We start from the raw sequence: 112679 nt of genomic DNA, 5'->3' as shown, positions 1-112679 counted from the left end.
GATTTCCTGTTTCGGCAGTTGTGTCTGAATGTATCATCAGCCTTTGCGCAGAAAGTTAACGATTCACTCATCAATACCGGGCATGAGTGTTATCACCACCAGCGGCCTACCCGGGCTACGGTGTTGTCTTTAGGCTCGCCCCACTTTCCTTCGCTTTTATGAGAACACCATGAACGCTACTTCCCACGCTACAAGCACCATGACCCGGAGCATGGTGATGCTGTTTGCGTTTTGCTGCGGCGCCATCGTTGCCAACATCTACTACGCACAACCGATCATCGAACTGATTGCCCCGGACATCGGCCTCACCCCCGCCATGGCCAGCCTGATCGTGTCACTGACACAAATCGGCTACGCCCTCGGCCTGTTTTTCCTGGTGCCCCTGGGTGACCTGCTGGAAAACCGCAAGCTGATGATCAGCACCACTGTGCTCGCCATCGCCAGCCTGCTGGGCGCGGCGATTACCGAGCAGCCGAACCTGTTCCTGCTGGTGTCACTGCTGATCGGCTTCAGCTCGGTGTCGGTGCAGATCCTGATCCCGCTGGCCGCGCACCTGGCGCCGGCCGAGTCCCGTGGGCGTGTGGTCGGCAGCATCATGGGCGGCCTGTTGCTCGGCATCCTGCTGGCGCGGCCGGTGTCCAGCGTGGTGGCGGATCACTTCGGCTGGCGCGCGATGTTCATGGCCGCCGCGGCATTGATGGCGTTTATCAGCGTGATCCTGCTGATCACCATCCCCAAGCGTCAGCCCGACCACAGTGCCACCTACGGCCAACTGCTGCGCTCCCTCGGCACCCTGCTGCGCAAGCAACCGGTATTGCGCCAACGGGCGTTCTACCAGGGCGGCATGTTCGCCACCTTCAGCCTGTTCTGGACCGCCGTGCCGCTGGAACTGGCGCGTAACCACGGCCTGAGTCAAAGCGAGATCGCCCTGTTTGCCCTGGTGGGTGCCCTCGGCGCCATCGCCGCGCCAATCGCCGGGCGCCTGGCCGATGCCGGCCACACTCACCGCGCGTCGCTGCTGGCCATGCTGTTTGCCGCGCTGAGTTTCCTGCCGGCCTTCGTCCACCCGCTGTACAGCGTGATCGGCCTGGCCGTGACCGGCGTGGTCCTGGACTTCTGCGTACAGATGAACATGGTGCTCGGCCAACGCGCCATCTACGCCCTCGACGCCAACAGCCGCAGCCGCCTGAACGCGCTGTACATGACCAGCATCTTCATCGGCGGTGCCTTCGGCTCGGCAATTGCCAGCAGCGTGTACGAACACGGCGGCTGGCTGGGTGTGGTGTTGGTGGGCAGCGCGTTCCCGCTGGTGGCGTTGTTGCGCTTCCTCAGCGTTTCCCGTGAAGCGGCCCCGGTAGCCGCGTAACACCTGACCTGTGGGAACTGGCTTGTCGGGTCCCACAGGGCCAACCTCAGGAACGCACCAACTTCTCCAAAGCCGCATCCGCCAGGAATGACGAGCGGCTTTTCACCTTGTGCTCACGCACGTAGCGGTCGATACGCTGGATGACGTAACCGGGCAAGGTCACATTGACCTTCTCGGTCTTGCCCAGATAGGGCGTAACGTCCAGCTCCAACATGCCCCAGCCCATACCCGCATAGTCTTCGTGGGCGTGATGATTGGCCACCGAGGTGGGCATGGGGATCGGCCCGCCCTCGGCGGCGATCTCCTGCAGCAGGATGTGTGCGACTTCCACGGCCGCGTTGTACGCCTCTTCGAAACTGTCCCCGGCAGTGACGGCGCCTGGAATATCGGGGATCTGAATGCCGGTGGCGGCGAAGTCATCGCCCCATTCGATACAGATTGGGTATTGCATGAATGCTCTCCTTAAAACTCAAACAGACCAGCACGTTTCCTGATACTTCTCACAGTACCCGCAGGCAGGTCCTTCTTTGGATGAGGCACCGGAATCGTGTACGGGTTATAGCGATGGGTGAAAATATGATGACTGCCCGTGACCCGATCCAGCACCCAGCCCGCCTCTTGCAGTTCCTTGATCAATAACCTGCTTTGCACCCCAGCCTCCTTGGCTTGGCCCGAATAAAAGTAACCCTAGAGTTATCTTTACTCAAGCACAAAATCCCCCGGACTGACTGACGGCTGTTTTGCTGGATGTTGAAAGCCCCCGGCCCTGCACGGGAAACGCATGACACCTGCGGCTCATCACCTTAGGCTTGAGCGCCGCCAAGCCAAACAGGAACACCCGATGGACCGCCTCACCGCCATGGAAACCTTCGTCCACGTTGTCGAAACCGGCTCGTTCTCCGCCGCCGCCAAACGCCTGGGTATCGGCCAGCCCGCTGTGTCCAAGAGCATTGCGCAGCTGGAAGCACGCCTGGCGGTGCGGTTGGTGCTGCGTTCCACCCGTGGCCTGAGCCCGACCGAGGCGGGCCTGGCGTTTTTCGAGAAAGCCAAGCGCGCCATCGATGAAGCCAACGCGGCCGACGACGCCGCCCGGGGCGCCGGTGCGGGGCTCAGCGGCAACTTGCGGGTCAGCGCGTCGGTAACCTTCGCCCGGATGCACATCATTCCCCAGTTGGGCGCGTTTCTGGCGCAGTACCCCGAGATCACTGTGGATGTGATCCTCGACGACCGCAGCCTCAACCTGGTGGAAGAAGGCATCGACGTCGCCCTGCGCATGGGCAATCTGGACGATTCAAACCTCACCGCGCGCAAGATCGGCGAATCGCCCTGCGTCATCCTCGCCACCCCGGCCTACTTCGAACGCTGCGGCGAACCCGCCACGCCGGAGGACCTGATGCAACACGAGGCCATCATCTACACCCGTGGCGAGGGCGCGCACTGGAGCTTCACCCAGGGCGACACGGCGTACCCCGTCGTGGCCCACGGCCGCGTGCGCGTCACCGCAGCCGAAGGCGTGCGGGCTGCGGTGTTGAGTGATTTGGGGCTGACGTTATCGTCCACCTGGATGTTCGCGCCGGAACTGGCCAGTGGCGAAGTGAAAACCGTGCTCACCGACTGGAAACTGCCCGCACGGGATCTATGGGCGGTGTTCCCCACGGGCCGGATGGCGAGCGCCAAGGCGCGGGCGTTCGTGGCGTATGTCGAGCAGTTGCTGGCGTAGCCCTCGCGCTACAAACCGGGGAATACGAGCATTGAGCGACGGCCCGTTGTTGATGTGGCGCTCAACTCAAATGCTGCTGATCCAGGCAGCACAGCAAGCGCTCGACCGTATGCGCCAGCGGTCCGGAATTATCCAGCACATACAACCCCGAGCCATTGTCGGCAATCAGTTGTGCCGTGAACTGCGCATTGCGCGCCAGGCGCGCTTCTATATCCGCCAGCGATTCACGTCCCCGTGAGATCAAGCGTTGGCGCAACACCGCCTGATCCACCGTCAGCAACAACACCAGCAAGGTCGGATAACGCGCGCGAGTCTGCGCCAGGTGCGCGCGGGAGCCGTTGACCAGCACGTCGTGCCCGGCCGCCAGCCAGTCGTCGATTTCCCTGGGAATGCCGTAGGACAAGCCATTGGCCTGCCAACTCAGGGCAAACGCGCCCTCGGCCTCCATCGCGGCGAACTGCTCGGGGCTCACGCCTTGCGCCGCCTCGCCCACCGCTTCCGCCGAACGGGTGATGACGCGGCGCACGATGCGGCAACCGCGCTCGGCCAAGCGTGGGCGTGCGGCGTCCAACAGGCTGTCCTTGCCCGAACCGGATGGTCCGATGAGATAGATCAACCTGCCTGCCATCCACATACCCTCTTGACCTTTTGCCGGTCAGTCCGCCGGCGGCGGCCACTTTACAGTAGCGCACCGGCTGGCAGGTAGCATTGCGAATGCGCGAAGCGATGGACGCGGAAACCAGACTTTCCCTACGGCTGAATCTTCGCCAGTTATTCATGATGCCGGCCGAGTTGTACGCAGGAGGTCATACCCCAACCGGGTTTCCATTCCCCGGTCGGCATTCTGTGTGCAGCTCACCTCCCACATTTGCCCCTGCGTTTGGCCGAACGCATTTCATCGGTATGAAAAAGGCGACCCGAAGGTCGCCTTTTCTATTGCGCGTATTTCTTGCTCAACCCCGGCGGCACGCCCTGCACGTCTGTTTCTTCCCAGGGTCCATTCGGGCCGATGGAACGGCTCCAGCCGTTGTTCCAGCGATAGTAGGTGCGCTGGCGGTAGAAGGTGTCGGGTTGATCTTCCAGCACGTAGACCTTCATGGTGCCGTCCCAGTGGCTGGCGGCACCCGGTGGTGGGGCAAAGGTTGGCGACGAGGTCGGCACCGGCCTTTTCGGCGGTGGGGTTACCGGGGTGGAGGGTCTGGTGCTCGGCTGGGTCGCCGGGCCCGACGGTGGGATGGTCGGGCCGGTCGGTGCGGGAGGTGGGCGGTGGACCGCACAAGCACTCAAGCCCAATACCAGGCTGAGCAGGGTGATACGTGCGAATGCGGTCATGGGCGTTTCCTCGAAATTATTTGTCCGGACTGTCGATGGTCAGCTGCTGCAGTGCAGTGGTGGTACTGGCCAAGGATTGGCTGCGGCCGATCCACTCGCCAGCGGTCGGAAGACCTGCCCGGGATATGCGCGCAACCAGTTGGACTTCAGGGAAGTTGGACAGTTTCAACTGCGGCATCATCGCGTCGGCATCGCCCAGTTCGACGGTCACCGGCAGTTCTGCGACGGTGACGCGCTTGGCCGCCAACGGTGCCGGCGGGCCGGACACGGCGCGGGCGAAGATGAACACGCTGTCGCTTGGCAGGGCTTTGGCCTTGACGTCCGGCGCCAGGTCCACGCGGACTTTGAGCAGCGCCTTTTGCGCCACCGTGCCGCCGCTCTCTTTGAGTTTGTCAGCTGCGCGGTCGATGCCGCCTTGCAGCGCGGCTCGGGAGCCATCGGCTGCCGGCAGTTGCGCCAACAGGCGGCTCCAGTAGTCGATGGCTTCCTGGTAACGCTGGCCCTCAAACGCGGCGATACCGAGCAGGCCGAGACTGGTGACTTCCTTGGGGTCGAGCTTCAACGCTTCGTCCGTCAGGGCCTGGACCTTGGGCGACCACTGTTTGTTGTCGGCAAAGTACTGCGCCTGGGCCCACTGGCCGAGCAGTTCCGGCTGGCGCCCGGCCAGGGCTGCGGCGCGTTCGAAGACCTTGGCTGCATCGGCCGCACGGTCCTGGGCCATGTAGGCACGCCCCAAGTAGTACAGGCCCTCGGGCGAGTCCGGCTGGGCGATGGCGGCGCGTTCCAGGCGCTGGGTCATGTCTTCCATGGACACCGGCGGCTGGGAGAATTCGCGGGTCAGTTCGACCTTGTCGCTGGCACCGAAATGCAGGTAGAGGCTCACGCCCAATACCGGGACCAGGAACGCGGCGAGCAACGGCAACGGTTTGCCCAGGCGCGATTCGCGGGGCTTTTCCACGCCTTCGGTGTCGGCCAGCAATTCGCGCGCGGCTTCGGCGCGGCCAGTGTCGAGTTGCGCGGCATCGAGCACGCCTTCGGCGCTCTGCGCTTGCAGCTCGGCGACGCGTTCTTGGTACAGCGCCACGTTCAGCGCGGTGCGATCCTCTTCACGCTGGGCGCGGCGGCCACGCAGCACCGGGATCAACAGGAAACTCAGGGCAATCAGAAGCAGCAAGCCGGCTGCGAGCCAGAAATCAATCATCAGTCTTGGTGTCCAGCAATTGGTCGAGACGTTTGCGCTCTTCAGGGGACAGCGCATCGGAGCCATCGTTAGGCGCGGGCCGGCGACGACGAATGATCACCACCATCACCACCACGCCCGCCAGCAACAGCCCCGCGGGGCCGAACCAGAGCAGCGCGGTCTTGCCAGTGAGCGCGGGTTTGTAGCGCACGAAGTCACCGTAGCGATCAACCATGAAGTCGATGATCTGCTGGTTATCCTTGCCCTCCCCCAACATGCGGAAGATCTCTTTGCGCAGGTCGGCGGCGATGGGCGCGTTGGAGTCGGCGATGTCCTGGTTCTGGCACTTGGGGCAGCGCAATTCCTTGGTCAGTTCGCGAAAACGCTCACGCTCGGCGTCGCTGGCGAACTGGTAGGTGTCGATGGCCGCGTGGGCCACACCGGCCAGGCCCAGCGCCAGCACGGCGGCGGCTAACAGACGCTTCATGGCTTGGCCTCATCCACCAGCGCCTGGTACTTGGCGGCCAGTTGCTCGCGCCACACCACTTCGTCGATCACGCCGACGTACTTGTCGCGGATCACGCCCTTGGCATCAATGAAGAAGGTTTCCGGGGCGCCGTACACGCCGAGATTCAGACCGAGGTTGCCGTCTTCGTCGCGGATGTCCAACTGGTAGGGGTTGTGGAATTCGGCCAGCCACTTCAGGGCGGCAGCGTTGTCGTCCTTGTAGTTGATGCCGTAGATCACCACGCCTTTCTCGGCCAGCTTGTTGAGCACCGGGTGTTCGACGCGGCAGGAGATGCACCAGGTGCCCCACACATTGACCAGCGCCGGCTTGCCCAGCAGGTCGGCCTGGGTCAGGGTCTTGTCGCCTTGCACGGTCGGCAGGCTGAACGCCGGGAACGGCTTGCCGATCATTGCCGAAGGCAGCTCGGACGGGTCCAGGTAGAGGCCACGATACAAGACCACCGCACCGAGCAAAAACACGATCAGGGGGATCGCCATCAACCAACGCTTCATACCGCCGCTCCCTGCATGCCGAGGGCTTCACGCACCCGGCTCTTGACCTTGACCCGATAGCGTCGATCCAGCGCTGCCAGCAAACCACCGAAACCGGTGAGCAGACCGCCGAACCAGATCCAACGCACGAACGGTTTCACATGCACCCGCACCGCCCAGGCGCCGTCGCCCAAGGGTTCACCCAGCGCAACATAGAGGTCACGGGTGAAACCGGCGTCGATCCCGGCTTCGGTCATCATCGAGCTCTGCACGGTGTACAGGCGTTTTTCCGGGTGCAGCACCGCCACTTCCTTACCGTTGCGCACAACGCGTACGGTGCCTTTATCGGACGTGAAGTTCGGCCCTTCGAAGTGCTTGGCGCCTTCGAAGATGAAGTGATAACCGGCCAGGTCCATGGACTCGCCCGGCGCCAGGCGCAAGTCGCGCTCGGCACTGTTCTGGCTGGACAGCACCACGCCGAGGGCACACACGGCGATGCCGATGTGCGCGATCTGCATGCCCCAGTAGCTGCGGGTCAGGCCCGGCAGGCCTTTGATCAAACCTTTGTGGCGGGTCTTGTCGAAGATGTCGCGCACGCCGGCCAGCAGCACCCAGGCGGCGAGCAGGAAGGTGGCGAGCACTGCCCAGTTGAAGTCGCCGTAAGCAAAACCGGCGAGTACCGCCAGGGCCACGCTGCCGAGCAACACCGGCATCAGCATGCCCACCAGCCATTTCAGCGGGGTGTCTTTCCAGCGCACCAGCACGCCGACGGCCATCACCACCATCAACAAGCCCATCAATGGGATAAACAACGCGTTGAAGTACGGCGGGCCCACGGACAGCTTGGCCCCGCTCAGCGCATCCAGCACCAACGGGTACAGGGTGCCGAGCAGGATCATCGACGCCGCCACCACCAGCACCAGGTTATTGCCCAGCAGCAGGGTTTCCCGCGACCACAGGTTGAAGCCGACCTGGCTCTTGACCACCGGCGCGCGCAGGGCGAACAGGGTCAGGGAGCCGCCGACGACAAACAGCAGGAAGATCAGGATGAAGATGCCGCGTGCCGGATCAGACGCAAACGCATGCACCGAGGTCAGCACCCCCGAACGCACGAGGAAAGTTCCGAGCAGGCTGAGGGAAAACGCCGCGATGGCCAGCAACACGGTCCAGCTCTTGAACACGCCGCGCTTTTCGGTGACGGCCAGCGAGTGAATCAACGCCGTGCCCACCAGCCAAGGCATGAAGGACGCGTTTTCCACCGGGTCCCAGAACCACCAGCCGCCCCAGCCGAGTTCGTAGTAGGCCCACCACGAACCGAGGGTGATGCCAATGCCGAGGAACGCCCAGGCGACGATGGTCCACGGCCGCGACCAGCGCGCCCAGGCCGCATCGAGACGCCCGCCGAGCAAGGCGGCGATGGCAAAGGCGAACGCCACGGAGAAGCCGACGTACCCCATGTAGAGCATCGGCGGATGCACGATCAGGCCGATGTCTTGCAGCAGCGGGTTGAGGTCGTGACCGTCCACCGGGATCTGCGGCAGGATGCGGCTGAACGGGTTGGAGGTCATGATCAGGAACAGCAGGAAGCCGATGCTGATCATGCCCATCACCGCCAGCACCCGCGCCAGCATGACTTGTGGCAGTTGGCGCGAGAAAACCGACACGGCGAAGGTCCAGCCGCCGAGGATCAATGCCCACAGCAGCAACGAACCTTCGTGGGCCCCCCATACCGCGCTGAACTTGTAGTACCACGGCAAGGCGCTGTTGGAGTTATTGGCGACGTAGCCGACGGAAAAATCGTCGGTCATAAACGCGTAGGTCAGGCAGCCAAACGCGAACAGCAGGAAGGCAAACTGGCCCCAGGCAGCCGGCTGCGCCAGGCTCATCCACAGGCGGTCGCCACGCCAGGCACCGAGCAACGGCACCACGGCCTGCACCACGGCAAAGCACAGGGCGATGATCATCGCCAGGTGGCCCAACTCAGGAATAAACAGTGCGGATGTCATCACTCAACCCTCCTTGGCGGGCGTTGGTGCGGACTGGCCGCTGTCTTTCAGGGCCTTGGTCACTTCCGGCGGCATGTATTTTTCATCGTGCTTGGCCAGCACTTCATCGGCCACCACCACGCCCTCGGCGTTGAGCTTGCCCAGGGCGACGATGCCCTGGCCTTCGCGGAACAGGTCCGGGAGGATGCCGCGGTAGCTGATGGTCACGGACTTGCTGAAGTCGGTGACCACGAAGGTCACGTCGAGGGAGTCGCCGGAGCGTTTCAGCGAGCCCTGCTCGACCATGCCGCCGGCGCGGATGCGGGTATCCAGCGGCGCTTCGCCATTGGCGATCTGGGTCGGGGTGTAGAACAGGTTGATGTTCTGTTGCAAGGCGCTCAAGGCCAGGGCCACGGCAATGCCCACGCCAGCCAGGATGGCCAGGATGATCAACAGACGTTTTCTACGCAGCGGATTCACTTTTCGGTCTCCCGGCGCAGACGACGCGCCTCTTGTTGCAGGTAACGCTTGCGGGCCAGGATCGGCGCGGCGACGTTGAGGGCCAGCACCGCCAGGCAGATGCCATAGGCCGTCCAGACATACAGGCCGTGGTGGCCCATGGCGAGAAAATCACTGAAAGAAGCAAAACTCATCCACGTGCTCCCAGGCAGCTTTGCACTTCGGCCTTGACCCAACTGGCGCGGGCTTCACGCTTGAGCACCTCAAGGCGCATGCGCATCAGCAGCACCGCGCCGAAAAAGCAGTAGAACCCCAGCACCATCAACAGCAGCGGCGCCCACATTTCCACGGGCATTGCCGGTTTTTCGGTGAGGGTGAAGGTGGCGCCCTGGTGCAGGGTGTTCCACCACTCCACCGAGTACTTGATGATCGGGATGTTGATCACGCCGACAATCGCCAGCACCGCGCAGGCCTTGGCGGCACTGTCACGATTACTGATCGCGTTGCCCAGGGCAATCAGACCGAAGTACAGGAACAGCAGGATCAACATGGACGTTAGTCGCGCATCCCACACCCACCACGAACCCCAGGTCGGCTTGCCCCAGATCGCCCCGGTGACCAGCGCCACGGCCGTCATCCACGCCCCGATGGGCGCGGCGCATTGCAGGGCGACATCGGCGAGTTTCATCTTCCAGACCAGGCCGACGATGCCGCACACCGCCAGCATCACGTAGCAGGACTGGGCCAGCATCGCGGCCGGCACGTGGATGTAGATGATGCGAAAGCTGTTGCCTTGCTGATAGTCCGGCGGCGCGAAGGCCAGGCCCCAGACCAGGCCGATGCCGATCAGCAGCACGGCGAAGAGGCTCAACCACGGCAGCAGCTTGCCGCTGATGCCGTAGAACCATTTGGGTGAGCCAAGCTTGTGAAACCAGGTCCAGTTCATTGCTGTTTCCATCACGGTTGCCGCTTGTCGACGCAAGCAGCTTAGGGTCTTTACTGGCTAATGATCAGCCAGACCTCATTATTCGCCGACGCTGATCTTCAGGCCGGCCGCTATCGCAAAAGGTGTCAGGGTTACAGCCAGGGCGGTCAGGCTGCCAAGCCACAAGAGGTAACCGGTCGCCGGCATGCCCATGAGCGCGGCTTGCAAGGCGCCGCTGCCCAGGATCAACACCGGGATGTACAACGGCAGAATCAACAGGGCCAGCAACAGCCCGCCGCGCTTCAAACCCACGGTCAACGCCGCGCCCACCGCCCCCAGCAAACTGAGGACCGGCGTACCGAGCAACAGGCTCAGCAGCAGGATCGGCAGGCATTCGACGGGCAAACCGAGCATCAGCGCCAGCAGCGGCGAGAGCAAGACTAGCGCCAAGCCGGAAAAAACCCAGTGTGCCAGCACCTTGGCCAATACCAGTAGAGGCAGGGGGTGCGACGAAAGGACCCACTGTTCCAGGGAACCGTCTTCGAAATCACTGCGAAACAGCCCGTCCAGCGAGAGCAGCACCGATAAAAGCGCCGCCACCCACACCAGTCCCGGAGACAAGGTTTGCAACAGTTTAGTCTCGGGACCGACCGCCAACGGGAACAGTGCGATGACAATCGCGAAGAACACCAGCGGATTGGCCAACTCGGCCGGGCGTCGGCATAGCAGCCGGGCTTCGCGGGCGACCAACAGGGCGAACACACTCATAGCGACCACCGGCCCAGGTCCAGGTCACGGTAACCGGCGGGCATGCGCGCGAGGGTGTGGTGGGTGGTGAGCACCACCAGCCCGCCCTGCTCGCAGTGTTGGGCCAAGTGCTCTTCCAACTGGGCGACGCCTTGTTTGTCGAGGGCAGTGAAGGGTTCGTCGAGAATCCACAGCGGCGGGCCCGGCAGGTACAACCGCGCGAGGGCCACGCGGCGCTGCTGGCCGGCGGACAGGGTGTGACAGGGTACGTCTTCGAAGCCCTTGAGGCCGACGGCGGCGAGGGCCTGCCAGATGGCGTCACGGGAGGCGGGATGATGCAGGGCGCTGAGCCAACTGAGGTTTTCTTCGGCGGTGAGCACGTCCTTGATCCCGGCGGCGTGGCCGATCCAGATAAGGTTGCGGGCCAGTTCAGTACGTTGCGCGTTCAGGGGCTTGCCGTTGAGGCGGATTTCACCCGCCGTCGGTTGCATCAACCCGGCCAGCAGCCGCAGCAGACTGGTTTTGCCGCTGCCGTTGGGGCCGCTGATCTGCACCATGTCGCCGCCCGTCAGCCGCAGGTCGAGGTGCTCGAACAACAGGCGCAGGTCGCGTTCACAGGAAAGCGCTACGGCTTCAAGAAGAGGGCTGGTCAAAAGATCGCGGGCCTTTACGGTTCAAGTCGGCGGTGCAGCGGCCGTTAAAGAGAAATGCACAATAACGGCTTTGGCGACCGATTTTAGAGAGCTGGATCAAATAGTTGTGAGGTTTTTAGCGCTCTCTTTGCAGACCGGCGGCATTATACATGCGATGCCCTACTCTCAAGAGGGCAATTTCCTTCAAGACGGCGTAGACGATGACCGGCGAAATCAACCTTCCTGTGCTTCCACCCGCCTCGACAGGCGGGCCCGCCCCGCTGCCCGCGACCGGTGAACTGCTCAAGTTGCTGGAACCGCAGACCGGGCTGATTTCCCCGGGGAAAACCGCCAACGCCGAAGTCATCGCCCTGAAACAAGGCGGTGAAGCCTTTCAGTTGCTGCTCAAGCTGACCCTCGACGGCGGCCGCCAGACCCTGGTGCAAGCCAGCAGCGCGCAACCCCTGCCGTTGGGCAGCAATGTGGCGGTCAGCCAGACCCCGGCGGGCAACCTGACCATCAGCTTGCAACAGGCCTTGAGCGCCAACGTCGCCGCCCTCACCCGCATCGACACCACGCAGTTGCCGGTCGGCACGCTGCTGCAAGCCAAGGTGCTGACGACCCAGACGCTGCCCCAGGGCGCGGCGCAACCGGCGATCTACCGTTCGCTGGTGACGGTGCTCAACAACACCCTCGCCGGCGCTACATTGACGCTGGAAAGCCCCCAGCCGCTGCGCGTCGGCAGCTTGCTCAGTGCCGTGGTGCAGAACGCGCAAACCCTGAATTTCGTGCCGCTGAGTGGCTTGAAGGACCAGTTGGCCGTCACCCAGCAGTTGGCGACTCAACAAAGCCGCCAAGGCTCACTGGATGCCGTGTTCACTGCGTTGCAGAACCTGCCGCGCAGTGACAGCACCTCCACTGAACTGCGCGGGGCGGCCGAGCGTTTGTTGGCTGCTTTGCCCGATTTGGCGCAAGTCAGCAATCCGAAAGTGCTGGCCCAGGTGATCCAGAACAGCGGTGCCTTTCTTGAAGCCAAACTGCTCGCCGGGCAGAACCCGGGGGTTCCACCGCTGGACATGAAAGGCGCCCTGCTGCGCCTGGTGGCCGAGCTGCTACCGGCCCTGCCCGCCAGCACCAACCTCAATGCCATCCTCGCCGCCAACACCCTGGCCCAGGTACTGCCCAACTTTGTGCGCAGCCCGCTGAACACCCTCGGCCAGCTCAGCGCCCGCCAGGCTCCCGCCGGTTTCCCGCTGCCCGAACGGCTGATGGCGAAACTGGAAGGCGAAGGCGACCTGGAAAACCTGCTGCGCCTGGCCGCCGGCGCCATCTCACGCCTGCAAAGCCACCAGCTGTCGAGCCTGGAGCAAACCGGCACCACCGCCGATGGTCGCCTGCAAACCACCTGGCAGTTGGAAATCCCCATGCGCACCTTGCAGGACATCGTGCCCTTGCAGGTCAAGTTCCAGCGTGAAGAACCGGCGCCGGACAAAGACCAGCCCGAACGCAAAGAACGCAAGGACCCCCGGCAGATGCTCTGGCGCGTAGACCTGGCGTTCGACATGGAGCCACTGGGACCGTTGCAGGTCCAGGCGCAACTGAGCCAGGGCAAACTGTCCAGCCAGCTCTGGGCGACCCGGCCGTTCACCGCCAGCTTGATCGAAAGCCACCTGGGCCACTTGCGCGAACGCCTGGTCACCTCGGGCCTTAACGTCGGCGACCTCGACTGCCACCTCGGCACCCCGCCACGCGGGCCGAAAACCGGACTGGAGCAACGCTGGGTGGATGAAACCGCATGAACAACACCAACCCGCCGCGCCAGGCGATTGCCCTCAAGTACGACGGCCAGCAAGCACCGACCCTGACTGCCAAGGGTGACGATGCATTGGCCGAAGCGATCCTGAAGCTGGCGCGGGAAAATGAAGTGCCGATCTATGAGAACGCCGAGCTAGTGAAGCTGCTGGCACGGATGGAGTTGGGGGACAGCATTCCGGAAGAGTTGTACCGCACCGTCGCCGAAATCATCGCGTTTGCCTGGACGTTGAAGGGCAAATTCCCGGTGGGTTATGACCCGGATGCCGCGCCCGTCGAGCGCGACATCACCGAGCGCGGCGACGACTACTGAATCAACCAGGCACCACCTGCGCCAGCATCCTGGCCCCTAACGAGGTCGCAACGGGTTTGCGCATGGCATGTTGCTGCAGGGCCTCCTTGAATGTCAGGCCGGTATACACGCTCAGCGCCTCTCGAAAGGGAGCGGCTTGCGCCTCAGGAAGTGATGCGGTGAAACGATTGATGAATGGCGCATCGATCGTGGTTCCGCTGACGCGATCGACCTCGTCCTGCACCGAATCTTTATCCCAGGTCGTGACCTTATCGAACAGCCTCGGATCATGGATCACGAAGTCCTTGGACCCCTGCGCCTGCTGGGCCACCAGCACGTTCCGGTTACCGTCCCAGGCTGACAGCGAATACTCCTTGAGCGAACTGCCACTGTCCTTGACCGACTGGATGCTCGCGCCCCGATGCTCAAGGCCGGCTTTGTAGAACTGGCTCAGCATGTCGAACCCCATCACTGCCTCGTCCGTACCGCGCTTGAGAATCCGGCAGCACAAGGTGGTGAGGTCCACCTGGATGTCATGGAAGCGCAACCGGGGCTCACCCGACATATTGCCAACATCCGTCATCTTTTTATCGAAGTCCTTGGGCCACAGGTACAACGCGTCCCGCGTCAACGGCTGCGCCAGGCGTTGTTCCATCGTGCCGGAAAACTGCTGGACCAACGCTACACCCTGATCATGCACCTGCGACATGCTCGTGCCGGGCATGCGGTCCTGAATCATGTTTTTGACGGCGTCGGTATTGAGCGAGAACTGGCCTTTGAGAAAGGTGGTCTTGCCTGCAGAAGGTGCGCCGCGAACGATCGAGACATCGCCTGCCCGGGCGGGGGCCGGGTCTTGAAGAATGGACTGAAATTGCTCGAGGTATTTGCCGGCCATCTGCGTGGTGAGGTTTTTCAGAATGTTGGCATTGAAATTCTCCACTTCAGGCAACCAGACGTTCTTCTGCCTCAGGGCCTGGGCCAAAGGCATCAGGTTTTTGTCGAAACCTGCCGGGTTGCTCCAGGCGCTGCGCTCGTTTTCCTGCAGGCGCTTCAACTGCTCAGGGTCACGGGTCAGTGCCTGCCAGGAGGTGATACTCGAATCGGCACGCATGCATTCGAGGCGTTCCCGGTAGGTATTCTCGGAAGGCGGCCTGCGAATCAAAGCCTGCAATATGTCGCGGGCATTGCTGGAAGAAATCGCCAAATCAGGCGCGGGTGCCACCACGACAGAGGGGCGATTTGCAATTGGGAGTGGCATGTTCGGTCCTCCGATCAGTCAGGGCTTGCCAACTTAGCCCCCATGCCAGGTCTTGCTGATAGGACTTTTCCTGATCACGGCCCATTAACGCCGAACGCAGGCCAGGGTCGGCTCTGGCCCGCAGCCAGGAGCGGTGGAACGCGACAGCGCCGAGGGAAGGGGCAACCCCCTCCCACACTTAGGGTTTGTGATCAGTTCAGGACTTCGCTCAAGGGGATGAAGTTGACGCGATCGCCCTCCGCCAACGTAGTACCTTCCAGCACTTCCACAAACCCTTCGGCCCACGCCGCGCTACGCAGCACGCCAGAGCTCTGGTTGCGGTAGATGATCGCCCTGCCCTGCTCGATACGCCCACGCAGGTACTCGCGACGGTTGCCCGGCTTGGGCCACACGAACCCCACCGGGACCTCGAAGCGCAACGGCTGCACATCGGCGACCCCCTGGCGACGCAGCAGGTACGGGCGCGCCAGCAGTGCAAAGGTCACCAGGGTCGACGCCGGGTTGCCCGGCAGGCCGATCACCGGTACGCCCCGGAAATGCCCGAAGGTCAGCGGCTTGCCAGGTTTGATCGCAAGCTTCCACAGCGCCAGCTCGCCCTCTTCCCGCAGGGCAATGCCGAGGAAATCCGCCTCGCCCACCGACACACCGCCGGTGGACAGGATCAGGTCGACGCGGCCCAAGCCCGCCAAGCGCGTGCGGGTCAACTCCAGGTCATCGGGCAGGATGCCCGCGTCGATCACTTCGCAGCCCATGCGCTCAAGCCACGAACACAGCACGCGGCGGTTGCTGTTGTAGATTTGCCCGGGGCCCAGCGGCAGGCCGGGCTCGATCAGCTCATCACCCGTGGACAGCACGGCCACACGCGGGCGGCGCACCACCTCGAGACGATCACGCCCGAGTGACGCGGCAAGCCCCAGTTCGATCGGCCCCAGGCGCGTGCCGGCGCTCAAGACCAACTCGCCGACCGTGGTTTCCTGGCCCTGGGGGCGGATGTTCTGGTCGGTATGCAGCGGCTGCGTGAAGCTCACGCGCGCGTCGGCGTGGACCACGGCGTTTTCCTGCATTTCCACGCAGTCCGCACCTTGCGGCACCGGTGCGCCGGTGAAGATCCGCGCGCAGGTGCCGGCGGCCAACGGTTGCGGTGCCTGGCCGGCGAAGATGCGCTGGCTGACCACCAGCGGCTCGCCGTTCCAGTCGGCCAGGCGCAGGGCGTAACCGTCCATGGCGCTGTTCGGCCAAGGCGGCAGGTCGAGGGTGGCGATCAGGTCTTGCGCCAAGACACGGCCATCGCAATCGGCCAGGGGCAACGTTTGCAAATCGCGGATCGGCGCGGCCTCGGCCATCGCCAGCAGTTGCGCCAAGGCGTCTTCCACCGGCATCAGCGCACCGCTCTTGCCGGGCTTACCCACGGGATTCACAGGGCTCGGCCTGCTTCAAGTGCGGTACGAAATTGCATGGGCGGTGACGGTTGTCCAGTTGCTCGGCGAGGATGCCATCCCAGCCGGTGCGCACCGCATTGGTCGAACCCGGCAGGCAGCACACCAGGGTACCGTTGGCCAGCCCGGCCAGGGCGCGCGATTGCACGGTGGAGGTGCCGATGTCGGCCACGGAGATCTGGCGGAACAGTTCGCCAAAGCCGTCGACCTGTTTGTCCAGCAGGCAGCTCACGGCTTCCGGGGTGCTGTCGCGGCCGGTGAAGCCGGTGCCGCCGGTGATCAGCACGACCTGCACCACGTCTTCGGCGATCCAGTGGGCGACCTGGGCGCGGATCTTGTAGAGATCATCCTTGAGCAGCACACGCTCGGCCAGGTTGTGGCCCGCGGCGGTGAGGCGGTCGACGAAGACCTGGCCCGAGGTGTCGGTGTCCAGGGTGCGGGTGTCGCTGACGGTCAATACAGCGATGTTCAGGGGTACGAAGGGCGCATCTGCCTTGGCGGTCATGGCACGGTCCGGTTGTCGAAGAAACAGGCGGGTGTTATATCACAGGCCCCCCTTTTGCTGCCGCTGCGGAACCGCCATGCCTATCGATTCATCGCCCCTGCCCTGTTCGGTGTTGCTGTTGTCCGGTGGCCGTGGCCAGCGCATGGGCGGCCAGGACAAGGGCCTGCTGGAATGGCGCGGTCAGCCGTTGATTGCGCACCTGCACGGTTTGGTCCGGCCGCTGACGGACGACCTGATCATCTCGTGCAACCGCAACCCCGAGCGATACGCGGCGTTTGCCGACCAACTGGTCAATGACGACAGCCCGGACTACCCCGGGCCGCTCGCAGGCATCCGCGCCGGTCTTGTCGCCGCGCGTCATGGGCATTTGCTGATCCTGCCGTGCGATGTACCGCAGATCGATGCACAACTGTTGGCCGAGCTGCGTACGACCGCGCAACGCAATCCGCGGGTGCCCGTGATGGTGCGCCATGGTCAATTCTGGGAACCGCTGATCTGCATCCTGCCCACCGCCCTGCGCGACGCGGTCGAGGCCGCCTGGCACGCCGGTGAACGCAGCCCGCGACAGATCTTTATGAAACTCGGCGCGGTGGGCCTGGAATGCCCGACGGATGATCCGCGCCTGGCCAACCTGAATACCCCCGAGCTGTTACTCCCCAGCCCTGGCGTGTCAGAATGAGCCTCGCATCAGGAACTTTGTCGACGCCGCGCGCGTCACAAGGTCAGTATTTCAAAAGAATTCTCTCGGAGACAACACCATGACTCAACGGACCATCGCCGCTCTCATGCTTGCACTGGGCCTCGCCACCCTCGCCGGTTGCGCTTCGCCAACAGTGATCACCCTGAATGACGGTCGCGAAATCCAGGCCGTCGACACCCCTAAATTCGATAAGGATTCGGGCTTCTACGAGTTCGAACAACTGGACGGCAAGCAGACCCGCATCAACAAGGATCAGGTCCGCACCGTTAAAGACCTGTAAGTCTTAGCGTTTGCCACCAAGGCCCGCCGCGTGCGGGCCTTGTCGTTCTTGCGGGTTACCAGTGGAGGGTGATGCGGCTACGGAAACTGCGTTCTTCGCCGGTCACCGGATCGATGAACCGCACACCCTGGGCCAGCAGCTTGAGGGGGTTGGCGTAGTCGTCCACGGCGTCCTTGATCACGTCAGGGTAGAACGGGTCGTTACAGATACTCGCGCCGAGCGCAGTCATGTGCACGCGCAACTGGTGCTTCTTGCCGGTCACCGGGAACAGGCCGTAGCGCCACAGGTCGCCGTGTTTCTCGCGCACTTCAACCGCCGTTTCGGTGTTGCTCACACCTGCGCCTTCCTGCATGCGGAAGAACGGCTCGCCATCCACCAGGCGGCTTTTATGCACCAGGGGGAAGGTCAGGTCGGGCAAGGCAGGGGCGATGGCTTCGTAGAACTTGTCGATCTGGCGCGTGGGAAACAGCTGTTGATAGGCCGCACGACTGGCCGGGTTGGCCGAAAACAACACCAGCCCCGCGGTGTGCCGGTCAATGCGGTGCAGGGGCACCAGCGACGGATTGTCCAAGCGGCGGATCAGGCGGCGCAGCAGGGTTTGCTCGACATACTCACCGGCCGGCGTCACAGGCAGGAAGTGCGGTTTGTCGGCGACCACCAAGTGTTCATCGGCGTAGAGGATGCTCTCCTCGACCGGGATCACCTTTTCGTTCGGCACTTCGCGAAAGTAGTAGATGCACAGGCCTTCCTTGTAGGCCAGGCCCTGGCTGATCGGGCGACCGTGGACATCCAGCACTCGACCGCGCGCGATGCGGTCCAGCCAATGTTCCCGGCCGATCGCCGCAAAGTGCTCGCACAGGCACTCGAGCACCGTCGCCCAAGGGCCCGGCGGCAAGTACAGGGTGCTGGCTTGGTGCTCGGACGCGATAAAACCGGAAGTGGACATGCAGATGCTCGAAGCTTGAGAAAACCGGCGGGCATTATCCCGCATGGCTCAGGCCTTGGCCAATTGCGCCCGCAGAACCGGCGAGGCACTGGCGGCCTCGGTGAATTCCTTGAGCCAGCGCAGCACGTCCACCGCTTCCCAGCGGCCTGGATCGTACAGCGCGTACAACAAACCCTGGTAACCCACCACATCCAACTGCTTGTGATAGCCGGCGCGCTGGAACAACGCCTCGATCTCGGCAAAGCAGGTATTGAAATGCACTTTGTTAAACGGCGTCTTGCCTTCCGTGACCAGGCCGTCGAGGCGCAGCTCGTTCACCGCGTCACGCACGACATCGGCGGACATGCGATTGACGCTGCTTTTCAGTTGTTCAACATTCACCACGGGCGTTCCCTCTATTCAATCGCTGTACAAACATACAGTAACTCAATATTCGGAAACCCGCCATCGCGCAAACCTCAGCGCAGGAAGGCGACCACCTGCCCGCTGTCGAACGGCCAGTCCAGCTCAGCGCCGGTGTCGACCCGCCGGAGTACCGGAATCCTTAGGCCGTAGCTCTCAAACAGCGCTTCGGAATCGGCGATATCGACCAATTCAACCATCAGCCCGTGTTCGACGAGCGGCATGATTTCGGATTCGGCATTCTCACAAAGATGGCAACCCAGGGTGCCGAACAGCTGGCATTCAGGAAGCATGACAAACGGACCTGATCAGAAAGTAGGCGACCATTCTATGCCCGCGGGTTACCTGTGGCGAGGGCGCTTGCTGCCGCTGGGCTGCGAAGCGACCCCAGGCATGGGACTGCTGCGCAGTCCAACGCGAGCAAGCGCCCTCGCCACAGAAAACCCTGACGCAGGTCAGCATGGCCTATAACTGATTCAGTGATTCTCGCGGCTTTTTGCCTGCCCTTTTGCAATGGAGATGTGTGTGTTTGCCAACCTGCTGATCATTCTGGCCTCATCCTTGGTGGTGATTGCGCTGTTTCGCCGGCTGCAACTGCCGCCCGTGCTCGGCTACCTGTGCGTGGGCCTGGCCGTGGGACCGACTGCCCTGGACTGGGTGAATGACAGCGAAGAGCTGCCGGACCTGGCCGAGTTGGGCGTGGTGTTCCTGCTGTTCTCCCTGGGCCTGGAGTTTTCCTTGACCAAAATGCTTGCCCTGCGCCATGTGGTGTTCGGCCTGGGCAGTTTGCAGGTGCTGGGTTGCGGGGTGCTGCTGGGTATCCTGTTGATGGCGCTGGGCGTGGCCCCGGGCATCGCGTTGTTGCTCGGTGCCGGGCTGGCGTTGTCGTCCACGGCCATCGTCAGCAAGGAGCTGACCAGCCTCGGCGAAATCTTCAGCAGCCATGGCCAGAATGCGATTGGCGTATTGCTGTTCCAGGATGTGGTGGCGGTGTTGCTGCTGACCCTGGTGCCAGTGTTCGCCGGCACCGGCGAGCAGGCCTGGTACGTGGCATTGCCGCTGACCCTGGGCAAGACCGTGGTGCTGTTTGTCGGCTTGCTGCTGGCCAGCCGCTGGCTGTTGCCGCGCCTGTTTCATGAGGTCGCGGCGTCTCACTCGGCGGAGCTGTTTGTGCTGCTGGCGTTGGTGATCGTGCTGCTTACGGCGTGGCTGACGCACTTGCTGGGGCTGTCCCCGGCCCTCGGCGCGTTCCTGGCCGGCATGCTGCTTGGGGAAAGCCATTACCGGCACCAGATCGAAGCCGACATCCGCCCGTTTCGCGACATCCTGCTGGGGCTGTTTTTCGTCAGTATCGGCATGCTGATCGACCTGCAACTGTTCGTCAGCCACAGCCTGTTGATCCTGGGCCTGACGCTCACGCTGATGCTGGTCAAAGGCTGCGTGGTAGCCGCGCTGGTCAAGTGGCGCGGCAGCGACAGCGAGACCGCCTGGCGCAGCGGCCTGGCCCTGGCCCAGGGCGGCGAGTTCTGTTTTGCCTTGATGGCGCAGATGCAACAGAGCCGGCTGATTCCGGACGAGTTCAACGGCCTGTTGCTCGCTGCGACGTTCTGTTCGATGTTGCTCACGCCCCTGCTGTTGCGCGCCGCGCCAGCCATTGCCCTGCGTCTGCACCGCAAGCCCAACCAGCAGGTGCAACTGGAACACATCACCGCACTCAACGCCGAACTGCGCGGGCATGCGGTGATTTGTGGGTATGGCCGCGTCGGGCAATCCATCGGACGTTTTCTACGCAATGAACAACAGGCGTTTATCGCCCTGGATGACGACCCGGAACGGGTGCAGGAAGCCGCCACCGAAGACAGCAGCGTGCATTACGGCGATTGCCGACGGGGCGCATTACTCAGCGCGGTCGGCCTCGAGCGCGCACGGTTGGTGGTGATTGCCGTGGACAACACCGATGTCGCCCTGGTGGTGTTGAAAGAAGCGCGGCGAATCAACCGCGAAGTGCCGATCCTGGTGCGCACCCGCGATGACAGCCAGTTGGCCGAATTGAAAGCTGCAGGCGCCAGTGAAGTGGTGCCTGAGCTATTGGAGTCGAGCCTGATGCTCGCCTCCCACGCCTTGATCCTGCTGGGCCTGCCGGACCAACAGGTGCAGGCGCGGGTCGACGAAGTGCGGCATAACCGCTATCGCCTGCTGCACGGTTTTTATCAAGCGGCCGACGAGCCGCTCAATCCTGACTGACCGCGCCGATCTTGTGAATCGACAGGTCCGCACCGTAATACTCCTCTTCCTGGCTCAGGCGCAGGCCGTAGGCGCGCTTGATCACGCCGTACACCAACAGGCCGCCGGCCAACGCCACGACCACACCCAGGGCGGTGCCGATCAACTGGCTGATCAGGCTGACGCCGCCCAAGCCACCCAGCGCGGTCTGGCCAAAGATGCCGCAGGCGATGCCGCCCCATACGCCGCACAGGCCATGCAGTGGCCACACGCCGAGCACGTCGTCGATCTTCCAACGGTCCTGGGCTGCGATAAAGCACCACACAAACAGGCCACCGGCAACCACGCCGGTGACCAGCGCGCCCACCGGGTGCATCAGGTCGGAACCGGCACAGATCGCCACCAGCCCGGCCAAGGGGCCGTTGTGCAGGAAGCCTGGGTCATTGCGCCCGATGATCAGCGCGGCCACGGTGCCGCCAACCATGGCCATCAGCGAATTGACCGCCACCAGGCCGCTGACGCCGTTCAGGGTCTGCGCGCTCATCACGTTGAAGCCGAACCAGCCGACGATCAGAATCCACGACCCCAACGCCAGGAAGGGAATGCTCGACGGTGCAAACGCCACCAGTCGTCCCTCGCGATAGCGCCCGTTGCGCGGGCCGAGCAGCAATACCGCCGCCAGCGCCAGCCAGCCACCCATGGCGTGCACCACCACGGAACCGGCGAAGTCATGGAAACTGGCACCAAAGGTCGCCAGCAGCCAGGCTTGCAGGCCGAAGTTACCGTTCCACACCATGCCTTCGAAAAACGGGTAGATAAACGCCACGATCAGCGCCGTGGCACACAGTTGCGGAACAAAACGTGCACGCTCGGCGATACCTCCGGAAATAATCGCCGGGATCGCCGCGGCGAAGGTCAGCAGGAAGAAGAACTTCACCAGGCCATAGCCATGATCGGCGCTGATCACCGCCGCCGGTTGCAGGAAACTCACGCCGTAGGAGATCCAATAGCCTATAAAGAAATAGGCCAGCGTGGAGATGGCGAAGTCGCTGAGGATTTTCGACAGCGCGTTGACCTGGTTCTTCTGGCGCACCGTGCCGACTTCGAGGAACGCGAAGCCGGCGTGCATGGCCAATACCATGACGGCGCCGATCAGGATAAACAGGGTGTTGGAACTGTGGACGAGGGTGTCCACCGCACTTTGCAAATTTTCCATGGAGGTTGGCAGGCCTGCATTAAAGGCAAAAAGCACCAAAGCGGTTCAAGCCAGGGTCTCGCGCACTAAATTGGCACCACCGGCTCCACCCCTCTTCAGAGGGCGTGAACCGCTTTAGCGCAGCGATCACCACAACAGGCCGTTGCCGACAGGTTTTTTCCGCGAGTTTCAGTTATTTAGGGTAAGGTTTTTGAAGGCTTCCTGCCCGACCGCCCGGATTCAGCGCAAGCCACGTGGCCTGCGCACCAAGGCAAAGCAAAAGCTGTACCAGACAATTGCACTGAACCTTCACCGATACCGGTGACTCGAAACCACAACGCACAGATTCAGCCCATCACGGAGATAACCATGGCCAGAAAAACGGCAAAGACTGCTCAAGAAATACTGCTGGCGGATTTTCAAACCCTGGTCAGCGACACCGAAAAGCTGCTGGACGACACCAAGATCCTGGCTGGTGACCAAGCAGACGAGCTGCGCAGCAAGATCCACGAGAGCCTGCTCAAGGCCCGTGAAACCTTGCACCAGACCGAAGAGTCCCTGCGCGAACGCGGCCAGGCGGCCGTCACCGCCACTGAAGATTATGTGCAGGCCAATCCTTGGCAGTCGGTCGGCATTGCCGCCGGCGTGGGTTTCCTGATCGGCCTGCTGGCTACAAGGCGCTAATCATGTCTAACGGCGAAACCGGCTCGTCCACGAGCTCTACTTCAAAGCGCCTGGGCGCGGCCGTGTTGGGTTTGCTGCACAGCCACGTCGAACTGTTCGGCATCGAATTACAGGAGCAGAAGGCGCGCACCGTCAGCCTGTTGCTGTTTGCCGGGCTGGCGTTGGTGTTTGCCCTGCTGCTGTTGGTGGGGTTATCGACGCTGGTGATGATCCTGGTCTGGGACACCGGCTATCGTCTCACCGGGATCATCTGCCTATGCGTGTTCTACAGCCTGGCCGCCGCCTTCTGCGGGTTACGCCTGAAAGCGGCGGTGTTCGATGAGTCCACACCGTTCCACGCCACCCTCGAAGAGCTGGCCAACGACCGGGAGCGCCTGCTGCCATGAGCCTGACTGAAATCCCGCACACCACTTCGCGCCGGGAAATGCGCAAGGCGCTGATCCGCCTGCGCATGGAAATGCACCGCCAGGAAATCCGCCACGAGTCGCAGCAACTGGTGGCACCACTGGCCAAGGTGCGCAACATGGGCCAGAACTGGCAGGACAGCTTGGGCATCAAGCATGCGCCGCTGTGGGGCGTGGCGGCGGTGACGCTGCTGGGCTTCTTCACCGGCAAGGGCGCCAAGGGTGGCAGCCTCGCCAGCCTGACGCGCCTGGTACGGTTGGGCGCCGGTTTGATCCCGCTGATCAAACTGGCCATGCAGGGTGCGTCGCGCAAAGGCTGAGCCACGCTGGCTGCATTCTTGCAGACAGAAGCGGCCCGGCTCTCGTTTTCGAGAGTCGGGCCTTTTTTCGCCATTTCGTTAAGGAGTCCCTGTGATCGACGGGCAACCGCTCGCCTGCTTCCAGCCGTTTATCGACACTGCCACCGGGCGCATTGCCGGCGTCGAAGCCCTGGGTCGCTTGCGTCAACCTGACGGCCGCTTGCAGTCCGTGGGGCCGCTGTTCGCTGACCCGCGCACGCCTGGCGTGAGCCTGCGGCGGCTGGACCGACAGATCCGCGACAACGCACTGAGCCGCCTGCACGAAGTGCCCGAAGACTGGTTCCTCAGCCTGAACATCTCGCCCCGCTGGATCAACCGCCTGCGCCCCGGCCAGGTGCTGCCCAGCCTCAAACAAGTGCGTGCCCACGGCGTCGATCCCCGGCGGATCGTATTCGAGATCACCGAGTTGGGCGGCAACATCCAGCGCCTGGCTGACGTAGTGGCGCGTTATCGCGAGGCCGGCGCGCGCATTGCCATCGACGATTTCGGTGCGGGCTACTCCCAGCTGGATCGGGTACTGGCGCTGCAACCGGATATTCTCAAGCTCGACATGCGCCTGTTCCAGGAAGCCGCACGCGGCGGGCCGAGCAGCGAAGTGGTGCGCGCACTCGCGCAAATGGCCGAGAAGACCGGCTGCTGGATCATTGCCGAAGGCGTGGAGACCGAAGCGCAGTTGAGCTTTGCCCTGGAGTGCGGGGCGCGGTATGTGCAGGGGTATCTGTTCGCCCAGGCGCAGCTTGACTGGTTCGCCGCCGATGCCTTCGTGCCACGCTTTGCACAACTGCGCACGCAGTACGTCCAGCAAAAACTCACGGAGCGCGGGCGCCTCATGCAGCTGCGCCTGCAATTGGTCGAGCTGATGCACATCCTGCAAACCTGGGCCCAGGGCCAGGCACCCTTGAGCCAACTGCCACAACTGCCGGACTTCCCCTGGCTGCTGCGCTTCTATCAGTGCGACCGGCATGGCACCCAACTGACCCCGAACTTCGAATGGCAGCACGATGCCTGGCAAGCCGACAGCCGTTACCTGGGTCACAACTGGTCGTGGCGCCCGTATTTCTATCACTTGCTGGCCGAGGGTTGGGAGGAGCGGCGGCTGAATCTGTCCTCGACCTATCGCGACGCCACCAGCAACCAATACTGCCTGACCGCCGGACAATTCTTCGATAACGGTCAGCGCTTGCTGTTAATCGATGTCGACGCCGCCGGGCTGTAGATTTTCGCTTGCCCCGCCGAAGCGGAACCGGGAAGCTGGGGGGGTCATTCACCGCACGGAGAGTACCCGCCTTGGATTGGCCCACCCTGCTGACCCGCGAACGTCTTGGCAAACCCCTGCATAGCCCTGAAGAACTGGGGCGCAGCCCGTTTCACAAAGACCACGACCGCATTATTTTCTCCGGCGCGTTCCGCCGCCTGGGCCGCAAGACCCAGGTGCACCCGGTGTCGAGCAACGACCACATCCACACGCGCCTGACCCACTCGCTGGAAGTCAGTTGCGTCGGCCGCTCCCTGGGCATGCGCGTCGGCGAGACCCTGCGCGGCGCCCTGCCCGACTGGTGCGACCCCAGTGACCTGGGCATGGTGGTGCAATCGGCCTGCCTGGCCCATGACATCGGCAACCCGCCGTTCGGGCACTCCGGTGAAGACGCCATCCGCCACTGGTTCCAGCAGGCCGCCGGGCGCGGTTGGCTGGATGACATGAGCAGCGCCGAGCGCAATGACTTCCTCAATTTCGAGGGCAATGCCCAGGGGTTCCGGGTGCTCACCCAGCTGGAATATCACCAGTTCGACGGAGGCACGCGGCTGACCTACGCCACCCTCGGCACATACCTGAAATACCCCTGGACCGCCCGCCACGCCGACTCCCTGGGCTACAAGAAACACAAGTTCGGCTGCTACCAGAGCGAGCTGCCGATTCTTGAGCAGATCGCCCATAAGCTCGGCCTGCCGCAACTGGAAGAACAACGTTGGGCGCGTCATCCGCTGGTCTATCTGATGGAGGCCGCCGACGACATCTGCTATGCGTTGATCGACCTCGAAGACGGCCTGGAAATGGACCTGTTGCAATACGCCGAAGTCGAGTCGCTGTTGCTTGACCTGGTGGGCGACGACCTGCCGCAAACCTATCGCCAATTGGGCCCCGACGACTCGCGCCGACGCAAACTGGCGATCCTGCGCGGCAAGGCCATCGAACACCTGACCAACGCAGCGGCGCAGGCCTTTGTCGAACAACAAGATGCCTTGCTTGCGGGCACCCTGCCAGGGGACCTGGTGGAGCATATGCACGGCCCGGCCAAACGCTGCGTGCTCGACGCCAAGGACATGGCACGCAAGAAAATCTTTCAGGACAAGCGCAAGACCCTGCATGAGATCGGCGCCTACACCACCCTGGAGATCCTCCTGAACGCCTTCTGCGGCGCTGCGCTGGAGCAGCATGGCGGACGCACGCCTTCGTTCAAGAACCGGCGTATTCTCGACCTGCTGGGCAACAGCGCGCCCAATCCGGCGTGGCCATTGCACGCCTCGTTTCTACGCATGATCGACTTTATCGCCGGCATGACCGACAGCTACGCCACCGAAATGGCGCGGGAGATGACGGGGCGTTCCAGTCCTCAGTAATCCTGTCTATCCAGCCGCCTGTTCCCTGAAAGGAATCGCCCTACGATGGGAACAGAGCGGCCTGATCGAATTCGCACACTCACTCGAAGAATAATCACGCACGTTTCTGGCCGATCTGGCGAGTAATTCCTACGCCCCAACCCACGACGCTTGACTCAGTGTGTGCCCTTTTATGCCCGAACATCACCTGCGTATCCTGTTGGTGGAGGACCATCCCTTTCAGCTCATCGCGACTCAGTGCCTGCTCAAAAGCTTCGGTTTCACACAGCAGACCCTGGCGGAAAACGCCGAACAGGCGGTCCGTCAGATGAGCCGCTCCGAAACGCCTTTCGACCTGTTGCTCTGCGACCAATGCCTGCCGGACCTGCCAGGGCTGGAACTGGTCGAAATTGCCAGCCGCCGTGGGTTCATCAGCGCAGCGGTGTTGCTCAGCAGCCTGCCCCTACTCGAATTATCAAAACTCTATATTCAAGCGCAACAACGTCGCTTGCCGTTACTGGGTTACTTGTCAAAACCGTTGAACGGCGACGAACTTTCAGCACTACTTAATCCAATATCTGACTTATAGCCGTAGGAATTTAAACATCAATACATAAGAAAATAACCAGTACAAAGCCAACCGCGCAATCCTGACCGCAACATTCCCACCCTGCAGCCATCGACACACTGACAAAGCCAGCCATAAATCCTGGTGACCTGTAGGTCGCAGCCTTTTTTGATGTAGGAACATTCTTGTTTTGTATCTGCTGCCACCAGGCTTCATGCTCACACCACATCTTCTGAGCTAATGTGCCCGCTTTATTTGCACTTGCATGGAATGTGATTATGAACTCAGTTTTCATTATCGATGACCACCCCGTTATAAGGCTGGCAATTCGAATGTTGTTGGAGCACGAAGGCTACAAAGTCGTCGGTGAAACGGATAATGGTTGTGATGCGATACAAATGGTCCGTGAATGCCTTCCGGACTTGATCATTCTTGACATCAGTATTCCGAAACTCGATGGGCTTGAAGTGTTGTGCCGATTCAATGCGATGAACACCCAGATGAAGACCCTCATCCTGACCGCGCAGTCCCCTACGCTCTTTGCCACACGCTGCATGCGCTCGGGTGCCGACGGCTATGTGTGCAAGGAAGGCGACCTGAGCGAACTGCTCAGCGCCATCCGCGCCGTATTATCCGGTTATAACTATTTCCCCAGCCAGGCATTGAATGCCGCAGGCTCTGAATGTCACTCCCATGAACTTGAACTATTCAAATCGGTTAATGACCGGGAACTGATGGTTTTGCAACTTTTTGCACAAGGCCGCACCAACAAGGAAATTGCCAAAGGCATGTTTCTAAGTAACAAGACCGTCAGCACTTATAAAAAGAGGCTCATGCAAAAATTGAAGGCCAAATCCTTGGTAGAACTTATCGAGTTGGCAAAACGAAACGCGCTAGTGTGAGAAAGCGGATGCCCAGGCGTATAAAGGATTATTTGATTGTATTGAGCGCAGGCGTGTGCTTGAGCACCACTGTGCTCGCTGTTCAACCGGAGCCGGAACACTTCACCTTACTGAGCCGCGCAGGGTCCGTCCAACTGGACACCCCTCTGGACAAGACCCAGCGCCAGTGGTTGCAGAACAAACGCGAGCTGGTGCTGGGCACGGCACTCCCTGACTACCCGCCCTTCGACCTCACATCCAGTGGGCGTGACTACGAAGGACTGACCGCCGATTATGCCGGGATTCTGGCCAAGGCCTTGTCGATGCCGGTCAAGGTCTTGCGCTACCCATCACGGGAAGCGTCCATCCAGGCACTCGAATCGGGGGAGATCGACCTGCTCGGCACCTCCAATGGCTTTGAGGCCGCCAATCCCCTGCTCAGCCTTTCCGCGCCGTATGCGGTGGATCAACCGGTGCTGGTCACCCGCGAGGGCGAAACCCGCAGCCTCACAGATGGCCTCGCAGGGCTGCGGTTAAGCCTGGTCTATCACTACCTGCCACTGGACGAAGTGCAGAAGCTGTACCCCAAGGCCCTGATCCGCGCCTACCCGTCGTACCAGAATGCGCTGAATGCGGTGGCATTCGATCAGGCGGATGTGTTTCTCGGCGATACCATTTCCACTCACTACATGATCAACAAGGGCTACCTGAAAAATATCCGCATGGCCAATTTCGGGAAGCACGAGGCCCATGGTTTCAGCTTTGCCATGCGCCAGGACCAGCACATGCTGCAGGGCATTGTCGATTCAGTGCTGGCAAGGGTGCCCACCAATGAACGCGAGAGCATTGCCAAGCGCTGGAGTGCCGGCAGCGACATCCTGCTGACCGACCAGAAGCTGCAACTGACCAAACGCGAGGAGCGCTGGCTGAACGATCACCCGGTGGTCAAGGTGGTTGTCAACGAAACCTTCGCACCGCTGTCCTTCTTCGATGCCGACGGCAATTTTCGCGGCATCACCGCCGACCTCCTGGAGCTGATCCGCCTGCGCACCGGGTTGCGCTTTGAACTCCAGCGCGAGCGCGATGTGAACGCAACGATCGACCAGATCAACACCGGCAAGGCCGACATGATCGGTGCCATCGTTCCAAGCACCGAGCGGGAGGCCCAACTGAACTTCAGCCGGCCCTATCTCGAAAACTCCTACGTGATGTTGACGCGCAAGGAAGACCGGACGACGACCGGCCTGGACGCGATGGAAGGCAAGCGCCTGGCGGTCACCCAGGGCAGCCCGCTGGTAAAGTTCCTGCGCGAACGCTATCCCCGGATTCAACTGGTAGAGACCGGTGACACCTTCAAATCCACCGAGCTGTTGGTACAAGGGCACGTGGACGGCGCCGTAAACACCTTGGTGATCGCCAACTACTTCCTGTCGTCACCGATGTTCCAGGACAAGATTCAGATCAGCTCCAGCATCGGCACCGCGCCGGCCACCTTCGCGCTGGCGACGTCCCGCAGGGCCACCGAACTCACTTCGATTATCGACAAGGCCCTGCTCAGCATCGCCCCGGATGAGCTGGGCGTCATCAACAGTCGGTGGCGCGGCTACACCGCCGCGTCCGACAGTTACTGGCGCAACTACCACGACCTGATCGCCAAGATCATTCTCGGCACTGGCCTGCTGCTATTGATTTCCCTGGCCTGGAACGCCTACATGCGCCGGCAGATCAAGCATCGCAAGATGGCCGAGCGCGCACTCAACGACCAGTTCGAGTTCATGCGCGCACTGGTCAACGAAACCCCCCATCCGATTTACGTGCGTGACCGCAAGGGCCTGCTGCAAACCTGTAACGACAGCTACCTGCAAGCGTTCGACGTCAAGCGCGAGGACGTGATCGGCAAAAGCGCGCTCCAGATCAGCACGGCACTCGAAACAGAGGCCGCTCAATATCACGCCGACTACCAGCGCGTTGTGGCGCAAGGCGACCCGTTGATCCTGGATCGGTCGCTGCACATCCGCGGCAAGAAACTGACGATCTACCACTGGATCCTGCCTTACCGCGATTCGACGGGCGAGGTCCAAGGCGTCATCGGCGGCTGGATCGACATCAGTGAGCGGCGCCAGCTGTTCGATGAACTGCGCACGGCCAAGGAGCGCGCCGACGAGGCCAATCGGGCGAAAAGCACTTTTCTCGCAACCATGAGCCACGAGATCCGTACGCCGATGAATGCGGTGATCGGTATGCTGGAGCTGACGCTAAAACGTGCCGACCAAGGGCACCTGGACCGTCCGGCAATCGAGGTGGCCTACAACTCGGCCAAGGATTTGCTGGAACTGATCGGCGACATCCTCGACATCGCCCGCATCGAATCCGGCCGCCTGAGCCTGGCCCCCGAGCGCGTCAACCTCAAGGAGGTGATCGAATCGGTGGTGCGGGTGTTCGACGGCCTGGCGCGCCAGAAAACCCTCAGCCTGCTGCTGGAGTTCAAGCCTGAGTGTGATGACCACGATGTGCTGATCGACCCGTTGCGCTTCAAGCAGGTGCTGTCCAACCTGGTCAGCAATGCCATCAAGTTCACTGAACGCGGTCAGGTAAAGATCCGCGTGGAATTACTGGACACCGAGGTCGCGCAGCAAGTCGAAATGAAGCTGGTGGTGGAGGACACCGGTATCGGCATCAACCGCGACGACCAACTGCGGTTGTTCGAACCCTTCGCCCAGGCGGACAACTCGGGGCATTTGGCCCGCAGCGGCGCAGGACTGGGGCTGGTCATCTGCCGCAGCTTGTGCGCAATGATGGGCGGCACCCTGAGCCTGAGCAGCGTGCCGATGGTCGGTACCCAGGTGCATGTCAGCCTGAAAATGTCGCGCCTGCAGCCAGTCGAGGCGGTGAATGAACTCAAGCCGGTGGCGCCGGCGCCTGCCCCGGTGCTCAACGTATTGGTGGTGGACGATCACCCGGCGAACCGCTTGCTGATGTGCCAGCAACTGGGTTACCTGGGGCACCAGTTCACCGCGGCCCCGCACGGTGCTGCCGGCTTTCAGGCCTGGCGCCAGGAACGCTTCGACCTGGTGATCGCCGACTGCAACATGCCCATCATGAACGGCTACGAGTTGACCCGCTCGATTCGTGAGTACGAACAGCGGGAACAACTGCGCCCTTGCGTAGTGCTGGGTTTTACCGCCAACGCCCAGCCCGAGGAGCGACAGCGCTGCATTGAAGCGGGCATGGACGATTGCCTGTTCAAACCGATCAGCCTGACGGCACTGGAGCGGCAACTGGCGCAGATATGCCCGCAGCCATCGGGCCTCAAGTTGGACCTCGGCAGCCTCGACGCGCTCACCGGAGGCGACCCGCAACTGAGCCGGCGCCTGCTGGAGGAACTGCTGAGCAGCAGCGGCCGTGATCGCCAGGAACTGGTCGCCTTGCTTGCACGCGAGGCCGCAACCCAGGACATCATCGAGCAGGCCCACAAGATCAAGGGTGCAGCGCGTATCGTGCAGGCCAGCGTGTTGGCCGGGCAATGTGAAGCCCTGGAACAGGCCTGTGCAGCGGGTGAAGACCGCGCCATGATCGAAACAGGTATCAAGGCCCTGGAAAAATGCATGCTTGAACTGGAGCGGGTACTGCAAACCCAGCTCAATGAGCTGAATCGCCGGGATAACCTCTAGTTGTGGCGAGGCAGCTTGCTCCCGCTAGGCTGCGTAGCGGCGCCAAAACCGGGGAGCGCTGCGCATTCCAGCGGGAGCAGGCTCCCTCGCCACGAAAAACGCGATGGTGTTATGGGCAGTCGGTCAAACGCAGGAAAATCGCCGCCAATTGCTCGATGCCAACGCTGTCCTGCTCGGTAAAACGCGCCAGTGACGGGCTGTCGAGGTCGAGAACGCCGATCAACTGGCCATCCTTGACCAGTGGCACCACCAACTCACTGTTGGAGGCACTGTCGCACGCGATATGCCCCGGGAACGCATGCACATCTTCCACCCGCTGGGTTTGCCGCGAGGCGGCTGCGGCGCCGCACACACCTCGGCCAAACGGAATACGCACACAGGCGATCTGGCCCTGGAACGGCCCCAGCACCAACTCTTCATTGCGGTTGAGGTAGAAACCGGCCCAGTTGAGGTCGTCCAACTGGTTGAACAGGAACGCAGAAAACTGCGCACTGTTGGCGATGAAGTCACGTTCATCGGCGAGCAGCGACTCCAGTTGCGCACACAGCATGGCATAGCCGTCGAGGCCGGTGCCGGCGTGTTGTAGGTCGATCATGGTTGACGCTCCAGCAATTTGAGGCCCACCCAGTAACGGGCGAATTGATATGCGCAACGGCCGTTGCGGTTGCCGCGTCCGGTGGCCCAACGCACGGCGAGGATGTCGAGCGCTTCGTCACGTTGCCACGGCAGGCCAGCCTTGCCCGCCAGTTCGCCGATCCAGTGCTCAACCACATCCAGGAAGTGTTCCTGGGTAAACGGGTAGAACGATAGCCACAGGCCAAAACGGTCGGACAGAGCGATCTTGTCTTCCACCGCCTCGCTGGGGTGCAACTCACCGTCCACACGTTTCCAGTTGTCGTTGTCACTCTGGTTTTCCGGTACCAGGTGACGACGGTTCGACGTGGCGTACAGCAGCACGTTTTCCGGCGCCTGCTCGAGGGAACCATCGAGCACGCTCTTGAGCACGCGATAGTCGCCCTCGCCCGCTTCGAACGACAGGTCATCACAGAACAGGATGAAGCGTTGCGGCAGCTTGAGCAGCTGCTCGACCACACGCGGCAGGTCGGCCAGGTGGTCGCGTTCGATCTCGATCAAGCGCAGGCCGGCCGCTGCATGCTGGGCCAGCAAGGCGCGGACCATGGACGACTTGCCGGTGCCGCGCGAACCCCACAACAACGCGTGGTTGGCAGGCAGGCCGTCGAGAAACTGCTGGGTATTGCGCGCCAGGGTTTCCCGTTGCTTGTCCACGCCGATCAGGTCGGACAGGCGCATATCCAGGCTGACTTCCAGCGGCAGCAGGTAACCAGTGCGGCCTTCACGCTGCCAGCGGGCAGCCAGGCAGTGGCTCCAGTCGACGGCTTGGCGCGGCGCAGGCAATAAAGGTTCGAGCCGGGCGAGTACGGCATCGGCCCGCTCAAGAAAGGCATTCAATCGAGAATCCACGATTATTCCTCTGGCAAGTTCTTGCAAAAGATGGCGTATTGGCAACCCCGCGGCAAAACACACGAGGCTGCGTAAAAAACGATTAATGCCGGGCAAGCCAGAGCCGGTGGATGTTCAGCTATGCTTGCCGGGCGAAGGGAAACGTGAAGTGGTTCAACACTCGATGGATATCAAGTTCGCCCACCGCTTGTCTTATAAACAAGCCCGATTGACTGTGCTGGTCGGTTTCGTCTTGGGAACCTTGCTCAGTCTGATCCAAATCGGCATTGATTATGCCAGCGAAGACGCATCCATCAACCGTGAAATACGTTCCCTGCTCGAAATCAGCCATAACCCCGCGTCACGTATCGCCTACAACATCGACGCCGAACTGGCGCAAGAGCTGACCCTGGGCCTGCTGCAATCCCCTGCGATCATCCGCGCCCGTCTGGTCGATAACAACGGTGTGGTACTGGCTGACGTCAATCGGCCCCCCAAGGAAAGTACCTACCGCCCCATCAGCGATTTCCTGTTTGGTGCCAATCGCCAGTTTGAAGACCGACTGTTCCTCAGCCACATGCCCAACGAATCCCTCGGCGAATTGCACCTCGACGTCGATACCTACGCGTTCGGCAGCCGATTCCTGCGCCGCGCCGAAATCACCTTGCTCAATGGCTTTGCCCGCAGCCTGCTGCTGACCGGGATCCTGCTCGCCCTGTTCTACGTGATGCTGACCCAACCGCTGGTGCGCATCATCCACGCCCTGAGCACCAGCAAGCAGACGCGCCTGGATTGCCCGCCCGGCCACGAGCACGACGAAATCGGCGTGCTGGTGAACGTCGCCAACCAGCAATTTGAAAACATGGAAACCGAGATCCAGCAGCGCCGCCACGCCGAAGACCGCCTCACCGAATACCTGGGGCAACTGGAACATATCGTCTCGGCCCGCACCCTGGAACTCAAGACCAGCAATCAGCGCCTTAGCCAATCCAATGAGGAGCTGGAGGCGGCGAAGGTCAACGCCCTGGGCATGGCCCAAGCCAGGGCCGCGTTCCTGGCCAACATGAGCCATGAAATCCGCACGCCGCTCAATGGCTTGCTGGGGATGATCGCCCTTAGCCTGGACAGCCCGCTGACCGCCGAACAGCGCCAGCAACTGTCGATAGCCCATGACTCGGGCAAGGTGCTGGTGGAGTTGCTCAACGATATTCTCGACCTGTCCAAGTTTGACGCCGGCCAGTTGGAGCTGGAGTCGATCCCGTTCGACCTGGGCTCGTTGGTGGAAGATACCGCGAACCTGCTGTCGCAGAACGCCGCCTCAAGCGTGGAACTGACCTGCCTGATCGACCCGCAGTTTCCGGCCCAGGTGATCGGTGACCCGACACGCGTGCGGCAGATCGTCAGCAATTTGTTGTCCAACGCGCTGAAATTCACACGCTTTGGCCGTGTGGACGTGCGCCTGAGCACCCACAATGGCCAAGTCAGGATCGAGGTGTGTGACACCGGTATCGGTATTGCCCAGGAAGCGCAGGTGAAGATCTTCCAGCCCTTTACCCAGGCCGGCGCAGGCATCACCCGCCAGTTTGGCGGCACCGGGCTGGGCCTGGCCCTGACCCACAACCTGTGCGAAGCGATGCACGGGCGCTTGAGCATCAGTTCAGAAGTCGGCTTCGGCAGCCAGTTCTGCGCCGAATTACCGCTGCCCACACATTTACCGGCGGTTCAGCAGGCGCCTCTGCAAGGCGAGGTGATCGCCATTACCAGTGCCGGCAGCGGCCTGGCGGAATTGCTCACCACCTTGCTGCCACATTGGGGGCTCACGCCACGCTGCTATCCCCGCGATGCCGACTTGGGCGGGCAAAGCCCCGATCTGTTGATCACTGACTGCCCCGAATGCCTGTTCCGCCTGCGCCCGACGATCAGCGCCCCGATCCTGTTGGTCACCGCCTATGGCAACTTCATGCCCAGTGAAGAAGTCGCCGCCCTGGCGCCGTTGCAGCAACAGGCGCGCCCGTTGAGCCGCACTGCGCTGTACCAGATCCTGCATCGCAACCTGCGCAGCGACACGCAACCGTACCTTGACCCGATCCAGATCGAGACCCCACCCCTCGCGCAGCGGGCACGCATCCTGCTGGTAGAGGACAATCCGGTCAATCAACTGGTGGCCAAGGGCATGCTGAGCAAGCTGGGCTGTGAAGTGGTGATCGCCGCCCATGGTGGCGAAGCGCTCAAGTTCCTTGAGGAACAGCGCTTTGACATGGTGCTGATGGACTGCAACATGCCGGTCATGGATGGCTACGAGGCCAGCCGGCAGATCCGCCGCAGCGGGCGCTGGCCGGACCTGCCCATCGTGGCCTTGACCGCCAATGCCCTGGCCGAAGAACGCGAGCGTTGCCGAGCAGCGGGGATGAATGACTACCTGGCCAAGCCATTCCGTCGTGAAGAGCTCAATGGCCTGCTGGATCTGTGGGTGCCGAGGACGACAAGTCTTTGATCTGCGCCAGCAGTTGGTCCAGGCCATCGCGCAGGGCATCGGCCTGGTTCAGGTCGACGCCGCTGTCGCACAGCAAGCGGGTTTTCAAGGCGTGGGCCTGCCCCTTCAACTGCGCGCCCGCCTCGCTCAGGCTCAAATGCACCTCACGCTCGTCCCGTGCACTGCGCTGACGCCGCACCAGCCCGAGTTGCTCCAGGCGCTTGAGCAGGGGCGTGAGCGTGCCCGAATCGAGCATCAACCGCTGCCCCAGCGCCCGCACCGTGGGCAGGGCCGGGGCCGCCGCGTGCCATTCCCACAGCACCAGCATGGCCAGATACTGCGGATAGGTCAGACCGAGCTGATCGAGCATGGGCTTATAGGCACGGGTCACGGCGCGGGAAGCGGCATAGAGCTTGAAGCACAGTTGATGGTCGAGGGCGAGGGAGACGGTCATTTGAGCAGGGCTTCGATCTCTTGGGTCAGGTCCTGGGGCTTGGTGGTCGGGGCGAAACGCTTGACCACCTGGCCGTCGCGACCGATGAGAAACTTGGTGAAGTTCCACTTGATGCCTTTGGAGCCGAGCAGGCCTGGCGCTTGCTGTTTCAACTGGACGAACAACGGGTGGGCATCGTTGCCATTGACGTCGATTTTCTTGAACAAGGGGAAACTGACGCCGAAATTCAGCTCGCAGAACTCGGAAACCGCCCCTTCGTTACCCGGCTCCTGCTTGCCGAACTGGTTGCAGGGAAACCCCAATACCACCAGCCCCTGGTCCTTGTAGGCCTGCCAGAGTTGCTCCAGACCCTTGTACTGCGGGGTGAAGCCACATTTGCTGGCGGTGTTGACCACCAGGATGGCCTTGCCGGCGAAATCGGCCAAGGTTTTTTGCTCACCCTTGATGGTGGTGCAAGGGATGCTCAGCAGGGGATTGCTCATGGCAGTGCCTCGATGACAAAGGAGGAAAGAGGCTGAAAGATAGCTTCCAATTCAATTGCACGCAATTTAATCATGCATTCCTGTCGTGCTAGCGCGGCACGAAATCGAGGCACACCGAGTTGATGCAGTAGCGCAAGCCCGTCGGCGGCGGGCCGTCCGGGAACACGTGGCCCAAGTGGGCATCGCATTTGGCACAGGTCACTTCAGTGCGGATCATGCCGTGGCTGACGTCACGGATCTCGATCATCGCACTCTCGGCAATCGGTTCGTAGAAGCTCGGCCAGCCGCAGCCTGCATCGAACTTGGTGCTGGAATCGAACAGCGGCTCATTGCAGCAGATGCAGTGATAAACACCATCGGCGGTGGTGGCATTGTATTTGCCGGAAAACGGGCGCTCAGTGCCTTTGAGGCGACACACCTGATACTGCGCCGGGTCGAGCATTTCCCGCCATTCCTCAAGGGTTTTCTGCAACTTTTCCATCGATACACCTCGGCAACTGAAAAACCCTGATCTGTATCTTTTCCGTAGATCAGGTGGCACGTATGATTGCGCCTCTTCAAAACGCCAGTCTGGCACCCGCGCCATCGGCATTCAAACGTATTTATGGGGGCGGGCCCCGCAGGATTCGCAGTACGGTTGTGTCCACGCCGTCTGGATCGTTCATTTTCAGGATCACATCGCCATGCAGGTCAGCAAATCGAACAAGCTCGCCAACGTCTGCTACGACATTCGCGGCCCGGTGCTCAAGCACGCCAAGCGTCTGGAAGAGGAAGGCCATCGCATCCTCAAGCTGAACATCGGCAACCCGGCGCCCTTTGGTTTCGAAGCACCGGACGAAATCCTCCAGGACGTGATCCGCAACCTGCCGACGGCGCAGGGCTACAGCGACTCCAAGGGCCTGTTCAGCGCGCGCAAGGCGGTGATGCAGTACTACCAGCAGAAACAGGTCGAAGGTGTCGGCATCGAGGACATCTACCTGGGCAATGGCGTGTCCGAGTTGATCGTGATGTCCATGCAGGCCCTGCTCAACAATGGCGACGAAGTGCTGGTGCCGGCTCCGGACTACCCGCTGTGGACCGCCGCCGTGACCCTGGCCGGCGGCCACCCGGTGCACTACCTGTGTGACGAAGGCGCCGACTGGTTCCCGGACCTGGCCGACATCAAGGCCAAGATCACCCCGAACACCAAGGCGTTGGTGATCATCAACCCGAACAACCCGACCGGCGCGGTGTATTCCAAGGAAGTGCTGCTGGGCATGCTGGAACTGGCGCGCCAGCACAACCTGGTGGTGTTCTCGGACGAAATCTACGACAAGATTCTCTACGACGACGCCGTACACGTATGCACCGCCTCCCTGGCGCCGGACCTGTTGTGCCTGACCTTCAACGGCCTGTCCAAGTCCTACCGCGTGGCGGGTTTCCGTTCCGGCTGGATCGCGATCTCCGGTCCCAAGCACAACGCCCAGAGCTACATTGAAGGCATCGACATGCTGGCCAACATGCGCCTGTGCGCCAACGTGCCGAGCCAGCACGCCATCCAGACCGCCCTGGGCGGCTACCAGAGCATCAACGATCTGCTCCTGCCCCAGGGGCGCCTGCTGGAGCAGCGCAACCGCACATGGGAACTGCTCAACGCCATCCCAGGCGTGAGCTGTGTGAAACCGATGGGCGCGCTGTACGCCTTCCCACGCATCGACCCGAAAGTCTGCCCGATCTTCAACGACGAGAAATTCGTGCTCGACCTGTTGCTGTCGGAAAAGCTGCTGGTGGTCCAGGGCACGGCGTTCAACTGGCCGTGGCCGGATCACTTCCGTGTAGTGACCTTGCCGCGTGTGGATGACCTGGACATGGCCATTGGTCGCATCGGCAACTTCCTCAAATCCTATCGCCAGTAACGACAATGACGCTGTACGACCGGGAATAGGTCGTACAGCGATTATCTGGCAACACTTCTCTACCCTTTTATCCCGCTTCCCTGTCTCGGCCCCCCATAAAGCGCTCAGCCCCCTATAATTACAGGGCGCGACGGCACAGGCATAACGATCAAGGCGGGCTTTAGGGATCGGAAAATCCCTTCAAGACTCTACATTCAGGCTGTAGGACACAGTTTGAAATAGTCGCTCGGTTGAATAGCCCCAAGCCGCACCTTATATACCCCGCAGTACGCGACATATTTAGCATGAGGAGAACTCTACAACCATGATGCGCATCCTGCTGTTCTTGGCCACTAACCTGGCGGTCGTGCTGATTGCCAGCATCACCCTGAGCCTTTTCGGCTTCAACGGGTTCATGGCGGCCAACGGGGTTGACCTGAACCTCAATCAGCTGCTGGTTTTCTGTGCGGTCTTTGGTTTTGCCGGCTCGCTGTTCTCGCTGTTCATCTCCAAGTGGATGGCGAAGATGAGCACCAGCACCCAAGTCATCACCCAGCCACGCACCCGGCATGAGCAATGGTTGCTGCAGACCGTCGAGCAATTGTCCCGCGAGGCTGGTATCAAGATGCCGGAAGTCGGGATCTTCCCGGCCTATGAAGCCAACGCCTTTGCCACCGGCTGGAACAAGAACGACGCGCTCGTTGCAGTGAGCCAGGGCATGCTGGAACGCTTCTCGTACGACGAAGTGAAGGCGGTGCTGGCCCACGAGATCGGCCACGTGGCCAACGGTGACATGGTCACCCTGGCGCTGGTCCAGGGCGTGGTGAACACCTTCGTGATGTTCTTCGCACGGATCATCGGCAACTTCGTCGACAAGGTGATCTTCAAGAACGAAGAAGGCCGCGGCATTGCCTATTACGTGGCGACCATCTTCGCCGAACTGGTGCTGGGCTTCCTGGCCAGTGCGATCACCATGTGGTTCTCGCGCAAACGCGAATTCCGCGCAGACGAAGCCGGTGCGCGCCTGGCGGGTACCGGGGCGATGATTGCAGCACTGCAACACCTGCGCTCCGAACAAGGCCTGCCGGTGCACATGCCGGACAGCTTGACGGCCTTTGGCATCAACGGCGGTATCAAACAGGGCATGGCTCGCCTGTTCATGAGCCACCCGCCGCTGGAAGAGCGGATCGACGCACTGCGTCGTCGGGGCTGACAGGCCACGAGTGTCACCAAAAGGGGCGATTTGATCGCCCCTTTTTTGTGGCTGCTTATATCGCCATCGCAGGCAGCTCCCACAGGGGAATGCGATCAAAATGCGGGAGCGGCGGTGCGACGATTCGACTTGCCCGCGATGGCGCCAGCCAATTCAGCGCTTGACCAACTGATACACGCGCTCTTCAAGGCGCGTAACGCCGTCCTGCACAAACTTCCAACTCTCACCCAGGATGTCCTGCTCTTGCAGCACCTGCAGCGTCCAGTACTCGCCTAGCAGCAACTGCACCTCTTCATCCGTCACCGCGAACGGAGGACCCGCCTTCTGCACTTGCTCGTAGTCCAGGGTAATCAACAAACCCTGGCAGCCTACTGGCAGCAACGTATTCAGATGATCGGTGTAGCGCGCCCGCATCAGCGGCGGCAAGGCAATCAACGCCGCGCGATCATAGAGCGCCGTGCAATCCGCCAGCACCTCGGCATCCAATGCGAAGAAATCGCCACACCAAATCTCGATCGAATCCGCCTGATACACCTTGAACACACCCCGCGCGGTGATGCGCGGCGTGAGATTCTGCTCACTGAAGAACGCCTCAACCGCCTGCTCCGACAGCTCCACACCCAATACCCGCAGGCCTTGGCTGGCCAGCCACATCAAGTCCAGGCTCTTGCCACACAAGGGCACCAGCACCTTGGCGCCTTCAGCCAATGGCGGCCAGTGCCGTTGCAGGTACGGGTTGACCTCAGGCAAGTGAAAGCCGATCTGATTCCGCGCCCAGCGCTCCTGCCAAAACTTGGGTTCCATGGACACCCCCGAAAATTCGATCAAATTGCGCTAAAACTTATATTAGATTTAGATCAATGATCTGATTGAAGATGGCTCCATGTTAACGCTCAGGACCCTACTTATGTTCCCCAGCCTGTTTATCTCCCACGGTTCGCCCATGCTCGCCCTGCAACCCGGCGCCAGCGGCCCTGCCCTTCAGCGCCTGGCTGCCGAAATGCCGCGACCGAAGGCGATTGTCGTGGTCTCGGCGCACTGGGAAAGCCAGGAGCTGCTGGTCAGCGGCAGCGCCGCACCAGAAACCTGGCATGACTTCGGCGGCTTCCCCCGCGAACTGTTCGCGGTGCAGTACCCGGCACCGGGCGACCCGCAACTGGCCGGCGAGATTGTCGAATTGCTGCACGCCGACGGCCTGAATGCACGTATCGATGAGCGCCGCCCTTTCGACCACGGCACCTGGGTGCCGCTGTCGCTGATGTACCCCGCGGCAGACATTCCGGTGGTGCAGGTATCGTTGCCCAGCCGCATGGGCCCTGCCCTGCAGACGCGGGTCGGACATGCCCTCGCCGGCTTGCGCGGGCAAGGCGTGCTGTTGATCGGCTCGGGCAGCATCACTCACAACCTGGGTGAGCTGGACTGGCACGCCGGGCCGGAAAGCATCGAGCCGTGGGCACGGGAGTTTCGCGATTGGATGGTGGAAAAGCTGGCCGCCAACGATGAGGCCGCGCTGCATGATTATCGGCGCCAGGCACCGCATGCAGTACGTAGCCATCCGAGTGATGAGCACCTGTTGCCGCTGTACTTCGCGCGCGGCGCCGGCGGGGATTTCAGCATCGCGCACCAGGGCTTCACCATGGGTGCCTTGGGCATGGACATCTACCGGTTTGGCTGACACAGATCACAATGTGGGAGCGGCGGTTGACCCTAAATCGAGCAGGCAAAAAAAATCCCCGAACCAGTCGGGGATTTTTTATGTGCGATCAATCAGCCCAGGGGCGGATCAATCTTCGCGGTAGCGACGCAGTTTGAGCTGCTTACCGGCAACGCGAGTGTCTTTCAGCTTGGCCAGCAGTTTTTCCAGACCGTCTTCCGGCAGCTCCACCAGGGAGAAGCTGTCACGGACCTGGATGCGACCGATGGCTTCACGCGCCAGGCCACCCTCGTTGAGGATAGCGCCCAGCAGGTTCTTGGCCGCGATACCATCACGCGCACCCAGCGCGGTACGGCAACGAGCACGACCTTCAGCCAATGGAACCGGAGCACGACGCTCACGATCACCACGGTCTGGACGGTCGCCGGAACGCTCTGGACGATCACCGCGTGGCGCGCTGTTCGGAACCAGTGGACGTTCTTTCTCGATGGCAGCCAGGGTCAGGGCTTGACCGTTGGTCGCTTTGCGCAGCAGAGCTGCAGCCAGGGCACGAGGGGTGCAACCGATATCGGCGGTCAGGCGGTCCAGCAGGTCGCCGTGGGTCGATTCAGCGTCAGCCACCAGTGGTGCCAGGCTGTTGGTCAGTTTCTTGATGCGCGCATCCAGGACAGCCTGGGCGTCCGGCAGGCGGACTTCGGCAACTTTCTGACCGGTCACACGCTCGATCACTTGCAGCATGCGGCGCTCACGTGGAGTCACCAGCAGCAGAGCACGACCTTCGCGACCCGCACGGCCGGTACGGCCGATACGGTGAACGTAGGACTCTGGATCGTAAGGCATGTCAACGTTGAACACGTGGGTGATACGTGGAACGTCGAGACCACGAGCGGCAACGTCGGTCGCTACAACGATGTCCAGACGGCCATCCTTGAGGGAGTCGATTACGCGCTCACGTTGGTTCTGGGCGATGTCACCGTTCAGCGCAGCGGCTTTGTAGCCTTTGGCTTCCAGGGCACTGGCCAGGTCCAGGGTCGCTTGCTTGGTACGCACGAACATGATCAGGGCGTCGAAGTCTTCGACTTCCAGCAGGCTCAATACAGCCGAGGTCTTCTGGTCAGCGTGAACCAACAGGTGAGCCTGTTCGATCGCGGTAACGGTCTGAGTCTTGGTCTGGATCTTCACGTGCTCTGGATCACGCAGGTGACGCTCGGCAATGGCACGGATCGACTGTGGCAAGGTAGCCGAGAACAGTACGGTCTGACGGGTCGGTGGCAGCGCCTTGAAGATGACTTCCAAGTCATCCATGAAGCCCAGCTTCAACATTTCGTCAGCTTCGTCGAGAACCAGGTGGTTCACGGTCGACAGGACTTTTTCGTCACGACGCAGGTGGTCGCACAGACGGCCCGGCGTGGCGACAACGATCTGTGCGCCATTACGGATTGCTTTCAGTTGTGGGCCCATAGGCGCGCCGCCGTAAACGGCCACAACGGTTACGCCTGGCATTTGCTTGGCATAGGTTTCGAAAGCGGTTGCTACTTGCAGCGCCAACTCACGGGTTGGCGCAAGGATCAGGGCTTGCGGTTCGCGCTTGGCAGGATCGATGCAGTGCAGGATAGGCAGGGCGAACGCGGCGGTTTTACCGGTACCGGTTTGCGCCTGGCCAATCATGTCCTTGCCGGCCATGATGATCGGGATCGATTGCTGCTGAATCGCCGAAGGCTCTTCGTAGCCAGTCGCTGCGACGGCTGCAAGGATATTCGGGTTCAGATTAAAAGCGGCGAAGCCGCCGGTTTCCTGGGTCATGGGTCTGCCTCTAAGTGCATCCGCAAAGACCCATGCTCCAAAGCTGCGCATGCCGTGTTGAGACTCAAGAGTCGCCCTGGCTGCTTTGTCGGCGGGGATTTGCGAAAACGAATGAAAGAAAAAAGATTCGTCAAGGGAGAGTCCGCTGTGCGGACGTGCAGCCGAAGCTGACTTCGGGGAATTGCGCTACCTAAACGCGGCCCGGTTAAAGGCCGGCGCGCACTATACCGGAAATACCTGAAAAAGGGAGCTTTTTTTATCGCAAAGCACCGATAAACCGCAGCGTGTCACAGTCTTTGCAGATAACTCCCACAGGGTCTATTTTTCAAAGGCCCGGCCCTGCTGGTCATAACGCTTAAACGGTTCACCCAACCACCAAGACCCTTTGGTCCGAAACCTAGCTTGCGCCCGAGGGCACACCCGATGAATCAAGCCAGCAGCAGTCGCGTCAGCCGTGCACTCCAGGGCCATGTCTTGCTCTTGGGCCTGGATCGGGTGGCGAAACGCAACGCCTTTGACCTGGATTTGCTCAACGAGCTGAGCCTGGCTTATGGCGAATTTGATCGAAATGACGATGCGCGGGTCGCCGTGGTGTTTGCCCACGGCGACCACTTCACCGCCGGCCTCGACCTGGCGAATGTCAGCGCGGTGATGGCTGGCGGCTGGCAACCGCCGCTGGGGGGATGTGATCCCTGGGGCGTGTTCGCCGGCCCACGGGTGGGCAAACCCGTGATCGTTGCCGCCCAGGGTTACTGCCTGACTATCGGGATCGAGCTGATGTTGGCGGCCGACATCAACCTGTGCGCAAGCAATACGCGCTTTGCGCAGATGGAAGTACAGCGTGGGATCTTTCCGTTTGGCGGCGCGACATTGCGCTTCCCGCAGATCGCCGGTTGGGGCAACGCGATGCGCTGGTTGCTCACCGGGGATGAGTTCGACGCCCATGAAGCGTTGCGCCTGGGCCTGGTGCAGGAAGTGATGGCCAGCGAAGACTTGCTGCCACGCGCCATCGAGTTGGCCAATCGCATTGCGCGCCAGGCGCCACTGGGTGTACAGGCGACATTGATGTCGGCACGCCTGGCGCGGATGGAAGGCGAAGCCGTGGCGGCGCAGGCGTTGCCGCCGATGGTGGATAAACTGCTCAACAGCGAAGATGCCAAGGAAGGTGTGAAAGCGATGATCGAGAAGCGGCCCGGGGTGTTTAAAGGTATTTAGTTGCCGACAGTGATGGCCTCTTCGCGGGCAAGCCCGCCCCCACACTTAACCGCGGACATCCTTTGGAATGCGGTTGAATGTGGGAGCGGGCTTGCCCGCGAAGGCGTCGGCACACACACCTAAGTCGCCGGCCGGATCGCCTTGATCAACGCCTGCAACGAGTACCCCAACCGCGGCGCCAGGGCCTCGGCACGGGCCGACAGCGCCTGCATGTCCAATAGCTGGTCCAACTCCGAAGGCACCAGCAAAATCACATTGCCCTCCTTCACCGGCAGTTCCCAATAATGCCGGTGGTACAAGCCACGCAACAATGCCGCGCCCAGCGGCTTGCCATCATCGGTGGCCCACTGGTTGATCACCAGCCAGCCGCCAGGGTTGAGCTTCTTCTGGCAATTTTCCAGGAAGGTCCAGGCCAGGTGTCCGACGCCGGGGCCGACATCGGTATACAGGTCGACGAAAATCAGATCGGCCGACTCAGCGGTTTCCAGCAGTTGCAAAGCGTCGCCAATGCGGATGTACAGGCGCGGATCGTCGTCCAGCCCCAGGTACTCGATGGCCAGACGCGGCACATCGGGGCGCAGCTCGATGGCTTCCACATCTTCCAGCGGTAAGAACTTGAGACATGCCTGGGTCAGCGTACCCGCGCCCAAACCAAGGAACAGCGCACTCTCCGGCTGTTCATGGCACAACGCGCCAATCAGCATTGCGCGGGTGTAGTCGTATTCCAGCCAGCTCGGGTCGGCCGTGAACACGCAGCTTTGCTCAATGGCGTCGCCAAATTCGAGAAACCGGTAATCGGCCACTTCGAGCACACGGATCATGCCGAAATCATCATGGACTTCGGCCAGCAGGCGCTCGACACGCTCCTCGCTCATCACTACTCCTAAAGGCTTGGCTACACGGCAAAGGCGCGATTGTCGGCCAACCGGCGGCAACAGGTCACGCACTAATTGCTGATAACATTGGCGCCCAACGTCAATCAGCCAATCGAGTTCAAGATGAGCCAACCCTGGAGCCCCGACAGCTGGCGCGCCCTGCCGATCCAGCAACAACCCCAGTACCCGGACGCTGCACACTTGCTGCAAGTGGAGCAGAACCTGGCCAGCTACCCGCCGCTGGTGTTTGCCGGGGAAGCCCGCGAGTTGCGCCGTCAGTTTGCCGAAGTGACCCAGGGCCGCGCCTTCCTGCTGCAGGGTGGCGACTGCGCCGAAAGCTTCGCCGAGTTCTCTGCCGCGAAAATCCGCGACACCTTCAAGGTGCTGCTGCAAATGGCCATCGTGATGACCTTCGCCGCCGGCTGCCCGGTGGTGAAAGTCGGGCGCATGGCCGGCCAGTTCGCCAAGCCGCGCTCGGCCAACGATGAAACCATCGACGGCATCACCCTGCCCGCCTACCGGGGCGACATCGTCAACGGTATCGGCTTCGACGAAAAAAGCCGCGTGCCGGACCCGGACCGCCTGCTGCAGTCCTACCACCAGTCCACCGCCACCCTCAATTTGTTGCGCGCGTTTGCCCAGGGCGGTTTCGCCGACCTGCACCAGGTGCACAAGTGGAACCTGGACTTCATCGCCAACTCTGCCCTGGCGGAAAAATACAGCCAACTGGCCGACCGCATCGACGAAACCCTGGCGTTCATGCGCGCCTGTGGCATGGACAGTTCGCCGCAACTGCGCGAAACCAGCTTCTTCACCGCCCACGAAGCGCTGCTGCTCAACTACGAGCAAGCCTTCGTACGCCGCGACAGCCTGACCAACGACTACTACGACTGCTCGGCCCACATGCTCTGGATCGGCGACCGCACCCGCCAGCTGGACGGCGCCCATGTCGAGTTCCTGCGCGGCGTGAACAACCCGATTGGGGTCAAGGTCGGCCCGAGCATGAACCCCGACGACCTGATCCGCCTGATCGACATCCTCAACCCGGACAACGACCCCGGCCGCCTCAATCTGATCGCGCGCATGGGCGCCGGCAAGGTCGGCGACCACCTGCCAAACCTCATCCGCGCCGTACAGCGCGAGGGCAAGCAGGTGCTGTGGAGTTCCGACCCGATGCACGGCAACACCATCAAGGCCAGCAGCGGCTACAAGACCCGCGACTTTGCGCAGATCCTTGGCGAAGTGAAGGAGTTCTTCCAGGTGCATCAGGCCGAGGGCACTTATGCCGGCGGGATTCATATCGAGATGACCGGGCAGAACGTCACCGAATGCATCGGCGGTGCACGGCCGATTACCGAAGATGGGTTGTCGGACCGTTATCACACCCACTGTGATCCGCGGATGAATGCGGACCAGTCGTTGGAGTTGGCGTTTTTGATTGCCGAGACCTTGAAGCAGGTCAAGCGCTGAGATTTTAGTTGCCTGGGCTGACGCCTTCGCAGGCTCGCGCGCTCCCACATTTTGATTTGTGAACACGCTCAACTGTGGGAGCGGGCTTGCCCGCGAAGAGGCCCTAGAGGCCGACACCTATACTGATCATTGCCGCCCTCAACCGCACCGCACTCGCCCGCTGGCAATTCAACTGCACCCGCTCCAGCCCCAGCCAATCCGCCATCTGCCGCAAGTTCAGCGCCAGCGCCAACATCCCCTGCTCATCCAGCCCCGGCTCTTCTTCATGCACCGCATGCACCGCCAGCCGACCATTGGCGCGTTCGGCACGCAGGTCAACACGCGCAGCAATCCGTTCGTTGTGCAAAAACGGCAGCACGTAGTAGCCGTACACCCGCTTCTGCTGGGGCGTGTAAATCTCCAATCGATAACGGAAATCGAACAGCCGCTCGGTGCGGCTGCGCTCCCAGATCAGCGAGTCGAACGGCGACAGCAAAGCACTGGCCGAGAGCTTGCCGGGTACTTTCGACTCGGGCAGGCAGTACGCTGGTTGTTTCCAGCCCTGCACCTGGCAGACGAGCAAATGGCCGTCTTCCACCAGTTCGGCCAGACGATGGCGGCTGTCGGCGGGGTCCAGGCGGAAGTAATCGCGCAGGTCTTTTTCGGTGCCCACACCGAGTGCGGTGGCGCTGTGCAGCAGCAAGCCGCGCTGGGCTTCGGCTTCGCCGACAGTCGCTTGCAGGATCTCGCCGGGAATGACGCGCTCCGGCAAATCATAGAGACGCTCAAACCCGCGCCGACCGGCAACCGTGACCAGCCCGGCGGCGAACAGCCATTCCAGCGCGTGCTTTTCGTCACTCCAGTCCCACCATGGGCCAGCGCGCTCTTCGCGGGTGGACAAGCTGCCCGCGCCGACGGCGCCCTGCTGTTCGACCGTCTTGAGCACGCGCTGGATGATCGCCTGTTGCTCCCGCCCGAAACGCGCCATCTGCGCGTAAATCCCCTGCCCTTGCTGCGCCCGCTGCATGCGCCAGCGCAACAACGGATACAGCGCCATCGGCAGCAGCGAGGCCTCATGCCCCCAGTATTCAAAGAGTGAACGGCGGCGCCCCTGGCTCCAGGCCGCTTGCTCAAGCAGCGACGGGGAGTAACTGCCCAAGCGGGAGAACAGCGGCAGGTAATGGGAGCGCACCACGGCGTTGACCGAATCGATCTGTAACACACCGAGGCGCTCGATCAAGCGGTTGAGGTGCGCGGGCTTGATCTGTGCAGGCGCCTGGCGCCCGGAAAATCCCTGGGCGGCCAGTGCCATGCGTCGAGCTTGCTTGAGTGAAAACGATAGGTCGGCGGGCATGGGACTCTCCGTGTGGGCGCCCCCTTACCCTACTGCATCCACGGTCATTTTCGCAGCGGGTCTTGCCAGTCGTGCAGACGGCGCTCGTGCTCAACGTCGGCGCGACTGAGACCAATGTCCTTGAGCGCGTCATCGCTCAAACTCGCCAATACCTGGCGTTCCTGCCAACGGTGCAGTGCGTTCAGCACACCGCAAAAGGGTCGCTTTGCCATCAGCACAAAACCTTTTTGACCTTTCATCTTCTCGCCCTCCCTTGGGGATGGCGCAAGTGTGTGCCCGGCCTTATGATCAATCCAACGAATGTTTCTTATGCAATACATCTCAGAGATTGATCAATTGTCCGCCTACCCAAGCATCGACACTGAAGTGCTACGCACCTTCGTCGCCATCGCCGAGCAGGGTGGATTCACCCGTGCCGGCGAGCACGTAAACCGCACCCAGTCGGCGGTGAGCATGCAAATGAAGCGCCTCGAAGAAGACGTGTTGCAGCGCAAGCTGTTCGAGCGCGATGGCCGGCAGGTGCGGCTGACGCCGGAGGGCCAAGTGCTGCTAGGTTATGCGCGACGCATCCTCAAGCTGCACAGCGAGGTGTTCAACACCCTGCGCGAGCCGCATATGGTCGGACTGGTGCGCATCGGCACACCGGACGACTACGTGATGCGCTTCCTGCCGGGGATTCTCAAGCCGTTTTCCAAGGCCTATCCGCTGATCCAGATCGAAATGCACTGCGAATCGTCGACGGTGCTGATGCAGCGCCGGGACCTGGCATTGACCGTGATCAGCCGCGAGCCGGGTAATGAAATGGGGGAACTGCTGCGCACCGAACGTATGGTCTGGGCCGCCGCACCCTGCTTTTGCACGGATGAGCACGACACCTTGCCCCTGGCGGTTTCCGGCGGCGATTGCCTGTACACCCAATGGGCCCGCTCCGCCCTGGAAGTCGCCGGGCGCGATTATCGCCTGGCCTACCACAGCACCAATGGCGCGGCGATCCAGGCCGTGGTCAGCGCCGGCCTGGCGGTGATGATCAGCATGGAAAGCCTGGTGACCGAAGACCTTCGCGTGCTCGGCAACGAAGAAGGATTCCCACCCTTGCCGTCGATGAATCTGCACTTGCTGCGTAACCCGCTGATGGCCTCGCCCATCACCGAATGCCTGGCCGAGTACATCATCGAAGGTTTCAAACTTTAAACATCAACATCACCGCACACACCACCAGGAAACCGCAGAACAGCCCGCGCAGCAGCCGTTCCGGCATGGCGTGGGCGACTTTCACCCCCCAACTGATGCTGAGCAGCCCCCCCACCGCCAGAGGCACGCCGATCAGCCAATCCACCTCCTGGTGCCAGGCGTAGGTCACCAGGGTCACGCCGGTGCTGGGCAATGCCAGGGCCAGGGACAACCCCTGGGCGACGACCTGGGAAGTGCCGAACAGGCTAGTCAACACAGGCGTCGCAATCACCGCGCCGCCCACACCAAACAGACCGCCCATGGACCCGGACGCCGCGCCCAGGACACCGAGCCATGGCCAGCCGTAGCGCATCTCGGCACTCGGCGGCGCGTTGCGTGTGAACATGCGCAACAGGTTGTAGGCCGACAGTGCCAACAGGAAGGCGATAAAACCGAGGCGCATCGCCCCGGCATCCAGGCCCACCGCCCAGATCGAACCCAGCCACGCAAAGCTGAACCCCATGATCCCCAGCGGTAGCGCATGGCGCAGTTGAATGCGGTTGCGTTGATGGTACCGCCACAGCGCCAGCATCACGTTGGGTACCACCATCACCAAAGCCGTGCCTTGGGCGATCTGCTGGTCCAGGCCGAAAAACACCCCCAGCACCGGGATGGCAATCAGCCCGCCACCAATGCCGAACAGACCACCCACGGTGCCCAAGGCCACGCCCAATACCAGGTACATCGCTAAATCCAACACCGCTCGCCACTCCACAATCCCAAGACCTCCATGCTACGCAGTCGGCTATGGCACGGAAACGCACAGCAACGCACAATGGCTGTGCCGATCTCGCATAAGCACTCGCCATGAACCCAAATATCCTGACTGACCAACTGAGCCTGTTTCTCGATGTGCTGGAGACCGGCAGCTTCTCCGCCGCCGCACGCCGCCATCCATTGACGCCCTCGGCGGTGGCGCGGCGTATCGACAGCCTGGAAAGCTCGGTGGGCAGCCGCCTGTTCCAGCGCAGCACCCACGCCGTGGTGCCCACCCCGGCGGGCCTGGCGTTTGCCGAGCGGGCGCGGCGGATTGTCAGCGAGTTGCAACTGGCCCGGGCCGAAGCGGTGTCCCTGAGCCATGCACCGGAAGGCCTGATTCGGGTGGATGCGCCGGCGGCGTTTGGGCGTCGGCATCTGGCGCCGGTGATTGCGGACTTCCTGAATGTGTACCCCGGGCTGGATGTGCACCTGCACCTGATCGACAGCTTTGTGGACATGCAGGGTGCGCACTTGGGCAAGGTCGACCTGGTGCTGCGTGCCGGGCATATCGTCGACACCCGGCTGATCGCCACGCCCCTCGCCAGTATCGTACGTATCGCCTGTGCCAGCCCGGCCTACCTGAAAAACCGCGGTACGCCGACCCACCCCCGCGAATTGAGTGACCATGACGGGCTCGACTGGGATGGCCTGGCCCCCATATTCGCCTGGCGTTTCGAGCTGGATGGGCGCCGCGCGACCTATCGCCCGCAGCGCATCCGCATGAGTGCGAACAATGCCGAAGCCCTGCTCTCCGGTGCCCTGGCCGGATTGGGCATCGCACACCTGCCCACCTGGCTGGCCAGCGAATATCTGGTGCGCGGCGAACTCGTACCGCTGTTTTGTGAAGGCGGCTTGCCGAGCCCGGAGACCACCGGGATCTATGCGCTGCGCCTGGAACAACAGCCCAACGCGCGCAGCCGATTATTGCTGGAATACCTGAAAACCCGTTTCAGCCCGGTGCCGCCCTGGGACCTGGCACTGCAAAGCGGCTTGATCTGACTGCCTGGGCAGAATTATCTGGCGCATTAAACATTCGCCCGCTAGATTCCAGCCCAGACATGTTTTTTTAAGGCACCGCCATGAGCAAAAATCCCGCCCCGTGCGAATCCCTGCTGCTGGATAACCAGCTGTGCTTCGCCCTGCACTCCACCTCGCTGCTGATGACCAAGGTTTACAAGCCAATGCTGCAAGCCCTTGGCCTGACCTATCCGCAATACCTGGCCATGATGGTGCTGTGGGAAGAGGATGGATTGACCGTCGGCGAAATCAGCAGCCGCCTGCTGACTGATCCGGGCTCCCTCACGCCGCTGCTCAAGCGCCTGGAAGCCGAGGGATTGCTGAGCCGCACACGCAGCCGTGAGGATGAACGGGTGGTGGTGGTGGAACTGACCGACGCCGGGCGCGCTTTGCAGCAGAAAGCCATGGGCATTCCGCAGTGCATCCTCGGTGCCAGCGGCCTGGAGTTGGCGCAGTTGCGCAAATTGCAGGCTGATCTGATTGCGCTGCGCAGCAACCTGCAAGCCAACGTCTGACACTGTAGACCAGCCACCCAGCAGCCAAATGTGGAAGCTGCCTTGTGTGGGAGCGGGCTTGCTCGCGAATGCGGTGGGTCAGTCACTTGATGAGTAGCTGGCAGGCCGCATTCGCGAGCAAGCCCGCTTGTAAACGCACATTGGGTTCCCGTGGTTTCTGGAAATAATTTGCAAATTTATCTTGCGCGCAAAACATTAGCGCTATACATTCGCCTCACCAACTAATTAGCGCGCAAACATTTTGCGCAATTAAACCAAGAGGACGACACCATGCAAACTCTCTACACCGCAGTAGCCACCGCCACCGGCGGCCGTGATGGTCGTGCGGTTTCCAGCGACAATATCCTCGACGTCAAACTCTCCACCCCCAAGGAATTGGGCGGTGCCGGTGGCCAGGCGACCAACCCTGAGCAACTGTTCGCGGCCGGCTACTCGGCGTGCTTTATCGGTGCACTGAAATTCGTCGCCAGCCAGACCAAACGCAAAATTCCGGATGACGCTTCGATCACGGCCCATGTGGGCATCGGTCAAATCCCCGGTGGTTTTGGCTTGGACATCGACCTGCACATCAGCCTGCCAGGCCTGGATCAGGACGATGCGCAAAGCCTGGTCGACGCCGCCCACCAGGTGTGCCCGTACTCCAACGCCACCCGTGGCAATGTGGATGTGCGCCTGCACGTCACCGTCTGACCTAAACGGCGCCCATAAAAAAACCCGACTCAGAGTCGGGTTTTTTTCGTATCGGCGGGGCCAGAATTACTTCTTGGCGCGACCTTTGTACGAACCGCCTTCGCGGGTGTCGATCTCGATCAGGTCGTCGATTTCGATGAAATCGGCTACTTGCAGCTCGGTACCGTTAGCCAGCTTGGCCGGCTTCATGACCTTGCCCGAAGTGTCGCCGCGAGCGGAACCTTCGGTGTAGGCAACTTTACGCACGATGGTGGTCGGCAGCTCTACGGAAACCAGACGGTCTTCGAAGAAGATTGCTTCGCAAACGTCGGTCATGCCTTCTTCCACGAACGGCAGAACGGCTTCGATGTCTTCAGCGTTCAGCTCGTACATGGTGTAGTCAGTGGTGTCCATGAACGTGTAGGTGTCGCCGCTGATGAAGGACAGGGTCGCTTCTTTGCGGTCGAGGATCACGTCGTCCAGTTTGTCGTCGGCGCTGTAAACGATCTCGGTCTTGTAACCGGTCAGCAGGTTCTTCAGCTTGGTCTTCATGATTGCGCTGTTACGACCAGACTTGGTGAACTCAGCTTTCTGAACCAGCCAAGGGTCGTTTTCGAGACGGATCACTGTACCGGGTTTCAGTTCTTTACCAGTTTTCATTGCATATATCCGAAATTTGGATGGGATTTACAAAATTCAAGGTGGCGTATCATATCCAACTTTCATAAAACTGTACCAGCGCCGTCGCAAGATCGGCCTGCAAGGCCTGTTCCAGACACCAGGATTCGGCATGCTGGTTGAGCTCGGGCCAATGCTCCGCAAGCATTTTCCAGCACAGCGCCATGTCGCCATCCGTGTTCCAGGCCTGCCACAACGCGATCAACGCGGCCCGGGCGGCCGGTGATAATGCGGCGGTGTACAGTTCCAGGAAGGCATCGAGCTTGTCCAAATGAATGTCTTCGTCCTGCCGATAGATGTGCCACAACAACGGCCGGCCGGCCCATTGGGCACGCACGAACGAGTCTTCGCCGCGCACCGCGTTGAAATCGCAGCACCACAGCAGGCGGTCGTATTGCGCCTGACGGACGAACGGCAGCACCTGCACCGTCAGGGCATCGCGCTGATGGACGTCGCCCACCGCCAGGCCCTCGGCCCCCAGCCAACGCTGCACATCGCCGAGGATGCGCCCTTCCGGCACCAATAGATGAGTGGCATGCCCACCCGTCGATAACACGTCCAGCCAAGCGGCGAGCCCGGCGTTTTCGTAGGCAAACAGCGAGATCAGGCGTGCGCCCGCAACTGGAACAATCCCCATATCATGTAGGAATTGATGCTGCGCAGCGGTGTCCTGCTGAAACGCCCGACGCTGCTCCAGTAATCCAGCTTCACGCAGCAAGCCTCCCGTACCAGGGCGGAAGCCGGGAAAGAAGAAGTACTTCTGCACGCCCTTGAACTTCACCGAAGGCAAGCGATGGCAACCCACCACCCAGTCTTCGGCACTCAGGTAATCCAGGTTCATCCATAACGGCGGGCGCTCACGCTCAGCCATGGCTTCCATATAGTCGGGCGGCAATTGGCACGCGAACGCGGCAATCACCACATCCGCCGCCGTCGCGCCCGTCCACTCGGCCGGCCAATGGCGCACTTCGACGCCTGCCTGGGATTGCTGATCGCGTTGCACATCAATCTCGGGGCACATGCGCTCGAAGGCACGCAAGTCATCGACCCAAAGACGCACATCACAGCCGTGCTCCGCCACCAGTTGCCGGGCCAGGCGCCAGGTCACGCCGATGTCGCCGTAGTTGTCGACGACGCTGCAAAAAATATCCCAGCGGGCTTTCATTCCGGGCTCCAACGCTTAAAGGCTCGATTGTCCGCATAAATGCGCCGATGCAGAAGGCTTGATCGCGATTATTCTGCACAGTGGCTGTGCGACAATCGCCGCCACGCCGCAAATGCCTGCCAGGAGGCCGCCATGTCTGATCGTCCGTTGTCGCTGTTCAAGCTCAGTGCCGCCATCGCGTTTGGCGTCTGGCTGGGGTTTATCGCCATTGCGTTGACCGCCTGGCTGGCGTCGCGCTATCTGTTCCCGCAGAGCCTGGCGCCAGTGGCACAAGCGGTCGAGCAATTGGGCAAGCCTGCAGTGGTGGCGCCTGAACCGCCGAATCGCATGTTCGAACAGTATCAACAGAACCTGCACAAGCAGGAACAGCAGCAAACCCTGGATCAGGCCCGTAACAATGCGCGCAACCTGTCCAACCCCAAATGCCAGTTCTGGCTGCAACAGGACCAGAACGCCCCCAACGAAAAGTCTCGGGCCAATGTCCTGCAATTCTGCGATTGATGACCATGAATAAACACGCCGTCCACCACTTGATCCTGGAAAAGCTCAACGTCGATCTCGACATCGCCAGACGTGCTGCGCAAACCGCCTACGAAACCGCGACCCACGAAGAAAACATCGCCGAGAACAAATACGACACCCTGGGGCTGGAAGCGTCCTACCTGGCGGCCGGACAAGCCAAGCGTGTCGAAGAGATCAAGCAGGCACTGACCCTGTGCCAAAACCTGCAACTGCGCGGGTACGATGATCAGCGGGGTATTGAAGTCGGCACGCTACTGGGCCTGGAAGACGAGAACGGTCGCCAGCAATGGCTGTTCCTGGCGCCGGACGCGGCGGGTTTGAAAGTGGACGTGGTGGGGCAGCCGGTGACCGTCATCACCCCGCGCTCGCCGCTGGGCAAAAGCCTGCTGGGCAAGTTCGAAGGCGATGAGGTGGAGATTCTGGTAGCGGGCGCTCGGCAACTGTTTGTGGTTACCGAGGTTAAATAAGCCACATCAGGCGACAAGTTTGATGTGGCGAGGGAGCTTGCCGCTGTGCTGCGAAGCGGCCCCCTCCCCCTTGCGGTTTCAGTGGACGGGCAGTTCAACACCTTCGAACAGCTCTTCCAGTTCCTGCTTGTTGTGGCACTGGATCGCCTTGGCCATGACTTCGCGGGTCAGGTGCGGCGCGAACTTCTCGATGAAGTCGCACATGAAACCCCGCAGGAAGGTGCCACGACGGAAGCCGATCTTGGTCACGCTGGACTCGAACAGCTCGCTGGCATCAAGCACAACCAGGTCTTTATCCAGGTTGGTGTCGACCGCCATCTTGGCGACGATACCCACGCCCAGGCCCAGGCGCACGTAAGTCTTGATCACGTCGGCGTCGGCCGCAGTGAACACCACTTTGGGCGTGAGGCCACGGTGGCTGAAAGCCTCGTCGAGCTTGGAACGGCCGGTGAAACCGAACACGTAAGTCACGATCGGGTATTCAGCCAGGGCTTCCAGGGTCAACTTCGGCAGCTTGGCCAGCGGGTGACCCTGCGGCACCACCACGCAACGGTTCCAGCGGTAGCACGGCATCATCACCAGGTCACCGAACAGCTCCAGGGCTTCGGTGGCGATGGCAAAATCGACGGTGCCGTCAGCGGCCATCTCGGCGATCTGCATCGGCGAACCCTGGTGCATGTGCAGCGCCACGTCCGGGTATTGCTTGATGAAATCACGGATCACCGGCGGCAGCGCATAACGTGCCTGGGTGTGCGTGGTTGCGATGGACAGCGTGCCCTTCTTCTCGTTGGAGAATTCCTGGGCGATCTGCTTGATGCTTTCGACTTTGCGCAGGATCTCGCCGGCAGTTGTGATGATGCGCTCACCGGCCGGGGTTACACGGGTCAGGTGCTTGCCGCTGCGGGCGAATACTTCAACGCCCAACTCGTCTTCGAGCAGGCGGATCTGCTTGCTGATACCAGGTTGCGAGGTGTAAAGGCTTTGAGCAGTAGCGGAAACGTTGAGGTCGTGGTGCGCCACTTCCCAGATGTAGCGCAGTTGTTGAAGCTTCATATGTATCCCTCAAAGCAGATAGACGCCACGGGTATCAGCGACGGTATATAACTATATTAAAGGTTTGATGGATAAATCTAGAACTTTTTATCGACATCTAACCATCACACGTCATCACTGCGTCGACGTTGTAACGAGGGCACCAGGTAAACCGGCACCGTAGACAGTTGCAGCACCCGCGCGGCAGTCCGCCCAAGCGGGGTGGCCGTCGCGGTTGCATGGCTGTGACTACCTACGATCAGCAGATCCACGGAAAGTTTGCGCAACTGGTCGAGTATCACCTCGCACGGGTCCCCCTGGATCACCCGGACCAGGCGGATCAATTTCAGGTCTTGCTCGCCGTCTCCCAGTTCCTCGCGAAAACTGTCCAGCACCCGCTGTTCGATCGTCGCCATCACTGTGGTCAGGCCCTGGCTTTGCCACTCGCTCAGGGCCTGCTCATCAAGGTAGCTCTGCAACACCGATTCGGCGAACAGCCCGATGGGCTCGACCACGTGAATCACATACAGATCCGCCTTGAACGTTCGCGCCAGCGCCAGTGCATGTTGCATCACATAGGGCGCATACAGACCGAGGTCCGTGGCGTACAGCATCGAACGAATCATAGAACCTCCTGGACTGCCAGGATGGCGGAGATTGAATGAGCTTAGCAGCGCATCAACGACTTCGACTGGCTTAGCTCCCGGACTGAACCCTCACCTCATTACTGATGCCATGGGGCACATGCCCGGTGGCCACCACCTCCCTGGCTTTCTCGCAATGACCGGCCTGGTCATCGAAAAAAACATCGGCGGCAAACGCCTCCAGGAACGCGGATTTCTCCAGCCCACCAAGAAACAACGACTCGTCCAGACGAATATCCCACTCACGCAAGGTACGAATCACCCGCTCATGGGACGGTGCCGAACGGGCGGTGACCAGCGCCGTGCGGATCGGGCAGGACTCGTCCGGGAACTCACGCTGCAACAAATTGAGCGCCGCCAAAAAGCCCTTGAAAGGCCCCCCGTGCAAAGGCTGACGCGCCGACTCACGCTCGTTGGCCTGGAACGCTTCCAGGCCGCCAGCCTGATATACACGCTCCGACTCATCGGAAAACAGCACTGCATCACCGTCGAAGGCAATGCGCAGTTCATCACTCGACGCCCGTCGTGCGCCGCCCGACAAAATCGTCGCCGCAGCAAAACCGGCATCGAGTGCACTGCGCACGTCTTCAGCATGGGTCGAAAGAAACAGATGACAACCAAAGGCGGCCAAATAAGGATAAGGACTACGCCCGCCGACGAAAGCGGCGCGGGAAATATCCAGACCATAGTGCTGGATCGAATTGAACACCCGAAGGCCAGTGTCGGCACTATTGCGGGAAACCAACACCACTTCGACCCGCGCACGACCGAGGCTGGCGTTGAGGCTCAGCAGCTTCTTGACCAATGCAAAGGCGTCGCCGGGCTCGAGGGGTTCGTCCTCGTGTTCGATCTGATATTTGCGGTAGGCCTCGACCCCTTGGGCCAGATAGACCTTATGGCTGTCGCTCAGGTCGAACAGTGCCCGCGAAGAGATCGCCAGCACCAGTTTGTCGCCCAATCCCTTCGCCATCCTGTTCTCCCCTGCTCAGCGGTTGCGCCGATCGATAAAACTCAAGGCCTGGTAGAGCGCCTGCATTCGCGGCAACTCACAACCGGCCGCCTTGGCGGCAGCCAGTGGCCGGGCATAGATCGCCGCCAGTTCCAGCGGGCGCTTGTGCACATGATCGTGGTACATGCTGGGCAAATAGTCGTCCATGGTTTCGGTCATGGCGAACATCTGCTCGGCATAGCTGGCGGCAATCTCATGGCCGCAGGCATGGGCGCCCTGCACCACTTCCGCCATCAGCGCGCGGATCAACTCGCGGCTGGATTCATCCGCCATCATGGCCGTGGTGCCCGTGCCCAACAGCACCGAGAGGCCGTTGAACGGCACGTTCCACACCAGTTTATGCCAGCGGGCCTGATGCACATTGGCCATGGCCTGGGACTCGATGCCCGCCTTATGAAACAACGCGGCGCCGGCTTCGACAATGGCTTTCTGGCGTGCCTCATCATTGGCGGCGGTACCGCTGTGATAACCCAGGTTGACCCGGCCCAGGGCCTGGTGCTCGACAACCCCGGGCCCGGAGCGGTGCACGCCGATATAACACAAGCCGCCGAGCAGGTGCAGTGACGCCGGCAGGTGCTCGCGCAGACTGTCTTCGACGTCCAGGCCGTTTTGCAGCAGCACCACCTTGGCATCCGGCGCCGCGACCTGGGCAATAGTCGGCGCCAGGTCAACGTTGCCGGTGGATTTGGTGCCCACCAGCAGCCAATCGCAGGGCGGCATGTCGGCGGCATTGGCATAGGCCTGGACCGGGTGCAGGTGCAATGCACCATGCACTGTGCTGTTCAGACGCAGGCCATGCTGGCTGACAGCAGCGTATTCGCTGCGCAACAGAAAGTGCACATCGAAGCCGGCACGCGCCAGCATCACGCCGTAGAAGCCACCGATGGCGCCGGTGCCGATGATGCCAATGCGTGGGGATTGTACGGTCATGGCAAATCCTCTGGAGTGCGGGTAAGTGCGTGGTCAATGGCGCTGGCAAGGTCAGACGGTGTCAGGCGCGTCTGTAGTTGCCCAAGGAATTGACCCTCGCACACCAGGAACAACGCGGGCAAATGAAAGATCTGGTAGCGTTCGACCGCACCACCGTTGTGTCCGGCATCGACCCAGCACACCCGGTCCACCGGCAATCGCCAGCCCGGCAACTGCAGGCGCGCCCAGCGGCAACTGGAACAACCGGCACTGGTGAATATGACGAGCGAAAGGCCTGGCAATCCCAGCAATTGCTGGTCAATATCCAGGTCGGTCAATTCCAGTTCCTTCACTATACTGCTGCCACCGCCGTCAACTGGACGGTGTTCGGAGTCCGTGTACATGGGTCGTTTTTTACCTCACCCTGATGATGTCGCCGTCGAGTTAATCCAACGCCCCTCTCCCGCCATCCCTCGTCAACGCCTGCTTACTCACGGCCTGGGTGGCATCGCCTGCCATTGGCCGCGTGCCTGGCGCCAAGGTACGGCGGTTGACCTGCATATCCCATCCCTGGGGCCCAGCGCCCGTTATCCAGGCTATGTGGCATGGTGCCGCAAGGTGGAAGACGGTTACCGCATCGGCATCGCGTTTACCGACGAACATGCACTGTTCGGTGCACGAATGGGTGAACAAGCATGCCGGATAGAGCGCTACTGCCGCCAGCACGAAGATGCCGAACCAACACCCCAGCAATTCGAGGCGCTGGCCCGCGAGTGGGTGTCGCGTCATGCCGTCGAGTTCTCCCACGAGGCCTTTGTGGCGCCAGCACTGGATTAAAGCGGGCTTTGCCCATTGTCGCGGGCCCGTATTACGCGCTAAGGTTCCTCCCCCCTGCATTCAAATCATGCTGTGCTCCGCCGCACGGGGATGGCTGGCGGCCGGCACCCGTGACCCTGACGAGTAACACGATGGCTGATTTACCGATCAATGACCTAAACGTTGAATCCAACGAGACCCTGATCACGCCCGATCAGCTCAAGCGCGAAATCCCCCTGAGCGACGCTGCCTTGCAGACCGTCACCAAGGGCCGCGAAGTCATCCGTGACATTCTCGACGGCACCGACCACCGCCTCTTCGTCGTCATCGGGCCTTGCTCGATCCACGACCTCAAGGCTGCCCACGAGTACGCCGAACGCCTCAAGGTGCTGGCGGCGGAAGTGTCCGACACCCTGTATCTGGTGATGCGCGTCTATTTCGAGAAACCGCGTACCACCGTTGGCTGGAAAGGCTTGATCAACGACCCGTATCTGGACGACTCGTTCAAGATCCAGGACGGCTTGCACATCGGTCGCCAGTTGCTGCTCGACCTGGCTGAAATGGGCCTGCCCACCGCCACCGAAGCACTGGACCCGATCTCCCCGCAGTACCTGCAGGACTTGATCAGTTGGTCGGCCATCGGCGCACGTACCACCGAATCCCAGACCCACCGCGAAATGGCGTCCGGCCTGTCGTCGGCCGTGGGCTTCAAGAACGGCACCGACGGCGGCCTGACCGTGGCGATCAACGCGCTGCAATCGGTTTCCAGCCCGCATCGTTTCCTGGGGATCAACCAGGAAGGTGGCGTGTCCATCGTCACCACCAAGGGCAACGCCTATGGTCACGTGGTGTTGCGCGGCGGCAACGGCAAGCCCAACTATGATTCGGTCAGCGTTGCGCTGTGCGAGCAGGCACTGAACAAGGCCAAGATCAAACCGAACATCATGGTCGACTGCAGCCACGCCAACTCCAACAAGGACCCGGCCCTGCAGCCGCTGGTGATGGAAAACGTCGCCAACCAGATCCTCGAAGGCAACCAGTCGATCATCGGCCTGATGGTCGAGAGCCACCTGAACTGGGGTTGCCAGGCGATTCCAAAAGACCTCGCCGACTTGCAGTACGGTGTGTCGATCACCGATGCCTGCATTGACTGGGCGGCTACTGAAAACACTCTGCGCAGCATGCATGCCAAGCTCAAGGACGTCTTGCCGACCCGCAAACGCAACTGAACCTGGATTGCGCACACAAAAACGCCGGGCTAAGCCCGGCGTTTTTCATGCTGGTGTTTTATGCCTTACAGCTTCGCGGCATGGCGCTGATGGCGCTCCATGTAGCGTTCGACATAGGAGCAGGACGGTATCACTGTATAGCCGGACTCTTCGGCAAACTTCAGGGCTTCCTCGGTCAGCGCCGCGGCAATCCCACGGCCGCGCAGTGCGTTGGGCACGAAGGTCCGATAAATGTCCAGGGTCTGCTTACCGAGGTCCATGTAGGTCAGGTAGGCACGATGACCGTCCACATTGGTCTCGAACTGATGACCTGCCTGGTCATGGTGGATGGACAACGCCTCGCTCATCACTACTCCTCGCGGGTCTTGGATTCTGACCCCTACCTTACCGATGTTTTTCCGGCGAAGGAACATCTACGCCACCCCGTGCCGGTTTCGACAACGAGAAACCTCTGGCGCTCACAACCAGCACGCAGTGAGATAGTAGGCACCAATCCTGTCATTGCTCAAGGCGCTCTCGTCATCCCCAACGGCTGGCGGTTATAGAAAGGGCATCGATCAACCGGTGATCGAACGCCTGAACATTGCCGGCAGTTGAAGCTTGAGACGAACAGGCGCTCTTAAAGTCACCTCTACATGCGCAAAAGATGCCAGGCCGGGTTACGGCCAGCTGAACAAAAGAATCAACATCGATATATAAGTCTATACCGGCTTAGCCGAACCAACGCATGCGGGCCGGACCTCTCAGCCGGGCTCACATGGTCATTGGATTGAAAAAAATTGAACAGTTTTTATACAAACCTTCCAAAAGACTAGCCAAAATAGATTCGGCGCGAGAATTTTTTTTGCTTCTTGCGCTACGTCAGTTTACTTACTACAAGTAATGGGTAGTATGTACGCCGGCTATTAGCTCACTCGGAGAAAGTAGCCATTTAATAGAAAGTCCTTGAAGGGGAACACGATGAACAACGTTCTGAAATTCTCTGCTCTGGCTCTGGCCGCAGTTCTGGCTACCGGTTGCAGCAGCGTCTCCAAAGAAACCGAAGCTCGTCTGACTGCAACTGAAGACGCAGCAGCTCGCTCCCAGGCTCGTGCAGACGAAGCCTACCGTAAAGCTGATGAAGCTCTGGCTGCTGCTCAAAAAGCACAACAGACTGCTGACGAAGCTAACGAGCGCGCACTGCGCATGCTTGAAAAAGCTAGCCGCAAGTAATAATCCTTCGGGGTTGTTATCAAGCCGATCCATTTATGGGTCGGCTTTTTTATTGCCCGGATTTCAGCCCTGAATCCCAGGCAATAAAAAGCCCGCCGCAGCGCAAGGCCGTGGCGGGCTGTGGATCCAGCCAGTTTACTGTTGCAGATCGATCGGTGCGCTTGCAGCGACGGATGCGCCACCGGGCACGCCGATCTCAGTCGGCAAACCATCTTCCGCGGCGACCACATCACGGACCTGATCCCAGTTGACCCGCAGGTTATTGGCCATGTCTTCGCGCTTGAGCAAGGCGTTGATTACCGCCGTGTGCTTGTCGACCACCGACGGCGTACCGTCGTCATTCAGTGGTGTATGCGCCTCAAGATAGACCTTGCCGCCAGCGCTACCGAACTTGTAGGCGTCGTTGATGATGCGCACCGACGTGCCCACTGGCACCATGCCGGCCATTTCCAGCACGTTGTTATTGAACATGCGGAAACAGCCGTGACTGGTACGCGTACCGATACCAAATTTCATGTTGGAGCCGTGGATCAGGTAACCCGGCGTGCCCAGGGTGAACTTGAAGGGCCCCAGCGGGTTGTTCGGCCCGGCCGGCACCACGTTGGGCAGCGGATCACCATTGGCGGCGTGCTCGGCCTTGATCGACGCGGGTGGTGTCCAGGTCGGGTTCGGCGTCTTGGCAATGATGCTGGTATGGGCAATCGGCGAGCCCCAACCCTCACGGCCAATCCCCAGCGGGAAGGTATAGACGACGTTCTGCCCCTTCGGATAGTAGTAGAGGCGGTACTCGGCCAGGTTGATCACGATGCCTTCCCGTGGCCCCGGCGGCAGGATGAAACGCGTCGGCAGCACGATCTCGGTGCCCGCGCCCGGCAGCCAGGCATCCACGCCCGGGTTGGCCGCGACCATCTCCGAATACCCCAGGTCGTAGGTGGTGCCCAGGTCGGCAAAGGTGTCTTCGTACTTGGCCTTGATCACCTGGACCTGGCCCACGATGTCTTCACCCGGTGGCGGCAACGGCAATTGCAGGGCTAATGCAGGACCGGCCGCGCAAAGGGCAGCAAGAGACAGGCAGCAAGTGACGACGGAAAGGCGCGACAACATCCGGAAAATCCTTCGCAGAACGACGGGTAGGGAAAAAACTGATTGTATACGTGAAGCACGCAGGGAGCATCAATCCGCCCCGCTTCTACTCGAAGCGCAGCTCCGGCCAGATCAGCGGTGTGCCGCGCTTCTGGGATTCGAGGATCGCCCGACACAACGGGCACAGCCGTTGGTCCTGGAAAATCGCACGGTCCACCGATGACCAACGGGGCTGAGCCGGCAGCAAGGTGCCGCACAGCGTGCGGTCGATCGTGCCGCCCAGCTCCAATTGCCGTGCCACCAGATGTACCCGGACTTCCTGGCAGGCGAACAGATCCAGCTGCTCGTCAGGCTCGATCAGTTGGTAGTTGAACAGGGACCAGGCAGGGCGTGACATCGGGGGCTCCAGATCGGGGGGGCGCCACCTTAGCCGAAAGCCTGCCGGTAGAAAAGCGTCATAACAGCGGTTTTAGCGTCGGCCAGACATTTTCCAGCAACTTGGCCTGGGCACCGACCGCCGGGTGCAGGCCGTCGGCCTGCATCAACTCCGGGTGACCGCCGATGCCTTCAAGGAAAAACGGCACCAGCGGCACGGCTTTTTCCTTGGCGAGGCTGCCGTAGACTTCGGCAAACGCGTTGGTGTAGCGCGGGCCGTAATTGGGCGGCAGTTGCATGCCCAGCAACAGCACCTTGGCGCCAATCGCCTTGGAGTGGTCAATCATCGAAGCAAGATTTTGTTGCAATTGCGCCGGCGGCTGACCGCGCAGGCCGTCATTGCCACCCAACTCGATCACCACCACGTCCGGCTTATGCTCTGCAAGCGCCGCCGGCAGCCGCGCGAGGCCTCCGGCACTGGTGTCGCCGCTGATGGAAGCGTTGACCACTTTATCGTCGAAACCTTCGCTCTTGAGCCGTTGCTCCAGCAAAGCGACCCACCCTTTGCTGGTATCCAGGCCGAAACCGGCACTGATACTATCGCCAACGATCAGGACTGTACCCGCCGCTGCGTTCTGGGCCATGCACATCAAGGCCAGGCCAGCACTCAAAAACCACATTCGCATCGGATTCTCCATGGGCGCAAGCATTCTCACCGCGCAGAACCTCAGCAAAGTGGTTCCCAGCGCGGAAGGTGAACTGACTATCCTGCACGAACTGAGCCTGGAACTGAACAAGGGCGATAGCCTGGCTATCGTCGGCAGCTCCGGTTCCGGCAAATCCACCCTCCTCGGCCTGCTGGCCGGCCTCGACCTGCCCAGCAGCGGCGAAGTCACCCTCGCCGGCCAAGCCTTGAGCACCCTCGATGAAGACCAGCGCGCGCGCATCCGCGCCGAACACGTGGGGTTTGTCTTCCAGTCATTCCAACTGCTCGACAGCCTCAACGCCCTGGAAAACGTGATGCTGCCGCTGGAACTGGACGGCCGCAAAGACGCCCGCGAACGTGCCCGCCACCTGCTCGAACGTGTCGGCCTGGGCCAGCGCCTGACCCACTCGCCACGCCAGCTCTCCGGCGGCGAGCAACAACGCGTGGCGATTGCCCGCGCGTTCGCCGCCGAACCGGACGTACTGTTTGCCGATGAACCCACCGGCAACCTCGACAGCCACACCGGCGAGCGCATCAGCGACCTGCTGTTTGAACTCAATAAAGAGAGCGGCACCACCCTGGTGCTGGTCACCCACGACGAGCGCCTGGCCCACCGCTGCCGGCGCCTGATCCGCCTTGAAGCCGGCCTGATGGTCGCGCCCCTGGAGCCTTGATGGCACGTTTGCCGCTGTTGCGCCTGTTCAGCCTGGCCATGCGCCAATTACTGCGCGATGCCCGCGCCGGCGAATTGCGCGTGTTGTTCTTCGCCCTGGTGGTGGCCGTGGCCGCCAGCACCGCCATCGGTTACTTCGGCGCACGCCTCAACGGCGCCATGCTGTTGCGCGCCACTGAGTTCCTCGGCGCCGACCTGGTGCTCGAAGGCAGCTCACCGGCGCGCCCCGAGCAAATCCGCTCCGGAACCGAACTGGGCCTGGACCATGCACGTATCGTCGAGTTTTCCAGCGTTATCGCGACCGACAACGGCATCCAGCTTTCCAGCATCAAGGCGGTCAACGAGCAGTACCCGCTGCGCGGCGAGCTGAAAAGCGCGGCCGAACCGTTCGCCGCTGAAACCCCCGGTGGCGGCCCGAAACCCGGCGAGGCCTGGGTGGAAGCGCGGCTGCTGACGGCGCTGAACCTCAAGGTCGGCGACAGCATCGATGTTGGCATGAAGACCCTGCGTCTGGCCCGCATCCTGACCTATGAGCCGGACCGTGCTGGCAACTTCTACAGCCTGACGCCGCGGGTGATGATCAACCTGGCTGACCTGGAGGCCACCGGCGTGGTCCAGCCCGGCAGCCGGGTCAGCTACCGCGAGCTGTGGCGAGCACCGCCCGACAGCACCGCCCTGCAAACCTATCGGGACTTGATCAAGCCGGGACTCGCCGCCAACCAGCGCTTGCAGGATTCACGGGACGGCAACCAGCAGATCGGCGGTGCCCTGGGCAAGGCCGAACGCTACTTGAACATGGCCAGCCTGGTGGCAGTATTGCTGGCGGGCGTGGCCGTGGCGCTGTCGGCCAACCGCTTTGCCAGCCGGCGCTTCGACGCCAGCGCGCTGCTGCGCTGTCTTGGTTTGTCGCGGCGTGAAGCGATGCTGCTGTTCAGCCTGCAACTGAGCGTGCTCGGCGTGCTGGCCAGCCTGGCGGGTGCCGTGCTCGGCTGGCTCGCGCAATTTGGCCTGTTCTACTTCCTGCATGACCTGCTGCCGGCGGACGTGCCACCCGGCGGGCTGCTGCCGGCCGTTGCCGGAATCGGCACCGGGCTGGTCGCCCTCGCCGGTTTCGCCTTGCCGCCACTGGCGGCCCTGGGCCGTGTGCCGCCGTTGCGAGTGCTGCGCCGCGACCTGCTGCCGATTCCATCCAGCACCTGGATGGTCTACGGCGCGGCCCTGTTCGCCCTGGGCCTGATCATGTGGCGCCTGAGCCTCGACTTGGTGCTCACCTTCGCCTTGCTTGGTGGCGGTGTGCTTGCCGCGTTGATCCTTGGCAGCTTGCTCCTGCTGTTGTTGCAAAGCCTGCGTAAGCTGCTGGCCCGCGCATCGCTGCCCTGGCGCCTGGGCCTGGGCCAATTGCTGCGTCACCCGCTGGCAGCCGCCGGCCAGTCCCTTGCGTTTGGCTTGATCCTGCTGTCCATGGGGTTGATCGCACTGCTGCGTGGCGAGTTGCTCGACACCTGGCAAAACCAGCTGCCAGAGGACGCGCCCAACTACTTCGCATTGAATATCCTGCCAGCCGACACCGAAGCCTTCAGTGCACGCCTGCTCGCCCTGCAAGCCCAATCGGCGCCACTGTATCCGGTGGTACCGGGGCGCTTGATCAGCATCAACGGCGAGGCGGTGCAGGCGATTGTCAGCAAGGACTCCAGCGGCGACCGAGCTGTGCAGCGTGACCTGAGCCTGACCTGGGCCGCCGACCTGCCGCCGGGTAACGTCCTGACGGCCGGTGCCTGGTGGTCGCAACAGCCGACCGATGAGATTCCAGGCGTGTCGGTGGAGGCCAAAGTGGCCGAGAGCCTCAAGCTCAAGCTCAATGACCACCTGGTGTTCACCGTCGGCGGCGAAAACCGCGAGGCGCGGGTCACCAGCCTGCGGACCATCAACTGGGACAACTTCCAACCCAACTTCTTCATGATCTTCCAGCCGGGTACCTTGAAAAACCTGCCGGCGACTTACCTGACCAGCTTCTACCTGGCACCTGGGCACGACCAGCAGATTGTCGACCTGTCCCGTGCATTTCCGGCGGTGACGATCCTGCAAGTCGAAGCCCTGCTGGAACAGCTGCGCAGCATCCTCGCCCAAGTGACGCTGGCGGTGGAGTACGTGCTGTTGTTTGTGCTGGCGGCGGGGATGGCGGTGTTGTTCTCCGGTTTGCAGGCCACCCTGGATGAGCGCATTCGCCAGGGCGCGCTGCTGCGCGCACTGGGTGCCGAACGCAAGTTGCTGGTCAAGGCGCGGCGCATCGAGTTCGGGTTGCTGGGCGCGGTCAGCGGGCTGCTGGCAGCGCTGGGCACGGAGCTGGTGACACTGGTGTTGTACCGCTACGCCTTTGACCTGGCCTGGCACCCTCACCCGTGGCTGTTGCTGCTGCCGGTGATCGGTGCCGTACTGATCGGCGCTGCCGGCGTATTCGGCACGCGTCGCGCGCTGAACGCCAGCCCACTGACCGTGCTGCGCGAGGGCTGAAACGCCAACGGCCCGCACCCTGCCCAGGGTGCGGGCCGTTCTGGCCTACTTCACATACTCGATACCGGTGATCCACCAGCACACTTCACCGCTTGGGGTCTGCACCAAGGCCTCATCGTCGACTTCCTTGCGCAGCAACGCCCTGGCCATGGGTGAGTCGATGGAGATGTAGTCCATGCGATCATAGATCTCGTCATAACCGACGATACGAAAGCGCTTGGTTTCACCCTGCTCGTTTTCGATGTCGACCCAGGCACCGAAAAACACCTTGCCTTCCTGCTCCGGCATGTACTCCACGACGCGCATGTCTTCCAGGCGCTTGCGCAGGTAGCGCACCCGGCGGTCGATCTCACGCAGCAGTTTCTTGTTGTACTGGTAATCGGCGTTTTCGCTGCGATCCCCCAGCGACGCGGCCCAGGTGACTTTGCGCGTGGTGTCCGGACGTTTTTCCCGCCACAGGTAATCCAGCTCTTTTTTCAGCGCCTCATGACCTTCTTTGGTAATCAGCTTGGTACTCAAACGCTTGCATCCCCAGGCAATATCCGTAGGTGCCGATGCGCCAGGGAATCAAGCCCCGGCGTCGACTGGCTGGCGTCGATAATAAATGAACCCTGGAAAGTAGCCAGACCAGACTATCGATCCAGCACCTGGTCCAGCTCGAGCAGCATCCCCCGCAGACTCTGCCGCATGCCCGATGCCTGGGCAATCAACACATTCATCGCTTCAGCCTGCTGGCTGACAGCCACCGACTGCTCGTGCAATTGCGCACTGCGCTGCTCGACCTCCCGGGTCTTTTCCTCCAGTTGATGTTGCTCCTGCTGCAAGCGGCTCTGCCATTGCTCAAGCGCGGCCTCACGCTCGATTACCGCGCGCTTTTGCTGGGTCAACTCCTGCGCGACACGGGCGAGGTTATTCAACGTGCTATCCATCTCGAACAACACATTATTGTCCGCCGCCACCGGCAGTTGGGGCGGCACCTCAGGTTCTCTTGGCGCAACAGGCTCAGTCGACACATTGGCCTGCGATGTTTGCACAGGCATCGGTTGCGGCTCTTCGCTGTGGCATTCAGGTGCGTCCCCCTGGGCCGGCTCGGCTGGACTCACGACCCTGGGGCCAGAACTCATTTTTGATGAGAAACGAATGGAGGGCACGATCAACGTCGCGCTTTCGATCGCCGGTTGCGCGGGACTGGACATTCCAAGGGTGATGACTTTCATCACCAGGGCTTTCTTGATGATCAGGGAGTGATGATCCTCCGGTCTTGCAGGAGGTAACTTGCAGCCTTTCAAATCCACAAAGTGATAAGGAATCTGTGTATCCGTCAAGTCACCGGGATTCGTCCCGGAAGCCGCCCACGTCAATATTTGCTTGAAGACCTGCATTGCCAACTGCAACTCTTCCGGCGCATCAACAGCGCCCAAGTAATACCGCTCAAGTTTCTTACGCAAAACAGCGATATATACCCTGGAACTCCCAGGCTCCGCTTCTTCATCCAGGCTATAAACCAGAAAATTACAACCTATCTGGGGTACAGCGAAACTACAAAGCAGTGCACCGTTGACCGGCGCATCCTCACCGGATCGTGCAAGAACAAGAGTACGTAGAAGCATCATGGTCATCGGACCTCATCACGGCGAATAAACATAAATTACACACCAAACAAACAACTGCCATCTGAAACGTCACACACGCAACAATTGTTTCAGCACATCTCAAATACAAACGTAGGATTTTGCTTATAAATTCAAGACCGGATTTCAAAGCCCCCTCATTGAACGTAATATTTTTTAACCCGAGCCTGCACATACGTCAGCCAAAGTGCTTGTTGCTACCCCTCCACCGACAAACCGATCCAGCAGGACAGCCTAATGATTGCGATAAGTAATCTGACAAAGAAACTCGGCCCGAAAAGTGTGATCCAGCCACTCTCATTTTCTGCCCAACGCCAGGAATGTATTGGGCTGTTCGGGCTCGAGGGCGCGGGCAAAACCACACTCCTGAAGCTGGTGGCCGGTTTGGTCAAACCCTGTGCCGGGCAGGTGAACATTCTCGATTTCAATACGCACACCCATCCGCTTCAAATAGGCCAGGCAGTGGGCTACCAACCTCAATCAAATCCCTGCCATCCAACTATGTCTGTCAGCCGTTTCCTGAATCTCCTGGCGACCCTGCGCAAATTGCGCGGGTCCGAAAAACGTTGGCACATCGAGCAGGCTGCGGCCCGCCTGGAGCTGTCGGCGGTACTCGACTACCCGCTCAACACGCTGCCCAACGACCTGCAACGCAAAGTTGCAATGGCCCAGGCCATCCTGCATGACCCCAGCGTGCTGTTGCTGGATGAACCCATCGAGGGCCTCGCCCCCCATCAGCAGGACAAGGTTCGGGCGCTGATCCAATCCTTGGCCGAGGACATGACCGTGATCGTCGCCGCACGCGATGGCGAAGCGCTGTCCAACATCTGCACACGTGCACTGGTCCTCGGAAAAGGGCGCCTGCTGGCGGACATGCCAATGCCCGAGCTTCAGCGCAGTTCTCGCCACTTCAGGGCCATCACCCTGGCGTCGGACGCGCCCCTGGACCTGCTGGCGCTGGCGGTTCTGCCCGGTGTTGCCGGCATCGAGGAACACCGCCATGCCCCTCGCACCGTCACAGTGCTCGCCATGCCCGGCCACTCCATCTACCCCGCCGTCAGCACACTGATCGCCACACGGCAATGGCCCATAACCTCGCTGACGCTGGAGACCGGCCGCCTGAACGATGTGGTCCACCAACTGAGCCAAGAGGCCTCGCTTTGAACCTGCTGCTGCCTGTTTTCAAACTCCAGCTGACCCGCTATCTCCGCGCACCGGCCACCTACCTGAGCATCGCAATGTTCCTGGCACTGTCCACGACACTCGGATTGGATACCCTCGGGCTACTGGAACAAAACAGCAGCGATTTGCAAAACTTCTTTGAGTGGCACCCCTGGTTGTATCTGCTATTCATCCCGGCGCTGTCGATCCAGTTATGGACGGACGAACAACAGACCGGTCTCAGCGAACTACTTAAACTATTGCCTGTCAGCTCGGCAGAGCTGGTTATCGGGAAGTTTCTCGCAGCCTGGACTATCGTCGCCCTGACATTGGCGCTGACGTTTCCCCTCGTTGTGATGGTCAACATGCTGGGCACAGTGGATAACAGCGTAATCGCCGCGCAATATCTGGTCAGCGGTTTATTGGCGGCAAGTTATTTGTCCATCGGCTGCTTCATGTGTGCCCTCAGTCACCAACGACTACTGACATCTGTGCTGACACTGAGCCTGTTATTAACGATCAGCGGACTGTCATCAGTGCTTGATGCGCTGGAACATCAAGCGCCTATTTGGATAGTCGACAGCCTCACCGCCCTGAGTCCACTCATACGGTTTGGGATGATTGATCATGGCGCATTGGCGCTGCACGACATGCTTTATTTCATCAGCCTGACAATTGCCTTACTTGCTGCAACAACCATTGTTCTCAACTACAAAAAAAGCTGAGGGGGGCTATCGATGGGATCTGCACTGCGTGCCAGCATGACACTTATCGTCATAGCCTTACTGTTCCTGGCCTTCAACCTGGTATGGGCAGTCAAGCTGCCTGACCTGCGCTGGGACCCTTCAGCCTTGAAAACCAACACTCTTTCGCCTGCCGTGCTGCATCTGCTGGCCGCCCAGGAAAGCCCGGTGGACCTTTACTACTTCAACGCACGCCATCACCCGAAAAAGAGCGCTGCCAGCAAGCGCTACGCCGTTTATGTTGAAAAGATGCTCAAAGCATTCGAAACCGCCGCAAACGGCATGATCAACCTGCACATCATCGACCCTGGCGACCTTTCGGACGATGCCTACAGAGCCGGGTTATACGGCCTCGACGATAGCGAAGGATTCTTCGGCCTCATCGGCACTCGCAATGGCCAGGCCGCGCGGCGGATCGAATCCTTCAATCCCGACCGGGCGGCGCTGCTGGAATATGAAATCAGTCACTTGATCAGCCAATTGTCGCAACCGCAGCCCGCCACTATCGGCCTGCTGTCAGGACAGCCGATCAAGACCCCGGCCGCGGCGCTGCTGCGCGAACTGCATCGACATGTGAACCTCGTCGACCTGCCTGCCGAGCTCGACCGCATCCCCAGCCACTTCAAGACCCTGATGCTCGTACACCCGCGCAGGCTGCCCGAGCAAACCTTGTACGCCATTGACCAATTCGTGCTGGGCGGCGGCAAGCTGATGATGTTCATTGATCCGCTTAGCGCCCTGGATACCGACGCCCCGCCCGCCAGCGCCAAGCTGGACGGGCTGCTGGCGAGCTGGGGCGTGCGCATGCCCGCCGACCTGGTGCTGATCGACAGCCGCTATGCCGCACATGAGCCTCCAGGCAGTGATCCGACCCGGTTGACCCTGCCAAGACAGGCCATGACCAGGAACGACGTCAGCAGTTGGCGCCTGGATTCAGTGACCCTTGCAAGCAGCGGCGCGCTCTTCGCGCTGCACAAAAGCCGAACCCGTTTCACTCCGTTGCTGCAAAGCTCCGAACAGTCGGCACTGCTGGACGCCAACAACCTTGCGGTAAACCGGCGTCCCGGCGAACCGCTGCCGCACCGTGAGCGCCATGTCATCGCAGCGCGCCTCGAAGGACCTGCGTATTCGTCGTTTCCTGACGGCGTCGGCGAGCAGCCACCCGGGTTGCAGAAGGCCGCGCAGATCCATGTGGTGGTGGTCGCCGACACGGACATGCTCACGCTGAGCCCGACCCGCTCAGCGCAATTGAGCAATCACCTGTTTGTGCTGAACACTTTGGACAATCTTGCTGCGCCTGAGGCGCTCGCCAACATTCGCCCACGCGCCATGGCGAACTACGGCTTGCACGTCGTCGAAAACCTGCAGAACACCGCTGCGCGTGCCTATCAGGACCAGGCCGACGAGTTGGAGCGACGCCTGGCCCAGGCGGAACAGGAATGGCAACGCTTGAACCCGCCCATCACAACCCTCGGCACCGAAGCGGTCGATACCAGCACCCAACTACAAGCGCTCAACAAGGAGCGCCTGCGCTTGGCGATGGAACTGCAAACGTTGAAGGTGGACGCATACAAGCCACTGCAGCGTTGGATACTGGGCGTGAAGCTGCTGGTGATTGTGCCGTTGCCGCTGCTGCTATGCCTGAGCGCCTGGGCGCTGTTTCGCTGGCAGCATCGCCGGCGGCCACTGCCCTTGCAGGTTTAACGACGAGCGATCAGCCCCTGCCGGGCAATGCGCGTGAGCTGGTGGATGACTTCTTGCGCGTCAGCGGCGCTGGGGGCCTGGATGACGGCCAGGTCAAAGCTGTTGTTGGCAAACCGCGCGAGGGAATCGCCGTCTTCGACAAACTGGATCAGGAACGCCGAAGGTCGGCCGGTGCGGCGTGGCCAGCCATCGAGATAACGCAGCAACGTCGGCTGGTGCTTGCCGCCCAGCAGGATTTTCGGGTTGCGCTGGGTCAGGTCCGCAGTGATCGGGGCCAGGCGTATGAGGGGGTGTAGTGCATTCATCGTGTCGTGTCTCTGCCTCAAAAGTCTGCGGGCAGGTGAGAGGCAACACCGAACCAGCGCTTTAGCGGTATTTCGAAGCCTGCTCCTGAGTCGGAAACAGCACTTCTATCGGGACTGTGTACGCTGGACCGAGCATAAACAACCACCCATGGCGCCCCGCAATTAGCTGTTTAAATCGGCGCATGAGCGGGCATCCTAGAGAAGCCGACAGGGCCATGTCAAGAATTGCGCGCAACGAAAAGGCCCGCACGCGGCGGGCCTGTTCAGGGGGTTGCAGGTCTGTCAGTTGGCGATGGCGCGGTCGGCGGACAGCTTGCCGGCACCTTCAAACAGTACGGCCAGGGAGCCACCCAGCAAGGCCAGTGCAAACTCATAACCGTTGTTGGCCATAAACAAACCGTTGTGGATGTGCACCGAGAAGATCGCAACCACCGACAGAATGGTCAGCCCCAGCGCCGCTGGACGCACCAGCAAACCGATGATCAGCGCCAGGCCGGCAAAAAACTCAGTCCCGCCGGACAACAGTGCCATCAGGGTACCCGGTGCCAGGCCGATGCTTTCCATCCACTGCGCCGTACCCGCCAAGCCATAGCCGCCGAACCAGCCGAAGAGTTTTTGCGAACCGTGAGCGGCGAAGATAATGCCGACAACGATGCGCAGGATGGTCAGGCCGTAGCCGGCGCGGGTGCTCAGGAGGTTTTTGATCAGTGGGCTCATGGTAAGAATCCTTTTCGAAGTAGGGGTTGGTTGGCCGCTATATTAATCAGTTTATGGAATGATAAAAGCCGAAAAAATGCCTAATTAATATCGATTAAATCGATCACTTCCGCGAGACGACTTTCGGCGCAGGCGGCTCCAGGGATTCGCGCTCCCGATCGAACGCCAAGTAATACTTGTTGACGCTATTAACATAGCTGACACCCCCCATCCCCACCTGCTCCATGGCAATCCTCTCAACCTGGAAGAACCACTGGTTGGGGTTCAGCCCCCGCCGCTTGGCCTCGGTGCGCATCCCCTGCACCCGCTCCGGGCCCATGTTGTAAGCCGCCAATACAAACGCCATGCGCTCGCGCTCGTTCAGCTTGGGGCTGGCGAAGAACTTGCGGCGGATCATCGCCAGGTAGCGGGCGCCCGCCTGCACGTTGCTATCGAGGCTCTCGATATTGTTGACGCCCACCCGCTGGGCCGCAGACGGGGTGATCTGCATCAGCCCAGTAGGCCCACCGCTATTGCGCGCGCCGGGGTCGAGGGCGGACTCCTTGAAGGCCAGCGCGGCGAGGTTCAGCCAGTCCATGCCCTGCTCGCGGGCGTGCTTCTGCAAGACCGGGCGCAGTTTTTCCAGGCGCTGGCGCTCGACCCGCGCCAGCGGGTTGCGCACTTGATAGAGGCGTCGATAGATGCGCTGGAACGCCACGTCCTGGTCGGATGGGGTGTGATAGGTTTTGAGAAATCGATCAATGCTGGCCCGCAGCATCGACGCGTCCTGGCGCACGAACCAGTATTCGTCGCCCGGCTCGCTGATGGCCACCTGCTTGTCGAAGCGCAACTTGGGCAGGATCTTCGCCCAGCGTTCGGCAATCGGCTTTTCCACAATGGTCAGGTGGAAAATACCCGCCTGTACCATCTCCAGCACGTCTTCCACAGCCAGGGTCGGGTCCACCCATTCCACCTTGATCGGCGGCTGTTTGTGCAGGGCCAGTTTCTGGTTGACCTGGCTGATCGCATCCGCCGCCGCGCTGCCGGTGGTCAAGGCCAGGGTGCGCCCGGACAACTGCTCCAACTTGGTGAACCGCCGCTCGCCCTTCACACCCACCAGCCACAACGGCACACCGCTGGCAATGGGGTCACTGGTGCTGATCTTGTGCGCGGCATTGACGTCGAGCAGCTCGCCGGGGGCGACCAGATCACCTTCGCCACGGGCCAATGCGCCGAGCAGTTGGTCCTTGGCCTTGGGGATGATCTTGAGGTTGATTTCCTGGCCATCACGGGCGTGGCCATTCAGGTATTGCTCGAAGGCGCGCAGGCGATGGTATTCGACACCGATGGCCTGGCCCTGGATTTCACCGGAACTGTTGCGGCTCTGGTTGACCAACACCCGCAAGGTGCGACTGGAGCGAATCTCGGCCAGGTCACGGACCTTGCCGGGTTTGGTCACTTCCAGCGGCCCGTCCAGGCGCGCGACCGCCGCCATGGGCAGCAGTAACGTCAGGCACAACACTAGCAACGCCGAGGGTCGGATCATCCGCTCTCCGGTAAGAATACTGGCCAACGTCCTCGCGAAAAACGAGACGGTGGGAGTCAGAAACAGAGCACTTGAAGCGCTGAAAAAGCGCGCAACGGTGACACAGGGCGAAGCGTGAGGCCAACCGCGATGTCACTTGCGACGTTCAAAGACAGCGATAACTCGTTGTAGTTCTTCGATTTTCTTATAAATCTACAGCTCTGATATGCTTTCCGGCCGCAGGCGGAGATAGCACCATGCAACTCATTGATATCGGCGTCAACCTGACTAACCCCAGTTTCGACGAGAAGCACCAGGCCGTACTCGAGCGTGCGTACGCCGCTGGCGTGCAACAATTGGTCCTCACCGGCACCAGTGTCGAGGGCAGCGAACAGGCCCTGGAACTCTGCGCAAAGCTTGATGACAGCGGTCAACGCCTGTTCTGTACCGCCGGCATCCACCCCCACAGCGCCAGCGACTGGAACGGCGACAGCGCCCAACGTTTGCGCAGTTTGCTCGGCGAGAGCCGGGTGCGCGCGGTGGGCGAATGCGGGCTGGATTTCAACCGCGATTTCTCACCGCGCCCGCAGCAGGAAAAAGTCCTCGAAGAACACCTGGCCCTGGCCGTCGAGCTGAAGCTGCCGGTGTTCCTCCATGAGCGTGACGCCAATCAGCGCCTGCTGGAGATCCTCAAGGACTACCGCGACCACCTCACTGCCGCCGTGGTGCATTGCTTCACCGGCGAGCAGCAGGCGTTGTTCAGCTACCTGGACCTCGACCTGCACATCGGCATCACCGGGTGGATTTGCGACGAGCGCCGTGGGACGCATCTGCACCCGCTGGTCAGGGAAATTCCCCGAGGCCGCCTGATGCTGGAAAGCGATGCGCCGTACCTGCTGCCGCGCACCCTGCGCCCCAAGCCGAAAAACGGCCGCAACGAACCGGCCTACCTGCCCGAAGTACTGCGCGAAGTCGCCCTGCACCGCCACGAGACGCCGGAAGACCTGGCCCAGCACAGCACCGCCCGTGCCCGCGCGTTTTTTCGGTTGCCTGCGGTGGAGTGATGCGGCCCATTGACCCATGTCAAAAGGGTATTGTTGAATAGCGGCACAATAATGGCACCTTGCCAATGCTGTTTCCGCTATCAGAGAAAACCTTCCATGGGTGCCTGGCTTAGCAACATCTCGCTGAAGTACAAATTCTGGGCCGTCAACGCGGTCGCCTTCATCACCACCTTATTGCTGGTGCTGTACGCCGTGCAGCTCGAACAACAGGCACGCAGCGACGCGTCCCAGGCCTCCGCGCAGGCGCAGGCGCGCTTGCTCAGCGCGTGGCCGGCTGACAAACCGCTGCCCAAGGGCGAGCACCTGCTGACATTTGCCCGAGGCCAAGTCCCACAACTGGCGGAGCAGGATCTGTCAGCCCTGGCCAGCGCCACCGGCTGGATCGAACTCAATCACATGCCCTGGCTCGGCGTTAACCCGCTGTTGGGCGCCGATGTGGTCGCGCGCGCCGACGGTCAATACGTCGCCGTGCTGGCCTACGCGCCCAGCCTGAGCCAGGTCTTCGAAGACCGTTTCACCAACTACGCCGTGGCCGTCGCGATCCTGATGCTGGCGATGCTCTGCGCTTCGCAGCTGCTGATCCGTTTCTTGCTCAGCCAGCTCAACACCCTCAAGGACGTGATGCTGCACGTGGAGAAAACCGGCGACCTGTCGGCCCGCGTGCCGTTGGCGTGCAAGGATGAAGTCGGCCAGATGGCCAGCGCCTTCAACGCCATGCAGGCCGGTTACCAACGGGTGGTCAACACCGTGGCGCGTACTGCCCAGCAACTGGACGACGGCGCCGCGCGCCTGGCCAGCAGCATGAACGACGTGCAGCACGGTATGCTCGGCCAGCAAAGCGAAACCGACCAGGCCGCCACCGCCATCAACGAGATGACCGCCACCGTCTACCACATCGCCCAGCACGCCGGCGCCACGCGGGATTTGTCCCAGACCGCCGACACCCTCGCCGGCAGCGGCCATGAAGTGGTGAGCCGCGTGCAACGCTCGATTGCCGGGCTGTCCACCGGCGTGCAACAGACCGCCGAAATGATCCAGAAACTCGCCGAGGACAGCCAGAAAATCAACGGCGTCGTCAGCGTGATCCACAGCATCGCCGAACAGACCAACCTGCTCGCCCTCAACGCCGCCATCGAAGCCGCCCGCGCCGGGGAAATGGGCCGTGGTTTTGCAGTGGTCGCCGACGAAGTGCGCAACCTGGCCAAACGTGTACAAAGCTCCACCGACGAAATCACCCGCATGGTCTCCGCGCTGCAAGCCGGCACCCGCGATGCGGTGGACTTCATGCAGGAAAGCTCCTTCAAGGCCGACGACTGTGTGCAACAAGCCCTTGAAGCGGGCGCGGCACTGGCCGAAATCACCAGCGCCGTGGCGCAGATGCGCGAAAGCAACACCCAGATCGCCGTCGCCGCAGAGCAGCAAAGCCATGTCGCCGAAGAAATGAACCGCGCGGTGGTGAGCATTCGTGACGTCACCGAAAACACCGTGAAACAAACCGTGGATTCTGCAACCACCAGCAACCAACTGGCGACTCTGGCCGGTGAATTGAGCAAAGCCATCGGGCAATTGAAGCTGTAAGCCATCCAAGGTTGGCTATAGCCCCTATAGCCAGCCTTGATTCGCTGCTGCGCCCGTCCCTGCCTAAACTCTGTTCAAGTTGTTTCAACGGACAGAGGATTTTTCAGCATGGGCAAACGTCATCCCAATCTCCCCGCCTGGCAATGGCGCAATTACCCACAGAACCATCAGCACCCGACCAACCTGGCGTTACACCTGATTGCCGTGCCGCTATTCATTATCGGGTTTCTGCTGATTGTGTCCGGCGTGTTCAGCCTGAGCCTGGCGAGTTTTGCCATCGGCGTGGTCGGCATCCTCGCCGGCCTGGCCTTGCAGCGTCACGGGCATAGCCTGGAAGCGCAGGCCAGTGAACCCTTCAGTGATCGCAAAGACGCCGTGCAGCGGTTGGTGGTCGAGCAATTCGTGACCTTCCCGCGCTTTGTCTTCAGCGGTGGCTGGTGGCGCGCCTGGCGGCAGCGCCATCGGCACTGAGGATCAGGCGAACACCACCACGGTCTGGCGGCTGATGGCGATCAGCGCACCGCTCGGGCTCCACAGCGCGGCGGCGGCATGGCCATAGCCGTCTCGGGCGTGTTCGATGCTGACGTAGTACTGGCACCAGTCGAGGGTGGTCAAATCCTGCAACGGCTGGATGAACTCGATGGTCCAGGTCAGTGTGCTGCCCGGCGCCGGCTTTTTCAGGTGCGGCAGCAACGCCGGGGGCCAGGCATCGACCAGGGCGAGGATGTGCGCTTCGGTCAGCGGTTCCTCTTTTACATCCCCACGCAGTCGGACCCAGCCGCCCATGTCGCGGGATTTGTTACCGGTAAACGGCAGACCGCCGACGCTCCAACGCATCGCCAAATGGCGCATGAACTCCGGCGTGACGCCCTTGATGTAAGGCAGTTCCTGGCACTCATCCCAGTGTTTGAACACCGGCGGCGCTTCGCTCTCCACCGTAATTTCCGACGCGCGGGAGCCACCGAAACTGGCCTGTACCAGGGTCGCCACTTCACCGTTCTGCACCACGCGGCCGAGCAACTGGCTGACGGCCTTGCCTTCGCGCAACACTTCGACTTGATAGCTGGCCGGCACATCCGGCGCTACCGGCCCGACGAAGGTGACCGCCAGCGAGCGCAAAGGCCGATCCGCCGGCACCTGGGCGCGCAACGCTTCGTACTGCAAGGCGGCGACCAGGCCACCAAACGTGGCACGGCCTTGCGCCCATTCGGCGGGGATGGTGACGTCCTGCGGGTGGCTACGGGCGGCGTCGAGCAAATCACTGAAACGCATGGCGACCTCACATCAAAAGAAACAGATGGGCGATCTTAACCAGCGGGCCCGCCAGGCACAGCGCCTATTCCGGCCAAAAGCCGGACCGGTTCAGAAACAATCCGCGCTGAGCTTATCCAGCACGCGATCCGCCTGCCCTTGCGCCTTGGCCATGGTGCGTTGCCACACCGCCACGCAAGGCTGCAAATCGGCCTGCTGCTGGGCCTGGGCCAGCCACTGCCAGCAGTCGTGCCAATCGCCCAGGGCGGCTTGGGCTCCCTTGAGGCGAGGCAGGGCTTTGGCGGGGAGTTTGTCCAATTCGGGATACGCTTCGGCGGCGTAGCGCACACGCTTGATCAACAAGCGCAGGCGATGGCGATCGTGCTCGGGGTCTTTCAACGCGGCGCCAAGTGCCTGCCATTGCTTGGCCAGGCGCTTCTCGATACGCGTGCGCAGGCCCTTGAGCAATTTTTGATGTTCGCAGGCGCGGATGAAGCGCGGAAAGGCATCGAGGATCAGCAGCAAGTGCGCCAGCTCCGGGCCTTGTGCCACCTGCCGATACGCCTCGGGTTGCAAGCGCAGGCGTCGATCGGCGGCCAGGTGATGGCCGTGCTGGTGCAAATACGCCGCCAGCACCTCGCGGTCACGCAACGGCGTGGTCAACTGGCCGACCGCGCTGGCGGCCGCTTCCAGCTGTTCCACCCCCGGCAGCCCGCGCAAGGGGCGCAACAGGCTGCGCAGGCGGCGCACGGTGGTGCGCAGATCATGCAGGGCTTCATCGTCGGTGACGGCGGCAAGACGAGCCTGGCAGCTCAGCAACCCAACTTCCAGGCCAATGACCTGAGCGACTAACTGATCGACCAACGCTGACATCCTGCCCTCACTCCCCGATGAAAAATCCTATTAGCACCCGGATCAACGCCCGGCGCGCGACTCACGAATATAGAAACGCGCTTTTTCGGCCTTGTTGGCGCAGCCTTCAAACGCTTCGAACTGTTGCTGGGTCTTGGCGCCGGTCAACAGCGACAGAGCCTTGGAGTAGCTGACCGTACCGGCGAAACCTTCGGCCTTGGCCAGGTCCAGCTCATGCCAGGCGGCATCCAATTGCGTGCCGCAGCTGTCGCGGTACGCGGTTTTCCCGGCACAACCGGCCAGGGCCAACACGATCACAGGCACACACATCCAGGCTTTCATCGATGACACCTCAAAATAAAGAAAAACAGTCGTACGTTGTAGACGTTGCCTACTTGGAAAAGTGCCTTGTCCCTAGCCTGAAATCGATCCTACCTATTGCCAGAGCATACCCGAGCCTTATCACTCCCGCAGCGAAGATTGAAGCCGCCCCCTCAATAGGTGCATTGTGGGCACCTGCCTTCTGTAGGACATGGACCATGAAGAAACGTGTTGCCTTGGTGCTGGGCTCCGGCGGGGCCCGGGGCTACGCCCATATCGGAGTGATCGAGGAGATCGAACGGCGCGGCTACGACATTGCCTGTGTCGCTGGTTGCTCCATGGGCGCCGTAGTGGGCGGCATCTACGCCGCCGGCAAACTCGATGACTACCGCAGTTGGATCGAAAGCCTCGATTACCTCGACGTGTTGCGCCTGGTGGACGTGAGTTTTCGCCTGGGGGCGATCCGAGGCGAGAAGGTCTTCGGCCAGATCCGCAAGATCGTCGGCGAGTTGAACATCGAAGAGTTGCGCATCCCCTACACCGCCGTCGCCACCGACCTCACCAACCAACAGGAAATCTGGTTCCAGGAAGGTTGCCTGCACCAGGCCATGCGCGCCTCGGCGGCGATCCCCAGCCTGTTTACACCCGTGATGCAGGGCAACCGCATGCTGGTGGACGGCGGCCTGCTCAACCCGCTGCCGATCGTGCCGGTGGTGTCGAGCCATTGCGACTTGATCATCGCGGTCAACCTCAACGCCACCAACCAGAAGCACTACCAATTGCCGATGATCCAGCGCCCACCCGCGTTCAAGAGCCGTTTCAACAGCCTGGCGAAATCCCTCGGTTCGAACCTGCCCTTCCGCCGCAAACAGGCCGAACAGTTGATGAAGCTGGAGCAAGAGGCATTGCAGGCCGAAGCCGCAGACATCAACCCCTGGCTGGACTCGGCGGAACCCGAAGCCCAACAACCCGCCGCCGCCCCGGAAACCGCCGGGGCACCGAAGTCGGCGACCGGTTCGTTCATCATCGACAACGTCGGCCCGGCGTCGTTGCTGGACTTGATCAACCAGAGTTTCGAGGTGATGCAGACCTCATTGGCGCAGTACAAGATCGCCGGGTATCCGCCGGATGTGTTGATCAACGTGCCGAAGCGGGTATGCCGGTTTTTCGAGTTTTACAAGGCGCCGGAGTTGATCGCCTTGGGGCGGGAGATTGCGCGGGATACGTTGGATCGGTATGAGAGCGAGCAGGGCTGAGATTTCTGGTGTTGCTGAAGGCGCCATCGCAGGCAAGCCAGCTCCCACACTCCAATGGTGAACGCTTTCAAAATGTGGGAGCGGGCTTGCCCGCGATGAGGCCGGCCCAGCCACCAAACATCTAGGCGCCCAACAACCGATACCCCACCCCCGCCTCCGTCACGATAAACCGCGGCTGCGTCGGGTCATCCGCCAACTTCTGGCGCAGATGCCCGACCACAATCCGCAGGTAGTGACTGTCTTCGGTATGGGTCGGCCCCCAGATGTCCTTGAGCAACTGCTGCTGGGTAATCACCCGCCCCGGATGGCGCGCCAGTTGTGCCAGTACCGCGTATTCCTTGCGGGTCAAGGCCACCTCGGCACCGTCCAGCAGTACACGGCGATAGGCCAGGTCGACGGTCAACGGGCCAAAACTCAACGCCGCTTCCTGAGCCTCGCCCGTCGGCACCTGGCGCAACAGCGCACGCACGCGGGCAAGAAACTCCTGGATGCCAAATGGCTTGGTCACGTAGTCATTCGCGCCACCGTCGAGGGCCTCGACTTTCTGCCCTTCGCTGGCCCGCACCGAGAGCACCAGCACCGGCACCATCGACCATTCGCGAAACTCACGCAGCACCTGCTGGCCGTCCATGTCCGGCAGGCCGAGGTCGAGCACCAGCAAGTCCGGCTTGTTCAGCGCGGCCTGGGCCAGGCCTTCATTGCCGGTGCCGGCCTCAATCACCTTGTAGCCCTGGGAGGCCAGGCTGATGCGCAGGAATTTGCGGATCTGCGGTTCGTCATCAATGACCAAAATCGTCGCGGTCTGGCTCATGGTGTCCAATCAGAATCGGCGGAGAAAACAGGGTAGCTCATGCCTCGCGCTCAAGGCCAGGCTGGGTCGGCAACGGTAGGAACAAGGTGATGCAGGTGCCGCGCCCGTCGATACCTTCGGCCACGCTGATATGCCCACCGTGCGCGCCGACCATGCCCTGGCAGATCGCCAGGCCGAGGCCGGTGCCCTGCCCGCCGCGATCACCCCGGGCGGCGGTGTAGAACATGTCGAAAATTTTCGCGCGCTCGTCCTCGGGAATCCCCGGGCCTTCGTCGGCAACAGCAAAAAACAGCTGGTTATCCGACACCCCCGCACTCAAGTTCAGACGCCCGTGGGCTGGCGAAAACCGTGCGGCGTTTTCCAACACATTGACCAACGCCTGCTCTATCAGCGCCGCGTGCACGTAGAGCAAGGGCAACCCCGATGGCACCTCAGTGCGCACCTGCAATGGCGCCAGCACGGCGCGCAACCGGCCAAGCGCGCTGCCAACGATGTCACCCGGCGCCACCCAGTCACGCGCCAGCTTCAGCGCACCGTGGCCCAGGCGCGTCATGTCGAGCAGGTTCTGGATATAGCGGTCGAGACGTTCGGCCTCATCGCGGGTACCTTCCAGCAACTCGCGGCGATCCTCCAGCGGAATGGCTTCACCGAGGGCCAGCAGGCTGTCGATGCTGCCGCGCATGGCGGTCAGCGGCGTGCGCAAATCGTGGGACACCGACGCGAGCAAGGCGCTGCGCAGTTGCTCGGTTTCACCGTGCAGACGTGCCGATTCCAACTCCTGCGCCAGTTGCGCACGGGCCAGGGCTTGCGCCAGCGGCTGGCTCAAGGCCGTGAGCAAACGGCGACGCTGACCGCTCAACTCCAGGCCCGGCTTGGGACTCACGCCGAGCAAGCCCAACGGGCCCTCTTCACCCGACAGCGGCCACCACCACCAACGCCCGAACGGCAAGGTACCGGTGCCCATGCCGGCCGGCTGGTCGTGTTGCCAGGCCCAGTCGGCGGCGGCGCGTTCGGCTTCGGTGAGGGTCAGCGGGCCGCCGGTCTCGATGGTCCAACCGCCCTGGCCGTCGCGGTTGACCAGGCATAAGTCGAGGTCGCTCCAGCCTTCCAGGTGATGGGCCGCCGCACTGATCACCGCCTGGCGATCGGTGGCGGCGGTGAGTTTGCGCGACAGGTCGAGCAACTCGCTGGTTTCTTCCTGGGTGTCGCGCAGCGCCTGCAACTGCCGGCGTTGACGCGCGGCGAGGTTGCCGGTGAGCGCCGCCATCAGCAGGAAAAACAGCAGCGTCAGCACATCTTCTTCACGCTGGATCGCGAAGGAAAAATTCGGCGGGATAAACAGGAAGTCATACGTCAGAAACGACAGCGCCGCACACACCAGCGATGGCCCCAGACTGCTGCGCACCGCCACCAGCAGCACGGCAGCGAGGAACACCAGGGAGATATTCGGCAACGGCAACACACTGGCCACCGCCCAGGCCAACGCCGCCGCCACCACGGTGGCGGCAACCGCCAGGCCGTAGTCGAACCACACCAACCCACGTACATCCGGCAGGCGTGGCGGCGCGGGGACGTCGTCACTGTCGAGGACGTTGATTTCCAAGCCCCGCGCATTGCGCAACAGACGCGCCGCCAGGCCGCCGCCGAACACGCGACGGTGCCAGCGCATCCGCGACTGTCCCACCAGCAGCAAACTGGCGCGGCGTTCGGCGGCGTGCTGGATCAGGGTCTTGGCCACTTCCCCCGCACGCAGCAACACCACTTCGCCGCCGAGGCGCTCGGCCAGTTGCTGGGCGTTTTGCAGGCGCAGACGCGATTGCTCATCCCGCGCCCGGCCGTTGTCGATATGCACCAGGCTCCACGGCAAATGCCGACGCTGGGCCACGCGGCTGGCATGGCGCACCAGGCGTTCGGCCTGGGCATCGCCGTCCACGCCGACCAGCAAGCGCCCGCGCACAGCCGGTGCGGCCTGGCCGAGCTGGCGATAACCTTGGGCCAAGTCATCGTCGACGTGGGCGGCGGCGGTCTGCATCGCCAGTTCGCGCAGGGCCATCAGGTTGGTCTGGGTGAAGAACGCGTCGATGGCGGCGCGGGCTTGTTCCGGCACGTACACCTTGCCGTCGCGCAGGCGCTCGAGCAGCTCACGGGAAGGCAGGTCGATCAACAGCAGTTCGTCGGCCTCTTGCAGCACCCAGTCCGGCAGGGTTTCGCGCACTTGCACGCCGGTGATGCCGCGCACTTGGTCGTTGAGGCTTTCCAGGTGTTGGACGTTGACCGTGGTGAACACGTTGATGCCGGCGGCGAGCAGTTCCTGGATGTCTTGCCAGCGCTTTTCATGCCGGCTGCCAGGGGCGTTGCTATGGGCCAGTTCGTCCACCAGCACCAGCTTGGGCTTGGCGGCGAGCAGGCCGTCGAGGTCCATCTCTTCGAGCATCACGCCGCGGTATTCGCTGCGCAACAGCGGTTGCTGCGGTAGGCCGCTGAGCAGCGCTTCGGTCTCGGCGCGGCCATGGGTTTCGACCACCCCGGCGATGAGTTTTACGCCCTGGCGCAGCTGCGTATGGGCGGCCTGGAGCATGGCGTAGGTCTTGCCCACCCCCGGCGCGGCGCCGAGAAAGACTTTGAGCCGGCCACGGCCGTTGCGGGGCAGATCGGCTAACAAGGCATCGGCGCGGCCGGAGTCGCTCATGTAGGGGGTTCCTTCAGGTGTTTATTTGCAGTCTTTAAGGCCGTCATCGCGGGCAAGCCCGCTCCCACATTTGCAATGCAATCCCCTGTGGGAGCGGGCTTGCCCGCGATGGCGGTTTCACTGCTTACAGTTTTTCCAGGGCCATGTTCAATGCCAGCACATTCACCACCGGCGGGCCCACCAACGGGCTTTCAATGTGCTCATCCAACAAGCGCTGCAAGGTCGACACCGGCACATTCCGCGCCGCCGCCACGCGCACCAGTTGATAGGCAATCGCCTGTGGTGGCAAGTGTGGATCAAGACCGCTGCCAGAGGTAGTCAGCGAGGCCAAAGGCACCGGCCCCTGGCTTGGCACCAGCTGTTTACTCGCGTCCTCGAAGATACGCGTGGCCAATGCCGGGTTGCTTGGGCCGAGGTTGCTGGCGCTGCTGGAGACCGTGGCAAAGGCACCCGCGGATGGGCGCGGGTGGAACCAGTTGTCACCGCTGAAATCCTGGGCGATCAGGCTGGAGCCGCGCACCTTGCCACTGGCGTCGTACACCAGGCTGCCGTTGGCCTGCTTGGGGAAGGCGACTTGGGCGACGCCAGTGACCACCAGTGGATAGGCGACGCCGGTAATCAGGGTCATGAGCACCAGCAGGCTCAGGGCCGGGCGGATGATGTTAGCCATGTTCAACTCCTTAACAAATCGAGAACCACCGTGGCGAGGGCGCTTGCCCCGTTCGGCTGCGCAGCAGCCGCAAAACGTGGGACCGTTACGCGGTCCAACGGGCGCAAGCGCCCTCGCCACAGACAGTCATAGGGCTCAAACCAGGTGCAGTGCGGTCAGCAGCATGTCGATCGCCTTGATGCCCACGAACGGCACCAAAATCCCGCCCAGGCCGTAGATCAGCAGGTTGCGCCGCAGCAACGCCGCCGCGCTCGCCGCTTGCACGCGCACACCGCGCAGCGCCAGGGGAATCAGCACCACGATGATCAGCGCGTTGAACACGATGGCCGAGAGGATCGCGCTCTGCGGGCTTTGCAGATGCATCACGTTGAGCACGCCCAGTTGCGGATAGATCGAGGCGAACAGCGCCGGCAGGATCGCGAAGTACTTGGCCACGTCGTTGGCGATGGAAAAGGTGGTCAGCGCGCCACGGGTCACCAGCAGTTCCTTGCCGATCTGCACCACGTCCAGCAGCTTGGTCGGGTCGCTATCGAGGTCGACCATGTTGGCGGCTTCGCGGGCGGCCTGGGTGCCGTCGTTCATCGCCATGCCGACGTCCGCCTGGGCCAGGGCCGGGGCGTCGTTGGCACCGTCGCCGCACATGGCGACCAGGCGGCCGTCGTTCTGCTCGTGGCGAATACGCGCGAGTTTTTTCTCCGGGGTGGCTTCGGCCAGCACGTCGTCCACCCCAGCTTCAGCGGCAATCGCGGCGGCGGTCAGCGGGTTGTCGCCGGTGACCATCACGGTGCGAATCCCCAGCTTGCGCAGTTCGGCGAAACGTTCGCGGATGCCGGGTTTGACCACGTCCTTGAGGTGGATCGCGCCGAGCAACTTGCCGTCGGCGCACACCAGCAATGGCGTGCCGCCGCTCTGGGCGATTTTGTCGATTTCCCGTGACAGCGCCGGGGCCAGTTCACGGCGTTGCTGGCCGAGGAAGGCGAGCAGCGAATCCACCGCGCCTTTGCGGAACACACGGCCTTGATAGTCGACCCCGGACAAACGGGTTTCGGCACTGAACGGTACGCCGGTCAGTTGCTCGGGCGACGGTTCGGCCTGGGGGTGCAAGGCACGCAGGTATTCGACGATGGATTTGCCTTCGGCCGTGTCATCCGCCAGGGAGGCAAACAGCGCGCCTTCGGCGACTTCCTTGCCGCTGACGCCAGGGGCCGCGACCACCGCCGCGCAACGACGGTTGCCGAAGGTGATGGTGCCGGTCTTGTCCAGCAGCAACACGTGCACGTCCCCCGCCGCTTCCACCGCACGGCCGGATTTGGCGATCACGTTCAGGCGCACCAGACGGTCCATGCCGGCGATGCCGATGGCCGACAACAGGCCGCCAATGGTGGTAGGAATCAGCGTCACCAGCAGTGCGACCAAGAACACCAACGGCAAGCTGCCACTGGCGAAGTGGGCGAACGGCTGCAACGTCACCACCACCAGCAGGAAGATCAGCGTCAGGCCGATCAGCAGAATATCCAGCGCCACTTCGTTCGGGGTTTTCTGGCGCTTGGCGCCTTCGACCAGGGCGATCATACGGTCCAGGGTCGACTCGCCAGGGTTGGCGGTGATGCGGATCAGCAGCCAGTCCGAGACCAGCCGCGTGTTGCCGGTGACGGCCGAGCGGTCGCCACCGGATTCGCGGATCACCGGTGCGGATTCGCCGGTGATCGCCGCTTCGTTGACGGCGGCGATACCTTCGATGACCTCACCGTCACCGGGGATCATTTCCCCGGCGGCGACGCGCACTACATCGCCTTTACGCAGGCTGGTGGCCGGCACCACCTTGAAGCTGCCGTCGGTTTCCTTGCGCCGGGCGCTGAGGCCTTCGCTGCCAGCCTTGAGGCTGTCGGCGCGGGCCTTGCCACGTCCTTCAGCCAAGGCTTCGGCGAAGTTGGCGAACAGCACGGTGAACCACAGCCACACGGCGATTTGCACAGCGACGAAGGTCGGCACGGTGGTGTCCGGCACAAAGCACAACACGGTGGTGAGGATGGCGGTCAGTTCGACCACCAACATCACCGGCGAGCGTTGCAACTGGCGCGGGTCCAGCTTGACGAACGCCTGGACCAGCGCCGGGCGCCACAGGGCAGAGATAGCGGTTTTGGCGGGCTCCTGGGCTTTCACCGGAGCTGCGTTTTTTGCAGGCATATTCATTTTCATATCCCCTTAGAAGCCCATGCTCAGGTGTTCAGCAATCGGGCCTAGTGCCAGCGTTGGCAGGAACGTCAGGCCGCCCACCAGCAAAATGGTTACGGTCAACAGGGTCACGAACAGTGGGCCATGGGTCGGAAAGCTGTTTTGGCCAATCGGTGCAGCCTTCTTCATCGCCAGGCTGCCGGCCAGGGCCAGCACCGGGAGGATGTAGCCGAAGCGCCCGATCAACATGCCCAGGCCAAGCATCAGGTTGTGGAACGCGGTGTTGGCGCTGAAGCCAGCGAACGCCGAGCCGTTGTTGGCGCTGGCCGAGGTGTAGGCGTAGAGCAACTGGCTGAAACCGTGGGGGCCGGGGTTGCTGATGGCACTCGCCGGGCCAGGCAGGCTGGCCGCGATGGCGCCGAGCACAAGCACGCCCACCGGCATGACCAGCAAGGTGACGACGAGCAATTGCACTTCCTTGGCCTGGAGTTTCTTGCCCAGGTATTCGGGGGTGCGGCCGATCATCAGGCCAGCGAGGAACACGGCGATCAACACGTTGAGCAGCATGCCGTACATGCCGGCGCCAACGCCGCCAAAGATCACTTCGCCGACCATCATGTTAACCATCGCCACCATGCCGCTCAGCGGGTTGAGGCTGTCCTGCATGCCATTGACCGAACCGTTGGACGCCGCCGTGGTGGTCACCGACCAGAGCACGGTGCCGGTAGTACCGAAGCGCGCCTCTTTGCCTTCCAGCGGGGCGGTCTGCTCGACGGCCGGGGCTTTCAGGGTCGGGTTGGGCTGGTACTCGGACCACAACGACGTCGCGCCGCCGATCAGGAACAGCGCAAGCATGCAGCCGAGAATTGCACGGCTCTGACGCAAGTCCTTGACGTAGTGACCGAAGGTGAACACCAGTGCCACAGGGATCAGGATGATCGACGCCACCTCGAACAGGTTGGCCCACGCGGTCGGGTCTTCAAACGGATGCGCCGAGTTGACGCCAAAGAAGCCACCACCGTTGGTGCCCAGTTGCTTGATCGCGATCTGGCTGGCGGCCGGGCCCAGGGGGATCACTTGATCCACGCCTTGCAGCGTCACCGCGTCAATGTAATGGGCGAAGGTTTGCGGGACGCCCTGCCAGACCAGCAACAGCGCCAGCACCAGGCACAGTGGCAGCAGGCCGTAGAGGGTGGCGCGGGTCATATCGACCCAGAAGTTGCCCAAGGTCTTGGCGGATTTACGGCCGATCCCACGGCACAAGGCGACCAAGACGGCCAGGCCGGTGGCGGCGCTGACGAAGTTTTGCACGGTCAGGCCAGCCATCTGGCTGAGGTAGCTCAGGGACGCCTCCCCGCTGTAGGACTGCCAGTTGGTGTTGGTCATGAAACTGACGGCGGTGTTGAAGGCAAGGGTCCATTCCTGACCCGGCAATTTCTGCGGGTTCAGTGGGAGATAGTCCTGGAACAGCAAGATCGCGAACAGCAGCAAGAAACCGGCGAGGTTGAACGCCAGCAGGGCCAGCGCGTATTTCTGCCAGCTCTGTTCTGCCTGCGCGTCGACACCGGCCACGCGATAGCAGGCGTTTTCCACCGGCCCCAGCACCGGGCTCAGCCAGGTGCGCTGGCCTTCCATCACCTTGTAGTAGAACCGCCCCAGGAACGGCGCGGGCAGTAGCACCAAAGCAAAGAAGGCGATGATCAGCCAATAGTCATAACTGTGCATGGCCAGCTCCTAGTTCCGATCCGCGCGTAACAGCGCAACCAGCAGATAAATGAACAGCGCCACGGCCAATAGCAGTGACACCCCGTCCAGAACGCTCATGGAAGTCTCTCCGTTTAGCGGCGTGTTGCCGCGTGTGGGGTAATTGTCCGCAGGAGTGGCGTAAAGGAACGAGATCGAGGGTGTGGGCAGGGCGTAAAGACGGCGTAAAGAGTGGGTTTATGCGGGGGTTACAGGGGGGCTTTCGGTGTCTGGGCGGGCCTCTTGGCGAGTAAACCCGCTCCCACATTTTGATGGGGGCTTGCCTGGCGAACGCGGTCGAGTGTGGGAGCGGGCTTGCTCGCGAAAGCGTCGGTTCAAACACCGCCGCACTTATCTGGTGCAACCCTGGCGGGATTCAAACGCCAAACCATTCCCCCCACGACAGTTGCGCGGCTTTACGACAATGATTCTCAGGCTGGCATGGCCGCTGCAACACCTTGAATCATTCCAAACCGTTCAGGGAGCGCAGCACGATGAACACACAACTCAAACCCACCTTGGGCACCCTGCATTTGTGGGGCATTGCCGTCGGGCTGGTGATTTCCGGGGAATACTTCGGCTGGAGCTATGGCTGGGGCGTGGCCGGGACCTTGGGCTTCTTGGTGACGTCATTGATGGTCGCCGCGATGTACACCTGCTTTATCTTCAGTTTCACCGAGCTGACCACCGCGATTCCCCACGCTGGCGGGCCGTTTGCCTACAGCCGCCGGGCGTTCGGAGAGAAAGGCGGCTTGATTGCCGGGCTAGCGACTTTGATCGAATTTGTCTTCGCCCCGCCTGCCATCGCCTTGGCCATCGGCGCCTATCTCAACGTGCAGTTCCCGGCTCTCGACCCAAAACACGCGGCCGTTGGCGCTTACATCGTATTCATGGGCCTGAACATCCTCGGGGTGAAACTCGCCGCCACCTTTGAGCTGGTGGTGTGCGTGCTCGCCGTGGCCGAGTTGCTGGTGTTCATGGGCGTAGTTGCCCCGGCGTTCAGCTTCAGCAACTTCGCCCTGAATGGCTGGGCCGGTTCCGACACCTTCGGCGCACCGGCCATTGCCGGGATGTTTGCGGCGATTCCGTTTGCGATCTGGTTCTTCCTCGCCATCGAAGGCGCGGCCATGGCCGCTGAAGAAGCAAAAGATCCGAAGCGCACTATTCCAAAAGCCTACATCAGCGGCATCCTGACCTTGGTGATCCTGGCCATGGGCGTGATGTTCTTCGCCGGTGGCGTGGGCGACTGGCGCACCCTGTCGAACATCAACGACCCGCTGCCCCAAGCGATGAAAACCGTGGTGGGCGACAGCTCCGGCTGGCTGCACATGCTGGTATGGATCGGTTTGTTCGGCCTGGTGGCCAGCTTCCACGGCATCATCCTCGGCTACTCGCGTCAGTTCTTCGCCCTGGCTCGCGCCGGTTACCTGCCATCTTTCCTGGCCAAGCTGTCGCGTTTTCAGACGCCGCACCGCGCCATCATCGCCGGTGGCGTGGTCGGTATCGCCGCGATCTACAGCGACGGCCTGATCAACCTGGGCGGCATGACACTGACCGCCGCGATGATCACCATGGCGGTGTTCGGCGCCATCGTGATGTACATCATGAGCATGCTCAGCCTGTTCAAGTTGCGTAAGACCGAGCCGCTGCTGGAACGCACCTTCCGCGCGCCGGGCTATCCGATTGTGCCGGGCATCGCGCTGGTACTGGCGGTGGTGTGCCTGGTCGCGATGGCCTGGTTCAACGCGCTGATCGGGCTGATCTTTCTGGCCTTCATGGCAGTCGGGTTTGCCTACTTCCAGTTGACTGCACAAAACCGCGCCGATGCCCCGGCGGATGCGATGTTGACCGGGCTCTGATCTACTTGAGGCAGAACGGGCCTACACTGAACTACTCAGAAAGCCCGTCACTCAAAGCAGTTATTACCGTGGGAAAATTCTCCCACGGCAATCTGCCTCAAGGAGAGCCTTATGCCGTGGTATGCGTGGTTGATTTTAGTGGTAGCGATCGGATCGATCGTCGGTGGCTTGCTGATGCTGCGGGACAGCGCCAACAAAGTGGAACTCACCGACGAACAACGCAAGCGCGTGGCCGAACGCAACGCCCAGGCGGATGCCAAGGACGCGCAGGATCGCTGAGCCTTGGGTTACTCCCAGGCGGCCTTGGCAATCTGCAACCCGTGCTGCCCCTTATAGGCAGCACGTTCCGGCTGGCTCCAGCCATCCAGCAGCGCCTCGTCCAACCGATAGATCTCGACACCCAGCGGACGGCACACCGTCAGGGGGTCCTGGGCGTTGGGCCCCCACATCGGCAGTGACAAGTCCCCGCCCGGGCATGTCGACAGCGCGCACAGCAGATCAATCTCGGCAAAAAACTCCAGGTAATCGCCCTTCTGCGCCGGGCACGCCTTCATGAAATACATATCGTCATGATTGAGGCCGGTGCACTGGAAAATATTCAGCACGTCGTGCACGTCGAATTCCGTCAGGCCGTGGGGCAATACTGCACGCGTCAGGTTCGAATGGCAGTGGTGGTGGAAATCCTCGCCGGTGAGCATGCGGTTCACATAGGGATCGCAGCGCGTGCCAAGCAAATCGTGCAGGCGCCCGCCGTGTTCGTCGATGCCATAGCCCGCCAGGCTGTCATCGGTGATCGTAACCAGCGGCCGCAGGAACGGCAGGTTCGACCACAACCGGTCATGGGTACTGACATGTGCGCCCTGCAACTGCCGCGTGCGTGCCGCCCAGAGGCGCTCGCGCGGATCGTTGGCGTTCCATACATTGAAATCTCCCACCTGCGGACCGACCGGCGTAGTCACCCGGAACACATGCCCTGCCGGCACCTTCCACGCCCTCCCCGTGCGAATCGGCACCTCGAATTGTTCGATCAACGTGCGCTGGTCGGCACGCTCACGAATCCGCTCATAAAACGCGGTGTCGACCTGCAACGCCGAACCTTTGCTGACCTGATAGGCGGCCGGATAGTCTTTGTACATGATGGGGTTCCTCGATCAGGGTTGGGTGAACAGGGCCAGTGACAGACGTTCCGAATCATCCAGGTACACGCTCATCGCTTCGCCTGCCGCCGGTTTGTCCTCCTGGACCAGTAACGTGTAAATCTCACGATCACGCTCCAGCCAAGGCGACTGGAAGCGCTGCTCGTCGGGCGCCGCACAAAACACCAGGCGAAGCTGCGCGATCACCTGGGCGAAAAATTCATCAAACAAGGGGCTGCGCATCAAGCCGACAATCTGCTGGTGGAACACCAGGCTGTGGGTGGCCACGGCACGCCAATCCTCACGCTCCCGCGCCAGGCTGGTGGCATCGATGGCGTTCTGCATGCGCTCAGACTGATCGGATGTCAGCGCGCGGCTTTGAGCGATGGCCTGCAGCTCCAGGGTACGTCGGACGACAAACAAATCGCGCACCTCGTCGCGCTCCAGGCGCCGGACCATGACCCCCTTGTTGCGCACATAACGGGTCAGGCCCTCCTGCCCCAAACGGTGCAACGCTTCGCGGATCGTATTGCGCGACGCGTTGTACCTCTTGACCAATTCCACCTCGACCAATGCCATTCCAGGTAACAACCGCCCGCCGATGATATCGGCGCGCAGCTCCAGGGCGATCTGGTCGGCCAGCGACAAACTGAGCGTCATCTTTACCTCGTGATTGTTGAACAATCTGCGCTGTAGACGTAATCACTTTTCATGCCAACCTGCAGGCCTGTGTGCAGATGCGTAATAACGTTCAACTTGGTTAAACTTCCCCCTCGTTCCCGAGGCCGCCTTATGCGTTACTCCCGAGACCACAAAGCCAAGACTCACCAACGCATCATCAAGGAAGCGTCCGTGCGCTTTCGCCGCGATGGCATTGGCGCCACCGGCTTGCAACCCTTGATGAAGGCGCTGAACCTGACCCATGGCGGGTTCTACGCACACTTCAAGTCCAAAGACGAACTGGTGGAAAAGGCCCTCCTCGCCTCGGCGGCAGAACTCGATGCGCATTGCGAAACACTCTTCAGCCAGGAGCGGCCGCTGGACGCGTTCATCGACAGCTACTTGTCGGACTGGCACCAGGTCTCCCCGGACCAGGGTTGCCCGCTGCCAACCATGTGCTCCGAGTTGGGGATGAGAGGCCAGCCTAGTCCAACAACGGACGCTGTACTCGACGCACGGCTCAAGCAGATTGAAACAGCGCTGGGTGAAGGCCGCGGTGATGCGCAGAGCCTGGTGGTGATGTCGACACTGGTGGGCGCATTGGTGCTGGCCAGGAGTGTCGAGAATCCGCAGTTGGCGGCGCGGATCATGGCGGTGGTGCGCGATACCTTGAAGGCGCAGATACAGGATGACGAAAAGGCCGGTCAATGACCGGCCTCCCTGACGCCTTAGTTGATCGACAGCCTTTCGCGGTTCTTCTCCAGCAGCGCCTTGCCGATCCCCTTCACTTCCAGCAACTCATCTACCGCCGTGAACGGCCCATTGCTATCGCGGTAGGCGATGATCGCCTTGGCTTTGGCAGCACCGATGCCAAACAGATCACGACGCAGGGTCTCGGCGTCGGCGGCGTTCAGGTTCACCTTGGCGGATTGCTCGGCCTTGTTGATCTGCGCGGAAATGGGCGCTGGGGCTTCGGGCTTGATCGAAGGGGCGGCGGTGGTGGTGACGGAGAGAGTGGTGAGGAAAGCGAAGATCAGGGAAGAAATGTAGGTGTTTTGCATAAGTGACGCTCCATGACATCGATAAGAGAAAAGCAGCTTTTCCGAAGCTGCTTTTCAAACTTAGGTGATGTGGGGGATTCGTCAAAGAGGGTTGAGTTACAGGGTGTAAATTTAAGTATTCGAAAGGTGCTTCAGGAAATAAAAAGTCATAGAAAATTATGCAAACCTGAATAAAGGCTATTATTTCGATTCTACCAAATAAAACCAGAAGCAACTTAAAAACTCAAAAACACTCCATGAATCCCTATAACCAAATTGACCATCGAGCCGATAGCGTTCTGATGCTAAAGCGCAAACTCGATGACCGACTCGACAACTCGACTCGGACAGTATTTAAGTAAAGCCTCACGCTTCATAAAACCGGTCAATACCGCACAGGTACTCATACCGAGCGCAGCACCCACCTGTATATCTTTCCCTGTATCGCCAATCACCCAATCAGCCGAACTCAAATCCTTGATGTTTTGCGAAATCAAAAAATCTTTTGTATTGCGCTGTTCGGTAACCATCACACTTTCAAAATACTCGAGCAACTTCAGGCTTTCCAGTTGCACATAGACAGGGTCAACCAACTGACGCGCCGTGCAAACATACAATTTCGCCTCACTTTTCAACCGCGATAAAGCAGCATGCATACCGGAAAAATTCGTATCTATTGAAAGAAATTCCGGACTTTCAATTAAATCCATCCATCGCTCACGAAACTCTATAACCTGCAGTTCTCCAAGGCCGAATTGGCGCGACAAAATCGCCTCATTTGAAAGCCCCGCAAATTTAAAATCCCAGTACTGAATATAATCAAGCCGTGACTCCGGGACCAATTTCTGGAAAAGCTGATATAGGCGAAGACGCGAGTCGATCAGCGTGCCATCGAGATCAAATATAATATTCACTTGAGGCTCTCGAAGTAAGCAAACTCGGCGTTCAGCCCCGACAAGAAAGGTGTCTCTTGAGGTAGCAGATATTTCTTTAACAACGTTGTATCAAAAACAAAGTCGCGCTTAACACCCGAAAATTCGCGCCGAACTATTTCAACGGGCCGACCACTGATTGCAACCAACTCATCCAATACTGTTTTGATTGATACTGCGGTACCACCGACGATGTTAATGACAGAAACCTGTTCCGCCAAGTCAACCGCAGCGAGCAGCGCCGTAACGACATCATCAATATAAATGAAACTTCTTAACTCAGCCCCATCCCCGTACAACTCAACAGTTCCGCCTGCCAGGATACTTGCGATAGTTTTGGGTAGGAATTTCGCGTATTTCTCCTCACCTGGTCCGTAGACGTGGCCGACGCGCAGAATTGTATGATTAATTTTTTTCTCACGGGCAAACAGTGAAACCATTTGTTCGCAGTAAAGCTTAGACCACCCATACAAGGTCGCAGGCACAGTGGGTGTAAGCTCCGAGATCGGAGTGGCGGATGCATACACATCAAGCGTGCTGACAAACAATATCCTGCTCAGTTTACCAAAGGGTAATTTCAGCAACTCTTCAGTGAAATAAACATTACCGTTACACGCACTAAAAATATTGGCTTCGCCGCCACTTTTCGGAGTATAGGCTCCCGCATGGATCAAAACATCGACATTTTCGATCCTGGCAAGGTCCGCGGCCTGCAAACCGAAACCGGGCAAAGATTTATTATAAACAATGCTATAACAGCCCTCGATTTTCCGAGAACTGAACGCAGTGACACTATCCTTCCCCCACAGCGTGATTGCCGCATCTAATAGCCGCTCGCCAATAAAACCAGACGCGCCGGTAATTAAAATATTCATATGAAGATAATCTCATCTCGAATACCTTGCTCGGTAGTCAACCTTGGAGGCGTATCCATACCGCGCAGCCACATAAGGTCATTTGGCAAAGGATTGATGATGGACTCTAGCTGAGGAAACTCCCCGTGCAGTGCAATATCCTTGAAAATCTCAGGCATATTCAAACCTGCCTCGGTAAAAAACTGCACGGTTGTGAAAAATCTGGAAATATTGATTTCAGTAGGATTTGGCACACCATCAAAACCATACGCCATGTCCACACCAAATATACCATGCGGCTTTTCTGAAACAGCCTTTATACAGTTAATTGCTACTTCAGTGGCTTTATCGTTAGCGCAGGTAACCCCAACTTTCGTGACACCTGTAACACCAGAAATACTTCTATTGCCATGAGTCCAACTTCTACGCTCACGTGATTGCGCTACAACCAAATCACCTTCGTGCCAGATAGAAAGCCATGTAATAGTGTTGGGTGTGAGCAACTCAGCAGCTACAAAATCCCCCCAACCGTTATAATGATCAATCCACGACTTAGCCAAGGCAAAGTCATTGGTAGGTATCGCCCCCTTGCCCCCCCCCCCAATAGAGGACGCACGCAACCAAATTTTACCGTCAACATTCCCGAGGGATTTGAATGCCTCTCGCAGATCCTGCTCGTCGTTGATCATAATATTGCGGGGCACTGTAATGCCTGCGCGCTTGAAAGCTTCGTAAGACTTATGCTTATGCACGCACGTATCGATAACTTCATGACTGGGCATAAACAACTTTGTACCCGTTGCAAGAATTTCATCACGTATCAAAGAGGCATGAAAAATCTCAAGATCGTTCTGGAAGTGAACTAAATCTGGCTTCTCGGCATTTAATAGTTGAATCAGCTTGCCCTGGTACTCTGGCGTGTTGGCGTACGGAATATAAAACTTCTTACTTGCCTTTGACAACGCGAGGTCTGAAGGCTCCGACCCCATTCCAATAACCGTATCGCCTTTGGCCCCCATCAAAAGTGAATTGATCACGCCCTCGGACGGTGCCCCACCAGCCCCTGCGATAAGTATTTTAGACATTCCAGACTCCAATCTATGAGGCACAAAACCAAAACTGTGCAAAATAAGTAAACTTTAAAATTAAAAGAGCTAGATATTCAGAGAACACCCTTACTCTCCAACCTGAACACACTCGCTACTTAAGAAGATCATGTCGATCCTCGACAGTGAGCAGACAATCATTCGCATCAATGCCACTGTGCTACGCCTCGGCAGACTATAGCCATTATGGTTCCTGTCGACGTTGTTGATAAACCCAATCGACTATCTCGCCGTCAGGTGAATATCCGCTCACCGTATCACGAAGTAATTGTCGTACCCGACCATAGTCATCGTGATGAATAGCGTCGAGTAGTTCACTCAACTTTGTCTTCAGGACATCCCAGGCGATGTGATCCTCACTGGCACTCATAATCATTGGATGCTGAGTTCCGACTACGTTATCGCCGATCAGCAATTCCTCATAAAGTTTCTCTCCGGGCCGCAGACCGCTGAACTCTATTGCAATGTCTCCATGAGGATTTTTCTCAGACCGCAGACTCAAGCCTGAGAGGTGAATCATTTTTTCCGCCAATTCAACGATCCTAACCGGCTCCCCCATGTCGAGTACAAACACATCGCCGCCCTGCCCCATCGAACCAGCTTGAATAACCAACTGGGCAGCCTCAGGAATGGTCATGAAATACCGGGTAATTTTAGGATGGGTAACCGTTAGCGGCCCCCCAGACTTGATCTGTTTATGGAATAAGGGAATGACTGATCCGGATGACCCTAGCACATTGCCAAAACGAACCATGGTGAAACGTGTTTTATTGACACGAGAGACGTTTGCCTTTTCACCAAACATCACAGGCGCCACTTCCTGACTGAGGGCCTGTAGCGTCATTTCGGCCAACCGCTTGGTACTTCCCATAACGTTAGTTGGCCGCACCGCTTTATCAGTAGAAATCAATACGAAATTGGCAACTCCGGCCTGCAGCGCTGCCTGTGCAGTATTCAAGGTACCGATTACATTATTCAGTACCCCTTCAGCAATATTATGCTCAACCATCGGCACGTGCTTGTAAGCCGCAGCATGATAAACAGTATCTACATGCCAGGTTTTCATCACGTCCAGCAGCTTCGCTGGATCACGAACAGATCCTAGGATCGGTAGGACTCTAACAATCAGCGACTCGCGCGCAATGCGTTGCTCCAACTCAGATAAAATGCAATAAAGATTGAATTCACTGTGTTCGAACATCAACAGAGTAGTAGGACGAAGCTCCAGAATCTGCCTACATAACTCAGAACCAATCGAACCACCAGCACCGGTAACCAAAACCGTTTGCCCTTTAATGCAATGCTCCAGTAGTTCCGCTTGGGCCGGGACAGCATCACGTCCTAAAAGATCGGCTATATCGACTTCCTGAATATCGTCAACCTTTACACGACCGCTCGCAAGGTCCATGAATCCGGGAACGCTACGCACATGCAGAGGATACTTCTCAAGAAGCCCCAAAATCTCACGACGGCGACCACGATTGGAAGAAGGGATCGCCAATAGAATCTCTTGAGCACCTGTAGCATCGATCATTCGCTGAATATGACGCGGTTTGTATACCTGCAAACCCGAAATGACACGATCGGAAATACTGTCGTCATCGTCAATGAACGCTACAGGCCGCATTACACGACCCATTCGTAAAGCAGCAACTAGTTGGTTACCCGCGGCACCGGCACCATAAATCGCAACTCGCGGAAGACCGTTTTCTCGACTGGTAAATGGAACATGCTGAGCAGCCGCGAACCAATCACCCAAGAAATACTGTCGCATCGCCAAGCGCAAACCGCCCACCATTATTAGACTTAACCACCAGTAATTAAAAATAATGGACCTTGGAATAACACTCTGATGATTACTGAACCAATAAACAATCACACCTAGAATAAGAGATGAGAGACAAACAGCTTTGATGATAGCGATGAGCGCATCATTACCGAAGTACCGCATCACAGCGCGGTACATTCCAAACCGAATGAACAAGGGGATGGCGACGACCGGCGCACAGACGAACAACCACAGATGCAGCCTGACCGGATTGGTCATTTCGTCTATTCCCAGGCGCACAACGAACGCAAGCCAAAGCGCACTCCAGACCAAAATCACATCCGTGATCACCTGCAAGACCCGTTTTTGTCTTCGAGGAAGACTCAGCAAGTACGCTCGTATGCGATCCATATACCCCTTGAACACTATTTTGCTCCCAGCGAAATCTTCATTCTGACCATCATTGCGCCATCTCACACAATTATTGGATTGATGCCTCACCCACTATGTCTGTCAATACTCTGCAAGTCATCTGAATTTCACTTTCCGTCAACGTTGGATGGACGAGAAGCATCAAACTCGTCTCACCTAGCTCTTTGGCGTTGGGGAGCCTTTTTGCTGGTCGCCACCCGGTGTTGTCGAATGCTTTTTCGAGATAGACCTCAGAGCACGATCCTGAAAAGGCAGGAACGCCGCGTGCCGCGAATTCGCTCAAGATACGATCACGGGACCAGCCTTCTCTTAAACGTTCTGGGCGTACAAAGAAATAACACTTATAGGCAGCGTGAACATCACCTTCAGGAAAGTCGGGGACTCTCAACGCAGGCAACCGACGTGCAGCCTCCCAAATGCTCTGCGCATTCTGTGCACGCTGAGCGTGCCATGCTTCCATCCGGCGCAACTGAATACGACCAATTACAGCCTGCACCTCAAGCATACGCCAATTGGTACCAAAACTTTCATGTACCCAGCGAAAACCAGGGGCATGGGAGCGCTCGTACACAGCCTCCCAACTCTTGCCATGATCCTTGTACGACCACATCTTCGCCCAAAGATCGCGGTCGTTAGTCGTGACCATGCCACCTTCGCCGCCGGTGCTCATGATTTTATCCTGACAGAAGGACCATGCTCCGATATGGCCTATGGAGCCAACTGGCCGGCCCTTATAGTAAGCCCCGTGCGCCTGCGCACAGTCCTCAATGACTTTCAAGTCATGTTCGGCAGCAAGGCTCATGATTGGATCCATATCACATGGCCAGCCGGCAAGGTGTACACAGATCACTGCTCGTGTACGTGGAGTAATCACTGCTTCAACAGACTTCGCTGTGATGTTTTGCGAGTCAAGATCCACATCAGCGAACACAGGGATGGCACCTGCGTTCACAATGGAAGAAACAGACGCAAGGAATGTTCTGGAGGTTACGATGACCTCATCACCGGAACCAATGCCTAGAGCTACCAGCGCTACGTCCAACGCAACAGTCCCGTTTGCGAGCGCAACAGCATGATTGACGCCCGACCAGGTAGCGAATTCCGCCTCGAACTGACGCGTTTCCTGCCCCGTCCAGTAGTTGACCTTATTTGATAGAACCACATCGCGGACAGCGTCTGCTTCCTCTACCGTGAAAGAAGGCCAGGGAGAAAATGTTGTTCCTAACATGGAAACTCCTTATGTATTTATAAAAGCAAAAGCATGCAACACTGATCGGCTAATTTACAGCGCCCAGGTGCATCAGTCCTTTTTCACTTAGTGCCTGTAAACTTATTCATTGTTGCTACGCCGTCAGCACTAATACCCTCTCTGACGAAAACCTTCTTGACAGTCATCACGATTATTTTAAGATCTATCCAGAGCGATCTTCTTTCAACATACCAAATATCGAGTTTAAATTTTTCTTCCCAGCTAAGGGAGTTGCGTCCATTTACCTGAGCCCAGCCAGTGATGCCAGGTCTTACATCGTGGCGCCGATACTGCTCAGCACTATACAAAGGCAAATACTCCATCAATAACGGCCTAGGGCCGACGATACTCATGTCCCCCTTGAGTACGTTCAGAAGGCTAGGCAATTCATCAAGGCTGGTGGAGCGCAAGAAGCGACCGAATCTGGTCAGGCGATCAGAATCGGCCAGCGGAACTCCATGTTGATCGCAATCATCACGCATAGTACGAAATTTGACCAGCGTAAAGGGTTTGCCATTCAGCCCCGGTCTGACCTGCTTAAACAGCACCGGCGACCCAAGCTTCTTCCTGACGAACCAAGCCACGACAATCATGACTGGAGCAAATAAAAAAAGACCGCATACAGATGCAAAAATATCAAATGAACGCTTAAGCATAATCTACCCAGTAGAGAAATAAGGCTGGCTTCAACCCTGTGCTAACAAAAACACAAACACCATAGATTCCAAGCCACATCCTATGGTTTACAAGCACTAAATACCCATTCCATCCAACATAACTTCGTTGACCTTTTTCACGTCGTACTTAATCTCGCACAAATGCCGGGACTGCTTCCCCATCGTCTGGATGAGCTCGGGGCACTCGACGAAACGCAACATCGCCGCTGTGAGTTCACTGACGTCCTTCACTGGTATCAAGAACCCATTTTCGCCGTCAATAACAGTCTCTCTGCAGCCTGGTGCATCGGTGGTAATAATAGGCCTGCCCATGGCCATCGCCTCAAGTACTGTACGAGGAGTTCCCTCACGATAAGAGGGCAGAACATACACGCTTGAATCAGAAATTGCGGGGCGGACATCTTTCAGACGCCCGAGAAACTGAACTGTACCGTCAGCAATCCACGCGTCTAATTCGTCAGGTGAAATCTTGTCGGGATTTTCGTCGATCCATCCCACAATCTTGAATACAACGCCCTCATGCTTGGCCTTAACGGCCCGGGCGGCCGCAACGAACTCACGTACCCCTTTATCGCCAAGAAGTCGGGCGATTAAAAGAAAACTGACCGATCCGGGGAGTGGTACGACACCAAAATTGCTAAGATCGACACCTGAGCCGTTTACGACCGTAGACGGTGTCTCGGAAGCGATTAATCGCATCTCCTTGAAAAGCGCCTCATCATCAGGGTTCTGAAAGAAAACCCTCGTAGCAGGTCGCAGCGCCAATGCATACAAATGCTGCACCAGCGACTGGAGCAATCCGCGTCCACCACGCCCCGGATTAGTCGCGTGTTGAAACGCGTAACCTAAGCCGGTAATGAGCGCAAAACGACGGCGAACTCTCATCAGGCGCGCGGCCAGCAAGCCATAGATTACTGGTTTCACTGTATAAGCCAGGACGGCTTCTGGATTGACGCGCACCATTAGCTTACAAAGCGAGATAAACGCCATGAGATCTGCGAACGGGTTCGTTCCCACACGCTGCAAAGGTATTTCGTATACTGTTATACCTTTGCTTTCCAGATCTGCTCTAACGGCACTTCCAGCGGGTAACCCTGGAGCAGCAACACTCACCGAGAGACCTCTCGCAAGCAAAGCATCCAACAAAGGTCCCCGAAAATTAATCAATGAGTCCGCGTAGCTAGCAATCACAAGAAATTTCATATCATTGTTCCGCCAACCACGCCTGAAACATCAAAATGTCCCACAAATGATGTTGCCAATTTTTCCGCCCACTCAAGTGCTCCGCCCACTTACGGCGAATCGGCTCTGGGTGAAGGTAGCCTTCTCGTCGGAGCCGCGATTCATCCAAGAGCTCCTCAGCCCACTCTCGTAAAGGTCCTCTCAACCAACTGTCCAGCGGGATGCCAAAACCTTGCTTCGGGCGCTCGATAAGATCTTTAGGAACGTGACGGTACAGCACCTCTCGTAACAACCATTTACCTTGACCACCACGTATCTTGTATTCCAACGGCATCCGCCAGGCCAGCTCAACCACCCGATGATCAAGCATCGGCACCCGAGATTCAAGGCTCACAGCCATAGACGCGCGGTCCACCTTGACGAGGATGTCATCAGGCATATAAATCTGTGCATCCATTGCCATCATCCAATGCTCAAAGCTATCGGCGGCTGGCCATTCATTTTTATTTGTAAAAAGCGTTTGAGGTTCACACGCGCCGATAACCACACTGGCAGGATCGTCCCAGTGACTATTCAGTTGATGATAAAACGCTTCCCCACTGGTAAGCCCAAGTACCGATGCGAGCTTATGAGCCTTATCTCCCGGGGTTACCAAATGCATCCGCTCTGGTAACAGAGGTTTAGTTAATGCAAATAGGCGATCCCAGCTAGCTGGAGAAAGAGACCGCAAGATTTTGGAAGCGCCACTACGCGCAAACCCAGGCAGACGGTGCATGCGCTGCCAAACTTTACGCGCGGTCAAATAACGATTATAACCACCAAACAACTCATCGCCACCATCGCCACTAAGAACTACAGTCACGTCTTGTCGGGCCATTTGACTAACAAGAAAAGTTGGAATCTGGGAGCTATCACTGAAAGGCTCAGAATAAATCGACGCCAATCCAGGAATAACTCTAAGTGCATCTTGAGGACGAACATAAAGTTCGGAATGATCTGTGCCCAGATGCTTCGCTACTGCTTTAGCATATATGGCTTCATCATATGCAGCCTCATCGAAACCGATAGTAAACGTGCGAACCGCACGTGTACTTTGGGCCTGCATTAATGCAACAACCACACTACTGTCGACACCACCACTCAGGAACGCACCGAGAGGTACATCAGCAAGCATCTGTTGACCGATACTATGTAGAAGTGTACTTTCCAATGCATCCGTAGCCTCAACTTCGGAACCTTCAAAGGGGTTCGCGAGCCCTGCTTCTACGACACTATTTACAGACCAATATGCCTGCGGACCAGCATCTTTAGCTGCACTTGGGTTGCCCAAATTCAGCGTGATGTAATGACCAGGACGAAGCTTGTTGATATTTTTGAAAATGCTGTAGGGTGCAGGAATACAGCTGTAGCGCAACATAAGCGCCAAGGAATTACGGTCAACTTCTGCCTTGAATCCTGGATATGCTTTTATGGCACTCAACTCGGATCCAAATAAAAGAACATCACCTTGCCAGCCCCAATAAAGTGGCTTTTCACCCATACGGTCCCGTGCGAGCGTCAGTATTTGCTCATGCCTGTCCCAAAGTGCAAACGCAAACATCCCCACCGACGCCTTTAGGGCTTTATCAACACCCCATCGAACTAGGCACTCAAGCAAAACCTCAGTATCTGAATGCCCGCTCCACGCCACAGAGGCACCTTCATCAGCTAGCTGACTACGGAGCTGGTTATGATTATAAATTTCGCCATTGAACGTCAGGACGTATCGTTGATCTGCTGAGTGCATGGGCTGGTGGCCAGCACTCGTGAGATCGACTATCGCCAAACGTCGATGCCCAAGTGCAAGACCGCAGTCATCAATCCAAACACCCGCATCATCAGGTCCACGATAAGCTATGGCGTCGTTCATTTTTGAAATGCAATCGTAAAGCTGAGCGGGCTTAGAAAGGTCAAAAAGACCACTTATTCCACACATTGTTAACGAATCCTGAATTTGAGCACTTGGACGAAAAAAACGCACACATATCTTAAAAAATCAAATGAACATGAGCACAAACAACACCAGAGCCGGCCAACGCTGTTATGCATGGTCGAGGCTTTCTCCCGCACGTCCAAGTATATCTCTAATCCGAGGAGCTTGAATCTGTAAGGAAAAAGTTTGCTCGACAGCATGACGCCCGTTCCGCCCATAACTGGACCGCAGTTTTTCGTCACTCAACAGCTTGCCCAAACAATCTCGCCAATCAGAAAGATCCACCGCCAACATACCGCACTGATTCCCCTCGACGATGTCGACGTTTACACCAACCGGCGAAGCAATGACTGGCACACCGCAAGCCATGTATTGAATGAGTTTATATCCACATTTCCCTTTTTCCCAGTCTCCATCAACGAGAGGCATTATTCCAATATCCAATAGCTGAATAAAGCCCGTTTCAGCATCCTCGCTCCAAGGATGAAGCTCTATATCGACACCTTCGAATTCGCTAAGAACTCCTGCCCCCGCCCCCATGAGTACCAGGCGAGCGTCGTATGTCTCACACGCTTCCCTGAGCGCATCCCGAATCTGGACAACGTATTTTTCGGTTGAGGGCGACCCAATCCATCCAATCGTAAGTTTCCTATTTCGTTGCGACGCTTCCCCAGAATATCTTAAATAGTCAACAACGGTAGGAACAACTTCAATGCTTGACGCACCAGCATTAGCTGCCCTTTGGGCCAGATAATTATTTCCAGCGACTACACAATGTGCGTATCGCATTACAATATCAATTTTCGAGCCTAACAGCGCTCTAACAAAAACGTTTTTTGACAAATCATAGTTATGAAAAATAGCATCATCGTAGTCAACAACGTACGGAATACCCAAAACCTTTAGCAACCGCTCCACTGTGGCGGGCAAGAAAGGAAATATTTCCTTCTCGATCCAAATTACATCATATTTTCCCACTTGGAAAAGAACCAAAAAACGCGCTATATACCGCTTGAGCGTCAGCCAATGGGAGCGGCCTCGCCCCTGATACAGGGACTCTAAATATTGGTCATCAAAAAGAGTTTGAACTTTTACCTGTACGCCATCACTTTCCAAGTAAGGCAAATACTGTAGCGCTCTAAGTCGGGTACTGGCGCCCATACGAGAGTATTTTGACAACAACAAAACCTTCATATCAACCAAAACTCCAAACCATCACAAGCAAACTTTGAAAGGCACAACCAACCATTGCCCACCACAATCAATAGCACTAATTCCGCCCAATGAAACGACCAGCAAACAGCGGAATAAATATTAACGCCAAATACAAATACGTGGTTAACGAGAACTGCCAGGCGTAAAACATCATAATCAACGCATACATGTAACAACTCAGCAAGGCCAGGTAATAACCTTTCCGCTTCATCGCCAACACTCGTAACAGAGCAAAAACGCCACCGAGAAATGCCATACTGACTATGACTGCTGGAGTTCCTCCAGCCAGATACGGAGACGCCGCATAGGTAAGAACGTTGAAATCACGGTCAGTAAGCCCAAGATCGAGCGGTGCGCACGAATACAAGCCGAGCGAGATAATGTCAATTAACTTACCAAACACAAGATCAGCGCAACCTAAATATTCCCTCCCCTCAGTCCATACCGAAAACGCCGTCACCGCATAGGAAAAGTACTTTAATAAAAAATCATAGCTATTGTCCCCGCCGGTTTTCCCAGTACCAATAGCAACGATAATAAACAATGCGACCAGCAGGGCAAATGAAACGAGTAGCCCCTTGAGCTTGACCCAGCCCTCGTTAATCGCCGTATACCCGATCGCAACAAACAAAAAAAGCATACTTGTTCTTTCGGCCATGCTAAATGCAGAGACCAAGTAAATCGAAGCGGCAATAATGCAAGGAAACGCTCTTTTCCTCTGCGCATAGTAAAGTGCCAACGCCAAAGAAAACAACGCGAAGTGCTGCGCACCGTAGGAAGGCTGATGTTCCCATGTATTTGCAATTCGCAGTGCCAACAAAACACTATCGTACTGCCCACTCATCCCGACGGCAATAATCTTGTAAAGGCAAAGAATAAGGCCTACAAAAGACAAAACCCAGTAGAGCTGTACAACAAACAAATACGGTACAGAGACCTCCTTCTTGGGCGTTATAAAATTCGTCAACAACAAGAACGCATAAACCAAAAAATAAAGCACAACAAACGAAAGCACGCCTAACAAATATACACTATGCCCCCACTCCCACTCTTGCTCTAATGCAAAAATATTTGCGGCAAACATCAACGTCGTTATGAACAATAAAATGAAGACCGGGGACACTAATGCGTTCTTAAAATAATTTCCCACTTAAGCCACCGTCTAGAGACACGCAAATACTTTGACGAAACCAACATACCACCATTGAACCATTACGCAATAAATCTAGCGCAAATCTTGCGACATAGCAGCTCAATCATAGCAGGCAGTGCACTCAGAACATATTTCGGTTCTGAAGCAGCAAGCATCGCACGTATTGCGCTAAAATCTCGAACTTTAATTGCGGACAATATATAGGAAGCAAGTACACGAGAAATCGCCTTGACCTTTATCGACTCCGGTGCTAGAGATGCGATAACAGCCGAAACCATAGAATATTGTCTTCTTATATTTTTATAACTATTAGAACTATGCTGCCGATATCCGACCACGCAAAACTCAGGAGCGAAAAAGAAGTCCGTGTTCAGTAGAGGATATTTCAATAACATTTTTACAAACGTCGGATAGTCATCCAGCACCAAGTTCGAATCCCATCCACCAATCGCTCTTAAAGCCTCGGTCCTGAAAACTGTCGATTGCAAAAGCAATGGAGATGGGTAATTCAAAAATAAACTGCGCGCGATAGACTCAGGTGGCAACCTGAAAAATACATCCTGAGCGCGTCCATAGACGGAAAGTTTTTTTTCTGGCGCATCATCATAAAATGCATATCCACCACCCACGATAAATTTTGCATCTGGATTATTGATTAATTCTCTGACACTTTTACTAATACCCTCGGCATTAGGTAAATCGTCAGATGCAACCAAGTAGAAAAACTCTGTAACCGCTGCATCAAGCCCTAGGTTCAACGACGATACAAGTCCAGAATTTTTCTTACAGACAAGCTCAATTGAGTGATCATTCAAACGCTCCATATACTCTTTAACTACACCCACAGTTCCGTCTGTGGACCCATCATCAACGACCAATATCTTCCGCCCTGGAATATCTACAGATCTAGCCGCGTCCAAACAGTCAACTATATAATTTTCATGATTGTAAGAAGGAATCAAAAGAGTAATCATTACAAACTCAATCCAATTTATTTAATGACTTAAGTTTATGGGACATACAAACTCCCATCACAACCCAATAAGCAGCATAGTTAAGCGCATAAGCGATCGTCACGCCTTGCAGGTCAAACTGATGAGTAAAAACCCAAGACAGCAGCACAAAAGAGCACGAAAAAATAACTTCCGTAATCATAAAGAGCTTAAACATTGCTTTACCCAGCATTAAATAGGCCAGGACCCAACTGCCGATTTTCAACACATCGCCCAGCATTTGCCAAGCAAACAAATCGATCATGGGCAAGAACTCAGGGGTGAATAATAGACTTACAATTAGCTCGCGAAGTAAGTATATGATTAACGCTCCTGCTGCAGCCAAAGGTAAAATTATCTTATAGCCCTTGATTATCTCGGCACGAATCTGGTCGGAATTCTTAAGCTCTGAGAAACGCGGCAAATAATATACACTCAGGGTCGTGGTAATCAGCATCAAATAAGCTGCACTTAATCTGGTCAGCGCCTCCCAATAACCTGCAGCCTCCCAACCGAAACTTTGCCCAATGTGATTGCGAACCAGAATTTGGCTCAGAGGAACACATGCTACCGAGGTCAATGACATCGCCGTATACTTAGCCAAATCACGCGCAACCCCCGAATCAATTCGACCTAGAAAGTATTTAAACTTAAACCAAGGCGCACGATAGGAAAGCCACAACGTAACAAAAAAACTCAACGACTGATAAACAGCCAACGCTACCAGAGCGCCATATAATCCCCAGGCAATTGCCATGCAACTTGTCACTGCTAACGCGAACAAGCTTCCGGCTATATTCGATATGACGTAGCGACCTATCTCCTTCTTACCATTTAAAACGGCAAGCAACAAAGCATTCAAAACGAATAGTACCAATGTTATCGCGAACCAAACAAAGACACTACCGAGAGCACGATCATTTAAAAAAAACAGCGCCAATTCTTTATTAAATACGACAACAGCAACACCAGTAATGACCGAACTCAGCAAAGAAATACTTCCCGCAGTCCTCCACACTGTATGCTGCTTAACTTCATCCTCGAAATGCTCAGCAGTATACTTAGTCACACCAGCATTAATCGCACCACTTGCAAACGCGGTAATCATTTGCACCGCGTTTTGGAATTGTCCGAGGGACGCATACCCAACCGGCCCAACGTAAATCGCAAGAATCTTATTGATACCCAACAATGTGAGCATACGAACCGCAACTGCTATTCCGTTGAGCAAACTAGTTTTGAGAAACGTCATTCTATCGTAGCGCCAATATAGCTATTACACGCAAGGATAACTAACTTAATATCATCCATATCCATGTTTGGCGAGATTGGCAAACTAATGACCTCAGCATGAATATCCTCAGTAACCTCAAAGTTAAGGTCGGACCATTCTGCATAGGCTTGTTGCTTATGGGGAGGGATAGGATAGTGTATCAATGTCTCTACATTCTTGGAGCGCAAATGCTCTTGAAAGGCCTTCCGATCCTTGCAACGAATAACGAACAAATGCCAAACGTGCCCCGAGAACTTTTCAACATCAACTAAGTCCGAAAAAGGCAACTGCAGTAATTCATTCTTTATCCCTGCCATATAAGCAGCCGCTACGCTTCGACGATTATTGGTATCACGATCCAAATGCCTAAGCTTCACGCGCAGCATTGCTGCTTGCAATTCATCCAGGCGACTATTAACGCCTTTGAATAGATTGTTGTATTTTACTTTTGACCCATAATTCCCTAAGGCACGGATCGTCTCTGCCAGGTCTTCATCATCGGTAGTTACCGCGCCCGCATCACCTAACGCGCCAAGATTTTTTCCGGGATAAAAGCTGAAGGCTGAAGCATCTCCCCAACTTCCAGCTTTTTTACCATCAACACCCGCGCCATGAGATTGCGCGGAATCTTCCAGTACTAAAAGATTATGTTTTTTTGCTATCGCCATTACAGCGCCCATGTCACAAATACGGCCATACAAATGAACCGGAAGTATCAACTTTGTGCGACTAGTTAGAGCCTGCTCCACATTTTTTGGGCATATATTAAATGTTTCGGGATCGGGCTCAACCAAAACAGGAACTAAATTATTCTCAGTGATCGATAAAATGCTAGCAATGTAAGTGTTCGCAGGCACGATAACTTCGTCACCATCCTTCAAGCGCCCCATCACTTTCCATGCTCTTATAGTCAGCGTCAAAGCGTCCAAGCCGTTCGCAACGCCGACACAATGCTTCACACCACAATAATTAGAAAACTCGGACTCAAATGCACTGACTTCCGCTCCAGAAATATACCATCCAGAGTCTATCACTCGAGTGCACGCACTTATCAACTCGTCGCGATATGCAGAATTAATACCTTTTAAATCGAGAAAGCCTACCATTTGAATAATCCAATTAATTTCCTGAAGAAACTTGCACGGCTGTCAATCAGCGAACAAGCCTTTAATATAAAATACAAATAAAAAATTATATGTTATTTTTTACAAGCACCTTCCAAAAATTCATCATAATCTCGAATATAGTCTGCTTCGTCGTAGGCTGCACTCGCCAGAACCAAGAGTACGCACTGCTCACTAAAATCGTGCATTTCGCGCCACAACCCACCTTCGATGAGTATTCCCTTTGTCGCGCAATCGAGCCAGACATCTTCACGTGTGATGCCATTATCTAAAACCATGCGGCATTTGCCCACCAAGCATATAGCAACTTGTTTCAGGCTTCGATGAGCATGAAAACCGCGACTGACGCCCTCAGCGGTCCGATAAATGTAATAAACCCGCTTTATTTCGAAAGGAACGATCTTACCTTGCTCAATAGAAACAAGACTGCCTCGTTCATCACCTAACGTTTGAAAATCTATCCATTTTACAAGACTCATCACGCCCCTCCCATCACAGCCATATATATCAGTGAATCATGAAGTCATTATTTTAAAAACTTAACATACCAAGGCATCGCCTTCTCCACTCCTCCGTCTATAGAGTAAGTGGGTGCATACCCCAGCTTAGTTTTTATTTTACTGATGTCTGCTTGCGAGTGCCTGACATCACCATCACGAAACTCCCGATATACCGGCTCTTTTGTATAAACCACTCCATTCAAATTCAATTCATTTTTCATCGCAACAAACAAACCATTCAGCGTTGTACGACCACCGACGGCAACGTTATAAATCTGATTTCTCGCGCCATCATCTTCGGTAGTTGCCGCGAGTATATTTGCCTGAATAGTATTCTCGATAAAACAAAAATCCCTGCTTGTTTCTCCATCGCCATTGATGAATATAGTTTCACCCTTGATCATGGATGCGGCCCACTTTGGAATAACTGCCGCATAGGCACCGTCAGGATCTTGCCGTTTGCCAAACACATTAAAGTAACGAAGACCTATACTATTAAAGTTATAGCAGCGTGCAAACACATCGGCGTACAACTCGTTCACGTACTTTGTAACAGCATAAGGGGATAGCGGATTTCCGATAACGTCCTCTACTTTTGGTAACCCTGGATGATCACCATATGTCGAACTGCTTGCAGCATAGGTGAAGCTACTGACACCTGCATCACGCGCAGCAAGCAGCATGTTAAGGAAACCGTCAATATTGGTCTGATTAGTGCTGATGGGGTCGTTCAGAGATCTTGGAACCGAACCTAATGCGGCCTGATGAAGCACATAATCGACAGCGTGACATGCTTCACGGCAACAATTTAAATCTCTAATATCGCCTTCAATAAACTTCAAACGCATCCATTGTTCATCACTTACAGACCGTTGGACTTCTTTTAGATTTCGATGATGACCCGTAGAGAAGTTATCCAACCCAATAACGTGCTGATTGAGCTTAAGCAACGTCTCAAGAAGATTTGAACCTATAAAACCCGCGACACCAGTAATGAGCCAGGTCTTCGGCGCACGGATAAGTGATTCCAGTACATTTTCATAACGAGTCATTGGTTGCGCTCCTAAAATTTTATACCGACCCTAGTTAAGTCAAGCCTTCCTTGCTTGATTACAATCGTATATCGGATTGGTCACGATCTAAAAGATATTTCAAGTCGTATAAAATATGTTTTGCCTTTCCTAAAGAGCGAATACGTTCTGCGCCCATTGCTCGAAACTCGTTGTGCGCTACTGCTAGTACTATTGCATCATAACTATCAGTCACCGGAACCGCTATTGGACTAATGGAATATTCATGCTGAGCCTCTGACGGATTTACCCATGGGTCATACACATCCACTTCAATGTTGTACTCACCTAATTCACGCACAATATCCACTATTCGAGTATTGCGAAGATCTGGGCAATTCTCCTTGAAAGTCAAACCCATGATGAGCACTTTTGCTCCATCAACGTGAATACGCTTTTTAAGCATAGCCTTTACTAATTGCGAAACTACATATGCACCCATACCGTCATTCAGACGGCGCCCAGCCAGAATAATTTCTGGGTGATAGCCTATCGACTGAGCTTTATGAGTCAAATAGTACGGATCAACGCCAATACAATGTCCGCCTACCAGACCTGGGCGGAAGGGTAAAAAATTCCACTTCGTTCCAGCTGCCTCTAGGACAGCTTCAGTATCTATCCCCATCTTGTTGAAAATAATAGCCAACTCATTAATAAGTGCAATATTAAGGTCACGCTGCGTATTTTCAATAACTTTGGCAGCTTCGGCAACTTTTATGCTGCTTGCCTTATGAGTTCCTGCGGTAATAATTTGTCGATATAAAGCATCTACTAAATCCGCCACTTCCGGAGTAGAACCTGATGTGACTTTTTTAATAGTCGTTACGCGATGTTCCTTATCGCCAGGATTGATGCGCTCTGGACTGTAACCGGCGAAGAAGTCGACGTTAAACTTCAACCCTGAATATTTCTCTAGCACTGGAACGCAGTCTTCTTCGGTCGCGCCTGGATAAACAGTTGATTCATAAATAACCAAATCCCCCTGTTTAAGCACTCGTCCAATTGTTTCTGATGCCTTAATCAACGGTGTTAGATCTGGCTGATTATACTGATCAATCGGAGTTGGCACGGTGACAATAAAAACATTACATCCTTTCAGCACATCTGACTTAGCACTGAAGCTTAAATGCTTTGCTGCTTTTAACTCGTCGTCATTTACTTCTAATGTGCCATCACGCCCTTCATTCAAAGCATCAATTCGAGCTTGATTTATATCAAAGCCA

General features: G+C 59.1%; 118 protein-coding genes (1 of these 118 cut by a window edge). 42 read left to right on the top strand and 76 right to left on the bottom strand.

Features of this window, described 5'->3' with window-relative positions:
• Positions 1–169 precede the first annotated feature (169 nt).
• Complete coding sequence (locus IB241_RS13085; RefSeq protein WP_192298794.1) at positions 170–1366, top strand: MFS transporter; 1197 nt, start codon at positions 170–172, stop codon at positions 1364–1366.
• Positions 1367–1412: 46 nt separating this feature from the next.
• Here the strand turns inward: IB241_RS13085 and IB241_RS13080 are convergent, their stop codons facing one another.
• Both IB241_RS13080 and IB241_RS13075 read right to left on the bottom strand, forming a co-directional pair.
• Complete coding sequence (locus IB241_RS13080) at positions 1413–1817, bottom strand: type II toxin-antitoxin system HicB family antitoxin (RefSeq protein WP_192298793.1); 405 nt, start codon at positions 1815–1817, stop codon at positions 1413–1415.
• Between the two features lie 11 nt (positions 1818–1828).
• Positions 1829–2017 carry a type II toxin-antitoxin system HicA family toxin gene (locus IB241_RS13075; protein ID WP_192298792.1) on the bottom strand — a complete coding sequence of 63 codons (189 nt, stop codon included), beginning with the start codon at positions 2015–2017 and terminating at the stop codon, positions 1829–1831.
• A gap of 190 nt (positions 2018–2207) precedes the next feature.
• On the opposite strand from IB241_RS13075, the gene IB241_RS13070 reads away from it, so the two are divergent.
• Positions 2208–3086: a LysR family transcriptional regulator gene (locus tag IB241_RS13070; RefSeq protein WP_192298791.1), complete on the top strand. Its 879-nt coding sequence runs from the start codon at positions 2208–2210 to the stop codon at positions 3084–3086.
• Between the two features lie 61 nt (positions 3087–3147).
• Here IB241_RS13070 and phnN read toward each other — a convergent pair whose 3' ends face one another.
• The 11 genes from phnN to ccmA form a co-directional block, all read right to left on the bottom strand.
• A complete protein-coding gene (gene phnN, locus IB241_RS13065; protein WP_192298790.1) occupies positions 3148–3714 on the bottom strand; it encodes a phosphonate metabolism protein/1,5-bisphosphokinase (PRPP-forming) PhnN in 567 nt (188 codons plus the stop codon).
• Between the two features lie 305 nt (positions 3715–4019).
• Positions 4020–4418: a hypothetical protein gene (locus IB241_RS13060; protein ID WP_192298789.1), complete on the bottom strand. Its 399-nt coding sequence runs from the start codon at positions 4416–4418 to the stop codon at positions 4020–4022.
• A 16-nt stretch (positions 4419–4434) separates the two neighbouring features.
• Positions 4435–5619, bottom strand: a complete 1185-nt coding sequence (gene ccmI / locus IB241_RS13055) for a c-type cytochrome biogenesis protein CcmI (RefSeq protein ID WP_192298788.1) — start codon at positions 5617–5619, stop codon at positions 4435–4437.
• A complete protein-coding gene (locus IB241_RS13050) occupies positions 5612–6085 on the bottom strand; it encodes a cytochrome c-type biogenesis protein (RefSeq protein WP_192298787.1) in 474 nt (157 codons plus the stop codon). Before IB241_RS13050 ends, ccmI begins: the two co-directional genes overlap by 8 nt.
• Positions 6082–6618, bottom strand: coding sequence for a DsbE family thiol:disulfide interchange protein (locus tag IB241_RS13045; RefSeq protein ID WP_017734371.1), 537 nt, complete (start codon positions 6616–6618; stop codon positions 6082–6084). Before IB241_RS13045 ends, IB241_RS13050 begins: the two co-directional genes overlap by 4 nt.
• Positions 6615–8603, bottom strand: a complete 1989-nt coding sequence (locus IB241_RS13040; RefSeq protein ID WP_192298887.1) for a heme lyase CcmF/NrfE family subunit — start codon at positions 8601–8603, stop codon at positions 6615–6617. Before IB241_RS13040 ends, IB241_RS13045 begins: the two co-directional genes overlap by 4 nt.
• Before the next feature lie 3 nt (positions 8604–8606).
• Positions 8607–9062: a cytochrome c maturation protein CcmE gene (gene ccmE, locus IB241_RS13035; protein ID WP_192298786.1), complete on the bottom strand. Its 456-nt coding sequence runs from the start codon at positions 9060–9062 to the stop codon at positions 8607–8609.
• A complete protein-coding gene (gene ccmD, locus IB241_RS13030) occupies positions 9059–9235 on the bottom strand; it encodes a heme exporter protein CcmD (RefSeq protein WP_003172771.1) in 177 nt (58 codons plus the stop codon). Before ccmD ends, ccmE begins: the two co-directional genes overlap by 4 nt.
• On the bottom strand, positions 9232–9987 hold the full coding sequence (locus tag IB241_RS13025; protein WP_192298785.1) for a heme ABC transporter permease: 756 nt from the start codon (positions 9985–9987) through the stop codon (positions 9232–9234). The genes ccmD and IB241_RS13025 overlap by 4 nt, the downstream gene beginning before the upstream one ends.
• Before the next feature lie 78 nt (positions 9988–10065).
• Positions 10066–10734, bottom strand: a complete 669-nt coding sequence (gene ccmB / locus IB241_RS13020; protein WP_192298784.1) for a heme exporter protein CcmB — start codon at positions 10732–10734, stop codon at positions 10066–10068.
• Positions 10731–11366, bottom strand: a complete 636-nt coding sequence (ccmA, locus tag IB241_RS13015; RefSeq protein WP_192298783.1) for a cytochrome c biogenesis heme-transporting ATPase CcmA — start codon at positions 11364–11366, stop codon at positions 10731–10733. Before ccmA ends, ccmB begins: the two co-directional genes overlap by 4 nt.
• A gap of 200 nt (positions 11367–11566) precedes the next feature.
• Here ccmA and IB241_RS13010 point away from each other — a divergent pair, with 200 nt between their 5' ends.
• Together IB241_RS13010 and IB241_RS13005 are read left to right on the top strand one after the other, a co-directional pair.
• Positions 11567–13144, top strand: coding sequence for a flagellar hook-length control protein FliK (locus tag IB241_RS13010; RefSeq protein ID WP_192298782.1), 1578 nt, complete (start codon positions 11567–11569; stop codon positions 13142–13144).
• Positions 13141–13470 carry an EscU/YscU/HrcU family type III secretion system export apparatus switch protein gene (locus tag IB241_RS13005; protein ID WP_192298781.1) on the top strand — a complete coding sequence of 110 codons (330 nt, stop codon included), beginning with the start codon at positions 13141–13143 and terminating at the stop codon, positions 13468–13470. Before IB241_RS13010 ends, IB241_RS13005 begins: the two co-directional genes overlap by 4 nt.
• A gap of 1 nt (position 13471) precedes the next feature.
• Here IB241_RS13005 and IB241_RS13000 read toward each other — a convergent pair whose 3' ends face one another.
• The 3 genes from IB241_RS13000 to moaB all read right to left on the bottom strand — a co-directional run bounded on the left by IB241_RS13000 (position 13472) and on the right by moaB (position 16648).
• On the bottom strand, positions 13472–14707 hold the full coding sequence (locus IB241_RS13000) for a hypothetical protein (RefSeq protein ID WP_192298780.1): 1236 nt from the start codon (positions 14705–14707) through the stop codon (positions 13472–13474).
• Positions 14708–14898: 191 nt separating this feature from the next.
• Complete coding sequence (gene glp, locus IB241_RS12995) at positions 14899–16125, bottom strand: gephyrin-like molybdotransferase Glp (RefSeq protein ID WP_192298779.1); 1227 nt, start codon at positions 16123–16125, stop codon at positions 14899–14901.
• Complete coding sequence (moaB, locus tag IB241_RS12990) at positions 16109–16648, bottom strand: molybdenum cofactor biosynthesis protein B (RefSeq protein WP_192298778.1); 540 nt, start codon at positions 16646–16648, stop codon at positions 16109–16111. The genes glp and moaB overlap by 17 nt, the downstream gene beginning before the upstream one ends.
• A gap of 76 nt (positions 16649–16724) precedes the next feature.
• On the opposite strand from moaB, the gene mobA reads away from it, so the two are divergent.
• Together mobA and IB241_RS12980 are read left to right on the top strand one after the other, a co-directional pair.
• A complete protein-coding gene (gene mobA, locus IB241_RS12985; protein ID WP_192298777.1) occupies positions 16725–17327 on the top strand; it encodes a molybdenum cofactor guanylyltransferase MobA in 603 nt (200 codons plus the stop codon).
• Between the two features lie 79 nt (positions 17328–17406).
• On the top strand, positions 17407–17628 hold the full coding sequence (locus tag IB241_RS12980; RefSeq protein WP_016978480.1) for a YgdI/YgdR family lipoprotein: 222 nt from the start codon (positions 17407–17409) through the stop codon (positions 17626–17628).
• 55 nt (positions 17629–17683) lie between these two features.
• Here IB241_RS12980 and IB241_RS12975 read toward each other — a convergent pair whose 3' ends face one another.
• The 3 genes from IB241_RS12975 to IB241_RS12965 form a co-directional block, all read right to left on the bottom strand.
• A complete protein-coding gene (locus tag IB241_RS12975; protein WP_192298776.1) occupies positions 17684–18574 on the bottom strand; it encodes a pseudouridine synthase in 891 nt (296 codons plus the stop codon).
• A gap of 48 nt (positions 18575–18622) precedes the next feature.
• Positions 18623–18958 carry a hypothetical protein gene (locus tag IB241_RS12970; protein ID WP_003189932.1) on the bottom strand — a complete coding sequence of 112 codons (336 nt, stop codon included), beginning with the start codon at positions 18956–18958 and terminating at the stop codon, positions 18623–18625.
• A gap of 74 nt (positions 18959–19032) precedes the next feature.
• Positions 19033–19269, bottom strand: coding sequence for a glutaredoxin family protein (locus tag IB241_RS12965; protein WP_192298775.1), 237 nt, complete (start codon positions 19267–19269; stop codon positions 19033–19035).
• Between the two features lie 226 nt (positions 19270–19495).
• Between IB241_RS12965 and IB241_RS12960 the strand changes: the two genes are divergently transcribed.
• Complete coding sequence (locus IB241_RS12960; RefSeq protein WP_225595466.1) at positions 19496–21220, top strand: cation:proton antiporter; 1725 nt, start codon at positions 19496–19498, stop codon at positions 21218–21220.
• Here IB241_RS12960 and IB241_RS12955 read toward each other — a convergent pair.
• Entirely contained in the window at positions 21207–22415 is a 1209-nt protein-coding gene (locus tag IB241_RS12955; protein ID WP_192298773.1) for an ammonium transporter, read from the bottom strand. The genes IB241_RS12960 and IB241_RS12955 overlap by 14 nt on opposite strands.
• A 348-nt stretch (positions 22416–22763) precedes the next feature.
• Here IB241_RS12955 and IB241_RS12950 point away from each other — a divergent pair, with 348 nt between their 5' ends.
• From IB241_RS12950 to IB241_RS12925, 6 genes are all read left to right on the top strand, one after another.
• On the top strand, positions 22764–23078 hold the full coding sequence (locus tag IB241_RS12950; RefSeq protein WP_192298772.1) for a DUF883 family protein: 315 nt from the start codon (positions 22764–22766) through the stop codon (positions 23076–23078).
• 2 nt (positions 23079–23080) lie between these two features.
• Positions 23081–23464 (top strand): phage holin family protein, encoded by a 384-nt coding sequence (locus tag IB241_RS12945; RefSeq protein ID WP_192298771.1) that lies wholly within the window; start codon positions 23081–23083, stop codon positions 23462–23464.
• Positions 23461–23802, top strand: a complete 342-nt coding sequence (locus tag IB241_RS12940) for a hypothetical protein (RefSeq protein WP_192298770.1) — start codon at positions 23461–23463, stop codon at positions 23800–23802. Before IB241_RS12945 ends, IB241_RS12940 begins: the two co-directional genes overlap by 4 nt.
• A gap of 91 nt (positions 23803–23893) precedes the next feature.
• Positions 23894–25057 carry an EAL domain-containing protein gene (locus tag IB241_RS12935; protein WP_192298769.1) on the top strand — a complete coding sequence of 388 codons (1164 nt, stop codon included), beginning with the start codon at positions 23894–23896 and terminating at the stop codon, positions 25055–25057.
• Positions 25058–25128: 71 nt separating this feature from the next.
• Complete coding sequence (locus IB241_RS12930) at positions 25129–26460, top strand: deoxyguanosinetriphosphate triphosphohydrolase (RefSeq protein ID WP_192298768.1); 1332 nt, start codon at positions 25129–25131, stop codon at positions 26458–26460.
• A 172-nt stretch (positions 26461–26632) separates the two neighbouring features.
• Positions 26633–27028 carry a response regulator gene (locus IB241_RS12925; protein ID WP_192298767.1) on the top strand — a complete coding sequence of 132 codons (396 nt, stop codon included), beginning with the start codon at positions 26633–26635 and terminating at the stop codon, positions 27026–27028.
• A 10-nt stretch (positions 27029–27038) separates the two neighbouring features.
• Here the strand turns inward: IB241_RS12925 and IB241_RS12920 are convergent, their stop codons facing one another.
• Positions 27039–27302, bottom strand: coding sequence for a hypothetical protein (locus IB241_RS12920; protein ID WP_192298766.1), 264 nt, complete (start codon positions 27300–27302; stop codon positions 27039–27041).
• Between IB241_RS12920 and IB241_RS12915 the strand changes: the two genes are divergently transcribed.
• Both IB241_RS12915 and IB241_RS12910 read left to right on the top strand, forming a co-directional pair.
• Complete coding sequence (locus IB241_RS12915) at positions 27286–27909, top strand: response regulator transcription factor (protein WP_192298765.1); 624 nt, start codon at positions 27286–27288, stop codon at positions 27907–27909. The genes IB241_RS12920 and IB241_RS12915 overlap by 17 nt on opposite strands.
• An 8-nt stretch (positions 27910–27917) precedes the next feature.
• On the top strand, positions 27918–31559 hold the full coding sequence (locus tag IB241_RS12910) for a transporter substrate-binding domain-containing protein (RefSeq protein ID WP_192298764.1): 3642 nt from the start codon (positions 27918–27920) through the stop codon (positions 31557–31559).
• 109 nt (positions 31560–31668) lie between these two features.
• Here IB241_RS12910 and IB241_RS12905 read toward each other — a convergent pair whose 3' ends face one another.
• Together IB241_RS12905 and IB241_RS12900 are read right to left on the bottom strand one after the other, a co-directional pair.
• The gene (locus IB241_RS12905) at positions 31669–32154 is read right to left on the bottom strand and encodes a GAF domain-containing protein (protein WP_192298763.1); all 486 of its coding nucleotides are present in this window, start codon (positions 32152–32154) and stop codon (positions 31669–31671) included.
• Entirely contained in the window at positions 32151–33041 is an 891-nt protein-coding gene (locus tag IB241_RS12900; protein WP_192298762.1) for an ATP-binding protein, read from the bottom strand. The genes IB241_RS12905 and IB241_RS12900 overlap by 4 nt, the downstream gene beginning before the upstream one ends.
• A 163-nt stretch (positions 33042–33204) precedes the next feature.
• Between IB241_RS12900 and IB241_RS12895 the strand changes: the two genes are divergently transcribed.
• On the top strand, positions 33205–35514 hold the full coding sequence (locus IB241_RS12895) for an ATP-binding protein (RefSeq protein WP_192298761.1): 2310 nt from the start codon (positions 33205–33207) through the stop codon (positions 35512–35514).
• On the opposite strand, the gene IB241_RS12890 is transcribed toward IB241_RS12895, so the two are convergent.
• From IB241_RS12890 to msrB, 3 genes are all read right to left on the bottom strand, one after another.
• Positions 35468–35947 carry a MarR family winged helix-turn-helix transcriptional regulator gene (locus tag IB241_RS12890; RefSeq protein WP_192298760.1) on the bottom strand — a complete coding sequence of 160 codons (480 nt, stop codon included), beginning with the start codon at positions 35945–35947 and terminating at the stop codon, positions 35468–35470. The two genes, IB241_RS12895 and IB241_RS12890, sit on opposite strands and share 47 nt — an antisense overlap.
• Positions 35944–36429 (bottom strand): glutathione peroxidase, encoded by a 486-nt coding sequence (locus IB241_RS12885; RefSeq protein ID WP_192298759.1) that lies wholly within the window; start codon positions 36427–36429, stop codon positions 35944–35946. Before IB241_RS12885 ends, IB241_RS12890 begins: the two co-directional genes overlap by 4 nt.
• A gap of 88 nt (positions 36430–36517) precedes the next feature.
• Positions 36518–36910, bottom strand: a complete 393-nt coding sequence (gene msrB, locus IB241_RS12880; protein WP_192298758.1) for a peptide-methionine (R)-S-oxide reductase MsrB — start codon at positions 36908–36910, stop codon at positions 36518–36520.
• Between the two features lie 202 nt (positions 36911–37112).
• On the opposite strand from msrB, the gene IB241_RS12875 reads away from it, so the two are divergent.
• Both IB241_RS12875 and htpX read left to right on the top strand, forming a co-directional pair.
• Entirely contained in the window at positions 37113–38324 is a 1212-nt protein-coding gene (locus tag IB241_RS12875; protein ID WP_192298757.1) for a pyridoxal phosphate-dependent aminotransferase, read from the top strand.
• A gap of 304 nt (positions 38325–38628) precedes the next feature.
• Positions 38629–39516, top strand: a complete 888-nt coding sequence (gene htpX, locus IB241_RS12870; RefSeq protein ID WP_176998241.1) for a protease HtpX — start codon at positions 38629–38631, stop codon at positions 39514–39516.
• A 153-nt stretch (positions 39517–39669) separates the two neighbouring features.
• Here the strand turns inward: htpX and IB241_RS12865 are convergent, their stop codons facing one another.
• Positions 39670–40320 (bottom strand): thiopurine S-methyltransferase, encoded by a 651-nt coding sequence (locus IB241_RS12865; protein ID WP_192298756.1) that lies wholly within the window; start codon positions 40318–40320, stop codon positions 39670–39672.
• Between the two features lie 103 nt (positions 40321–40423).
• On the opposite strand from IB241_RS12865, the gene IB241_RS12860 reads away from it, so the two are divergent.
• Positions 40424–41191, top strand: coding sequence for a DODA-type extradiol aromatic ring-opening family dioxygenase (locus IB241_RS12860; protein WP_192298755.1), 768 nt, complete (start codon positions 40424–40426; stop codon positions 41189–41191).
• Positions 41192–41299: 108 nt separating this feature from the next.
• On the opposite strand, the gene IB241_RS12855 is transcribed toward IB241_RS12860, so the two are convergent.
• Positions 41300–42973, bottom strand: a complete 1674-nt coding sequence (locus IB241_RS12855; RefSeq protein WP_192298754.1) for a DEAD/DEAH box helicase — start codon at positions 42971–42973, stop codon at positions 41300–41302.
• A 423-nt stretch (positions 42974–43396) separates the two neighbouring features.
• On the opposite strand from IB241_RS12855, the gene IB241_RS12850 reads away from it, so the two are divergent.
• On the top strand, positions 43397–44188 hold the full coding sequence (locus tag IB241_RS12850) for a crotonase/enoyl-CoA hydratase family protein (protein ID WP_192298753.1): 792 nt from the start codon (positions 43397–43399) through the stop codon (positions 44186–44188).
• 119 nt (positions 44189–44307) lie between these two features.
• Here the strand turns inward: IB241_RS12850 and IB241_RS12845 are convergent, their stop codons facing one another.
• A complete protein-coding gene (locus IB241_RS12845) occupies positions 44308–45063 on the bottom strand; it encodes a spermidine synthase (RefSeq protein WP_192298752.1) in 756 nt (251 codons plus the stop codon).
• A 123-nt stretch (positions 45064–45186) separates the two neighbouring features.
• Between IB241_RS12845 and IB241_RS12840 the strand changes: the two genes are divergently transcribed.
• Positions 45187–46533: a class II 3-deoxy-7-phosphoheptulonate synthase gene (locus IB241_RS12840; protein ID WP_192298751.1), complete on the top strand. Its 1347-nt coding sequence runs from the start codon at positions 45187–45189 to the stop codon at positions 46531–46533.
• Positions 46534–46636: 103 nt separating this feature from the next.
• Here the strand turns inward: IB241_RS12840 and IB241_RS12835 are convergent, their stop codons facing one another.
• Entirely contained in the window at positions 46637–47866 is a 1230-nt protein-coding gene (locus tag IB241_RS12835; protein ID WP_192298750.1) for a winged helix-turn-helix domain-containing protein, read from the bottom strand.
• Positions 47867–47910: 44 nt separating this feature from the next.
• On the bottom strand, positions 47911–48105 hold the full coding sequence (locus tag IB241_RS12830) for a DUF1127 domain-containing protein (RefSeq protein ID WP_225595463.1): 195 nt from the start codon (positions 48103–48105) through the stop codon (positions 47911–47913).
• A 70-nt stretch (positions 48106–48175) separates the two neighbouring features.
• On the opposite strand from IB241_RS12830, the gene IB241_RS12825 reads away from it, so the two are divergent.
• Positions 48176–49057, top strand: coding sequence for a LysR family transcriptional regulator (locus tag IB241_RS12825; RefSeq protein ID WP_192298748.1), 882 nt, complete (start codon positions 48176–48178; stop codon positions 49055–49057).
• Here IB241_RS12825 and IB241_RS12820 read toward each other — a convergent pair.
• Entirely contained in the window at positions 49047–49796 is a 750-nt protein-coding gene (locus tag IB241_RS12820) for a sulfite exporter TauE/SafE family protein (RefSeq protein ID WP_192298747.1), read from the bottom strand. The genes IB241_RS12825 and IB241_RS12820 overlap by 11 nt on opposite strands.
• Before the next feature lie 107 nt (positions 49797–49903).
• Here IB241_RS12820 and IB241_RS12815 point away from each other — a divergent pair, with 107 nt between their 5' ends.
• The 3 genes from IB241_RS12815 to IB241_RS12805 all read left to right on the top strand — a co-directional run bounded on the left by IB241_RS12815 (position 49904) and on the right by IB241_RS12805 (position 52077).
• On the top strand, positions 49904–50854 hold the full coding sequence (locus IB241_RS12815) for a LysR family transcriptional regulator (RefSeq protein ID WP_192298746.1): 951 nt from the start codon (positions 49904–49906) through the stop codon (positions 50852–50854).
• Positions 50855–50934: 80 nt separating this feature from the next.
• Positions 50935–51387, top strand: coding sequence for a MarR family winged helix-turn-helix transcriptional regulator (locus IB241_RS12810; RefSeq protein WP_192298745.1), 453 nt, complete (start codon positions 50935–50937; stop codon positions 51385–51387).
• Between the two features lie 270 nt (positions 51388–51657).
• Entirely contained in the window at positions 51658–52077 is a 420-nt protein-coding gene (locus IB241_RS12805; protein ID WP_017734413.1) for an organic hydroperoxide resistance protein, read from the top strand.
• Between the two features lie 66 nt (positions 52078–52143).
• Here IB241_RS12805 and IB241_RS12800 read toward each other — a convergent pair whose 3' ends face one another.
• Entirely contained in the window at positions 52144–52716 is a 573-nt protein-coding gene (locus tag IB241_RS12800; RefSeq protein ID WP_192298744.1) for an elongation factor P, read from the bottom strand.
• Between the two features lie 49 nt (positions 52717–52765).
• Complete coding sequence (gene earP, locus IB241_RS12795; RefSeq protein WP_192298743.1) at positions 52766–53899, bottom strand: elongation factor P maturation arginine rhamnosyltransferase EarP; 1134 nt, start codon at positions 53897–53899, stop codon at positions 52766–52768.
• A 132-nt stretch (positions 53900–54031) separates the two neighbouring features.
• Between earP and IB241_RS12790 the strand changes: the two genes are divergently transcribed.
• Both IB241_RS12790 and IB241_RS12785 read left to right on the top strand, forming a co-directional pair.
• Positions 54032–54400, top strand: coding sequence for a hypothetical protein (locus IB241_RS12790; protein ID WP_192298742.1), 369 nt, complete (start codon positions 54032–54034; stop codon positions 54398–54400).
• Between the two features lie 5 nt (positions 54401–54405).
• The gene (locus tag IB241_RS12785) at positions 54406–54888 is read left to right on the top strand and encodes a GreA/GreB family elongation factor (protein ID WP_192298741.1); all 483 of its coding nucleotides are present in this window, start codon (positions 54406–54408) and stop codon (positions 54886–54888) included.
• 78 nt (positions 54889–54966) lie between these two features.
• Here IB241_RS12785 and cysB read toward each other — a convergent pair whose 3' ends face one another.
• The 5 genes from cysB to IB241_RS12760 form a co-directional block, all read right to left on the bottom strand.
• Positions 54967–55941: an HTH-type transcriptional regulator CysB gene (gene cysB / locus IB241_RS12780; protein WP_017734418.1), complete on the bottom strand. Its 975-nt coding sequence runs from the start codon at positions 55939–55941 to the stop codon at positions 54967–54969.
• 104 nt (positions 55942–56045) lie between these two features.
• The gene (locus IB241_RS12775; RefSeq protein WP_192298740.1) at positions 56046–56546 is read right to left on the bottom strand and encodes a universal stress protein; all 501 of its coding nucleotides are present in this window, start codon (positions 56544–56546) and stop codon (positions 56046–56048) included.
• A gap of 70 nt (positions 56547–56616) precedes the next feature.
• Entirely contained in the window at positions 56617–57534 is a 918-nt protein-coding gene (locus tag IB241_RS12770; protein ID WP_192298739.1) for a 5'-nucleotidase, read from the bottom strand.
• Positions 57535–57549: 15 nt separating this feature from the next.
• A complete protein-coding gene (locus IB241_RS12765; protein ID WP_192298738.1) occupies positions 57550–58503 on the bottom strand; it encodes a putative 2-dehydropantoate 2-reductase in 954 nt (317 codons plus the stop codon).
• A complete protein-coding gene (locus IB241_RS12760; RefSeq protein ID WP_192298737.1) occupies positions 58500–58886 on the bottom strand; it encodes a thioredoxin in 387 nt (128 codons plus the stop codon). The genes IB241_RS12765 and IB241_RS12760 overlap by 4 nt, the downstream gene beginning before the upstream one ends.
• On the opposite strand from IB241_RS12760, the gene IB241_RS12755 reads away from it, so the two are divergent.
• On the top strand, positions 58885–59319 hold the full coding sequence (locus tag IB241_RS12755) for a PilZ domain-containing protein (RefSeq protein WP_192298736.1): 435 nt from the start codon (positions 58885–58887) through the stop codon (positions 59317–59319). The genes IB241_RS12760 and IB241_RS12755 overlap by 2 nt on opposite strands.
• 131 nt (positions 59320–59450) lie before the next feature.
• Positions 59451–60527, top strand: a complete 1077-nt coding sequence (locus IB241_RS12750) for a 3-deoxy-7-phosphoheptulonate synthase (RefSeq protein ID WP_192298735.1) — start codon at positions 59451–59453, stop codon at positions 60525–60527.
• Between the two features lie 65 nt (positions 60528–60592).
• Here the strand turns inward: IB241_RS12750 and IB241_RS12745 are convergent, their stop codons facing one another.
• A complete protein-coding gene (locus IB241_RS12745; protein ID WP_003233387.1) occupies positions 60593–60874 on the bottom strand; it encodes a GNAT family N-acetyltransferase in 282 nt (93 codons plus the stop codon).
• A gap of 613 nt (positions 60875–61487) precedes the next feature.
• Between IB241_RS12745 and oprI the strand changes: the two genes are divergently transcribed.
• Entirely contained in the window at positions 61488–61739 is a 252-nt protein-coding gene (oprI, locus tag IB241_RS12740; RefSeq protein WP_003172710.1) for an outer membrane lipoprotei OprI, read from the top strand.
• Positions 61740–61874: 135 nt separating this feature from the next.
• Here oprI and IB241_RS12735 read toward each other — a convergent pair whose 3' ends face one another.
• The 3 genes from IB241_RS12735 to IB241_RS12725 form a co-directional block, all read right to left on the bottom strand.
• Entirely contained in the window at positions 61875–62843 is a 969-nt protein-coding gene (locus IB241_RS12735) for a L,D-transpeptidase family protein (RefSeq protein WP_192298734.1), read from the bottom strand.
• Between the two features lie 85 nt (positions 62844–62928).
• Positions 62929–63219, bottom strand: a complete 291-nt coding sequence (locus tag IB241_RS12730; protein WP_192298733.1) for a hypothetical protein — start codon at positions 63217–63219, stop codon at positions 62929–62931.
• Positions 63220–63277: 58 nt separating this feature from the next.
• Positions 63278–63883 carry an arylesterase gene (locus IB241_RS12725; protein WP_192298732.1) on the bottom strand — a complete coding sequence of 202 codons (606 nt, stop codon included), beginning with the start codon at positions 63881–63883 and terminating at the stop codon, positions 63278–63280.
• Between the two features lie 10 nt (positions 63884–63893).
• Between IB241_RS12725 and IB241_RS12720 the strand changes: the two genes are divergently transcribed.
• Together IB241_RS12720 and IB241_RS12715 are read left to right on the top strand one after the other, a co-directional pair.
• On the top strand, positions 63894–64577 hold the full coding sequence (locus IB241_RS12720) for an ABC transporter ATP-binding protein (RefSeq protein ID WP_192298731.1): 684 nt from the start codon (positions 63894–63896) through the stop codon (positions 64575–64577).
• Positions 64577–67087 (top strand): ABC transporter permease, encoded by a 2511-nt coding sequence (locus IB241_RS12715; protein ID WP_192298730.1) that lies wholly within the window; start codon positions 64577–64579, stop codon positions 67085–67087. The genes IB241_RS12720 and IB241_RS12715 overlap by 1 nt, the downstream gene beginning before the upstream one ends.
• A 45-nt stretch (positions 67088–67132) precedes the next feature.
• Here IB241_RS12715 and greB read toward each other — a convergent pair whose 3' ends face one another.
• Together greB and IB241_RS12705 are read right to left on the bottom strand one after the other, a co-directional pair.
• Positions 67133–67606, bottom strand: coding sequence for a transcription elongation factor GreB (gene greB / locus IB241_RS12710; protein WP_192298729.1), 474 nt, complete (start codon positions 67604–67606; stop codon positions 67133–67135).
• A 113-nt stretch (positions 67607–67719) separates the two neighbouring features.
• A complete protein-coding gene (locus tag IB241_RS12705; RefSeq protein ID WP_192298886.1) occupies positions 67720–68700 on the bottom strand; it encodes a hypothetical protein in 981 nt (326 codons plus the stop codon).
• Positions 68701–68955: 255 nt separating this feature from the next.
• On the opposite strand from IB241_RS12705, the gene IB241_RS12700 reads away from it, so the two are divergent.
• Genes IB241_RS12700 through IB241_RS12690 form a run of 3 tightly spaced genes read left to right on the top strand, consistent with a single transcriptional unit; the run spans position 68956 to position 72326 of the window.
• Positions 68956–69882 carry an ABC transporter ATP-binding protein gene (locus tag IB241_RS12700; protein ID WP_192298728.1) on the top strand — a complete coding sequence of 309 codons (927 nt, stop codon included), beginning with the start codon at positions 68956–68958 and terminating at the stop codon, positions 69880–69882.
• Positions 69879–70604, top strand: coding sequence for an ABC transporter permease (locus tag IB241_RS12695; protein ID WP_192298727.1), 726 nt, complete (start codon positions 69879–69881; stop codon positions 70602–70604). Before IB241_RS12700 ends, IB241_RS12695 begins: the two co-directional genes overlap by 4 nt.
• 12 nt (positions 70605–70616) lie before the next feature.
• Positions 70617–72326 (top strand): Gldg family protein, encoded by a 1710-nt coding sequence (locus tag IB241_RS12690; RefSeq protein WP_192298726.1) that lies wholly within the window; start codon positions 70617–70619, stop codon positions 72324–72326.
• Here IB241_RS12690 and IB241_RS12685 read toward each other — a convergent pair.
• The 3 genes from IB241_RS12685 to IB241_RS12675 all read right to left on the bottom strand — a co-directional run bounded on the left by IB241_RS12685 (position 72323) and on the right by IB241_RS12675 (position 74873).
• On the bottom strand, positions 72323–72631 hold the full coding sequence (locus IB241_RS12685; protein WP_192298725.1) for a class I SAM-dependent methyltransferase: 309 nt from the start codon (positions 72629–72631) through the stop codon (positions 72323–72325). The two genes, IB241_RS12690 and IB241_RS12685, sit on opposite strands and share 4 nt — an antisense overlap.
• 282 nt (positions 72632–72913) lie before the next feature.
• Positions 72914–73348: a DoxX family protein gene (locus IB241_RS12680; protein ID WP_192298724.1), complete on the bottom strand. Its 435-nt coding sequence runs from the start codon at positions 73346–73348 to the stop codon at positions 72914–72916.
• A gap of 103 nt (positions 73349–73451) precedes the next feature.
• Complete coding sequence (locus IB241_RS12675) at positions 73452–74873, bottom strand: transglycosylase SLT domain-containing protein (protein ID WP_192298723.1); 1422 nt, start codon at positions 74871–74873, stop codon at positions 73452–73454.
• 236 nt (positions 74874–75109) lie between these two features.
• Between IB241_RS12675 and IB241_RS12670 the strand changes: the two genes are divergently transcribed.
• The 3 genes from IB241_RS12670 to IB241_RS12660 all read left to right on the top strand — a co-directional run bounded on the left by IB241_RS12670 (position 75110) and on the right by IB241_RS12660 (position 77965).
• Positions 75110–75916, top strand: coding sequence for a TatD family hydrolase (locus IB241_RS12670; protein ID WP_192298722.1), 807 nt, complete (start codon positions 75110–75112; stop codon positions 75914–75916).
• 96 nt (positions 75917–76012) lie between these two features.
• On the top strand, positions 76013–77494 hold the full coding sequence (locus IB241_RS12665) for a methyl-accepting chemotaxis protein (RefSeq protein WP_192298721.1): 1482 nt from the start codon (positions 76013–76015) through the stop codon (positions 77492–77494).
• A 108-nt stretch (positions 77495–77602) separates the two neighbouring features.
• Positions 77603–77965: an Mpo1-like protein gene (locus IB241_RS12660; protein ID WP_192298720.1), complete on the top strand. Its 363-nt coding sequence runs from the start codon at positions 77603–77605 to the stop codon at positions 77963–77965.
• Positions 77966–77968: 3 nt separating this feature from the next.
• On the opposite strand, the gene IB241_RS12655 is transcribed toward IB241_RS12660, so the two are convergent.
• From IB241_RS12655 to IB241_RS12645, 3 genes are all read right to left on the bottom strand, one after another.
• Positions 77969–78766, bottom strand: a complete 798-nt coding sequence (locus tag IB241_RS12655) for an acyl-CoA thioesterase (protein ID WP_192298719.1) — start codon at positions 78764–78766, stop codon at positions 77969–77971.
• Positions 78767–78856: 90 nt separating this feature from the next.
• Complete coding sequence (locus IB241_RS12650) at positions 78857–79618, bottom strand: CHAD domain-containing protein (RefSeq protein ID WP_192298718.1); 762 nt, start codon at positions 79616–79618, stop codon at positions 78857–78859.
• Between the two features lie 42 nt (positions 79619–79660).
• The gene (locus tag IB241_RS12645) at positions 79661–79939 is read right to left on the bottom strand and encodes a hypothetical protein (protein ID WP_017734442.1); all 279 of its coding nucleotides are present in this window, start codon (positions 79937–79939) and stop codon (positions 79661–79663) included.
• Between the two features lie 197 nt (positions 79940–80136).
• Between IB241_RS12645 and IB241_RS12640 the strand changes: the two genes are divergently transcribed.
• Positions 80137–81174: a patatin-like phospholipase family protein gene (locus IB241_RS12640; RefSeq protein WP_192298717.1), complete on the top strand. Its 1038-nt coding sequence runs from the start codon at positions 80137–80139 to the stop codon at positions 81172–81174.
• A gap of 121 nt (positions 81175–81295) precedes the next feature.
• Here IB241_RS12640 and IB241_RS12635 read toward each other — a convergent pair whose 3' ends face one another.
• The 6 genes from IB241_RS12635 to kdpF form a co-directional block, all read right to left on the bottom strand.
• Complete coding sequence (locus IB241_RS12635; protein WP_192298716.1) at positions 81296–81985, bottom strand: response regulator; 690 nt, start codon at positions 81983–81985, stop codon at positions 81296–81298.
• Positions 81986–82022: 37 nt separating this feature from the next.
• Positions 82023–84674 (bottom strand): sensor histidine kinase, encoded by a 2652-nt coding sequence (locus IB241_RS12630; protein WP_192298715.1) that lies wholly within the window; start codon positions 84672–84674, stop codon positions 82023–82025.
• A gap of 124 nt (positions 84675–84798) precedes the next feature.
• Positions 84799–85344, bottom strand: coding sequence for a potassium-transporting ATPase subunit KdpC (gene kdpC / locus IB241_RS12625; RefSeq protein ID WP_192298714.1), 546 nt, complete (start codon positions 85342–85344; stop codon positions 84799–84801).
• A 135-nt stretch (positions 85345–85479) separates the two neighbouring features.
• Positions 85480–87537: a potassium-transporting ATPase subunit KdpB gene (gene kdpB, locus IB241_RS12620; RefSeq protein WP_192298713.1), complete on the bottom strand. Its 2058-nt coding sequence runs from the start codon at positions 87535–87537 to the stop codon at positions 85480–85482.
• 12 nt (positions 87538–87549) lie between these two features.
• Positions 87550–89244 (bottom strand): potassium-transporting ATPase subunit KdpA, encoded by a 1695-nt coding sequence (gene kdpA, locus IB241_RS12615; protein WP_192298712.1) that lies wholly within the window; start codon positions 89242–89244, stop codon positions 87550–87552.
• Positions 89245–89253: 9 nt separating this feature from the next.
• Complete coding sequence (kdpF, locus tag IB241_RS12610; RefSeq protein ID WP_003218754.1) at positions 89254–89343, bottom strand: K(+)-transporting ATPase subunit F; 90 nt, start codon at positions 89341–89343, stop codon at positions 89254–89256.
• A gap of 413 nt (positions 89344–89756) precedes the next feature.
• Between kdpF and eat the strand changes: the two genes are divergently transcribed.
• Together eat and IB241_RS12600 are read left to right on the top strand one after the other, a co-directional pair.
• Complete coding sequence (gene eat / locus IB241_RS12605) at positions 89757–91121, top strand: ethanolamine permease (RefSeq protein WP_192298711.1); 1365 nt, start codon at positions 89757–89759, stop codon at positions 91119–91121.
• Positions 91122–91232: 111 nt separating this feature from the next.
• Positions 91233–91400: a DUF2897 family protein gene (locus IB241_RS12600; protein WP_008437727.1), complete on the top strand. Its 168-nt coding sequence runs from the start codon at positions 91233–91235 to the stop codon at positions 91398–91400.
• 8 nt (positions 91401–91408) lie between these two features.
• Here IB241_RS12600 and IB241_RS12595 read toward each other — a convergent pair whose 3' ends face one another.
• A complete protein-coding gene (locus IB241_RS12595; RefSeq protein WP_192298710.1) occupies positions 91409–92257 on the bottom strand; it encodes an urea carboxylase-associated family protein in 849 nt (282 codons plus the stop codon).
• A 15-nt stretch (positions 92258–92272) separates the two neighbouring features.
• Positions 92273–92917 (bottom strand): GntR family transcriptional regulator, encoded by a 645-nt coding sequence (locus IB241_RS12590; protein ID WP_192298709.1) that lies wholly within the window; start codon positions 92915–92917, stop codon positions 92273–92275.
• A 132-nt stretch (positions 92918–93049) separates the two neighbouring features.
• Here IB241_RS12590 and IB241_RS12585 point away from each other — a divergent pair, with 132 nt between their 5' ends.
• A complete protein-coding gene (locus tag IB241_RS12585) occupies positions 93050–93628 on the top strand; it encodes a TetR/AcrR family transcriptional regulator (protein WP_192298708.1) in 579 nt (192 codons plus the stop codon).
• A 17-nt stretch (positions 93629–93645) separates the two neighbouring features.
• Here IB241_RS12585 and IB241_RS12580 read toward each other — a convergent pair whose 3' ends face one another.
• From IB241_RS12580 to tviB, 17 genes are all read right to left on the bottom strand, one after another.
• Positions 93646–93978, bottom strand: a complete 333-nt coding sequence (locus tag IB241_RS12580; protein WP_192298707.1) for a ComEA family DNA-binding protein — start codon at positions 93976–93978, stop codon at positions 93646–93648.
• Between the two features lie 284 nt (positions 93979–94262).
• Positions 94263–94871, bottom strand: coding sequence for an HAD family hydrolase (locus tag IB241_RS12575; RefSeq protein ID WP_192298706.1), 609 nt, complete (start codon positions 94869–94871; stop codon positions 94263–94265).
• A complete protein-coding gene (locus IB241_RS12570; protein ID WP_192298705.1) occupies positions 94868–95764 on the bottom strand; it encodes an NAD-dependent epimerase/dehydratase family protein in 897 nt (298 codons plus the stop codon). The genes IB241_RS12575 and IB241_RS12570 overlap by 4 nt, the downstream gene beginning before the upstream one ends.
• On the bottom strand, positions 95761–96828 hold the full coding sequence (locus IB241_RS12565) for a carboxylate--amine ligase (RefSeq protein ID WP_192298704.1): 1068 nt from the start codon (positions 96826–96828) through the stop codon (positions 95761–95763). Before IB241_RS12565 ends, IB241_RS12570 begins: the two co-directional genes overlap by 4 nt.
• A 205-nt stretch (positions 96829–97033) precedes the next feature.
• Positions 97034–99028: a polysaccharide biosynthesis protein gene (locus IB241_RS12560; protein WP_192298885.1), complete on the bottom strand. Its 1995-nt coding sequence runs from the start codon at positions 99026–99028 to the stop codon at positions 97034–97036.
• A gap of 70 nt (positions 99029–99098) precedes the next feature.
• Positions 99099–100277 carry a DegT/DnrJ/EryC1/StrS family aminotransferase gene (locus tag IB241_RS12555; protein ID WP_192298703.1) on the bottom strand — a complete coding sequence of 393 codons (1179 nt, stop codon included), beginning with the start codon at positions 100275–100277 and terminating at the stop codon, positions 99099–99101.
• An 83-nt stretch (positions 100278–100360) separates the two neighbouring features.
• Positions 100361–100954: a sugar transferase gene (locus IB241_RS12550; protein WP_192298702.1), complete on the bottom strand. Its 594-nt coding sequence runs from the start codon at positions 100952–100954 to the stop codon at positions 100361–100363.
• 96 nt (positions 100955–101050) lie between these two features.
• A complete protein-coding gene (locus tag IB241_RS12545; RefSeq protein WP_192298701.1) occupies positions 101051–102178 on the bottom strand; it encodes a glycosyltransferase family 4 protein in 1128 nt (375 codons plus the stop codon).
• Between the two features lies 1 nt (position 102179).
• Complete coding sequence (gene asnB, locus IB241_RS12540; RefSeq protein WP_192298884.1) at positions 102180–104132, bottom strand: asparagine synthase (glutamine-hydrolyzing); 1953 nt, start codon at positions 104130–104132, stop codon at positions 102180–102182.
• Positions 104133–104237: 105 nt separating this feature from the next.
• Positions 104238–105323, bottom strand: a complete 1086-nt coding sequence (locus tag IB241_RS12535; protein WP_192298700.1) for a glycosyltransferase family 4 protein — start codon at positions 105321–105323, stop codon at positions 104238–104240.
• A gap of 76 nt (positions 105324–105399) precedes the next feature.
• Entirely contained in the window at positions 105400–106494 is a 1095-nt protein-coding gene (locus IB241_RS12530) for an oligosaccharide repeat unit polymerase (protein WP_318652597.1), read from the bottom strand.
• A gap of 62 nt (positions 106495–106556) precedes the next feature.
• On the bottom strand, positions 106557–107471 hold the full coding sequence (locus IB241_RS12525) for a glycosyltransferase family A protein (RefSeq protein WP_192298698.1): 915 nt from the start codon (positions 107469–107471) through the stop codon (positions 106557–106559).
• Positions 107472–107478: 7 nt separating this feature from the next.
• Positions 107479–108741, bottom strand: a complete 1263-nt coding sequence (locus IB241_RS12520) for an O-antigen translocase (protein ID WP_192298697.1) — start codon at positions 108739–108741, stop codon at positions 107479–107481.
• Complete coding sequence (locus IB241_RS12515; protein WP_192298696.1) at positions 108738–109868, bottom strand: DegT/DnrJ/EryC1/StrS family aminotransferase; 1131 nt, start codon at positions 109866–109868, stop codon at positions 108738–108740. Before IB241_RS12515 ends, IB241_RS12520 begins: the two co-directional genes overlap by 4 nt.
• Positions 109869–109960: 92 nt before the next feature.
• Positions 109961–110365 carry a sugar 3,4-ketoisomerase gene (locus tag IB241_RS12510; protein WP_192298695.1) on the bottom strand — a complete coding sequence of 135 codons (405 nt, stop codon included), beginning with the start codon at positions 110363–110365 and terminating at the stop codon, positions 109961–109963.
• A gap of 47 nt (positions 110366–110412) precedes the next feature.
• Complete coding sequence (locus IB241_RS12505) at positions 110413–111438, bottom strand: NAD-dependent epimerase/dehydratase family protein (RefSeq protein WP_192298694.1); 1026 nt, start codon at positions 111436–111438, stop codon at positions 110413–110415.
• A 58-nt stretch (positions 111439–111496) separates the two neighbouring features.
• On the bottom strand, positions 111497–112679 hold the 3' portion of the coding sequence (tviB, locus tag IB241_RS12500; RefSeq protein WP_192298693.1) for a Vi polysaccharide biosynthesis UDP-N-acetylglucosamine C-6 dehydrogenase TviB. The gene runs 95 nt beyond the window's last position; the window shows 1183 of its 1278 coding nt (coding positions 96–1278); its start codon lies off the right edge, out of view — the gene reads right to left on this strand; its stop codon occupies positions 111497–111499.

This window comes from Pseudomonas sp. PDM05 (assembly GCF_014851685.1).
GTDB lineage: Bacteria > Pseudomonadota > Gammaproteobacteria > Pseudomonadales > Pseudomonadaceae > Aquipseudomonas.
This window is presented reverse-complemented; position numbering and strand designations above follow the sequence as displayed.

Bases quoted from the DNA above. Each gene is read 5' to 3' on its own strand.
- IB241_RS13085 (WP_192298794.1), top strand. From the start codon at position 170: ATGAACGCTACTTCCCACGCTACAAGCACCATGACCCGGAGCATGGTG.
- IB241_RS13080 (WP_192298793.1), bottom strand. From the start codon at position 1,817: ATGCAATACCCAATCTGTATCGAATGGGGCGATGACTTCGCCGCCACC.
- IB241_RS13070 (WP_192298791.1), top strand. From the start codon at position 2,208: ATGGACCGCCTCACCGCCATGGAAACCTTCGTCCACGTTGTCGAAACC.
- phnN (WP_192298790.1), bottom strand. From the start codon at position 3,714: ATGGCAGGCAGGTTGATCTATCTCATCGGACCATCCGGTTCGGGCAAG.
- IB241_RS13060 (WP_192298789.1), bottom strand. From the start codon at position 4,418: ATGACCGCATTCGCACGTATCACCCTGCTCAGCCTGGTATTGGGCTTG.
- ccmI (WP_192298788.1), bottom strand. From the start codon at position 5,619: ATGATTGATTTCTGGCTCGCAGCCGGCTTGCTGCTTCTGATTGCCCTG.
- IB241_RS13050 (WP_192298787.1), bottom strand. From the start codon at position 6,085: ATGAAGCGTCTGTTAGCCGCCGCCGTGCTGGCGCTGGGCCTGGCCGGT.
- IB241_RS13045 (WP_017734371.1), bottom strand. From the start codon at position 6,618: ATGAAGCGTTGGTTGATGGCGATCCCCCTGATCGTGTTTTTGCTCGGT.
- IB241_RS13040 (WP_192298887.1), bottom strand. From the start codon at position 8,603: ATGACATCCGCACTGTTTATTCCTGAGTTGGGCCACCTGGCGATGATC.
- ccmD (WP_003172771.1), bottom strand. From the start codon at position 9,235: ATGAGTTTTGCTTCTTTCAGTGATTTTCTCGCCATGGGCCACCACGGC.
- IB241_RS13025 (WP_192298785.1), bottom strand. From the start codon at position 9,987: ATGAACTGGACCTGGTTTCACAAGCTTGGCTCACCCAAATGGTTCTAC.
- ccmB (WP_192298784.1), bottom strand. From the start codon at position 10,734: ATGAGTGTGTTCGCCCTGTTGGTCGCCCGCGAAGCCCGGCTGCTATGC.
- IB241_RS13010 (WP_192298782.1), top strand. From the start codon at position 11,567: ATGACCGGCGAAATCAACCTTCCTGTGCTTCCACCCGCCTCGACAGGC.
- IB241_RS13005 (WP_192298781.1), top strand. From the start codon at position 13,141: ATGAACAACACCAACCCGCCGCGCCAGGCGATTGCCCTCAAGTACGAC.
- IB241_RS13000 (WP_192298780.1), bottom strand. From the start codon at position 14,707: ATGCCACTCCCAATTGCAAATCGCCCCTCTGTCGTGGTGGCACCCGCG.
- moaB (WP_192298778.1), bottom strand. From the start codon at position 16,648: ATGACCGCCAAGGCAGATGCGCCCTTCGTACCCCTGAACATCGCTGTA.
- mobA (WP_192298777.1), top strand. From the start codon at position 16,725: ATGCCTATCGATTCATCGCCCCTGCCCTGTTCGGTGTTGCTGTTGTCC.
- IB241_RS12980 (WP_016978480.1), top strand. From the start codon at position 17,407: ATGACTCAACGGACCATCGCCGCTCTCATGCTTGCACTGGGCCTCGCC.
- IB241_RS12975 (WP_192298776.1), bottom strand. From the start codon at position 18,574: ATGTCCACTTCCGGTTTTATCGCGTCCGAGCACCAAGCCAGCACCCTG.
- IB241_RS12965 (WP_192298775.1), bottom strand. From the start codon at position 19,269: ATGCTTCCTGAATGCCAGCTGTTCGGCACCCTGGGTTGCCATCTTTGT.
- IB241_RS12960 (WP_225595466.1), top strand. From the start codon at position 19,496: ATGTGTGTGTTTGCCAACCTGCTGATCATTCTGGCCTCATCCTTGGTG.
- IB241_RS12955 (WP_192298773.1), bottom strand. From the start codon at position 22,415: ATGGAAAATTTGCAAAGTGCGGTGGACACCCTCGTCCACAGTTCCAAC.
- IB241_RS12950 (WP_192298772.1), top strand. From the start codon at position 22,764: ATGGCCAGAAAAACGGCAAAGACTGCTCAAGAAATACTGCTGGCGGAT.
- IB241_RS12945 (WP_192298771.1), top strand. From the start codon at position 23,081: ATGTCTAACGGCGAAACCGGCTCGTCCACGAGCTCTACTTCAAAGCGC.
- IB241_RS12940 (WP_192298770.1), top strand. From the start codon at position 23,461: ATGAGCCTGACTGAAATCCCGCACACCACTTCGCGCCGGGAAATGCGC.
- IB241_RS12925 (WP_192298767.1), top strand. From the start codon at position 26,633: ATGCCCGAACATCACCTGCGTATCCTGTTGGTGGAGGACCATCCCTTT.
- IB241_RS12915 (WP_192298765.1), top strand. From the start codon at position 27,286: ATGAACTCAGTTTTCATTATCGATGACCACCCCGTTATAAGGCTGGCA.
- IB241_RS12920 (WP_192298766.1), bottom strand. From the start codon at position 27,302: ATGAAAACTGAGTTCATAATCACATTCCATGCAAGTGCAAATAAAGCG.
- IB241_RS12910 (WP_192298764.1), top strand. From the start codon at position 27,918: ATGCCCAGGCGTATAAAGGATTATTTGATTGTATTGAGCGCAGGCGTG.
- IB241_RS12905 (WP_192298763.1), bottom strand. From the start codon at position 32,154: ATGATCGACCTACAACACGCCGGCACCGGCCTCGACGGCTATGCCATG.
- IB241_RS12895 (WP_192298761.1), top strand. From the start codon at position 33,205: ATGGATATCAAGTTCGCCCACCGCTTGTCTTATAAACAAGCCCGATTG.
- IB241_RS12890 (WP_192298760.1), bottom strand. From the start codon at position 35,947: ATGACCGTCTCCCTCGCCCTCGACCATCAACTGTGCTTCAAGCTCTAT.
- IB241_RS12885 (WP_192298759.1), bottom strand. From the start codon at position 36,429: ATGAGCAATCCCCTGCTGAGCATCCCTTGCACCACCATCAAGGGTGAG.
- msrB (WP_192298758.1), bottom strand. From the start codon at position 36,910: ATGGAAAAGTTGCAGAAAACCCTTGAGGAATGGCGGGAAATGCTCGAC.
- IB241_RS12875 (WP_192298757.1), top strand. From the start codon at position 37,113: ATGCAGGTCAGCAAATCGAACAAGCTCGCCAACGTCTGCTACGACATT.
- htpX (WP_176998241.1), top strand. From the start codon at position 38,629: ATGATGCGCATCCTGCTGTTCTTGGCCACTAACCTGGCGGTCGTGCTG.
- IB241_RS12865 (WP_192298756.1), bottom strand. From the start codon at position 40,320: ATGGAACCCAAGTTTTGGCAGGAGCGCTGGGCGCGGAATCAGATCGGC.
- IB241_RS12860 (WP_192298755.1), top strand. From the start codon at position 40,424: ATGTTCCCCAGCCTGTTTATCTCCCACGGTTCGCCCATGCTCGCCCTG.
- IB241_RS12855 (WP_192298754.1), bottom strand. From the start codon at position 42,973: ATGACCCAGGAAACCGGCGGCTTCGCCGCTTTTAATCTGAACCCGAAT.
- IB241_RS12850 (WP_192298753.1), top strand. From the start codon at position 43,397: ATGAATCAAGCCAGCAGCAGTCGCGTCAGCCGTGCACTCCAGGGCCAT.
- IB241_RS12845 (WP_192298752.1), bottom strand. From the start codon at position 45,063: ATGAGCGAGGAGCGTGTCGAGCGCCTGCTGGCCGAAGTCCATGATGAT.
- IB241_RS12840 (WP_192298751.1), top strand. From the start codon at position 45,187: ATGAGCCAACCCTGGAGCCCCGACAGCTGGCGCGCCCTGCCGATCCAG.
- IB241_RS12835 (WP_192298750.1), bottom strand. From the start codon at position 47,866: ATGCCCGCCGACCTATCGTTTTCACTCAAGCAAGCTCGACGCATGGCA.
- IB241_RS12830 (WP_225595463.1), bottom strand. From the start codon at position 48,105: ATGAAAGGTCAAAAAGGTTTTGTGCTGATGGCAAAGCGACCCTTTTGC.
- IB241_RS12825 (WP_192298748.1), top strand. From the start codon at position 48,176: ATGCAATACATCTCAGAGATTGATCAATTGTCCGCCTACCCAAGCATC.
- IB241_RS12815 (WP_192298746.1), top strand. From the start codon at position 49,904: ATGAACCCAAATATCCTGACTGACCAACTGAGCCTGTTTCTCGATGTG.
- IB241_RS12810 (WP_192298745.1), top strand. From the start codon at position 50,935: ATGAGCAAAAATCCCGCCCCGTGCGAATCCCTGCTGCTGGATAACCAG.
- IB241_RS12805 (WP_017734413.1), top strand. From the start codon at position 51,658: ATGCAAACTCTCTACACCGCAGTAGCCACCGCCACCGGCGGCCGTGAT.
- IB241_RS12800 (WP_192298744.1), bottom strand. From the start codon at position 52,716: ATGAAAACTGGTAAAGAACTGAAACCCGGTACAGTGATCCGTCTCGAA.
- earP (WP_192298743.1), bottom strand. From the start codon at position 53,899: ATGAAAGCCCGCTGGGATATTTTTTGCAGCGTCGTCGACAACTACGGC.
- IB241_RS12790 (WP_192298742.1), top strand. From the start codon at position 54,032: ATGTCTGATCGTCCGTTGTCGCTGTTCAAGCTCAGTGCCGCCATCGCG.
- IB241_RS12785 (WP_192298741.1), top strand. From the start codon at position 54,406: ATGAATAAACACGCCGTCCACCACTTGATCCTGGAAAAGCTCAACGTC.
- cysB (WP_017734418.1), bottom strand. From the start codon at position 55,941: ATGAAGCTTCAACAACTGCGCTACATCTGGGAAGTGGCGCACCACGAC.
- IB241_RS12775 (WP_192298740.1), bottom strand. From the start codon at position 56,546: ATGATTCGTTCGATGCTGTACGCCACGGACCTCGGTCTGTATGCGCCC.
- IB241_RS12770 (WP_192298739.1), bottom strand. From the start codon at position 57,534: ATGGCGAAGGGATTGGGCGACAAACTGGTGCTGGCGATCTCTTCGCGG.
- IB241_RS12765 (WP_192298738.1), bottom strand. From the start codon at position 58,503: ATGACCGTACAATCCCCACGCATTGGCATCATCGGCACCGGCGCCATC.
- IB241_RS12755 (WP_192298736.1), top strand. From the start codon at position 58,885: ATGGGTCGTTTTTTACCTCACCCTGATGATGTCGCCGTCGAGTTAATC.
- IB241_RS12760 (WP_192298737.1), bottom strand. From the start codon at position 58,886: ATGTACACGGACTCCGAACACCGTCCAGTTGACGGCGGTGGCAGCAGT.
- IB241_RS12750 (WP_192298735.1), top strand. From the start codon at position 59,451: ATGGCTGATTTACCGATCAATGACCTAAACGTTGAATCCAACGAGACC.
- IB241_RS12745 (WP_003233387.1), bottom strand. From the start codon at position 60,874: ATGAGCGAGGCGTTGTCCATCCACCATGACCAGGCAGGTCATCAGTTC.
- oprI (WP_003172710.1), top strand. From the start codon at position 61,488: ATGAACAACGTTCTGAAATTCTCTGCTCTGGCTCTGGCCGCAGTTCTG.
- IB241_RS12735 (WP_192298734.1), bottom strand. From the start codon at position 62,843: ATGTTGTCGCGCCTTTCCGTCGTCACTTGCTGCCTGTCTCTTGCTGCC.
- IB241_RS12730 (WP_192298733.1), bottom strand. From the start codon at position 63,219: ATGTCACGCCCTGCCTGGTCCCTGTTCAACTACCAACTGATCGAGCCT.
- IB241_RS12725 (WP_192298732.1), bottom strand. From the start codon at position 63,883: ATGCGAATGTGGTTTTTGAGTGCTGGCCTGGCCTTGATGTGCATGGCC.
- IB241_RS12720 (WP_192298731.1), top strand. From the start codon at position 63,894: ATGGGCGCAAGCATTCTCACCGCGCAGAACCTCAGCAAAGTGGTTCCC.
- IB241_RS12715 (WP_192298730.1), top strand. From the start codon at position 64,577: ATGGCACGTTTGCCGCTGTTGCGCCTGTTCAGCCTGGCCATGCGCCAA.
- IB241_RS12705 (WP_192298886.1), bottom strand. From the start codon at position 68,700: ATGATGCTTCTACGTACTCTTGTTCTTGCACGATCCGGTGAGGATGCG.
- IB241_RS12700 (WP_192298728.1), top strand. From the start codon at position 68,956: ATGATTGCGATAAGTAATCTGACAAAGAAACTCGGCCCGAAAAGTGTG.
- IB241_RS12690 (WP_192298726.1), top strand. From the start codon at position 70,617: ATGGGATCTGCACTGCGTGCCAGCATGACACTTATCGTCATAGCCTTA.
- IB241_RS12685 (WP_192298725.1), bottom strand. From the start codon at position 72,631: ATGAATGCACTACACCCCCTCATACGCCTGGCCCCGATCACTGCGGAC.
- IB241_RS12680 (WP_192298724.1), bottom strand. From the start codon at position 73,348: ATGAGCCCACTGATCAAAAACCTCCTGAGCACCCGCGCCGGCTACGGC.
- IB241_RS12675 (WP_192298723.1), bottom strand. From the start codon at position 74,873: ATGATCCGACCCTCGGCGTTGCTAGTGTTGTGCCTGACGTTACTGCTG.
- IB241_RS12670 (WP_192298722.1), top strand. From the start codon at position 75,110: ATGCAACTCATTGATATCGGCGTCAACCTGACTAACCCCAGTTTCGAC.
- IB241_RS12665 (WP_192298721.1), top strand. From the start codon at position 76,013: ATGGGTGCCTGGCTTAGCAACATCTCGCTGAAGTACAAATTCTGGGCC.
- IB241_RS12660 (WP_192298720.1), top strand. From the start codon at position 77,603: ATGGGCAAACGTCATCCCAATCTCCCCGCCTGGCAATGGCGCAATTAC.
- IB241_RS12655 (WP_192298719.1), bottom strand. From the start codon at position 78,766: ATGCGTTTCAGTGATTTGCTCGACGCCGCCCGTAGCCACCCGCAGGAC.
- IB241_RS12650 (WP_192298718.1), bottom strand. From the start codon at position 79,618: ATGTCAGCGTTGGTCGATCAGTTAGTCGCTCAGGTCATTGGCCTGGAA.
- IB241_RS12645 (WP_017734442.1), bottom strand. From the start codon at position 79,939: ATGAAAGCCTGGATGTGTGTGCCTGTGATCGTGTTGGCCCTGGCCGGT.
- IB241_RS12640 (WP_192298717.1), top strand. From the start codon at position 80,137: ATGAAGAAACGTGTTGCCTTGGTGCTGGGCTCCGGCGGGGCCCGGGGC.
- IB241_RS12635 (WP_192298716.1), bottom strand. From the start codon at position 81,985: ATGAGCCAGACCGCGACGATTTTGGTCATTGATGACGAACCGCAGATC.
- IB241_RS12630 (WP_192298715.1), bottom strand. From the start codon at position 84,674: ATGAGCGACTCCGGCCGCGCCGATGCCTTGTTAGCCGATCTGCCCCGC.
- kdpC (WP_192298714.1), bottom strand. From the start codon at position 85,344: ATGGCTAACATCATCCGCCCGGCCCTGAGCCTGCTGGTGCTCATGACC.
- kdpB (WP_192298713.1), bottom strand. From the start codon at position 87,537: ATGAATATGCCTGCAAAAAACGCAGCTCCGGTGAAAGCCCAGGAGCCC.
- kdpA (WP_192298712.1), bottom strand. From the start codon at position 89,244: ATGCACAGTTATGACTATTGGCTGATCATCGCCTTCTTTGCTTTGGTG.
- kdpF (WP_003218754.1), bottom strand. From the start codon at position 89,343: ATGAGCGTTCTGGACGGGGTGTCACTGCTATTGGCCGTGGCGCTGTTC.
- eat (WP_192298711.1), top strand. From the start codon at position 89,757: ATGAACACACAACTCAAACCCACCTTGGGCACCCTGCATTTGTGGGGC.
- IB241_RS12600 (WP_008437727.1), top strand. From the start codon at position 91,233: ATGCCGTGGTATGCGTGGTTGATTTTAGTGGTAGCGATCGGATCGATC.
- IB241_RS12595 (WP_192298710.1), bottom strand. From the start codon at position 92,257: ATGTACAAAGACTATCCGGCCGCCTATCAGGTCAGCAAAGGTTCGGCG.
- IB241_RS12590 (WP_192298709.1), bottom strand. From the start codon at position 92,917: ATGACGCTCAGTTTGTCGCTGGCCGACCAGATCGCCCTGGAGCTGCGC.
- IB241_RS12585 (WP_192298708.1), top strand. From the start codon at position 93,050: ATGCGTTACTCCCGAGACCACAAAGCCAAGACTCACCAACGCATCATC.
- IB241_RS12580 (WP_192298707.1), bottom strand. From the start codon at position 93,978: ATGCAAAACACCTACATTTCTTCCCTGATCTTCGCTTTCCTCACCACT.
- IB241_RS12570 (WP_192298705.1), bottom strand. From the start codon at position 95,764: ATGAATATTTTAATTACCGGCGCGTCTGGTTTTATTGGCGAGCGGCTA.
- IB241_RS12565 (WP_192298704.1), bottom strand. From the start codon at position 96,828: ATGTCTAAAATACTTATCGCAGGGGCTGGTGGGGCACCGTCCGAGGGC.
- IB241_RS12560 (WP_192298885.1), bottom strand. From the start codon at position 99,028: ATGGATCGCATACGAGCGTACTTGCTGAGTCTTCCTCGAAGACAAAAA.
- IB241_RS12555 (WP_192298703.1), bottom strand. From the start codon at position 100,277: ATGTTAGGAACAACATTTTCTCCCTGGCCTTCTTTCACGGTAGAGGAA.
- IB241_RS12550 (WP_192298702.1), bottom strand. From the start codon at position 100,954: ATGCTTAAGCGTTCATTTGATATTTTTGCATCTGTATGCGGTCTTTTT.
- IB241_RS12545 (WP_192298701.1), bottom strand. From the start codon at position 102,178: ATGAAATTTCTTGTGATTGCTAGCTACGCGGACTCATTGATTAATTTT.
- asnB (WP_192298884.1), bottom strand. From the start codon at position 104,132: ATGTGTGGAATAAGTGGTCTTTTTGACCTTTCTAAGCCCGCTCAGCTT.
- IB241_RS12535 (WP_192298700.1), bottom strand. From the start codon at position 105,323: ATGAAGGTTTTGTTGTTGTCAAAATACTCTCGTATGGGCGCCAGTACC.
- IB241_RS12525 (WP_192298698.1), bottom strand. From the start codon at position 107,471: ATGATTACTCTTTTGATTCCTTCTTACAATCATGAAAATTATATAGTT.
- IB241_RS12520 (WP_192298697.1), bottom strand. From the start codon at position 108,741: ATGACGTTTCTCAAAACTAGTTTGCTCAACGGAATAGCAGTTGCGGTT.
- IB241_RS12515 (WP_192298696.1), bottom strand. From the start codon at position 109,868: ATGGTAGGCTTTCTCGATTTAAAAGGTATTAATTCTGCATATCGCGAC.
- IB241_RS12510 (WP_192298695.1), bottom strand. From the start codon at position 110,365: ATGAGTCTTGTAAAATGGATAGATTTTCAAACGTTAGGTGATGAACGA.
- IB241_RS12505 (WP_192298694.1), bottom strand. From the start codon at position 111,438: ATGACTCGTTATGAAAATGTACTGGAATCACTTATCCGTGCGCCGAAG.